Raw genomic sequence first — 113,344 nt, forward strand, 5'->3', positions numbered from 1 at the left:
GCCGTCGACCGCCGCGACGAAGAAGACGCGGGATTCGACCTTGTTGTGCCGGGTGACCGTATCCTCGTAGAGCAGTTGTTCGGCGATGGATTCGGCGACGATGTAGGTATCCTCGGCGGTGACGTCCCGAATCGCGTCGACGAGGCCCTCGAAATCCGACTGCTGGGCGGGGCGAATGACGTACTCGAAGTCGTCGGCGTCGTAGGCCTCCACGGAGCCGACATCGAGTGCGACTTCCAGCGTGCCGCCGTCGTCTTCGAGGTAGCCGCGACTCTTCAGCCGTTCGAGGGCGTCCTGAAACTCGTCGGGGTCCAGCGACGTCACCTCGCGGACGCGGTGGCGGGCGGCCGTCCCGTGCCGTTCGACGTACCGATAGATTTCCTCGCCGGCCTCCGATTCGAACGTCGGCCGTTCGCTCGTTTCCATGGTTGGTCACAAGAGGCGAACCCCCTTTAGGTCTTGTTGCGCGCGAACGATTCGCCGGGAGAAATGGGGCTTCGACAGTCGGTCGACGATTAGCCGAAAACGGTGGGGCCGGCGGAAACGCCGGCTGCCCGAGGTGTGAGGTGAGATGCCGGGAACGACCCGGCCCGCGACCGTTGCGTCGGCGACAGCCCTGACCGGCCGCGTGCGTATTCACCGCGAGCGCACCGCCTATTCGTGCGTCCGCGGTATCGGCGCGTTTGTGCATCGGCTAATAAAAGTTGCCCAGACCGACCTGACGGCACCTTCGAACCAACCCGCGCTGCTGCTCTCAGGGGTCCATCGAGTCCCCCGTCCGACTCCGTCACGGCTTTGCCGCCGCGTCGCTCGGGTCCGATATGGACCTCCGTATCGCCACCCGGTCGGACGCCGAGGCCATCGCGTCCATCTATCGCCCCTACGTCGAGGAGACGGCGATTACCTTCGAGGAGACGCCGCCGGACGCCGAGACGATTGCGGACCGCATCGCCGACACCGTCGAGACGTATCCGTGGTTCGTCGCCGAGCGCGACGGCGAGGTGGTCGGCTACGCCTACGGCGGCAAACTCCGAAAGCGCGCGGCCTACCGCTGGGTCGTCGAACTCTCGGTGTACGTCGACCGCGAGCGTCGGCGCACCGGCGTCGGGTCGGCGCTCTATCGCGCGCTGCTGTCGACGCTCGAACAGCAGGGCTTTCAGAGCGCCTACGGCGTCGTTACCCTGCCGAACCCCGAAAGCGTCGCCTTCCACGAGGAACTGGGCTTCGAGCGGACGGCCTTCCTCCCCGAATCGGGCTACAAACTCGGTGAGTGGCACGATGTCGCGTGGTTCGAGCGCGCGCTCGGGGAGGGCCGCCCCGAGAACCCGACGGACCCGACGCCCTTCTCGGCGTGCCGCGACGCCGCGTGGCTGGATACCATCCTCGCGGATGTATCGGCCGGCGCGGAGTGAGGCGGGACGTGCCCACGCGTCGGACCGGCGCGAACCGGAAGCCCTGAACCGCTGGACGTTCTATGTGGAGTATGCCGCTTTCGAACGCCGATGCCGAGGGGTCGAGACTGCCGGGCTGGGCGGCGGGTGCCCTGTTGCTCGTCGGGACCGTCTCCGTCGCGGGAATCGCCGACTACCTGCTGACCAGCGCGGGCTTTGACCTCCTCGGCACGCTGGTGTGGGGCTTCTGCTATACCACGGCGCTTTTCGTCGTCTGGATGGTCTGGCTCCGCGATATCGAACTGACGGGGCCGACCGAGGGGCTGGACCGCGAGCGTTAAGCAAGAAGTGAACTGCCCGTGCCAGTCTCGCTCGTCTGATAACTCACATCTCTTGAAGGCGTGAAACTGGCCTCGCAAGAATTAAGAGCGAAACAACGCGATACCCGACAAGGATGTTCGAGCTCCCCCTGCAGCTAATCGACGACTTCCTGATGAACTATCACGTCGGTCACGCGCTGTTGCTCGCGTTCATCGGCGCGGTCGGCGCCGGCTTCGCCGTCAACCGCTCGGTCAAGGTCCTCGGCATTCAGTTCGCCCTGTTCGGCCTGCTTTTCATCGTCACACCGAGTACGATGATGCCGACCACGTTCCTCTATCTCGGTATCGGCCTCGCCGTTATCGGGCCCGTCATCGCTATTTCAGCCAAGGAGTAATCCCCGTCCAACTCCCCCGCCGACCGCTGTCGTCCCCGTAGCGTTCCTGCCTTCTCCCCTGCCGTCTCTCTCCCACCGTCCGTGTGCCGCTACTCGTCGGCGACGATTTCCTCGTAGCGCGCGCCCGTCTGTTTCAGCGTCGCCGTCGAGTAGAGCCGTTCGTGGCCGACGGGCAGGTACTCGTCGGCCAGTTCGTCGATTTTCGCGGCGACGGCCTCCGCATCGCGGCCGTGAATCATGGTAAAGAGGTTGTACGGCCACCCCTGTTCGGGCCGTCGCGGTCGGTGGTAGCACAGCGTCACATAGGGGAGTTTACCGACGACCTCGCCCCACTCGTCGAGGTGTTCGTCGGGCACGTCCCAGACGACCATGCAGTTGGCGTCGAAACCCGTGACGACGTGGTTGACGACACAGCCGATGCGCTTGATACAGCCGTCGGCCTGAAGCCGTTCGATGGCCGCCAGCACGTCCTCGACAGGGGCGTCGACGGCCGCAGCGACATCACGGTACGGCGTCTCCGAGAGAGGGAAGCCGTCCTGAATCTCCAGCAGGAGCGCCTTGTCGAGCGCCGAGAGGTCCGCGGCGGCCGTCTCGGAGATGCGGGTTGCCTCCACCTCGGTTTCGGCCAGCGACTCGCGGGCGAACCGGTCCGTATTGACCACCGGAAATTCGAGGTCGATGTAGAAGTCGGTCAGCATCGGGAGGTTCAGCACCTCACAGCCGGTCCGGGCCTCGATATCAGCTATAATCTCGTCGCGCGTCTCCAGCGACCCGGCAGTGACGACGAACCACATGTTCCACTCGTGGTCCCGCCGGTAGTTGTGGTTGACCTGCTGGTAGGAGTTGATGACCTCGGCTACTTCCTCGAAGCGCTCCTCGGGGGCGCTGACCGCGGCCAGCGTCGAGGCACCGATGACGGGCGGATTGAGGACGGGGCCGAACCGGCGGAAGATGCCCTCCTCGCGCAGTCGCTCGACGCGCCGGAGCGCCTCGGGTTCGGTGATGCCGAGGTCCTCGGCGACGCGTCGGAACGGCCGCTCCTCGATGGGGAAGCCGGACTGATAGCCGTCGATGAGGGCGGCGTCGACGTCGTCGAGGCCGGCGCGCCAGTCGTCGCCGTCGGCCGCGGGCGAACTCATTGCCCACTCTACGGAAGCGGGGGATTAGGATTCGTCGGTTTCGGCGGCCGTCGCCGGTGAACGTTCGTCTATCGACGCGGCCTCCCATCTGTCGTTCCGGAACGGAGCGATTTTTGTCGGAGCGACCCTGAGAACCGAGTATGGCAGTAGAGCAATCCTACGGCGAGTGGCCCCTCAAGCGGCTGATGACCGAAGTCGTCGGTTCCGGGCACAAATCGGCCGACGACATGACCCGCGAGCAGGCCGAAGAGGCTTTCCAGCGCATTCTGGACGACGAACCCGACCCGACGACGCTGGGTGCCTTCCTGCTGGCCAACCGCTGGAAGCGCAACACGCCCGAGGAGCTGGGCGCGTTCGTCGACGTGATGGCCGAGGGCGTCGACCACGCCGCCCCCGACTGCGACCCCGTCGACTGCGGCGCCAACTACGACGGCAAGGGCCGCAGCGCTATCTTCGGCGTCGGCGCCGGACTGGTCGCCGCCGCCGCAGGAACGCCCGTCGTCGCTCACTCCGGGGACCGCGTGCCGACCCAGAAGCAGGACGCCTACAAGCACGTCCTCGACGAGTTGGGCGTTCGCACTGACCTCTCGTCCGAGGAATCGGCCGATATGACCGACGAGGTCGGCTTCGGGTTCTACTACCAGCCGAACTTCGCCCCCGAGGTCGACGCGCTCGAGGACCGCCGCGAGGAGATGGGCGTTCGAACCTTCATCAACACCATCGAGACGCTGGCGAACCCCGCCGAGGCCTCGACGCATCTCGGCTCCTTCTACCATCTCCCCTACGCCAAGCGCATCATCGACACCTTCCAAGAGGCCGAAACGGCGACGGTCGACCGCGTCGTCATGTTCCAGGGGATGGAGGGCTACGACGACGTCCGCCCCGGGTCGACGAAGGTGGCCGTCTGGAACGAGGGCGAGGAGATGGACGACTTCGATATCGAGACGCCCGAGTACGGCATGGACTTCGAGGAAGAGGACCTCCACGTCGACGACGTGGCGGCCGACTCCGCCACGATTACCGAGGACGTCCTGACGGGCGAGCGCGACGACGAGTTCGCCGACGCTATCGCCGTCAACGCGGCCCTGCGAATCTACGCTGGCGGGGACGCGGAGGATATCGATGCCGGCCTCCAGCAGGCCCGTGAGGCCCTCGAAAGCGGTGCTGCGGCGGAGAAACTCGAGGAACTGCGGGACTTCTAAGGTTCCGACTCGCGCCGACTACTGCTCGGCGGTCGGCGCGTCGGCCGCACGCCGCAATTCGAAGCCATCGTACCCCTTCTCGCGAACCGTCTCACAGATGTCTCGGTACATCTCCAGACCGCCGGGGAAGGGCGTGAAGACGGTCGGTTTGTCGGGGACGTTCTCGCCGCGATACCACGAATCGGCCTCCGAGAAGAGCATCTGGTCGGCCAGCATGTTCGTCTGGGAGACCCACTGGGATTCGGATTCCTCGGTCGGTTCGATGTGGCTGTAGCCCTCGCTGTCCATGTACTCGATGCAGTCGGAAATCCACTCGACGTGCTGTTCGATGGCCATCGGCATGTTGGTCAGCACGGAGGGACTCTGCGGGCCGGTGATAGTGAACAGGTTCGGGAAACCATTGATACCGAGGCCGAGATACGTCTGTGGGCCCGCGGACCACTTTTCCTCCAGCGAGTGGCCGTTTCGCCCCTCGATGTCGAACGCGAGCAAGGCGCCGGTCATCGCATCGAAGCCGGTCGCGAAAACGACGATATCGAGGTCGTAGTGGTCGTCGGTCGTCCGGATGCCGTCGGCGGTGAATTCGGTTATCGGCGCCGAATCGACGTCGACCAGACTGACGTCCTCGCGGTTGTAGGTCCCGTAGTAGTCGTTGTAGTCCATCGGCGGCCGCTTGGATCCGTAAGGGTGGTCCGTCGGGACGAGTATCTCGGCGGTGTCGGGGTCGTCGACCGTCTCGCGAATCTTCGAACGGATGAACTCCGAGATTATCTCGTTCGTCTCCTCGTTGGAGAGGACGTGGCCGGGTTCGAAGGCGTGCAGAAAGCGGAAGCCGCCCTGTTGCCAGCGCTTCTCCAGAATCTCGTGAATCTCCTTCTCGGAGAGGCGTCGTGCGGAGTTCTCCTCGCTATCGAAGGGCATTCCGAGACGCGAGTATCGGGCCCGCTCCCAGATGTCGTCGTAGTTCGCCCGAATCTCTTCGTATTCGTCCTCCTCGAGCGGGCGGTTCCGTGCGGGGACCGCGTAGTTCGGCGTCCGCTGGAAAACGGTCAGGTGACCCGCACGTTCGGCGATTTCCGGAATGGTCTGGATACCCGTCGACCCGGTGCCGATGACGCCGACGCGCTTGCCATCGAAGTCGACGCCGCCGTCGGGCCAGCGACTCGTGTGATACCACTCGCCCGCGAACTCGTCGAGGCCGTCGAAGTCGGGCATGAACGGTTCGGAGAGACAGCCAACGGCGCTGATGAAGAAGCGCGTCGTCACCCGCTGGCCGTCGGCCGTCTCGACCTCCCAGAGGCCGGTCCCGTCGTCGAAGGTCGCCGCCGTCACCTCCGTCTCGAACTCGATATCGCGGCGCAAATCGAGGTGGTCGGCGGCGAAGTTGAGGTAGTCGAGGATTTCCGGCTGTTCGGGGTAGCGTTCGCTCCATTCCCACGACTCCAGCAGGTCGTCGTCGAAGGAATAACAGTAGATGTGGCTCTCGCTGTCGCAGCGAGCGCCCGGATACCGGTTCCAGTACCACGTCCCGCCGACGCCGTCGGCCTTCTCGTAGACGCGGACCGACAGCCCTAGTTCCCGCAGGCGATGCAGCATGTAGAGTCCGGAAAAGCCCGCCCCGACGACGACGGCGTCGACCTCGGGCGCGTCTCCGGCTTCGTGTTGGTCGTCAACAGACACCGAAATTCACCTGCCTTGTCTGTGGGCTATCGCCAGTTAAACTTGCTACCTGTCAAGCGAGGTAATAGGGTGCATCCGTCCCCGTCGCTTCCCCGTTGTTAGTCGTCGGTGAACTCCTCCGGCACGTCGAGTCCCTCCCACAGGCCCGAGAGGCTCTCGGGGGAGACGTCGCTCGACGGCGTGACGCTCCGCGGCGAGGGCCGAGAGACGGTCCGGACCGTCGTCGTCTCGACGGCCACCTGTTCGACCTGCGTCCGTGTGACTGGGTGCGGCCGGTACTCGTTGTTGATGTAGAGTTCCAGTTGATTGGTGAGGCGGTCGGGTTCGCCCTGTCCGGCCTGTGCCTGCACGAGTTCGTCGGCGGTGATTACGCCGCTGTTGCCCGGCGGGATGACGTCGCCCGCGGTGGCCTGCCACGTCGCCTCGTCGTCGGACTGCCAGCCGTCGGCGTCGAGCACCTGATTGTACGTCGCGCGGTTGCGCATGTCCATCGTCTCGACCTGCGTGCCGCCGAGCGGTCGGAACCGGCTCTTGTGGACCGGTTCGAGCCAGTGGGCGGGGTCGGGGCTCTCGAACTCGGCTTCGAGGGCTTCGGCCGTCTCCGACAGCGCCTCCCGAATCAACTCGTCGCGGCGGCCGTCGAACCACTCGTAGTCGGTGTCACCGCGGAGCGCGTCGATGAAGGTCACGTCGTTCCAGACGGTGCCGTGCGGGTCTGCGTGCCGGGAGATGGGTGGCTCCCAGTCGATGCTCGGGCCGTCCTCGTCGGGCGCGGTCGTGATATCGAAGACGCGTTCCTGGAGTCGCGAGCGCACCTCGTCGTAGATGGCGTGGCCGGGCTGGTCGTAGCGGTCGTCGCCGTCGGTGTACGGGATTTCATCGTTGCCGTCGTCGAACCAGTCGGCGTGGTCGTCGGCCCACCGCTGGAGGTACTCGCCCATCTCCCGAACCCGCTCGTCGTCGCTACCCTTCGCGGCGTCGGCGAGGAACGGCGAGGAGACGTGCGCCGAGGCGTCGTGGAGCGCCGCCAGATGGATGACTTCGGCGATGTCGTCGGCCGTCAGCGGGTTCTGTGCGGCCTGCGGCGGCTGATTGCCCTTCGCGTCGAGGCCCGCCGCCTCCCGGAGCAGGCGGTCGAGTTGCTCGACGCGGTGGATGGAGCCCCAGTTCTGTTCGTTGTCGCCGGCCCGCCAGTCCGGCGCGGGGCCGTTGTTCCAGTTGACGACGTAGCCGCGGTCGGGATTGCGGGCGTGGGTGCCCAACCCGAGGCCGACCTGCGTGCCGCGCCACGAATGGGTCGCGGGCGTCTGCGGGAAGCGGTAATCGGGGCCGTCCTCGCGGTCCGGTATCTTGCCGGTGTGGTAGTAGGCGATGTCGCCCGAATCGCTGATGACGTGGAAGTTGAACGTGAAGGGGAACTCCTCGATGCTGTTTTCGAACTCGTCGAGGTCACCGACTGCGGCGGTTTCGGCCCACAACTGGGAGCCGGGAACCTCCTCTTTGCGCGTGGTTTTGCGCTGACACCACGCGACGTTCGCCTCTGGATTCCACGCGATGACGGGCATCTCCGCGCCCTGCTCGACGACGTAGGCGACCTCCTGTTCGACGATGCGGGTTTCGGGGCTGCCGCCCAGCGCGGGCGAGACGGGGGAGGCGACGTGTTCCTCCCGTCGCGTCTCCATCTCGTGCCATTTGCCCTCCCACCTGTAGCGGTGTTTGTCGTCGGGGTCGAGTTCGACCGCGATGGTATCGACCATGTCGTCGCGGCCGGAGGTGACCGTCCACGCGAGGCCGTCTTCGTCCTCCCCCGAACCGTTCGTCCGCCCGACGACCATCGCGGGCGCGGCGGTGACGCCGATGCCGCTCATGTCGTAGCCCGCGCCGTGAAGCCCCACCTCGTAGGGGATAGGGGGCTTGAAAAAGCCCATCTGCGGGCCGCCGCCGAGCAGTGGCTGGCCGCTCTCGCTCAGTTCACCGGAGACGATGACGGCGTTGCTACCCCACTTGAAGCCGGACATGATACCCTGACCTTCCGCCCGCCCTTCGATGACGTCGTCGGGGAGCGACAGGTCGAGTTCGATACCCCACGGTTCGACGGCGTCGGGGTCGGCGGCTTCGAGGAAGCGCTGCTGTTCGTCGGGCAACTCCTCCCACGAGTCGGGGGCCGTTTCGCCGCCGTCGACGTTTAGGTCCTCGTCGGTCAGCGAGGTGTAGTGGTCGTCGGTCGTCTCCAGCCAGTTGAGGTCGGCGTAGGCGTCGAAGGCGTCGTCCCACGACCCGAGGTTCTCCTGCATCCGATAGAGGGTCTTCGCGTTCGAGAGTTCGGCGCCGCCGGAGACGCCGAAGAAGCCGATGAGGTAGTTGATGGCGGCGACGGAGTCCTGCGGCTTCCACGGCTCCGGCGGGTGCCCGAGCGCGGCGAACTCCGCCGGCAGGGTCCCGTTGGCGGCCATCTCGACCATCCGGCGGTTGACGCCGTCGGTGAAGCCACGGACGACCGTCTTGAACGTCGGCGGCGCGTCCTGCCATTGCTGGTCGATTTCCTCCCGGGAGTAAAGGTCGCGTTTGACCTGAATGTCGCTGGCCAACTGGCCCGGACCGAGGACCTTCGCGCTGTCGCCGTAGCCGATGTGTCGGATGGCGTCCATCTGGAAGAGCCGGTCGCCGGCCTGTGCGTAGCCGTTGCCGTAGCCCAGCGCGTACACCGAGTCGGCGTAGATGTGCGGTTCGCCGGCCTCGTCGCGTAGTATCTCGATTTGCTCGGCGGTCGTGTCGGTCGTGAGGGTCTCGGCGGCGCTTACGCCCGTTCCGGCGGCCAGCCCCGCGGCTCCACCCAGTCCCTGCAAGAAGGTGCGTCGCTCCATGAACGACGCGTGCTTGGCCGTAACTCCCGATAGTCGAATCGCCGTCTATCGTGGGTCGTTTATGAATACCAGCAAAAACGTCCGTAAACGGGTCGTCGGTCGGTTCGGCGGTCCGGGTGGCCGGCAGTCGGTCCGACTGTCTAGCTGTCTCGTCGGCGGTCTAGCCCTCGTAGCCGGCGGCGGCCATCAGTTTCGCGAAGATGTCCGAATCCATGACCTCCTCGTAGACGATGCCGCCGACCATGCCGCCGGGGTAGCTGTTGCCGTTCATCGCGTGGTTGACCTTGTGGCAGTGCATGAGGTAGATGCCGGGGTCGGCGTCGGCATCGAACTCGATGGTCTTCCGTTCGGCGGGCGCGAGGTTGACGATGTCCTGCTCGTACTGGGCGGCCTCGGGCACCTGCGAGCCGTCCTTCTCGACGAGCCGGAACCGGTGGTTGTGGGTGTGCATCGGGTGGTCCATGTAGCCGTTGTTCGCGAGGTGCAGCCGGACGGTATCACCCTGCGAGACGATGATAGGGGAGCCGTCCTCGGGGTGGAGCGTCCGGGGTGCCGACCGGCCGTTGATGGTGAAGACGTCGGGGTTGCGATTGCGGGGACTGTAGGCGACGTCCTCGCCGGCGATCTGTCGGTTGAGCCGGGAGTCCCAGTCCTTCAGCGTCATGAACAGTTCCTGGTCGGCCGGCTCGTAGCCCTCGGGGTCGACCCGGAAGATGCCGTACATGCCCATGTCGATGTGTCGGTGGGTCTGGTAGTGACAGTGGTAGAGGTGGGTCCCCGGCACGTTCGCGGGAATCGTGTAGGTGTGTTTCTCGCCGGGGTTGACGGTGATGCCCGTCGTCGTCGGCACGCCGTCGTTTTCCCACGTCTTGCGGACGCCGTGGAAGTGGAGGGTGTGCGGCATCGAGGCGTCGGTGTTGTCCAGCGTCACCTCGATGTCCTCGCCTTCCTTCGTCCGGATGACGGGGCCGGGAACGCTCGGGGTGCGGTCGTCGGCTTGGAAGGCCCACACTCGGGGAAGTTCGACGGGCCCGCCCATCGCGTCGCCGGGGTGGGCCGCCATCCGGGAGGTGACCGAGCGGAGGGTGACCTGGTTGTTCTGTTCGGTCACGTCGACGACCTGCGGGGCGCCGGCCAGCGGCAGTTTTGCCGCCTGCTGGGCCTGTTGGGCTTGCTGTGGTTGTTCGGTCTGTCGCTGTCGGCCGGCGGTACAGCCGGCCATACCTGCCGCGCCGACGGTGCCAGTCGCCTTCACGAAATCGCGCCGAGAGAACTTCGAACCGGGTGCGCCGATGTTGTCGGTCATTACAGTTGGTCCTCCGAGTGCCATGGATAAACCCCGTCGGGCGAATCCCACCGATTGAGACACGGCCGGCAGCAGGTGAGACGGAAGAACGAGCCGAAGAAAGCACGGCCTACTGAACGCGAAGCGAGTAGGCGATAATCGACAGGCCCGCGAGGACGAAGAGGCTCTCGACGAGGACGCCGACGCCGATATCGACCATCAGGATTTCGAACGTGAAGCCGCCGAGCAGGACGCCGACGACGATGAGGGCGAAGCCGGCCGATAGCAGCCGGAGGGATTCGTCGCGCGTGCGTCGGTAGGCGCTGTAGGCGAAGTAGGTCACCGATCCACCGACCACGAGGATGAGCGTCTTCACGATGGCGACTGCGAGCTGTACTTCGGCGTTGACTGTCGTATGGACCATGGTTAGAGCTCCTTTCTGACTTCCGACCACATGTCGGCGAGGCGTTCCTCGGCCCGGCGGGCGGGGCGTTCGATTTCGACCCCGAGGTTGCGGTCCTCATCGCAGGTGATGACGACATCCTCGAAGTCGACTTCGTAGCGGTTGGCGTGGCTGCCGTCCTGCCGGATTTCGGTGCCCTCCCGGAGGAGCGTCGCCTCCGCCAACTGGTCGAGTTTCCGGTAGAGCGTCGACCGGGGGATATCACAGCGGTCGACCAACTCCCGGGCCGTCCGTGGTTCGTCCAGTTCCCCGATGATGGCGCGACAGTCGTCGTCCTCCAGGGCAGTGACGACCGCTTCGAGGCCGGGGTCCTCGTCGTTCGCCAGCGGGTCCCGGACCATACCCGGCGCTTTCCGGCCCCCGATATAAATACTGTCGCTCGCGGCGGGATGCTGGGGTTTCGATCCCTATGTGACACTACTATTTTATCACCCGATGGCGTTTCGGGTGGTATGACTCGGGCCGTCCCTTCCTACCGGGACTCTATCTCCCCTGACGAGCAAGCGTATATTACTGACCGTCACATTCTAGAACGGGCCGCTGGTCAGTCGTGTGTCTCCCCGAGACAATTGTTCGGGAGTCGACACCGTGAAAACGTCATCCGGCTTCAGTGCCGTGACCTATCGAGGGCCGGCCTCCTCCGAGAAAAAGCCCATGAGGTGTACGCTATCACGGACCTCGGACTCGAATCGCTCCCCGAAGCGCCGGAACGAATGACCGATCAGGGAATGTTCGATTTACAATCGTTTCCGATGTACTCGCTCCCGGATGAGAAATGGCGAATCACTGACTTCAGCATTCTCGACCCACCCACCATCAAGCAAATCAACTACGACGAGTACGCTGGGGATGATCAGTACGGGCTAGTTCGAAACGACAGACAACTAACGCAGAGGCGAATCTGGAACATCAAGAATAGTAGACTCAGCCGGTTAATGCGTGAATTCCCGACACACGACCCGTTACCGAAGCAGTGTGCACACTGGATGCGAGCGGTGGCTGGCATCCATCTCTTTCCTGACGCCAACCATCGAACCGGGATGAACACACTACAGATTCTCGTTGCCGAAAGCTCATGTGAGGTTGAACTTTCGATCAGCGAGGAAGTGGAGTGGTACGTTTTGCAGTCAAAGCTAATCCGGCATCTTCAGGCTAACGTTCAGTTCGATACCCTCTGGAAGCGAGACGAGCATTACACGCTCTGGCATCGATATTTCAGAGCGGAACTGTGCGGCGAAGAGCACAGACACCAGACTCAGACCGACATTTCGCACTTACGAACGGTTTTAAATCACGCGAGGGAACGAAAAGAGGGTTTTAGAGCGACGAGTTGACCGTTATGAATCCGAGTCGTATTCTGCACGACCCATGCGCTCGTACTCCGACTTGTACTTGCGTTTGAACTTCCTAGAGAGTTTGAGCGCTTTTTCATTCATTGTCCTACCGGTTCTTATTGACCAAGGTATTTAGAATTGATGCTCGGAGATGCAGTGATATGCCAGTCGGCAGTCTTTTGCGAGTCCCACGCCACGTTCCCCCTATGAGCAATCGAGACGTCGCGAACCCCGACAACCCGACTATCACGTTCGAGACCAGCCACGGCGAGATTACCATCGAACTCTTCGAGGACCGCTCGCCCCGAACCGTCGAGAACTTCCTCGGCCTCGCCCGCCACGACCCCGCCGCGGACGCCGACCCCGACGTCGAGACGAACACGTGGGAAGACCCCGAGAGCGGCGAGGTCCGCGGTGACTCGCTGTACGAGGGCGCGGAGTTCCACCGCGTCATCGAGGGCTTCATGATTCAGGGCGGGGACCCGACCGGCACCGGCCGTGGCGGCCCCGGCTACGAGTTCGACGACGAGTTCCACCCCGACCTCAGCCACGACGGCCCCGGTATCCTCTCGATGGCCAACTCCGGGCCCGACACCAACGGCAGCCAGTTCTTCATCACGCTGGACGCCCAGCCGCATCTCGACAACAAACACTCCGTCTTCGGGCAGGTCATCGACGGCATGGACGTCGTCGAGGAGATCGGCTCGCTGCCGACCGGCCGCAACGACAAGCCCCGCGAGGAAGCCGTCATCGAGTCGGTCACCATCGACGAATAACGGCGGGTATCGGCGCCGCAACCGGCGTCGTTCCGGCCTTCTTTTTGGGCTGACTGCGAAGGTTTACACCCTCCCAACCCCGACTAGCCGCCGATGGCTCCGATATTCGGCTACGGCAGTCTGATTCTCCCGACTAGCCTTATCTCCCGGTTCGAGAACATCGATACGGCTATCGATGACGTCTATCGGGCGGACGCCGACAGTACCGTCAGGGACGACGCCATCGATCGGTGGGAGGAACGGAAGGACCGTATCACGTATCTTCCGGCCAAACTCTGGGGCTACCGCCGCTACTACTCGCTGGAGTCCGACCGCGGCGACATGATGCTGGAGGCGGTCCGGACCGGCGATGTCGACGACTGGATAAACGGCGTCCTGATTTTCGGCCTCTCCGACGAGGAGAAAATCCAGGTCAAAGGCACCGAATCCGCCTACGATTACGAGACGATCGAGGACCCGCGACTGGAGTATTACGTCGATACCGACCGCATCGACGACGTCGACGTGACGTCCCTGTCGGAAATCGAAATCTTCGCGAAGAACATCGACCCCGAGGACCTGCGGGCCGAGAACCCCCGAAACCGGACGTATCACGAACGCATCTGTACGGGCATCATGATGATCGGCGAGATGTACGGCGCTGACGTGGCCGACGAGTTCTACGAGGATTTCTGCCGGAGCACCTACGAGGCGGCCTACGATGCCGACGACGCGACCACATTTAATACGGTTGCGGAGAACAACCGGATTCGAGGCGAATCCAGTTGGCCGGCCCGACCGTAATCTCAAAAACCATCTCCGACTTCGAGTCCGACTGCTACGACGACACTGGCGACAAGTTCCGCTACGCCGTCATCGTCCCGTCGTCGACGTTGGACCGACTCGAAACGACCGACGAACACGACTACGTCGAGTTGCGCCCCCACGGCACCGAAACCGAGGGGCAACTGGCACAGATAGTCTCGTTCAGCGACGCACACGACCCCGACGAGTATTCGACCGACGGCATCCGCTGGGCCTGCATTCGGAGCCAACTCCAGCGGGAAATCGGCATCGACCCGGACAGCGATGAGGGGGCGAAAATCGACATCCACGAACGCCGAACCGATTCGCTGGATGCCCTCCGCGTCCACCGTGTTTCCGCCTGGGAACAACTCGAACGCGACATCACGACCGAGGGGATGGCCGGCTATATCAACGCCGAGGATATGGCGAGTCTCGACTCGGTCGAACCGGGCGACGCCTGTGAGCTTATCAACCCGGAGACCGGCTCGCGGATTCAGGTCCCGCTGCAGACCTATCGCCACCAGAACTACGACCGCGATACGATTCGGCTGAACGGCATCACGCGCAAACTACTCGAAATCGACTCCAAGGACGAAGGCGACAGCAACACGGTTCGGCTCCGCGTGCCGACCGACGACCCCGAGGAGTCACGTGGCCTCACCAGCGCCGTCGCCGACTGGGTCGGCCGCCACTTCGTCGATTACAGTTACACCCAGCTTCGGGTGCTGCCCGGCTACGACCGCGATGAAGGCCGGAACGTTGTCCGGATGAACGAGGACGCCATGGAGGGCCTCGGTATCGAGGAGGACGACCGCGTCCTGATTCGGTGGAAGGGCCGCGTCCGGAACGTCCGGTGTCAGTCGGGGTGGGCCGAAGACCAGGAACTCGAACCCGACGAGGCCTCCGAGAGTTCCTACGGCGAAACGGAGTCGCTGTCGGTTCGCATTCCGAGCACCGAGCGCGACAACCTGCATATCAGCGTCGGCGACAGCGTGCAGGTCAGACGGGACATGAGTTATCAGGCCGGCAAGCAGGTGTCGCTGTCCGTGTTCGGCATTCTGGGAGTCATCGTCGGAACGAACCAGTTGATAAGCATGCTGTTCGATGAGGTCACGCTCGTGTACGTCCTCGCGTCGCTGCTCTCCGTGCTCGTCCTTTCTATCGCCACCATCTGGCTGATTCTGAAGCCGGTCCGACAGAAGTGTCGCAGTCCGGCGTGACCTACTCGCCGCGAAGCGCGTACTGCAGAATCCCCAGCGCCGAGCGGCCGTCCCGCAGGTCGTCGGCGAGCGCGCGCTCTTTTAAATCGGTGAAGGATGCCGTCTCGACCCGGATCGATTCGTTGTGGTCGAGGTCCTGTTCGGCCGTCGGGGTACAGCCGTGGGCGACGACGTAGTGGAAGACTGAATCGAAGAGGCCGTTCGTCGGTTCGTAGGTGGCGAGCGATTCGATGGCGGCGGCCTCGTAACCCGTCTCTTCGGCGAGTTCGCGCTTCGCGGCGGCGTCCATATCCACGTCCTCGGCTTCGAGGCCGCCCGCGGGGAGGCCGTAGTTCACACGGTCTACGGCCTGCCGCCACTCCTCGATGACGACCACGTCGCCGTCTTCGGTGAAGGGGAGCACCACCACTGATGGCGGTTCGCTGACGTAGTGAAAGTCGGTCTCGGTGCCGTCCGGTAGGCGGACCTCGTCGCGGACCACGTCGAACCCCGGGCAGGTGTAGTCGGTTTCCGAAGCGAGCGTTTCCCACGCGAGGGACGCCTCCGCATCGTCGCTGTCGTCCATACCGGCCGTCGGTCGCGGGCCCTCAAAAATACCGCCCGTCCGCCAGTGTCCCGGCCGCCCCAACCGGCGGCCTACCGCCGGTCGGGCGTTTCCTCGACGCCCTCGAAGTAGAGGTGGTAGTGGTTCGCGCAAGCCGGGTTGAAATCCGTGCCGCAGTCGGGGCAGGCGTCGACGCCCATGTACTCCTGTGTGGCGAGTTCGGTCCCGCAGGCACCACAGAGGACGGCGGGGTCGGCCCGGCGTTCGAGCGGCCATTTCTCGATATCGTGGTCGGCCGTCTCCTCGTGACACCGGAAACAGGGGTAATAGGTCTCACAGCAGGCGAACTTGATGGCGACGACGTCGCGGTCGGTTCCGTAGTGGGCACAGCGCGTCTCCGAATCGACGTCGACGCCGCGGACCTCGTGGCCGTGTACCTGCACGGGCCGAATTGCGGTACACAGCCGCTTATAAGATTCGCCCCGTTGCCGGCCATACCCGATTAATTAGGCATCAGGGTAAGGGGTGAGAAAGACGATACCCCCAACATCAATGGGTGACGAACGGCAGTCGGTTCTCGTCGTCGACGACGACACCGCCGTCGCGGACGCGTATCGGCTTCTACTCGAAGAGGACGGCGATTACGAGGTATCGGTCGCAAACGGGGGTCCCGAGGCAATGGAGGTGGTCGACGAGACGTTCGACGTGATACTGCTGGACCGCAAAATGCCGGAGATGCCCGGCGACGAGGTGTTACGCCGCGTTCGGGAGCGGGGCTATGAGTGTGCCGTCGCGTTCGTGACGGCCGCGGAACCGTTCGACGGCGACGAACGGCTCCCCTTCGACGCGTACCTGACCAAACCCGTCGACAAGACGACCCTGCGAGCGGCGGTCGACCAACTCACGTCGATCGAGAAAACTGGCTGTGGGGACCCGGCAAAGAGCCGGCCGAACGTCCCGCGGGGCAGCAACGTCGTCCGGAGCGAAAGCGGGTGGGAGTACGTTTCCTGACCGCTTGCCCCGGATGAACCGCCGAAACGGTTTTTAGCCGCCCGGATGCCGATTGTTCTGGGTGCGAGATGGTCCGTGAATATCCACGGATTCGGCACCCTCCCCACCCCCGCGGCTTTGCGTTATCACGCTCGTCGACAGCGACCCGTCACAGTTCGATTTGCTCTAATGTCAACTCCAGGTCCGCGACGTGGTCGTTGTAGGCCTCGACGAAGCCCCGAAACTGCGGGGCGTACTCGCGGATATCGTTCGCCGACGGCGGGCCGTACTGCGAGACCAGATAGACGCCGCTGGAGCCGCCGACGCGGAGATACGACGCCCCGTCGAGGTCCCACTTGAGTTCCCAGCGCGTTGAACCGACTCGCTCTGAATAGGTGCCGTAGTCGGTCCCCTCGTAGCGCTGCAGTTCGCCGGCCATCGTCTGACAGCACTCCTCGATGCGGCCGACGATGCGGTCACGCTCGTCGACGATGGTATCGGTCGATTCGACCGGCGGAAACCCGTCGTCGACGCCGTCGAGCATCCCTTCGAGGGAATCCACGTAGTCGTTGTACGTCTCGACGAACGCCTCGTAATCCGCCAGCGCCTTCGCCAGCGGTTCGGGTTCGGCAGGCTGGTGGGTCGAGACGACGTAGGTTTCGCCCCCGCCTCGCGGCTTGTATCGGAGATACTCCAGGTCGCCGGCTTCGTATTTGACTGTCCACTCACCCTGCTTGGTCGAGAAGGACCGCTGGCCGTAATCGCCGCCCTGCAGTCGCGCGAGGTTGTAGGCCACGCGTCCGGCGTGGTCGCGTACCGCCGCGAGCACGTCGTCCCGTCTGGCCGCGATAGAATCCACATCGGAGATATCGACATCGAGGTCGCTCAGCGGAGCCATACCGTCTCAAACACCGCAGCAGGGATAACGCGTGTGGCTTCCGATGTGGCCCGAGACGTGACTGGAAAAGGCGGAATGCGGGAAAAGTGGGCCGGCACGAATTTGAATCGTGGTTACGGCCACCCGAAGGCCGAAGGATACCAAGCTACCCCACCGGCCCGCATCTGGAACGATGCCGTCGGCGAGTTTAAGGGTTATGATACGGGGTGCTTCAGGCCGAAACCGACGTCGTCTCCGCCGTAGCGTCCGATGCATCCTCGTCCCGAAGTTGGAGGTACGCGTCCGCGAGGATGCCGTAGGCGAGCACCGAGAGGACGCCGGTGAGGACGATACTGGCGACCTGTCCGGCGACGGGGTTGACGACCGAAAGCAGGGAACCGACCCCGCTCAGGGCGCTCGTCCCAACCGCGATGACGAGGATGAGTGCGAACAGCCGCCAGCGACTGCCGCTCGCCAATGCCCAACTCCGGCGTAGCGACGCGATGGCTCGTTCGTCCTCGACACCGATGGCGAAGACGACGAACGAGAAGCTCACGGCGAGGAAGATGCCGGGCACTACGAGCAGGATGAAGCCGATGGAAACGGCTATCGACACGACGATGTTGGCGCCGATAGCTGAGAGCGCGGCGCGGCCCATACGACGGGTAAACACCGCCTGCGGCAGCGACGACAGCGAATCGGGGTCACGGGTCAACGCCCGTGTTGCGGCGATGTAGAGAACCATCCCGAACAGCAATCCGACTACGGCCAGCACGCCCGCCACGGCCGCCGGAATCGGGAGCGCGAACGCGAACTGCTCGGTCTGCTGGGCCTCCGGCGGGAGGGCCTCGCGGAAGACCGTGTTCACCGACGCGAGAAACACGAGTTGGTATGCGATCGTCAGCGCCATCAGGACGCCACCGGTGTACGTCAGGCCGCGCTGGATTCCATCACCAAGCGCATCGCCTATCTGGAGGGACATAGCCCAAAATGACCGGGTTTCTACTTAAAACACGGCTACGGACGACGCCACACCGGCACTATATACAGCGTCCAGGTCAGTATCGGCTGAATCCGTCGGTATCGAGATAGTTGTGGGCGACGGTAATTGTGTGGTCGGCGTGGAGGGCGTGTGGGCCGATAGAAACCCGTTCGTCGGCGCTGGCGGCGAGCAGGTCGGCCTCGGAGTCGGTGAAGTCGTGGTGGTCCGAGAGGACGAAGACGGGGTTCTCGGGCGGTGCTACGTCGACGACGGGGTCGCCCCCCTCGTGAAGTTCGACGAGCGTTCCCTCCTCGACGGCTGATTCGACCGTCGAAGCGAAATCGCCCTTGCCGATGTAGACACCGGGCGAGGGATTGGCTTCCATCGCGCCGATGGCCTCCTCGCGTGCTTCCAGTGCGCCGCGAATCAGCGCCCCCGTCGAGCGCTCGTCGGGATTCAGGCGTCGGAGTTCTGCGCCCTCGAAACGGACGACGTACTCGTCGCCCAAGACGAGGTGGACGCGAACGTCCTCCCGGAGGTCATGCGAGAGGAAGAAGGCGCTGTTGACACACCGGCAGAGGACGTCGAGGCGGCCGGCACCGGGCAGGTCGTCCAGTGAGAAGTCGGCGGTCGTCGGCGCGTCGTGGCCGACGACGATGAACTGTCGCATATCGGCCCTCGGAGCGCGGGGCCTATAGCCGCCTCGCTTCGGCGAATGGGTGATTTTATCGCCCCCGGGCAGTCACGAGTGGGTATGGACGCCGCCGCGGTGCGTACTGTCCTCGACGAGAACCCGGCCCTCGAATCGGCCCTCTCGGACGTTCGAGACGTCGACCGCGAACGGGAGACGTGGACGTTCGATGACGTGCCGATTGATTCGGGTGTCTTCGGCGAACTCGTCAACGAGGGACTGGTCGAATCGGTCGGCGACGAGTATCGCGTTGCGGATTCCGAGGCCGTCGACCGGGCGCTCGCTGGTGAGGTTAAAGTCGAAGACTCCGGTTTCGACGCGAGCGGGTCGCTGTCGCTACCTGATATTGACCGGACGGCCGCCGCGGTACTCGCTGGCTTGCTCGCTTTGGTGGCAGCTTTCCGAGCGAGTACGTATCCAGCGGTTTTTCGTGACCGAGTCGTCTTTCCCTCAAATGACCCCTACGCGTACGTTTACTACGTCGAAGAGGGACTCCGGAACGGCTGGAGTTTCTCGAATCTTCCTGTGGGGCAGGGAACTGGTGAACCTCTGACGACGGTTCAGATGCTCGTCGGCGCCGAATTAGTCGGCGGCCTTGGGAACCATACCGCGTTCCTCGCGTGGTTGCCGGTTCTGGTCGCGGTTGCGACCGGCCTTGTCGTCTATCTATTCGCCTGCGAAGTGACCGAGGACCGCCACGTGGCACTGGCGAGTGTATTTGTCTTGGCGGTCCTGCCGGTACACGTTCTGCGGTCGTCGCTCGGGTTCGTCGACCACCACGCCTTCGACTACTTCTGGCTCGCTATTGTTGCGTGGGGAACCGTCGCGACGTTCGACCTCGATTCGCTGGCCGCCGACTGGCGGACAACGCGCGCAGTCGCGATTCTCGCCGTCGGTGTCGCGGGAAGCGTCCTCGCGTGGTGGGCCGCGACGCTGCTGTTGTTCCCGATCGCCATCGCCGTCGTCTGTGGGGCCGCCATCGCCGTCCGCGACGATGACTCGTTCCTTGCGCCCGGTCTCGCCACCGCCGCAGGCGTGGGACTCGGTTCCGCCGTCGTCCTGCTAACACACGTCGCGTGGGGATGGCACGAGTGGTTCATCGCCGGCGTCCCCGTCGTTCTGACGCTCGGTATCATTGGCGTCGTCGGCGCAACCTACGGCTGGCGCACCATAGGATTGCCCGCGTGGGCCTTCCCGACGACGGGTATCGTCGGCGTTGCCGGCGTTTCGGCGGGTGTGTATTTCTTCGCCCCCACCGAGTGGGCAGCCATCTCTCGGCAGGTCTCTCGACTGTTCGCCGACCGCGACATCGTCGAGATGCAGTCGGTCTTCGGCACCGAAACGATGGGCTGGCTCTTCTCGTTCGGCTTGTTACTCTTCGTCGTCATTCCTGCCATGGGGTGGGGCGTCTACCGCGCCTATCGCGGCGACCGCTCGTGGCTCGTGGCCAGCAGTTACGCGTGGTTTATGCTCGTTTTGGCGACGCTGCAGGCTCGGTATGCTGGCGAACTCGCGCCGTTTACGGCGCTGTTCGGTGGACTGGCTATCGTTACACTCGCCGAGCGCGTCGATGCGGCGAGGGTGCCAGTGCCGCTCGGTGGCGAGCATCGGTCAGTGACACTCCCCGATAGGGATGTCACCATCAGGCTGGTTGGTGTTGTCCTCCTCGTTTGCGGTCTGTCTGGGGTACTGGCCCCAATCGGCGCGTACAACCTCACGATCCCGGAAGAGCAGTACGAAACGGCCTCGTTTATCGATACGCACGCCGCCGAGGCCGGCCACGAGTACCCCGACAACTACGTCTTCAGTCCGTGGTCGTGGAGTCGGATGTATAATTACCACGTCAACGGAGAATCCCGGGGATACGGCTTTGCGAACGCTTATTACCGGGATTTCACGTTCGCGACCGATCCGGGTTCGGCTTACGATAGGTATATCGCTGGCGGTCGGGCACAAAACGCCTACCTCGTCACGGAATCGGTCCCGGGTAACCCGAAAATATTGGATGAGATGCTGCAATCCCGCCTCCACGACCGCTACGGGAGCGCGGGTAACGGCACCGATGGCCTCGCCCATTACCGTGCGCTCTACGCCAGCCCGAGCGGCGATTACAAGGCGTTCCGCGTGGTGCCGGGCGCGACGATTCGCGGCGAAGCTGACCCCACTACGGCGGTGACTGTCGAAACACAGGTCGACATCGAGGGCGCTTCTTTCACCTATCAGCGTGAGGTGACTGCCAGCGAGAACAGTACCTACGCCGTGACTGTTCCTTACCCTGGTGAATACAACATCGGCGGTGGTAACGCTACGTCGGTGACCGTCAGCGAGAACGCGGTACAGAACGGCGAAAACGTGCAGGCCGAACGGGCGGACTGAATCCTACCAGGTCAGGCCTTCGTAGGTGAGTCCCTCGCGGCGACTGATGATTCGCCGGCCGTCGACGACGACGGGATTGGCCATCTCATCGAATTCGGTGTTCAGTTCTGCGAAAGCCGGCCAGTCCGTAACGGCGGCCGCGGCGTGGGCGCCATCGAGCGCCTCGGCAGCCGAGTCGGCGTACTCGATATTCGGGAATTCCTCGGCCATTTTGTCAGCAGCAAGCGGGTCGTAGGCGACCACGTCGGCACCCCGGTCCTGTAGGCCCTCGATAACGGGCTTGGCGCGAGAGCCACGGATGTCGTCGGTGCCTGGCTTGAACGCGAGACCGAGGACGGCCACGCGCTTGCCCTCGACGTCGACGTGTTCGTCGATCAATCCGAGGAGTCGCTGGGGCTGGACGTCGTTGATTTCGATAGCTGCATTGACCATCGCCGGGTCGTAGTTCGCGGTTTGGGCAGCGGCACGGAGGGCTGCGGTGTCTTTCGGGAAGCAAGAGCCCCCCCAGCCGACCCCCGAGTTGAGGAACTTTTCGCCGATGCGGTCGTCCATGCCCATCGCCTCGGCCACCTCGTATGTGTCGACGCCGAACTCCTTGCAGATGTTCCCGAGGTCGTTGATGAGGCTGATTTTGGCCGCGAGGAAGGTGTTGTTAGCGTATTTAATCATCGCGGCTTCACGTCGGCCAGTTTCGACGGTCGGCACGTCCCAGTCGCTGATGAGCGGCTGGTAGAGTTCGGCCAGCAGGTCCAGCGCGCGGCCATCGCCGTCGGTCCCGATGACGATCTTGTCCGGGCTCATGAAGTCGTCGACAGCACTGCCTTCCCGAAGGAATTCGGGGTTGACGGCGACGCCCAGTTTCTCACCGTCGGTCTTGCCCGAGGCTTCCTCGAGAGTTGGGATGACCTCGTCGTCGATTACGTCCGGGAGGACCGTCGATTTCACGACGACGAGATGATAGCCGTCCTTGTCGGCGATGGCCTCGCCGACGTCTTCGGCGGCTGCGAGCAGGCCGCTCGGGTCGATAGAACCGTCTCTTCGGGCCGGTGTACCGACCGCGAGGAAGGTGAGGTCGGTGTCGGCGACTGCGGCGTGGTCGGTCGTCGCTTGGAGGCTGCTCCCCGCGTATGCCGAAACCATCGGGTCCAGTCCGGGTTCGTGAATCGTCGTCTCGCCGGCGTTGAGCCGTTCGACGGTCTCTTTATCGATATCGACTGCCGTCACGTCGTGCCCTAAATCCGCGAAACACGCCGCGAGCGTGGTGCCCACGTAGCCGCTTCCGACGACGCTTACGTTCATGGAGGATTCTATCGTGGGCGGGGATTTGAGGGTTTGGCTCTGGGCCGATAGAGAGTAATAGACTTTTAAAGAAGTCGCAAGGCCGGCCGAGAAAGATTACGTAAACCCTGCAAACGCCTGGTACGACGCGCTTTAGTCGTCGCTTGCCCGCTGCTCGGAGAGATGTTCCCACACTTCCGCACACCCGCAGCCGTCTTCGACATCAGATAGGTGGTCGTCCCCCGAGCGTGCATCGTCGGTGTTCCCGTTTTTGCCAGACATATACTCAGTCACTGAGTAACTATTGTATCTTCTTTATATAAATGCTTTCTGCCACGTGTGTGCTCGGTTGCAAAACGTTCCGGAACCCGCTCGTACCGGCTCTCTGTGCCATGAGAAAGTTTTTATGCGTACTTACTCACTTGTTGAGTAACCATGTCTATCTTGATAACTGGCGCGGACGGCTATATCGGCTGGCCGACCGCCCTCCGAATCGCGACGCGGACGGACGAACGAGTCGTACTGGTCGACAACTTCGGCCGGCGCGAGTGGGTCGAATCGGTCGGCTCCACGAGTGCGGTCCCCATCGCCAGCATCGACGAGCGAATCGACGCTGCCGAGGAAGTCCACGGTTGTGCGAACCTCTCCTTCGTCGAGGTTGACCTCACCGATCGGGATGCAGTCGACGAACTGCTGTCAGTTCACGAACCCTCCGTCGTCGTCCACACCGCAGCTCAGCCGTCGGCTCCCTACTCGCAAATCAACGGCGAACGGGCGAACTTCACCCAGCACAACAACATGCAGGCCACCCGGAATCTCCTGTGGGGGCTGGACACACACGATCTCAACGACACCCACTTCATCGAGACGACCACGACCGGCGTCTACGGTGCGCCTGAGTTCCCCATCCCCGAGGGGGGCGCCACGATGGAAAACCAGGGTGAGCGCGACGAGGTGCCATTCCCTGCGATGGCCGGCAGCTGGTATCACCTCAGTAAATCCCACGACGCAGCCAACATGCGGCTGGCCCACGACCAGTTCGATATCCCGATTTCGGACGTCCGGACCGCCATCACCTACGGTACGGAAACCGAGGAAACCGCGGTGGATTCGCGTCTCGCGACCCGGTTCGACTTCGACTACTACTTCGGCGTCGTCACCCACCGCTTCTGTGCTCAAGCTATCGCTGGCTACCCCATGACCGTCTACGGGAAGGGCGAACAGCGAAAACCCTTCATCGCGCTGGAGGACGCCGTCGAGGGCCTCGCCCAGTTGGCGCTTTCCGATGCCGACGACCGACCGGACGACCACGTCGTCTACAATCAGGTCACCCGTGCCATCAGCATCGTCGAGATGGCCGAGACCATCGCGGACGTCTCCGACGAGTACGACCTCGATGTCGAGGTCGAACACTTCGAGAACCCCCGCGACGAGGACGAAACACATAAGATGGAGATCGAGAACGACCGTTACGCCGACCTCATCGGCGGCCAATCGACCACCTTCGAGGAAGGCGTTCGCTCCATTCTCGGTACGCTCGTCGAGTACGACGACACCATCACAGCCCATGAGGACCGGTTCCTCCCCGGCGTGCTGACCGAAGATGAGTGAGATGATGGATGGCGACGACGGCTTGCGCATCCTCGTTACCGGCGGCTGTGGCTACATCGGCAGCGCGCTCGTCCCGCGACTCCTCGAGGATGACCGCGTCGGCGAAGTGGTCGTCTTCGACTCGCTGACGTCGGGGTCGCCCCGTAACCTCGCCGGCTGTCTCGGCAATAATCTGCAGTTCCGCCGTGGCGACGTCCGTGTCTACGGCGACGTCGAAAGCGCGATGCGTGGGGTCGACCGCGTCATCCACCTCGCTGCGATTACCGGCGCCGATTCCACACACGACCGCCGCGCGGAGACCTTCGCAGTCAACCGCGACGGCACCGAGAACGTCCTCACCGCCGTCCGGAAGTTCGACGTCGAGAACGTCGTCTACGCCTCTTCGTGTAACAACTACGGGCGGGCGGCCACGACCGATATCGATGAGGAGACCGAACAGAACCCGCTGAATCCCTACGCTGAGTCGAAGGTCGAATCCGAGGAATTGCTCGCGGAAGCAGTCGACGAGTACGGTGTCGACGCGACCGCCTTGCGGATGAGCACGAACTACGGATGGGCCGCGGGCATCCGGTTCAATCTCGTGGTCAACCACTTTGTCTTCCGCGCGCTGACCGATCGGCCGCTGACCGTCTACGGCGACGGCAGTAACTGGCGACCCTTCATCCATGTACAGGACGCCGCCCGCGCGTACGCCGACGCCGTCCTCGATCCCGACTCGTGGCCACAGTTCGTCTACAACGTCGGTTCGAACGAAGGGAACTATCGTGTCTCCGAAATCGCCGAAATCGTCCGCGAGGAACTCGACCGCAACCTCGATATCACGTATCTGGAGGACGAACACCCCGGTCCGTCCTACCACGTCAACTTCGACCGGCTCTCTGAGACCGGCTTTTCGCCGGAGTGGACGCTCCGTGAGGGCGTTCGTGACCTTGCGAAACACCTGCAGCAATCGAACCCGGAGGTACTCGACGCATGACATCTAATGACCGAACCGACTCCGACACGCCCACGATTGCAGTTACTGGCGCGGCCGGTTACATCGGTAGCCGTGTCGTATATCGCTTGCAGGAGACGCACCCCGACTGGAACCTTATTGCGCTGGATAACCAGTACCGCGGACAGGTCGAGTCCATCGGTGACCTCGATATCGAACACGTCGATATTCGCAACCGTAGCCGCCTCGAAGCGACGCTTGAAGGCGCGGACATCGTGATACACCTCGCCGCTGTCAGCGGCGTCGACGACTGCGAGGAGAACCAGGACCTCGCCTACGAGATAAACGTCACCGGCACGAACAACGTCGCGTGGTTCTGCCGGAAGACCGGTGCGGCGCTGGTCTTCCCGTTCAGTATGGCGGTTCTCGGCGACCCGGAATTGTTCCCCATTACCGCCGACCTGCCGCGACGGCCGATGAACTGGTACGGCCGGACGAAACTCCTCGGCGAGGAGGCTATCGAGACTTTCGCCGAAGGCGAGTTCCCGGCCCATCTCTTCCTCAAATCCAACCTCTACGGCGAACACGTCGTCGACGGAACGACCGTCTCGAAGCCGACTGTCTTGAACTTCTTCGTCGACCGGGTTGATGCTGGTGAACCGCTGACGGTCTACGAGCCCGGCACGCAATCGCGCAACTTCATCCACGTCAAGGACGTCGCCGAGGCCTACATCGACAGCGCCGAGCGACTTCTCGATGCGCTCGCGGAGGGTGAGACCGGCGCGACGGCCTACGAGATTGCTGGCGATGAGGACCCCTCCGTGATGGCGCTCGCCGAAACCGTCCAATCCATCGCCGAATCGGAGTACGGACTCGATGTCGAGGTGAAACTCGTCGAGAACCCGCGTGGAAACGAGACCCTCGTCGAGGATTTCACCGTCGACACGTCCCGGGCCAAGGAGGACCTCGGTTGGGAACCGACGCATACGGTCGAAGCATCTATCCGCACACTACTCGAACGCCGGGAGTAACGACCGACGTCTGACTACTATGGACTCGAACCCAGATCCGACCGATTTGCTCGAAGAACTCGACCTCAAGGAATACGAGGCGACTGCACTGGCGCATCTGCTTCGTGCGGGCCGAACGACCGCACCTGATATCGCTGAGGCGACTGGTATCCCGAAGGCGCGCATCTATGGCGTCCTCGAAGCACTCGCGGATTACGGCTTCATCGAGGTGATTCCCGGCCGACCCAAGCAGTATCAGCCAAAATCCCCTGGGGAAATATTGGAGCGCGCGAAGGAAAACCGGCGGCAAGAATTCGAGGACTACTGTCGCGAGGTAGAGGGACTTCGTTCGGAATTCCTTGACGTGTTCGGGCCGCTGTACGAGCAAGCCGACGAGGATGTCTCGCCGACTTCTGAGTTGTTCCACGTTGTCGATGTCGGCGACCCAAGCGAGACCGAAACCCGGCGGCTGTATCGAATCGCTGACGATGCTGTTTACGTGATTACGAACAGTTTCGCCTACTTCGATTCGGTTGAGCCTGCGGTTTCGAACGCGCTTGATGAGGGTATCGACGTCTCGGTGCTATTCTTGAATCCCGAGTTGCTGCCCGACGATAACGTTCCACGACAGCAGGAAATAGTGGAGCGGCTGGAGACGGACTATCCGGAAATCGACTTCCGGTTCAGCGAGAAGGTCCTGCCGTGGCGTGGAACGTTCATTGACCCGAGTATGGACTACGACTCTGGACTGGCGATTTTCCTGGTTGAGGAAACGGATGTGCCCGACTACAAGCGCCAGGCTGCGATCACTGAGAACGGATCCTTTGTGGCCGGAATGAAGCGATACTTCGATTTAATCTGGGAGTACGAGAGCTTCTCGTGAGTACTTCGTGGTCCGAACCACACCGTATTTAGGGGGTGCCTACGGCCATACCCGCATGGTCGCCAGCGTCCAGCGTCCGCCCACTCGTGGGGGAGAGGGCGATGAGTGACGACCGCAACCAGGCGATTCGAGATATCTTCAAGGGAGCCGGTGTCGTCTACGTCGGCCTCGTTCTGGAACTGTTCATCTCGTTTCTCGCACAGTTGCTCGCAGCTCGATACCTCAATACGGCAGATTTTGGAAGCATCACGGCCGGCGTTGCCCTTCTTAATCTCGGAGCGATTCTCGGAACGATGGGCCTTGACGAAGGGCTGATACGGCATCTCCCGCGGCAATCGGTTGTCAACCGGGCCTCGCTTACCCGAACCGCGTTTCTCATCGCCGTTCCAGTTTCTCTTACATTGGGTGTCCTCGTCGCCGCGAACGCGTCATTCATCGCCTCTAACGTACTCGGAGACCCGACAGTCACGACGAGCGTCCGCATCTTCGGCGCGACGATTCCGTTTGCCAGCGTGCTGATGTTGTCAATTGGCGGCATCAGAGGCCAAGAGGTCTCCCGCTACCGCGTCTACATCGAGAATCTCCTCCGGCCGACACTCCGTTTCGGGCTCGTCGTTGCTGCTGTTATTTTCGGCTTGGGACAGGCCGGGTTTGCGCTTGCCTATGCGGTCCCCTACGCTATTGGAGCCGCTGTCGCCGTCGTGTTGCTGCTCCGGACTTTCGATGTCGATATCGATGCGGGTTCGTTGTCGAGCGATACTACGGAATTCGTCCGATACTCGCTGCCGATGACGGCTTCTCGTGCTGCTAATTTTGTATATAGAAGCTCTGATATTTTCTTATTATTGTTCTTCCTAAATGCAGGTGCTGTCGGGACGTATGGGGTCGCGTATGCAGCGGGACAACTCGTCGGGATGTTCTCAGCCGCCTTCAATTTCCTCGGTGCCCCAATCGCGAGCAAAATCGAGTCCTCTTCAGGAGTTGATGACATGGTTACTGCCCACCAACCTGCACTTCGATGGCTTGTTATTCTCTCCTTTCCTGCGATGGCGCCACTGATTCTATTCCCGGAATCATTTATTGTCAGTATATACCGACCTCGATATGCATCAGGTGCTGGAGCGCTCGTCGTACTAGCGCTCACATTCGCGATCGATAACGTGTTCAACGCACTCGGAAATCTCCTTCGGGGACTCGGCAAGGCACGACCTCTCGCTCTCAACAGCATCATTACTGGTTTGACAAATATTGGTCTCAACGTCGTCTTGATCCCTCGATATGGAATCCTCGGTGCTGCCCTCGCCACCTTCGCGTCGTATCTTTTGTTAGATTTCTTGATGATGGTTGAGTTATGGTATTTCACCGGTGATTTTCCGTTGTCGTATTCCGTCGTTTCTCCTGCATTAATCGGTGTTCCTCTCGTCGGCCTTGCGTGGGTTGGCCGTGGTCTCGTTCCGCCCTCGCTTCCCGGACTCGTCGCCTTCGGTGCGGTGTTTGCGACGATTTACATAGTTTCAATAATCGTCATACTGGGTCTCGAACCTGAGGAAGTGATGTTGATTCGCTCTGCCCAAGCACGGTTTGGCCTCCGACTCGGACCGCTAGAATGGATTCTTGACCGGTTTTCATGACACTCGCTGGACAGGCTCTTCAGACGCTCTTGGAAGAACGGTTGGAGGACCCGTCGCGTTCGTTAGGCATCGAACGATAGTTCATGCGCGGCGAGTTGGTCGATGACAGGCGAGAAACCTCAGTCGTAGCCTTAGCAGCCGAGATGGTCCGCCCGGGAGGGTCGACTGTGACGAGGACGACGTTCGATAAACCTGCTTTGCAGGTGATTTATGTTAATTAGTTGCTAAATCCTTACTCGACTATCTCTTCGAGGATTTCCGCGATTCGTTGTGTGCTCCGCTCCCGGGTGTATCGTTCGAACACGCCTGGGTCCGGATCGAACGTGTATCCATAGCGGAATCGCGCGAGTGCATCGGCGACCGAGTCGGGATCGGCAGCGTCAGCGACGAGACCGAGGTCGTGTTCTCGAACGAAATCCGCAACGCGGAACGTCGGATCCACGACCGCGAGAATCGGGCGCCGCGCGCCGACGTAGTCCCATAGCTTCGAGGGGAGGTTCCGTCGGTTGCCGGGGTCGGAACCGCCGATATACAGCAGCAGATCGGAGCCTTTCAGAACGGAGATGATCTCCTCGTGGGGGATGAACTCGTTTGTCTCGATGTAATCGGTCACGCCGGCGTCCGAAGCGGCATCGCTGTACTCACTCGACCAATCACCGTAGAACTGTGCTCGGAGTTGCTGATCCCCTGTTCGATCGATGTATTCGCCGAGACCGGTAAGGAAGGTATACGGTTCGATCCACCCCTCGTAGAACGATCCGGCATACGTTATCGTAAACTCGTCATGCGTGTCGGCATCGGCGGAATCGAACTTCGCTTTCTCGTAGCCGATTGGCGGGAGTTTGATTACACGCTCTGACGGAACGTCGTACTTCTCGAAGTAGTCGTCCGAGAGTTGGATTCCATCGAACCAGACGACACGGTCGGCGCGGTAGGCCACGAGACGCTCAACCGCCTTCGCTGTCCACGTGACCGGCGATTTCGGATCGCGGTCGGGGTGGGTGGCGATCGGATCACGGAGTTCAGCAAGCCACGGCTTACCCAGAGCGCGACTCGTGAGATACCCGAGAACGTGTAGGTGAAACGGGTTATTGACCGACTGAACCACGTCTACGCTCTGCCGTCGGCCGAGACGAATACAGCGTCTGAGTGCCATCGGTGCTCCGAGGATGTAGGGTTCGGGTGCGTGGGCGATGGTGACGTTCCAGCCGTGGTCTTCGAGCAGGCGCTTTCGGGTTGCGATTTTCTCCGCTCGGCCCCCTGAATCGGTGGGAAGACGGTTCGAAATGAGAAGTACTGTACCGGGCATCTACATGTATCCGAGGTCTTCCAGCTGCTGGACTGATTGCTCATCGAGTTCGTCGGCCGTTTTGCCCCCTCGTTTTACCCCAGCGGTCTCGATGTCCGAAAACGCGGAAGCGACTTTTCCCTCCTCGTCGTTGGATTCAACCCACGCAGTCTGTGCGTCCCGTATTCTAATCGTGCGCTTCTCGTCGCGCCACGTGATGTATTTCCGGACGTCGTTCCCGCTTCCCTCGTAGACGGTTCGTGCCGTCGAGGTGAACGGAGTCAGATCGGTGACGTATTTGCTCGCTCGTTCTTGAACCGGACCATCGAGACCATGTGCTGTGGCGATGACGGGGCCTTCTGTAACGAACGCTTCTCGGTCCGTCTGCCCCTCAATCGTCGATTCGACTGCTGTCGGGAAGTCCGTCAGTGAAACGGGCTGGGAGACGACTCGGCCGTTGGTCTGACCTGGGTGCTTCACGACGAGCGGCACATGGAGGAGAGATTCGTGAATGGCGACGCTATGGGAGGCGATTTGGGTGTCTGGACGGATACGGGACGGGTCGCCGAACCCCTCACCGTGATCTGATGTGACCACAAGGAGCGTATCGTCGAGTCCACCGCGCTCTCTCAGAGACTCAACGAGTCGTTCCAGTTCAGCGTCTAACTGCCGAATGCAACCGTCGTAGAGCGCTTCGAGCGAACTCCGCTGCCACCATGGACGCTGTCCGCCGTTGAATTCCCATTTCACGTCCTCGATGTCGTTCTGCAGTCCCCGGAGTGTGTCGTCTCCCCAGTCGTCGAACTCCTCGTCGGGTTCGTATGGGTGGTGAGCGTCCATGTAGTTCACACAGGCGGCCCAGGGTTCATCTTGGTCTGCGGACCACTCGAGAAACAGGTCCGTATACGTCGACCCATGGGTTCCCACTGACTCCTTCGGAAGGATATCCGGATAATCGGACTGGAGCTTGATTGCGAGACCGTTCAATACCGACTGAATTGGTTGGCCGGATTCGAAGGCATGTCGCAGGAACTTCTGATATTCACCCTGTCCCTCCTCAGCGACGAAGGTCGTCGGATCGGCGGCGTCGGGGAATGGGACGTTCCGTGGTCCTTCAATGTGGTCGAACGCGTCCTTGAGGCCCGTATCAATATCCGTAATCCAATTGTTCTCGGAGAAAACACCGGTCGCGTAACCTCGTTCACTGAGCGTTTCCCATATCGTGTTTCCGGGTTCGATTTTGTCCCCCGTTTTGGTAATCTCATGTTCTTCGATGTGAAGGCCAGTAAAGATACTCGCGTGGCTGTCGAGACTCCGTGCCGCAGGCGCGCGGGCGTGTTGATATAGGGTTGCGTTCTCGGCGAAATCCTCCAAAAACGGCGTGGTACGGTTGTGGTATCCGTGTATACTCGTGTTCCGCGCTCGGACGGTATCAAGAACGACGAGCAGAACGTTCGGCGGCATGAACATTCGTCGTCGGTGAGTGGCAATAATATTGCTGGAAATGGAACAAGGACTTAACCACTGGGTCGTATTCGCAAAATAATGGCTCTCCGGTATGCGCTTTCAGAGATACGGAAACACGGGACGGACCGAACGTGGTGGCGCAAGCGATTTCTGACGCACGCCGTGAGCCGATATTTCACTGACGTGCGGCGACCTCCCGCGACGCCGGTCGTCGAGAAGGACTGGGACAATCTCATCGTTCTGGACGCGTGCCGCTATGACCTCTTCGAGGAGGTTCATGCTGAGACCCCGCTGCCAGGGACACTAGAAAAGCGCCGGAGCGTTCAATCGGGAACGCCCGGATTTCTCACCGAAAATTTCGCTGATGGGGAGTTCCACGATACCGTGTACGTGACTGGGAATCCGTACGTGAACACGGACTTACCGGAGGAGACGTTCCACGCCGTCGAATCCGTCTGGAAGGACGGCTGGGACGACGACCTTCAGACGGTCCGGCCGCAAACAATGGCCGACCGCACGCTTTCGGTCGCCGAGAAGTATCCCGATAAACGAATCATCAGTCATTTTCTCCAGCCGCATGCGCCGTTCGTCGGTGACGTACAACTCGGTGAACGGGAGACGTTCGCAATCCGGGAACAGGCGATGGGGAACGAGAACGCGACAACTCGACATCGGACGCCGTTCGAGATGCTGGAAGCGGGAGAAGTCTCGTATGACGAAGTGTGGACTGCGTATAGGTCCAATCTCGAATCCTCATGGCCTGCCGTTCGGCAACTGCTCGAAAACCTGCAGGGATTGACGGCCGTCACCTCGGACCATGGAAACGCGATGGGTGAACGAGCATGGCCGTTCCCGATTCGGGTGTACGGCCATCCGCTCGGCATATTGATCCCCGCACTCACCGAGGTTCCATGGCTCACACATCAAAACGGTACCCGGAAGGACGTAAGTGCTGATCGACCGGTTGATGTGGACCGACAGGTTGACGAGAAGACCAATGAACGCCTGCGGATGCTCGGTTACGCGGAATAGACGGTGAATCCGTAGAGATACCCGAATCCGACACATGCAGTAAACAGCCACAGGAACAGGAGTTGTTTTCCCTGGCTAAGCGAGGGGCTGGTGAGGAGTTTTTTGATTCGATTGGGGGTAAAATCTACTAGCAAACGCTTCAAGAATTCGCTTTCTTCACCGCTCGTTTCTGGGAGTAATACTTCCATCGCTCGCTTGGAATACCCTTGCCAGAACGCGCGGTTTAGTAGCCACATTGCGTCGGTCCGATAGTCGAATACCTTGTGTTCGACTTCGGCGTTGGGGTTGTACCAAACCTGTTCACCGTATTCGTCCGCAAGTCGGGCACAGAGTTCGGTCTCGCCGCCCTGCAGGTTCTTATCGCCTTTCCTCCCACCAATGTCGGTGTCGAATCCTCCGAGGTCAAGGAACACGTCTCGACGGAACGAGAGGTTCGAACCGAAGGTATTGCGTACGTAGCCCGGACCATCAGCGAATCCGCGATGGGTGACGCCGACAAGCCAGTAGAACTCCTCGGGAAGGAAATCGGGCTTTCCAGCGACCCATCTCGGTGTCATCTTTCCACCAACAGCGAGGGCATCCTGCTCCTCGTAGCCCTGGACGAGTTCTTCGATCCATCGTTCGTCGGCGACGGCGTCATCATCGATAAAGGCGACAACCTCACCATCGGCGAGTTCTGCTCCCATGTTCCGGCTCTCCAGCAGTCCCATGTTCTCGTCGTTACAATGGGTGGCTACCCGATTATTCTCTCCGTAGTCGTCACGAACCCGTTCGTAGACAGCTTCCGTGCCGTCGACGACGACGACAAGTTCGACGTCGGCGTAGGTCTGTGTGAGCACGCTTTCAGCGGCTTCTCGGAAGTCGTCGTATCGCTCCATAGAATAGACACAGAGGACGACCGAGACTTTCATTCAGCGGGTGTATCCACGAACAGCCGATAAGCGTTGTGTCTGCGCTTCGCTAGTCTCTGTAGCCGAAAACACTTGTACACATGGTGGTAGAAAGAACGTATGCAAGCTGTCGTACTCGCCGCCGGCGAGGGAACGCGTCTCCGGCCTCTCACCGAAGATAAACCAAAGGCACTGGTCGAAGTCGACGGCCGGCCCATCCTGAGTCACTGTTTCGACCGACTCATCGAACTTGACGCGGACGAATTGCTCGTCGTCGTCGGTTACAAGAAAGAACGCATCATCGATTACTACGGCGACGAATATGAGGGCGTTCCGATTACGTATACCCACCAGCGGGAACCGAAGGGACTCGCCCACGCGCTCCTGACCGTCGAAGAGCAGGTTGATGACGACTTCATGCTCATCCTCGGGGACAACATCTTCGAGGCGAACCTCGCGGACGTGGTCAACCGTCAACGTGAGGACCGTGCCGATGCGGCCTTCCTCGTTGAAGAGGTGCCGTGGGAGGAAGCCTCCCGTTACGGCGTCTGTGACACGAACGACTACGGCGAGATAACAGAGGTCATCGAGAAACCTGACGACCCGCCGACGAACCTCGTGATGACCGGCTTCTACACGTTCACACCGGCCATCTTTCACGCCTGCCATCTCGTCCAGCCCTCCGACCGCGGCGAGTACGAGCTCTCGGATGCCATCGACCTCCTGATTCAGTCCGGTCGGACTATCGACGCCATCCGGATGGACGGCTGGCGTATCGACGTCGGCTATCCAGAGGACCGTGAGGAGGCCGAACGCCGCCTGCAGGAAGGCTATGAGGTAGATGACGAAGCCGAGGAAGCAAGCGCGGCTTCCGAATAGCGAATCGATTCCGGACGGCTTTTTGTACGGCCGAAGCGAGGAACGCCCATGCACGTACTCGTCACCGGCGGCGCCGGTTTCATCGGTGGCCATCTCGCGGAGGCCTTCCTCGAGGATGGCCACGATGTGACCGTTATCGACGCGATGGATCCCTTCTACGATCTGGGCATCAAAGAGTACACGCTGGATGTCCACCGCGAGGTGGCCGACCGTGAGGGCGTCGACTACGACTTCGTCGAGGGGGATATTCGTAACGAGGAGTTGGTCAACGAACTCGTTGACGAGGTCGATTACGTCTACCATCAGGCCGCCAAAGCCGGTGTCCGGCCGAGCGTCGAAGCCCCGCGGGAGTACGATGAGGTGAACGTCGACGGGACGCTCAACCTTCTGGACGCGGCCCGAAACACGGACCTCGAACGGTTCGTCATGGCCTCCTCGTCGTCGGTGTACGGCGGCCGCGAGGAGTACGTCCCCTTTTCGGAGACTGACCCAACGATGCCCGTCTCGCCGTACGGTGCCTCGAAACTCGCCGCCGAGCGCTACGCGTGTGCGTACAACGAGGTCTACGACGTGTCTGCGGTCGCCCTGCGGTACTTCACCGTCTACGGCCCACGGATGCGTCCGAATATGGCTATCTCGAATTTCGTCTCACGATGCCTGAACGACAAGCCACCCGTAGTCTACGGCGACGGCACCCAGACGCGTGATTTCACATATATCGCGGATATTATTGAGGCCAACCGGACGCTGCTGGACAGCGACGCCGCCGATGGAGAGGCCGTCAACATCGGGTCGACGGACAACATCGAGATTCGGACGTTGGCGAAGGAAATCCGCGACCAGCTCGCGCCCGAGTTGGAGATCGAATACGCCGAACGGTACGACGCCGACGCTGAACACACGCTTGCGGATACGTCGAAGGCCGAGCAGTTACTTGACTACGACCCAGACCACACCATCCGTGAAGGCGTCGAGAAGTTCATCGAGTGGTACCGACAGAACCGCGAGTGGTACGAGCCGCTCGTGATGGCATCGTAGGCTGGCTGCTCACTCGAGGGGCACGCTATCGGGTTCGAACCAGAAGGAGCGCCAGGAGGCCGGCCGTCAGCGAGAACCCGCCTAACACAACGAACAGTATCGACGTTGAGCCGTAGGTTCGGACGGCCCCGATAATCGCGGCGCCGAGGGCGCCGACGCCGAAGATGGCGAGATACGTATACCCGAACGAGAGGCCTCGCGACCCAGCGAGCGAGTACTTCGCGATGGTCGCCTGCGAGAGCGGCTGCATCGCGAACAGCGCGAATCCGACCAGGAAACTCACCGCCAACAGCCCCCACAGGCCCGTCTCGGCAGCCGGGACGAACAACAGGGCGAGCGTGGTGAGTAACCCGAGCATCAGCAACATCCCGCGGTCGGGTTCGATGCGTTCGGTGAGGCGGCCGCCCAGATACTGCCCGCCGATGCCGACCATCAGCAGGCCGGCGTACAGGTACTGCGCGAGGTCGAACTCCTCGGCAAGCGGGCTATCGGGGGCGAACAGGCCGAGGCGGGTGTCGCCGATGGTCACCGTGAGGAACTCGCCGAGCAGTTCGGGCAGGAACGTGACGACGCCGCGGTAGTAGAGGCCGTTGAACGCGACGATGACGAAGACGAGCGCGAAGCCGACCGTGAACAGCTGTCGGGTCTCTGCGAGGAATTCGGCGGGTGACGACGGGGGTTGTCGCTCGCCACCGTCGGCCATCTCGACGGCTGCCGTCGGGTCGAACTCGATAGAAAGCCCCACGACCGCGGCGATTAGCGCCGGCACCGCGAGAATCGCGACAACGAGTTCCCACTCGAAGACGAGCAAGAGCAGCGCGGTCACGAGTGGGCCAGCCGCGATACCGACGTTGCCGGCCATCCCGTGGTAGGCGAAGCCGCGCCCGCGTTCCCGGACGCCGTTGCTGATGAGCGTGAGGCCAGCGGGGTGATAGACGCTGGCTGCAGCGCCCCAGATGGCGATAGCCACTGTGATACCGACGACGTTCGGTGCGATACTCAATACTAGAAACGATAGCCCCATCCCGGCGAGACAGAGGCTGATGAGTCGCCGCGAGCCGAAGCGGTCGACCAGCAGGCCACCGGGCAGCGCGCCGACGCCGAAGAGCCCGTAGCCGACCGCGACGGCCCCGCCCAGGACGGCCGACGTCGTCGAGAACTCCAGGAGCCACACCGTCATCAGGATGGGTATTGACAGCTCGTAGATGTGGACCATCGCGTGGCCGGCCATCACGAATCCGACGATCGAACGGTCGTTCTCGTCCACGAAGGAGAGTATTCAACGATGACATAATAGACTCACGTCTGTCCGCTCGCAGAAGGAAGCCGCGAGAGGGTTCGACAACCGTCCGACACAGTCGGAGCGTTTATTCGCGTCGGATACAGAATGCAGGATATGACTGGCGGGTGGCGATATCGGATTGCGAGCGTCCTCGGGGTAGTCTCGCTTTCCGTGCTCGCTGTCCGCATCGCCAACGTGCCGGCGCTGCAGGCCGGATTCGCGCTCATTCCCGTTATCGGTCATCTGCCTTTCGAGCCGGCATATGGTGCGGAGTTCGCCTTCGAGGCCGCTACCACGGCGTTGGTTATGCTGGCAGCGCTCGTGCCGCTCTACAAGCCGCGGCCACGACGGATTCTCGACGCTGCCGAGCTGGCCACGCGACGTGTCTTGCTCGGCTGTATAGCGCTGGCCGCTATCGGCTACTTCGACTATACGTACCGGTTGCCGAGGGCAACGCTCGTGGTGGCGGGCGCGCTCGTCCTCGTCACGATTCCGCTGTGGTTCGTCGCGATTCGACGGCGTCCCCGCGGCGAGACCGGTCGGACGCTTATCGTCGGCGACGACCCTGAAACGATGGGTGATATCCTGAATGCGCTTAATGGTGGTGTCGTCGGCTACGTCTCGCCGCCGTCGGCGTACTTCGGAGCAGAAAGGGGACCCCAGCCGACGGTGCCAGCGAGCGCCGACGGCGGTCGACCGGAAACGCTCGACGAACTGGCATGTCTCGGTGGACTCTCGCGACTCGACGAGGTGCTGGTGGAGTACGATATCGACACAGTTGCGTTAGCGTTTGCTCAACCGGATCGCGCGGAGTTTTTCGGTACGTTAGACGCGTGCTACGAGTACGGTGTGACTGCGAAAGTCCACCGGGAACACGCCGATAGCGTGTTAACGACCGGCTTTGGAAGTGAGGAGTTAGTTGACGTAGACTTGGAGCCGTGGGATCCGCTAGACCACGTCATGAAGCGAATCTTTGATACAGCGTTTGCCGGGCTTGGATTACTCGCGCTGTCCCCCGTTATGTTGGTGATTGCGGCGGCGGTCAAACTGGAAGACGGCGGTTCGGTTCTATACAGACAAGAGCGGACGGCTTCGTTCGGTGATACGTTTCGGGTGTACAAATTCCGAAGTATGGTCGAGAACGTCGAAGACGCCGAACCGGTCGACGACGGGAAGAATCCCTATATTACACGAGTAGGCGCGGTGGTTCGTCGGACGCATCTCGACGAGATTCCACAGTTGTGGTCGATTCTAAAGGGTGACATGAGCGTTGTCGGCCCCCGTGCAGCGTGGGTCGAAGAGGAGGTGGAACTGGAATCAGTTGCTGATGACTGGCGGAAGCGCTGGTTCGTGAAGCCGGGTCTGACCGGGCTAGCGCAGATCAACGATGTTTCGAGTACCGAACCGGAGAAAAAGTTGCGCTACGACGTGGAGTACATTCGGCGGCAGTCACTGTGGTTCGATTTGAAGATCGTAGTGAGACAGATCTGGTTGGTCGGAAAGGACTTCATTAACTAGAGACGGATACCTATAATTCCTCTTCGAGAATAGAGACTATCTTTTCCGCTGAATTTCCATTCCCATACAGATGCGGATGTCCGGTCATCTCCTGTCGAATCGTTGGATTCTGATAAATCTCTCTGATTCGCTTGCTAAGATTCTTGGGTTCAACGAGCTCATTTACGCCGGCCTTGATAGTTTCCGGGCGCTCGGTATTCGGACGCACCGTAAGACAGGGGACTTCGAGTATCGAAGCTTCTTCTTGAATTCCTCCGGAATCGGTCGATACGAGGCGGGCGCTATTGAGGAGTTTAAGGAAATCGAGATAATTGAGAGGGTCTATGAAGCGAAGTGCTCCGTCTGAGTTGACGTCGATTCCCGCAAGAGCATCCTGGGTTCGCGGATGGACGGGAAAGATGACGGGGAACGACTGGTCATCTAGTGCGTCGATTATTTTCACGAGGCGATCCTGTTGATCCGTATTTCTGGGTCTGTGAATCGTCGCTACTGCGTATCGGTCTTCGCTGATTCCAAGTCGTTCGAGGACAGCAGATTGTTTCTCGGCGATTGGCGCATGCTCAAGACACGCGTCGACCACAGTATTACCGACCATCCAGACGTTCGTAGTAACCCCTTCTGCGGAAAGGTGTTCGACCGCTGTTTCAGTCGGGGCAAATGCTAAATCGGTCACTCGGTCCGCGAGGACTCGATTAACTTCTTCTGGCATCGACCGATCGAAACTCCGGATACCTGCTTCTATATGAGCAAACGCTGGATCCATCTTGCTCGTGGCGAGCGCAGCCGAGAGAACGGCGTTCGTATCGCCGAGTGCGACGACGGCGTCTGGAGATAGAGCGGTAATCGCTCGTTCGATTCCGCGAAGGGCTTCCGCGGTTTGCTCGCCCTGTGTACCACTCCCGATTCCGAGCCATTCGTCTGGTTTGGGTACTGATAGGGTTTCGAAGAACACGTCGCTCAGTTCGTCGTCGTAGTGCTGTCCGGTATGGATGAGTTGCGTCGAGAATTTCTCGGACGCTTCGGTGGCACGGATTACGGGCGCCAGTTTGATGATTTCCGGCCGAGTTCCGAGAACAAAGAGTAATTCGCGTGAATCTGTAGCCATCGGTTCTAATGGTCGCCTCTACAGGCCGAAACGGTTCGTACTGATTTAATCAGTCGGTTCGACTTCGAACGTGTCTGCGTTTTTGATTGCCTTGTCGACGCGGGTGGCGAGTTCCGGCCATCGGTGTTCCCGGTTTATGAATTCGACGCCTCGTTCACCCATCTCGCGTTGGAGATCATCGTCGTCTACGAGTTTCCGAACAGCATTGGCGACTTCCTCGGAATCGTTGTCGACGGCGAATCCAGCACCTGACTCTTCCGTAATTCGTTCGATTTCACGAAGGGAACTCGCTATATATGGGGTTCCAACTGCCATACTCTCGAGTAGTTTCGTAGGCCGTGCGTAGTCCAGATTTTGCCCCTGTTTGAGGGGCACGAAACTCGAAGTCGCTTCAGCAAGAATCTTGGGAATTTCCTCCCGGGGAACGACGCCCTCGAACCTCACACGGCCGGTCAAGCCTTCCTCCCTACAGAGGGCTTCGAGTTCCTCGCGACGCTTTCCGGTTCCAACCAAACGGAGTTCTGCAACGTCCTCCAGATGCTTGAACGCAAGAATGAATGGACGGAGTGCATGGGCTTCGCCCATATTCCCGGTGTAGACGACCGTATCAGTATCCGCTGAACCTGGTTGTGGTGCAAACAATTCCTCATCCACCCCGAAGGGAACGAGCGTAAACCGGTCCATCGAAACATCGTACTTTTCTGCGAAATGTGCTGCCATCGTCTGGGTGATCACGAGAACGTGATTCGAATTCTGAATTGCCCGTCGCTCTAGTTCAGCAATGAACCGATACGGAACAGTATCCTTCTCAACATAGCCCAGATCGAGCGCGTTGTCGAGCCACAAATCGAAGATATCCGGCATCCACGCCAATCCCAGAGTCTTCCCCACGATTCCCGGTAGAAACGTCGTGTGAGGGGCGGAGACGGTGACAATCGTATCGTATCGCCAAAAGTTACACAGCACGTATAGACTGGCGAAGAGCGAAAACAGTACGTAATTTAAAATACGTCCCAGATTCGACTCTTCCGACGTCGAATCGGATTTCGGCTGGTACGTCCACAGTCGTGTAACCGGAACGCCATCGAGTCGGTCCCGTTCGAGCGGCTTCCATGTTCGGTCGAATTCGCCGTAGGGGAACGATGGGGGCGGACAGATAACCCGACAATCATGGTCATCTGGCAGTTGTTCGGCGAGTTTCTTCCAACGGTGGGCACCGCCCAGAGATTCTGGTGAGAAGAAATGTGAAACGATGAGTGTTCGCGTCATTTCGGAGATGGAGTGAGACGCTCGATTGCGGCACCCTCGAATCGGGCCGCGAGGATACGCTGGTCGGCCAGCCACTCGCGAAGTTCGTTTAGTTCCGCGACCGTCTCGTCGTGGGCAACAAGTTCGACGATAACATCCGGGCCTTCTCGTTCGACCAGCGCCCGTAGGTCGTCATACGTCTCTTTGGGGGCATGACGGTCGTAGTGGCTCACCGAGTAGCCATCTAACCGCAGGTCTTCGACGACGGCCCTTGCTGGACTGTTCCGCTGGTCGTAGGTATCCGGTTTGTATGCCATCCCAAGCGCAAGGATATCCGGGTCAGTATACTCCGCGACGAGACGACGGATGCGTTTGGCGGCACGGTCCGGCATGAGATCGTTCACACGTCGTGCAGTCGTAATCAGGTTGGTATGCTCCGGGTCGACTTCGTTGAGGAACCAAGGATCGATAGGCAGGCAATGTCCGCCAACTCCGATTCCGGGTGTGAGAATATCCACGCGGGGATGCTTGTTAGCCAACTCGATGACGTGCTCGATATCGATGTCAAGCTCGTCACCGATGAGGGCGAACTCGTTGGCGATTGCGACGTTGATATCCCGGAACGTGTTCTCCATCAGTTTGCACAACTCAGCCGAAAGCAGGTCCGTCGTGTAGACATCCCCCTGGAGGAACGGCTCATAGATTTCCGCCGCCGCCTCGGCGCATTCGGGTGTTGTCCCCCCAATAATGCGGTCGTTATGAACAATCTCTTCGAAGACGTCCCCCGGGAGGATTCGCTCCGGGGAATGGGCGAGGTGAACGTCCTCGCCTGGAGTGAAATCAGCGTCCCCCAGTATGTTCGATATGAGGGTTTCGCAGGTCCGCGGCGGAATCGTCGACTCGACGTTCAGCACGTCGCCCGACTCGATATACGGCAGTACTGACTCGATGGCTGCTTCGACGTGTGAAAGGTCGGGGCTCTTTTCGGGATCCGTGAGCGGCGTCGGTACCGAGATGACGAACGCGTCTCCCTCCTCGGGTGTCGTCTGAGCGATAAGATTCTCCTGAACCGTTTCGTCTTCGAGGAGTCGCTGTAACTCCTCCTCATCGAGGTTTAGGGACGCATCGTTGATCGCTTTCGTGAGATTTTCGTCGATATCTACACCGACTACTTCGACTTCGTTTTTCGCGAGTTGGAGCGCCAGCGGGAGTCCGACAAAGCCCGTCCCGACGACGACGACCTTCTCGATTTCAGACATCGTATTCGTCTTTCATCCACTCGATGGTCTTGGGGATACCTTCCTCGAGAGAGGTACTCGGGTCATGATCGAGGTCTTGCTTTGCCTTCTCGATGCTCGCCTTCTTGTTCAGCGTGTTGTGCTCTTCGCGTCCGCGATATTCGACCTTCGAGTCGTCCTTACCGAGATGATCGAGGATCAAATCGGAGAGTTCCTTGATATTACGATAGTCCGTACTCGCGATGTTGTACACTTCGCCGGGTTTGAAGTTATCTACGACATTTGCGAGTGTGTTTACGGTGTCCCCGATATAGGTGAAGGACCGGTGATGGTCGTCGTAGACGTGATACGGTTCGTCGTGAAGTGCTCGGTAACAGAACTTGGCGACGACGCTTCGATATTCGCTGTAATACTCGCCAGGCCCGTATGTATTGAAAAGGCGAACGCGGACCGTCTCGGTATCATGTCGGTCCGCAGAGTTGAGAATCTGCATCTCGTTGACCCACTTCGAAATGGCGTAATCGTTGAGTTGGCGAACGGGTTTCTCGTGGGGGACTGACTCCTCCATTAGTCCGTCGTAGTCGCCGTATACCTCGCTAGACGAGGAGAATATCATCCGGAAGTCATGTTTCTGCTGGAGGCGAATCATGTTCTTCGTTCCGGTCGCGTTTGACTGCCACATCGTCTCGTAGAAGTCCTCGCCGTTGTTCCGGCCGAACTCGGCACCGAGATGATAGACGTAATCGAATTCACGGTCGGCAAAGACGCGTTCGAGTTGGCGGTACTCCGATACGTCGACGCGGTAGTACTTCTCGCGTTCGTTCCACGGCAAATCGGCGACCCAGACGTCATGGCCTCTGGATTCGAGTTCGTCGACGAGAGGGGAACCGACGGCCCCGAGGCCACCAGTAACGAGGATATCGCTCATAGATTCTCTGGCCTTGCCGTGAGATTACATCTTTCGGTTCGTTCAAATCGAAATTTCACCCTTTATTCCTATTCCTAAAATGTGATTAATGGTGGATATCTACCAATACCTTTGCGACATCAATCTGAAACCCATCGTAATAGCTGGCTTCTCAGCTTACAGTATGGTATTCGACTGATATATGAAGATTGACGGTATTTTATCCCCGGAATGAATGTTACCTGTGAGTAGGATACTTCGATCTCGCAGCTTTACCCGAGAATTTTCCGCGAGAGTCGTTCCCGTCGCGCGTTGAAATTCTGAAGCACATGACTTATTGATGTGCGTAGCCTTTTGCTCTTCAAGTCGCTGGCGTTGTAGGGTTTTGAATACATGAGTAATGACGATATCCCTTGGCGAGACAAACTCGCTTCGATATACGAGGTTGTGGAACATCGGCCACTCTACACGTTTGGTGTCATCGCTCTCGGTCTCGTATCGGCGGTCCTCGAGGGAATAGGCATCAGCTTTCTCGTACCGATCATCGACCAAGCTCAGTCGAGCGGCGGCGAACCGGACGGCATCGCGGGAGTATTTTTTACGATGTATGACTTCCTCGGCGTCCCGTTTACGCTGGAGACGATTGTCCTCGGTGTGTCGCTCATAATGACGTTACGGTTCACCACCAGTTTCAGCGTTTCGTGGCTTCAGGCCCGGTTGCAGGCCGACTACGTTACTCATCTACGGAACCGGGCCTACGAGTCGACCCTCGACGCGCGAATAGAGTATTTCGATCGCGAGGGTTCTGACCGGATATTGAACGCGATTATCACACAGGCGATGGAAGCCGGGAAGGTAATCAAGTGGCTTATCAACATTGTCCGTGAAACGTTGTTGAGTCTGATATACCTCTCAATTGCGTTGTATCTAGCTCCGTTGTTGACGCTCGTCACCGTCGTTGCTCTCGGTGGATTTACGGTCTTCATCCGTTCCATACTCTCACCCGGATACGACGTCGGAGGGTTCGTCGCCCAAGCCAACGAGGACGTCCAAGAAGCTACACAGGCGGGGACACAAGGAATTCGTGACATCAAACTGTTCGGGATGGCAGACGAGATGCTCGAACAGTTCCGCAGGAACGTGGCCGAGGTAGCCGACTCAACGGTCCATCTCCGCCGAAACGAAGCGGCGATGAATAACTTCTATCAGCTCGTCGCAGCGGTGACGGTGTTCGTACTGATTTACGCCGCTGTTGGGTACACGTCCCTCTCTCTCGCAAGTCTGGGCCTATTCCTGTTCGCCATTTTCAGGCTGGCCCCTCGGGCGAGTCGTCTCAACAACCTCGTCTACAAGGCGGAAGGTGGCCTCCCTCACCTCGTCCGGACACAGGAGTTCATCGCAGAACTGGAGGAGGCTGTCGAACCTGTCCATGGCACCCGCGATCCCCCGAAGACGGTCACGCGACTCGCGGCGGATTCGGTATCGTTTTCCTATGATACGAGCCAGAAGGTCCTGAAGGACGTCTCGTTTGAGGCTGACCGGGGAGAATTCGTCGCCTTCGTCGGTCAGTCCGGTGCTGGAAAGTCGACAATCGTGTCACTCCTCGCCCGCTTCTACGAGCCGGACGCTGGAACCATCAAGGCCAACGGGGTGGACATCAAGGAGTTCGACAGGGAGCGATGGCGCTCCAAGGTCGCCGTGGTCCGACAGAACCCGTACATCTTCAACGACACTTTGCGGTACAACCTGACCGTCGCGAACCGGAATGCCAGTCAGGCCGAGGTCGAACAGGCCTGCGAGATCGCACAGGTGACAGAGTTCACCGACGATCTCCCGGCCGGACTCGATACGGTCCTTGGTGACGACGGCGTCCGTCTCTCTGGTGGACAACGTCAGCGCATCTCCATTGCTCGAGCCCTGCTCAAGAACGCGGACGTACTGGTGCTGGACGAGGCGACGAGCGACCTCGACACCTCCCTGGAAGAGCGCGTCCACGCCGCCATCACCTCCCTCGACGAAGAGTATATCACGTTGGTCGTGGCACACCGACTTTCGACCATCAGGGACGCCGACCGTATCTACGTCATGGAAGACGGTGAAGTCATCGAGACGGGTCGGCACGAAGAACTCATCGAACGCCGAGGGAAGTACACGGAGTTATACACCAAACAGGCGACCCAAACTGACTCGGGGGTCCACACCTAACGCGCTCCGGGAACCATCTACTGGACCAAATCAACGAACTCTTCCACGACAGTCTCGACCGCAAATCGGTCGAGAGCAGCCGTCGCGGCCTCCACGCGGCGTCTTCGCTCCTCGGGAGCTGTCAGCGCTGACTCAAGCGTCTCGGCGCAGGCGGCCACATCGTTCTTCGGGAACAGGAACCCGGCATCTCCGCATAGCAGAATTTCCTTAGGTCCGGAGGGACAGTCGGATGCGACTATCGCCGTCCCTACGGCTTGCGTCTCAATCAGCGTGAGTGGAAGTCCCTCCCACTCGGACGTGCTCGCCAGGAGTGTGGCCTGTTTCACCGCAGGCCAGGGATTCTGTTTGAACCCCACGAAGTCGACAGAGTCTTCGATACCCAGTTCTTGAGTCAGTTCCTCCAGCGCGTCCCGCTCTTCACCGTCGCCGACGACTACCAGCCGATATGGAGGATTGGTGTCGGCCGGTTCAGTATCCTTCAGTTCTGCCCATGCCTTGAGGAGGATGTCGACCCGTTTCTGACTAGTGAGGCGGGAGACGTTGATGACCGTGTTGTTCTCTGCCCCGAGCCAGGGGTGGTCCGGTTCCCTGGCATCGGCCTCTGCCCTGATGTGTTCGATGTCTACCGGGTTGTAAATGATTTCGACTTTATCTTCGCGGATACCGTGGTTGTGGATTAGGTCCTCTGCAGCCTCTTCCGCCACGGTGTGGACCACGTCCGCGTAGGTGTTGTACTCGTGTCTGAAACGGTTTCTGTAGTACCACCCGAACCAGCCTTCGTGAGCGTCCGCCCGCTCGATATTACTCGTCACGTGGCAGTTCTCGCTCACGACCAGGTCGAAATCGTCGTAGAACCGTTTGACCAGACAGAGGGCGAGCGATTCGAACTGGTTAACAGCGATGACAGTTTCCGGTTGAACCTGTTTGAGCAACCGGTAGTATGCGAGTACGCGAAACGGTGCCCGAATCCCTGGAATCGGTCGCTGAATTTTGTCCAGTTCGAACACCGGGACTGCCGCGTCGAACTGGGACTCGAATCTGCCTTCGGTGTTGTGAAGAGATAGGCCGACGGCCGGACCGCTTTCGGGCCAGTTGTTGAGAATCTTGATGAAGACTCGCTGGACCCCCAGCGCCGCGAAGTTGTTCATCGCGATTAATACTTCGATGTCCTCGTCTTCCATGCCGCTTAGGTCGTCGCTCAGGAAAATTAGTGTTCTGATGACTCAGAATCACGCCGTCCGGTACCAGTCGTGGACGGGCCGGTCCGAGGGCTCACTCCGTCCACGGTGCGAACTCGTACGAAACGTATCGCTTGCGGCGGTCGATGGCGTCGATTCGGGCTAAATCCTCTTCATCCAGCTCTAAGTCTTTAGCCTCCATATTCGACCGGAGGTGCGCACCGCGAGTACCGGGAATCGCAGCGATACGGTCTCGATGAAGGAGCCACGCAAGTGCCACCTGGGCGGGATTCGCTCCGTACTCATCGGCGATCGCCTGTATGTCGGGATCTTCGAGGACATCGCCGTGTGCCAGCGGCGTATGTGCTACGAGCCAGGCGTCGATATCGTCAACTATGTCGTGGAGTTGGCGTTGCTGGAGGTATGGGTGACACTCCGCTTGGACCGCGAATATCCGTCCGGGGACGACGGCCTCCGCTTCACGGACCAGTTTCGGCGTGAAGTTACTGAGGCCGATATGCCCGATTAGTCCGTCGTCCTGTAAATCGGCTAACGTGAGGAGCGTGGACTCGGGGTCGTAGGTGTGGGCCGGCCAGTGAACGTACACCAGATCCAGCGTCTCGACGCCGAGCCGTTCCGTACTCTCCCTGACCTCCGCACGGACGTCGGCTGGTTGCAACCGTTTCGAGTGAACCTTCGTGGCGAGAAAGACTGAATCCCGGTCCACGTCCGAGTGTGTTAGCGCCTCGCCGATTGCCGACTCGTTATCGTACTGTCGCGCAGTGTCGATGTGCCGATACCCGATGGACAGGGCTTTCGTGACCGTCTCGCGGCATTTGGGTCCACGCATGCTGCCGGTCCCGAGCCCCAGTTCGAAGTCGGCTTTGGAGGTCAGGCCGTCGCCAGAGTTCATCGAGAATCAGAATTGCCTGTTATCGCGGACGACTTTCGAAGCCTTGTAAATCCCTTCTGGCGTTCCGGCATCGAACCACTCCCCGTCGAATACCTCGTATTCGAGTTGCCCACGTTCGACGTAGGCTTTGTTGACGTCCGTTATCTCGTACTCGCCGCGGTCGGAGGGTTCCAGGTCGTCGATAATATCGAAGACGTCGCTCGTGTACCGGTACAGGCCGAGAACCGCGTAATCGGAGGGTGGGTCGTCAGGCTTCTCGTCCAAGCGTGTCACTTTACCGTCGTCAATCGTGGCGACGCCATATGCAGCCGGCTCATCCACCTGCTTGACGAAGATTTTGGCTCCTGGGCTGTCGAGTGAGAGCATCTCACGAGTCAGATCACCGATGAGGATGTTGTCGCCGAGCAGAACGACGAATTCGTCATTGACGAAGTTCTCTGCGAGCCCGACACCATGTGCGATACCCTTTGGCTCCGACTGGACTTTGTAGTTGAAGTCTGCGTCGAAGTCCTCCTCCAGTAGTTCGATGTACTTACCGATGTGATCGGCGTTACTGATAACGAGGATGTCGTCGATGCCGGCCCCGAGGAGCGTCTCGACGGGATAGTAGATCATTGGACGGTCGTAGATAGGAATGACGTGTTTGTTGACAACACGGGTGGTAGGACGGAGGCGAGTCCCCTTCCCACCTGCGAGAATTACGCCCTTCATGTCTCTCAAACCTACCGACAAATACTAAAACGTTGCCGTGACTTGAGATAGGTGTATGTCGTCACAGTCGGTCCTCGTCCTCGGCGGCGCTGGGTTCATCGGTTCCAACTTCGCTCGACACGCGATCCGTACCTTCGAGTCCGTGGTCGTATTCGACAAACTCACGTACGCCGGCAACACCGAGAAACTACCCACGGCGTCGGATGCACTAACATTCGTACAGGGAGACGTTAGAGACCGGGGGGCGCTCCGCGAGGTGTACGATGAGGTGGACATCGTCGTAAACTTTGCAGCCGAATCACACGTCGACCGCTCCATCGAATCCGGACGTGAGTTCGTCACGAACAACGTCGAGGGGTGCTTCGTCGCGATGGACCTCGTCCGGGAGACGGACGTAGACCGCTTTGTACAGATTTCTACCGACGAGGTTTACGGGAGCACTACGGAGGGGTCGTTCACGGAGTCCGACCCACTTGACCCGAGTTCGCCCTATTCGGCAAGCAAAGCCAGCGCCGACCTCTTCGTAAATGCCCTCTGGGAAACCTACGACCTTCCCATTTCTGTCGTTCGACCTACGAACGTATACGGACCGAGACAACACGTAGAAAAGCTCATCCCCAAGTTCACGCTTAGAGCGCTACGCGGCGAAGAACTCCCGCTATACGGCGACGGTTCCAACGTCAGGCAGTGGCTGTACGTCGATGACCTCTGTGAGGCGCTGGTGGCCGTCCTCGAGGATGGCGATTCCACTATCTACAACGTCGGTGGTCCGGATGAACGCTCGAACCTCGAAGTGACAAATGCCATACTCAATCACTTGGGGGCGTCCTCTGATCTGATCACCTTTGTCGAGGACCGAAAAGGCCACGATCAGCGGTACTCGCTTGACGCTAGTCGAATCAGGGACGAACTCGGATTCGAACCGACCGTCAACTTCGAGGTGGGGATTGAACGAACCGTCAACTGGTACCGCGAGCATCGAGATTGGTACGAGTAACTTCTGTCGGCATCATCTCTGTACGATTCCAGTTCGGAAATGACGGGTCGAGAAGGCAATAAGGCTATTAGACGTTCAGGCTAATCGAGAGGTATGCAGAATCTCCTCTGGATATCGATCGACAGCTTTCGGCTTGATTTTACATCCCTCTCCGGGAACGAGGGGGACACGCCCGTTCTCTCTCGCCTCGCCGAACGAGGTAGGTCGTTCTCTAATTGTTTCAGTACCGGAATCAAAACGCCGACCTCTTCGGCGTCTATCCTCACCGGCACGTATCCAACCTACCACGGAATCTACGGGCCCCCGGACGAATTCCTCCCCGAGATAGACGAATCAATCACGACAGTCGCAGAACGACTACGGCAGGTCGGCTATCGTACCAGCGGTGTTTCCCGTAATATCTGGATTAGCGAGAAGAGCGGCTTCGACCGTGGGTTCGACGAATTCGTCTGGTTCGAACAGTCTCCTAAGGAGTTCTACTCGAAGCTCACCATATGGGAGAAACTGAAGTATCCAGTATCGATGGTCACTAACCGGCTGAAATTCGGGAAAAACGCGAGTTTCTACTCTACTGCCCCGCTCGTTGCTGACCGCGTCAGTAGACACGTGACCGGCCTTGAACGTCGCGACGAACCGTACTTCCTCTTTGCCCACTTCAACGAAACCCATCGGCCATATCTCCCGCCGAGGCAATTCCTGTCCGATTCAATCGAGATTGACGAAGTCGTATCGGAGAGCATGGACTTCCATGAACGGCTCTACGAGATAATTGGACAGGGCGAACAGGACACCATCGATACGGACCTTATCCAGATGCTTTACGAGGCAGAACTACGCCACGTCGATGCCTGCCTCGAACGGGTTTTCGACGCAGTCGATTTCGACGATACCGTCGTCGTCGTTACTGGCGATCACGGGGAGTTCCTCGGGGAGTACGGGCTTTTCGGCCACCAGCTTTTTGCGTTCGACGAAGTTATCAACGTTCCGTTAGTGGTCACCGGTCTCGATATCGAAGGTGACCCAGACCAGTACGTCCAACACCCCGACGTGTTGCGGACGTTCTTCGCCGCCAACGATATCGAATTCGAGCAAGCCCAGGGAATCGACCTGCGCGAAGAATCCCGTACTGATGCCGTCACCTGCTGGCACTCAAGCACGAAGTTCTTTACCGAACACAATTCATCGTTTAATGACGACGGGTCGTACTTCGACGGTTACGTGCTCGGACTCCGAGCACCCGATGGTCACTACATGCGGAGTCGTGACGAGGATCGCGAGATGCTCTTTCGTCCAGGTACTAATACGCCACTTGCAGACGAAGCTGTCAGGGATCGGTTATCCTCCCGGCTCAACGCGTTTAGAGATGAGACCGAACGGGACACGACAGTTTCGAAGGCCCAGGATTCTGACGCCGAAGAGAGGCTCCGCGATCTCGGATACCTCGGATAAGGTAATAATGTACCTGATTGAACACCGACAACCGACTATGAGCACGCTGCAAACCTCACAAAGGATATATATGCCTGGACACACCTTCAAACCATGATTGTCCTCGGGATTGCTCCTGCCCATCACGATCCGAGCGCATGCTTGGTTCGGGACGGCTCTATCATCTCAGTCGTCGAACAGGAACGGATCACGCGCGAGAAACACGCCGTCGGTTCATTCCCAATCGAAGCGATCGAGGAGGTCATCGACCTCGCATCCGTCTCTTTCAGCGACATCGATGCTATCGCTACCTCCCGGAACTATGATCAGACTCGCCGTATCTTTGCGAAAGAGGTCAAGGCTGGGCTCCGATCTGACCTCCCCCTCAAGAAGAAGGGAATCGAAGCGTTCGGAAAACCGGTTCAGCGATTATTGCGGTCGAACGAGGACTTGAAGGCAGAAGTCCGGGGGAGTGTAAACGACCACTTCGACCTGCCCGTTCAGGACGTACCACCGATTCACTGTCTCAATCACCATCTCACGCACGCCGCCAGTGCATACTATCCGAGTGGCTTCGACGACGCACTCGTCGTTTCGTTAGATAACCACGGCGACCACCTCGCGACTGCCATCTACACGGCCCGAAACGGAACGATCAACGAGCGAAAGACCTTCCACCAGTACAACTCACTCGGGGCGTACTACGGCGCGTTAACTGAGTTCATCGGATTCCGCTCGCACAACGGTGAAGGGAAAGTGATGGGGCTGGCACCGTACGGACAGCAAAACGACCTTATTGACGCGACCCTCACGAACTACTGTTCAGTCGGCGAGGGAGAGTACGACGTTACTGAACTTACCTATCGACAGAAGGACGACAGGGTGCCGAAGCTCTCTCGCGACCTAAATATGGAGCCACGGTACTGGGATGACGAGATCACACAGGAGTACAAGGACCTCGCCTACCACGGGCAAGCGAAGCTCGAGGAGATTGTCACCGATCTGGTATCGTACTACGTCGACGAAACCGGTCTCTCCAACGTCTGTCTGGCCGGTGGTGTCGCGCTGAACTGCAAGATGAACCGCCGAATCAGGAAACTCGAAGGTGTCGACGGGATCTTTGTCCAGCCAGTAGCGAACGATGCCGGTGGCAGCATCGGCGGGGCACTCGAACTCTCCGAGCGACGTGGGTACCCGACCGAAGAGATGACCCACGTCTACTACGGTAGCTCCTATGACAGCGAGACGATCCGCAAGACGCTCGATCGGCTCAAGGTGGACTACACCGAACCGGAGGACGTCTGTGAGGTGACGGCAGCTGCTCTGGAGCAGGGCGCTCTCGTCGGCTGGTTCCAGGGTTCGATGGAGGCCGGCCCGCGCGCTCTCGGGAATCGATCGATACTGGCAGACCCTCGCGATGAGGCGTCGCTCGACCGGGTAAACAAGTTCGTAAAACACCGTGAAGAATGGCGCCCGTTCTCACCCTCCATGTTACCCTCTGCGGCCGAAACGTATCTGCAGGACGAACCGAGTAAGGCGGCGCGGTTCATGATCGACACGTTTGCGTCGACCGAGCGGGCCCGGGAGGATATCCCAGCGGTTCTCCATCCCAGCGACAAGACGATGCGCCCTCAGATAGTTCTGGAGGATACGAACCCGCGCTACCACCGCCTCATCAGCGAGTTCGAAGAACGAACCGGTGTCGGTGTCGTCCTGAACACGAGTTTCAACGACAGCGGCGAGCCTATCGTCAGAACCCCACGTGAGGCGGTCCGCGATTTCTACGGTATGGGACTCGACCTCCTAGTGCTCGGTGACTTCGTAATACGGAAGCGTGATGTCTCCTCGGCGAACGCGGGGAGAGAGGCGGCGATGACTGAGAGGTAGTAATGGACGAACCTATTCGATGCCTCATCGTCGTCGGAACGTACGCTTCTCAACCTACTGGTTATCAAGCTCGAGTCAACGATTTACTCGCTTATGCTGATTATGCCGAACGTGACGAAATATCGTTCGAAATTGTTCCACTCTCCGTAAAAAACATTAGTCAATCAGTCGGCTCTCCCCACAAAGTCCACAAATGTCCGGGATCAAAACACAAAAGACTCCTCTATGCTCTTCGGACAATATTACATCGGCGATCGGCGTCTGACGTAATCCACTTAACGGCCCTCCCTTGGTACGTGCTCCCTCTGCTTGGCGCAAGTATTGGGAAACCCCTAGTTCTTGGGCCAAATATTGGATCGAACAAGCCACTAACCTCGTACGATTCTACGACCCGGAATATTCTCCGCGTTACTAACCCAGGGGCTGTATGGAGGACTAAACTATACGATGATAGATTAGAGAAAGTAAAACTATCTCTTAGTAAAATTCTACCATTTAGTGGTGTAAGATATTTTGATTTTAGTCGATGGGCTGCTGAGACCGGACTCAGAGCAAGAGGAATCGAGACAGATAAAATCAGCATATTGCCACCGGGGGTGCGTAGAGATGTGTTCTTTCCATTAGACGGGCCCAAGAAGAAAATGGAACGGCGTCTAACATTTGTCACTTCCAGAGAGCGAGCCCGGATGAAGGGTCTGGGTATATTAAGGAGCGCGCTTGAAGAGCTGGGTGATTCGTTTAATGATCTTTCAGTAAGGGTGATTGGCGCTGACTCAGCGCCGGTAGAACCTTGGATGGATCAGAGCCTGGTGGATGAGCGGTTCGAGTTTATGGGTCGGGTTCCGAGGGCAGATCTCCGGAAGCATTACCTACAATCAGATGCTCTTGTCCTCGCTTCATTTACGGAGGCCGGTCCTAATGTTATGTATGAAGCACTAGCGTGTGGAGTTCCAGTTATAGCCACAAATGGTGACGTCTTTCGTAATCACTCAATCGGTAACAACACCCTCTTTTTTGACCGAGGTGATTCGAGCTCACTCGCGAGACAGATCGAGCGGTTCTACGACGAACCGGAACGGTACTGGGAGGCGGCCTTCCGGACGTCGTCGCAGTACGACATCGAACGAACGTTCGACGCGCTCCTGGAAGAGTATCGGTCGCTCCTCGAGTGATTACACGTCAACGAACTCGTGGTACCAGGCGACGTAGTTGAGGACCTTCCAGAGAGCCAATGCGTTGTTCGCCTCGCCACTGCGATGTTCGTCCCACATCTCGAAGACCGCCTCGGCGTCGATGTACTCAGCGTTCTCGACCCGTTCGCGGGTAAGCTGTGAGGCGATTGCCTCGTGCTCCTCTCGAAACCACTCGTCGATCGGTACCGATAGTCCGTGTTTCTCGCGTTCGAAGATACGATTGGGTAGGAGGTCGCCCACCGCCCGCTTGAGCAGCGGCTTGTACGCCTGACCCTCGTTCTTCTGTTCTGAGGGGAGGTTGTATGCGTACTCCACAAACTCGTGATCGAGGAAGGGGACGCGGGCTTCGAGCGAGGCCGCCATCGTCGCATGGTCGACCTTGTAAAGCAAGTCGTCCGGGAGCCAGTAGTCGACCTCGAACGTCGAGATGGATTTGACGGTATCGTCGGGGTGGCCGGCGAACGAATCACTAATGATGTCGACGAGACCGCTCGAAACCGGCCCGTGACCCGTCGTGGCGTATCGATCCGGGTACTCGTCGAAGCTACGTGCCCAGTGTCGGAACGCTCGGTCTCCCGTACTCAGATCTGAAAAGTACTGGAGGTAGCGCTGACCGACGGGACTGACGTTTGCAGCCAGCGCCGCGACATCGTAGATGCGATTCGGTAGCGATCCGTATCGGTCCCGATGATCCGTCAACTTCCGGTAGTGGCGGTAGCCGGCGAACAGTTCATCGGCGCCTTCTCCCGAAAGGACGACTTTGACCTCCTCGCTCGCGTGCTCTGCGAGTAGCATCGTCGGCAAGACGGCAGGGTCCGCGAGCGGCTCTCCGTACCGTCTGATGAGGTCATCGAAACTCGTCATCGACTCGAGGTCGACGGTTATCTCGTGATGGTCCGTGCCGAAGTACTCCGCCACGAACCTGGCCTCGTCGCTCTCGTCGTGTGGCGCCGACTCGAACGCGATGGAGAACGTCATAATGTCGTCGACCCCGATGTCGTCCAGCATCGCAACGATTGCGGACGAGTCGACACCGCCAGACAGGAACGCACCAACCGGCACATCGGCCATCAACCGTCGTTCAACAGATTCACGGAGCCCGTCTCTGATCCGTTCGTGGACTGTCGCCGGATCGTCGTCGACCGGTTCCGACGCTATTTCCCAGTAGTGTTCGAGATGGGTTTCTCCGTCCTCGATCAGCAGAGAGGCCCCTGGAGGGACCTTCCGGATATCGCGAAAAAGGGTCTGTGGCCAGGGTGTATACTTGAGCCAGAGGTAGTTGTACAGCGCCCGGGGATCGATCCGTCGCTCTACGCCAGCGGTGAGCAGTGAGGCGACCTCGCTGCCCCAGATAAACTCGTCGTCGGTATCGGCGTAATACAGCGGCTTGATGCCCAATCTGTCACGGGCGAGAAACAGTTGTTCCTGCTGGGCGTCCCAAAGCGAGAATGCGAACATCCCGTTGAGATGGGTCGGCAGGTCGGTTCCGTACTCCTCCCACAGGTGTACTAGAATCTCTGTATCACAGTCCGTCTGGAACGTGTGGCCCTTCGACTCCAATCGGTCTTTGAGGTCTGGGAAGTTGTAAATCTCGCCGTTGAAGACGACAGTAATCGTCCCGTCTTCGTTCGATATCGGCTGATCACCCCCTTCAAGATCGACGATGGACAACCGGCGCGCACCCATCATCAGCGGAGGGTCGGACGAGTGGAACCGCCCCTCGTCGTCGGGGCCCCGGTGGTGGATGTCCGCCAGCATCCGGCCGAGTTGCTCGTCATTGGTCCGTCCATAGACCCCTACAATGCCGCACATACTGTGACGTTCGTGGGTAGCTATTTATCGTTTATCGTAGTCGTGGTGCCCGTCACCCTCACTGCCGGCGGTTCTGAAAGAGACAGACCGTTCCACCCTGCTTTGCCGCGAGTAGCTCGAAACCGGCCTCCTTGAGCATCTGTTTTGCAGGTCCGATAGATTCCGCTCCGTGCGTGTGGAACTCGATGAGGATGTAGGCACAGTGGGACGCGAGGTCGTCTATCTCGTGTTCTACGAGCTCGTACTCCGCTCCCTCGACGTCAGCAACGAGGACGAACCCGTCGAGGTCCCACCGGTCGATCGCATCGCGGAGCGACAGCGCAGGGATGTCGACCGCTTTCCCGTCCGTTCGCTGGACGCTGCTCGCGAGGAAGTTCTCCACGATCGTGAATGAGACCTCCTCGTCGGTTGCCGCGTATGCGGCGTGACAGATCTCGAAATCCGCGTCGTTGAGTCCCCTGTTCCGCTCTAGTGTGGACAATAGCCGTGGATTGGCCTCGACAACGTACTGCTGACTGCTGGCCGAGAGATGCGCGTCGAGATAGCACGAGATGAAGCCGATCGACGCACCGAGTTCCAGCACGTCGCGATCCTCGGGGACGAACTCGTCGATCAGTTCTCGTTCTGGCTCCTCGTAGGTTTCGTAGACGAAAGACGCCTTCTGGGTCCTGTCTATCTGATCGGACGAGAGATCAAGCGTGATGCCGTAGTACTCGACTCGGTTCCCACCCATCTCGATTTGCAGTCCGTACAGACGTTTTTCAGTGAACACTCGGACGTTTCGCCAGACGCTTCGGAGCAGAGGGACGGCCCCGTCTTCGTTGTACTTCTGGCGGATGTTTCGTAATACGTTCTTCATTCAGGTGGGGTTAGTGTCAGGTACTCTTGGGTCATATACAAAGGCTGTGCTACCAGCGACAGTCAGTTCAAGAATTCGTCGTCGGTGGGGTTCTTCTTCCGTAGTTCGAACTGCGCGAGGATGAACCCGATAATTAGCCACATTGGTTTCCAGGCGAGGACGTCGACGGCGACTCCTTGGACGAGTACACCGACAACCCCCGCACCGAGGACTCCGAACCGGATGCGTTCCCGGCGTTCGAGGTCTTCGTAGCCCCGATAACCATTCACGACCAGGCGACAGAGATGCAGTATCCAGGCCGTCAGCAGTGCTACGCCGACGGCACCGAGCTGTGCGAGAACGGAGATGTAAAGACCGTGGGGGCCACGACGGAGGAAAAGCGGGGGATGGTTGGCGGCGTACTCCGGAAACGTGCCGAATCCGTAACCGAACAACGGTCGTTCGACGAACATCCGTAATCCAGTCCGGTAGAGTCCGAGTCTTATGGAGATGGACCGTGCGGATGAATTCCCATCCGGGTCGAGGATGTAGACCAATCGCCCGAAACGTTCGAGGTAATACGCCGGGTCCCCCATCTTGAACACGGCGACGACGATGGCACCGACGCCAACGACGCCGAGAATCAGTCGCCGCGGCGCGAGTGTGGGTAAGCCATCATCGTACAGGAAGACCGCTACTGAACAACACAGCACCGCGGCAAGAACGAGATAAGCGCCCCGCGAGCCGCTCACGATCACACCTGCGATGAGGGGAATCGAAAGACCTAGGAGCCCGTACCTTCTACGGTCATGGGTTATGTCTATTGAGAGAGCCAGTAGGAGGACGAACCCAACGACGAGAGAGAAACCCATGAGATTCTCGTTGATGTTGAGCACAGTTCCGCGAGAGTTCTCCGCGTGGAGCGTAAGGATCGCAGAGATGACAGCGGCTGCAACGGCGTAACTCAACAATACATTCAGGTCACGACGGCGTCTCACGAAGATGGCGACGAAGGAAGCGAATGCGATCTTCCGGAGGTAGCCTGAAGAGATAGCTGCGCCGTATCCCGAGTAGAAGGGCTCTGTTCTCAGAACAGCGAACGCTATGAACGGAAGAAACGTGACGATGACGAACATCGTCTGTTTTCGGATACGTACCTTCGTAGTGCTCTGAGTTGCCTGGCGGAGCGTGTCGGTAACCAGCAGCAACCCGGCCAGTAGTGATAGCGGTTCACTTAGTGAGACGCCCGGGAACAGGTACAGCACGTCGAAGATCATAGAGAAGACCGCGAGTCCGAGTACGTGGATTCCGAGCCACCTGATTAATGACATCTGGATCGAACACCCCTCGTGGCTCTCTCGACCTCCCGCTCATCCTCGTGATATTTTGGTAGCCAAGTTCGTCTCATCGTCCGCCTTCCCGTCCTGAGACTGCTGACAGTATTCGTGTGCCGATACGACGTGGAATGAGGGCTAGAAGAAGGTGACGATACGATTCACCATCGTCGGGCGCCAATCTGAGAGCTAATATCCCGGACCGGATTGCATCGATTCGGTGGCCATGCTCGACGTACGCGCGGACCATCCGCCGGTGGTACGCGGCGCGTTCGTCTGAATCGAGGTGAGAAAACACCGCACGAATCCCGTCCTCCTTTGCGATCGATTTGAGTCGCGTTTTCGTGTCCTCGGGTGCACGCGCGATGAGCGAGTAGCCGATTTTCTCTCGTCGTTCGTCCAGTAGAACGAGACCGCTGCTCCGACGTAGTTCGTATAGCGTCTCGTCCATCCCGTCGATGCAGTAGCCACGCCGTGTGAGGCGGACCCAGAGTTCGTAGTCCTGTCGATACCTGAAGAACGGATCGTAGCCCCCGCTGTCCCGGATTGCGGCTTTACGGGCCATAATAGAGCCGTGAACGATTGGATTGTATCGGTCGAGTTTCTCCGCCGGATTCGCGGGTGCCGCGAACCCCCCGAGGACGTCACCGGAATCGGAGATCACGTTCACGCCAGCAGCAACCACGTCGGTCTCTGGATTCGCTCGAAGGTATTCAACCTGCGAACGTAACCGTCCGGGAAGCGACCTGTCGTCGGCGTCTTGTCGAGCCACAAAGCGGCCGTTTGCAGCGTCCAAAGCTGTATTCAACGCCGAAGCGAGGCCTCGGTTCTCATCGTGTTCGAGGATTTCCACGTCTTGACGGTCCTCATAGGTCGCGAGGACGTTCGCGGAGTCGTCCGTCGAACCATCGTCCACCACTATCAATTCAAACGAGGCACCCTCTTGGCCTATAACGCTCTCTATAGCCGTCTCTAGATGAGCCGAGTCATTGTAAACGGGTAGTAGCACCGAGATATCGTAGTCGTTCATGAATCTCTCCGGCCAACCATCTCGATAAGGTTGTAAAGAGAGTCTTGATTTAATTCCCTGTCGTTTTTCAACCTTGTCCAACGAACCCGCGCCTGCCCATAGATACAAGTGGTCTTCATTAGACTGCTTCAAAATGTACACGAGCAAAGATGAGCGATCGAACATCAGGGTGCGTGTCGATGGAGGACGAGTGATTCGGGTCCTCAACAGCGTTACCGATCCCAGAATGGGTGGTCCCCAACGACGGTCGCTGCAGGTCGCCGGTAGCCTCAGAAAGCGCGACATCGAGACGGAGTTTCTGATCCCGGAGGGGGACGACGCTTTCGACGAGGTGGCGGCCGAGGAGGGGTTCACTACTCACCGATTACCCCTCCCGCGGCCCCGTTCACCGCCGAACCTCCGGGCCAATAGCCGGTTCGTTCTCTCGTTCCGGAGGACGGTGACTCGTATCGGATCCCTGATTGACACTCGGGACTACGATGTGGTCCACGCCAATATGCCAGTAAATTTCCAGACCGCACTAGCGGCAGTAAGGTCGGATACGCCGCTTGCTTGGCACTTCAACGACACGCTCACACCGACTCCCATCAAACAAATCGCAGCGTACGCGGGGGGCCGTTGGGCGGACGAAATCGTCGTCGCGGCTGACGCCGTACACGACTATTACTTCGATGAAGCGACTCCGTCACGGACGATATACGCGCCGGTCGACCTGGACACCTTCGATCCCGATCGAATTGATATCGACGAAACCGCGCTCCGGTCAAATCTGGGAATCAAACCTGACCTGACTATCGTCGGGACGGTCGGGAATCTCAACCCGATCAAGGGACACGAGTATCTCCTCCGTGCAATCGCCACTCTTGACGAGAGGGAATACGAGGTTGCGGTGCCGATAGTAGGTGCCGAACTCGCAACGAGGCGTCAGTACCTGGAAAGGCTCCGGTCGCTTCGTGACTCGCTGGGTCTTAGTGAGACGGTGCGATTCCTGGGGTTCCGTTCCGATATACCTCAACTCCTCTCACTGTTCGACGTCTTTGTGCTTCCGTCAGTCGCTGAGGCTTGCCCAATAGTCGTCCTCGAAGCGATGGCGATGCAATGTCCGGTGGTTGCAACGGCTGTCGGTGGCGTCCCAGAACAACTTCCTGATGCGGACCACGGCTGGGTAGTGCCACCGGAGGACGACGACGCCCTCGCGGATGCAATAGGTGAGGCATTAAACGAACCAAATGAGCGCCGGCGGCGAGCCGCCAACGCGTATGAACGTGTAGTGTCAGAGTTCTCTCTGACGGCTTGCGTCGACCGACACGAGGACCTGTACAGTTCACTCGTCTCCGAGGCCTGATCGGTTCTTATTCCCTCTTCTTGAGTGTAGCCTGCATCACGGAGATACTGGGTCACGTATTTATTAAACGACCCGTCCGGCTACTCAATGAACTGTATTGCATCCTACGGTTGGTCCAAGACGATTGCCTCAGGCGTTAAGACGGTGGTCCGATAGACTACGTTGACCGTGTAGATGGTCCCGACCTCATCGAATGCATCATTTTCCCAGAAGTGGGCGCAGGTATATAGTGGCGTGTCAAAGTCGATATACGAGGTGGGATGGCCAGCGCAACTGACTGCTCCCACCACCATCGAACAGAGTCTCGTTGGTTCCTGACGGTACCGACGATTGAGCGGAGCCCGCGTTCCGAGGTTATCTCGACGGCATAGAACTCATACCCTTAGAAACCCTTTCTTAGCCATCCGTTATCTCGGGTTCATAAATCTGAAACGCTAGTCTCAGGTGGTTGGCATCCCGCTGTACTTCACGCTCCGGGAGGCCGACGCGGATCTCGCCGGCGGCCTCTTCGTCGCCCTCATTAGCGCGCTGCTCGTCGTCACGGGCCTCCTGCAGCGGGCCTCCGAGGCGGTCGACGCTTCGCAGGAACCCAGCGACGAGCACGGTCATTCCTCGATACTGCAGGCGATGACCAGATTGCGAACGGGCGAAATCCCCTTGGGGCCGCAGCGGGGGCGTTGTATCTCGTCGCTCTCGCCCGACCATGGATAGACGAGATGTCTTTACCCCACAACCGGACAGTATTGACGAACTCAAATCGAGGACACGGCGTGCTTACAAGGAATTAATGCAGGTCACACTCGAACGGAGTGGCGGTCAGTATAATGTTTATTCTGAGTCCGGGAACACCTACACCGTCGACATCGTCGAAGATCCCTGCACCTGCGCGGATTATCATGAAAACGACCCGAAGAATGGGTACAAACATCGACGTCGCGTCGGGATGGAGATTCGGGCAAAGCGCATTCCGACACCGGATGGTCGGATTCCCGAGCGAGTCGCCTCTGACGGCGACGTGACCGCTGGATCTTAGGTCCAGGATCAAAACGCTATCGACCGGATTCGCGGTCCAATCTCTGAATTCGACGCCTATGGTGAGTGGACTGGCGAGGAGTATTACCGCTGTCGAGCCTGTAGCGCCGAAGCGATGCGAAAACGAGACCTCAAAGACTGCTGTGAGGCAACTAAGAACTGATTCCGTGAGCGAGTCGAGGCGAAGTCGTAGGGACGCTGCCGGGTTCGGCGATCTGAGACGCCTCGACAGCCCCTTGATGTACGATCTGCGACGCGTATCTCTTCCGAAGGGTGACGTCGACCACGAACACAACTGGTATATAAATGCCGCAACCACTCCGGACAAATGGAACTCATCGACGAGCAAGGTCGCCTCTTCGGGCGAGTCAACATCGTCGACGTGCTGGTCGTCGTCTTCGCGCTGGCCATCGTTGTCGCTGGCGCTGCGCTAGTGTTCGGCGGTACTGACAACCGTGACAGCACCAGGGATGCCGAAGCCCCGGAGAAGCAAACGCTCCACGTCACGGCGGTAGCCACCGGCAACGCAGCGGTGCAGTTCGACCCCACCGAGATCGACGTCGATGGCACATCAGCCAGCATCACGGACGTTCACCGAACGCCGGCCCAACGCGTCTATTTCCGCATCGCGTTAGACGGCGTCGAAACCGAGGAAGGATTCCGGTTCGGGGGCAACAGCGTTCGAGTCGGTGACCGATTCACGATTTCCGACAACACCACTAGGACAGCCGCGTTCATTATCGAACGCGGTACGTCCTCGTCCTTCGACAACCGAACGACGACCGCCACCCTCGCAGCCACAATCCGAACCCCGGTCGCCGACGCGATCTCCGAAGGCGACCAGCAGTTTGTCGGTGACATGCCAGTCGCCACGATTACCGGTGTCGACCGAACTGCCGTCAACGAAACCCATACGCGTCTCCGGGTCAGAGTCGACTTCGAAACCCGCGTCGTCGAGGGAACGCCCTACTACGGGGGCGCGCCGATACGGCTTGGTCAGACCATTCACGTCAGAACGTCCGATTACGAATTCGAAGCCGACGTCATCGAACGAGAGTAATGTCCCAATCTAACGATATCGAAGCGCTCCGGGACCGAATCAACGAAGCGGCCGACAATTCCCGGTTCGTCAGGATCATCCGTCGCGTCGAGTCGACGCTAACACGATGGACCCGCAACTCGCATATCGTCCAATGGTTCCTAGCTGAACCGGACCCGGAGGTCATCGTCATAGACCTGCGGGAAACCTACACTATCGGGCCGATTATTCGCGTTCTGGACTGGGCGACCGACCGTAGCAATCAACTGGCTGAACGTACGGGCCTCAGCGCAGTCGCCGAAAGAACCACCCGGCGAATCGAGTCCGAACCCCTCTATCTTACGGGCTGGTTTCTGTTTACGTGCGCACTCGGCGGACTGCTCGCCAGCATCGTATCGGGGAACCTCTCGGGCGGCTGGCTCCTCCTCTCAGGTATAGCGCTACTGCTCACCCGAGAACGACGGTCGGCCTCAGAACTCACGGAAACACGAATCGGTCGCGCGCTAATTGCAGCCTTCGAACCGCCCGAGCCACCGGAAAAAGACGAGTAATTACTCTACAGTAACACTCTTCGCCAGATTTCGTGGCTTGTCTATCGACCTTCCTAACTCAGCAGCGGTGTGATACGACACTAACTGCAACTGCACGTTCGCCAGCACCGCCGCCGCTCGCGGGTGCGTCTCCGGAATCTCTAACACGTAATCGGCGTACCGCTCCACATCGCTCTGCCCATCTGTCACCGCAACCACCGGCGCATCCCGCGCTTCAACCTCCTTTACGTTACCAACGGTCTTCCGAGCTAGCTCGCCGTCGCCGATTACCGTCGCGAAGATTGGCGTCTTCGAGGTCACCAACGCCAGCGGGCCGTGCTTCAACTCCCCTGCAGCGAAGCCTTCAGCGTGCTTGTACGTGATTTCCTTCATCTTCAACGCCCCCTCCAGCGCGACGGGGTAGTTGTGGTCCCGACCGATGAAGAAGTAGGCGTCGCTGTCCAGCAGTTCCTTGGCGACGGTCTCCGCATCGGACGTATCGAGCACCTCTTGAACGTCACTTGGCAGGTCCCGAAGCGCAGCGATGACGTCCCGGTCTGCTTCCCCATCAGTCGTCACCAGCGTCAGCAGGTTCAGCGCGACCTGCTGGCCGGCGAAGGTCTTGGTCGCCGCGACGCCGATCTCCGGTCCCGACCGGATGTAGCAGACGTGGTCACATTCGCGAGCCATCGTCGAGCCGACGGTGTTGGTGAGCGCAAGCGTCTCGGCGCCACGCCGACGCGCGGCGCGCGTCGCCGCTAACGTGTCTGCCGTCTCTCCGCTCTGAGAGACGCCGACAACGAGGGCGTCCTCTGCCGGCGGTGACGAGGTTGCGTATTCGTGGGAGAAGAATGCTTGCGCGGGGACGCCCTCGGCTTGCAGCAACTGCGCACCATATACAGCAGCGTGATAGCTCGTCCCCGCCGCCACGAGGTGCACGCGATTCAGCGAGAGGTCACCCAACTCTTCGAGCGTTACCTCCCCGGCGAGTTCGTCGACCCGGCCCTGGAGGCACTGCCGGAGCGCTCGCGGCTGTTCGTGAATCTCCTTGAGCATGAAGTGGTCGTAGCCGCTCTTGCCCGTGTCCTCGGCGTCCCACTCGACGGTCTCGATGGATTTGTCGACGGGCGTCCCGTCGAGCGTCGAGACGCTCCAGCCGTCGGCGGTCAGACGCGCAATTTCGCCGTCTTCGAGATAGACGACCTTGTCGGTGAACTCTCGGAATGCGGGGACGTCGCTAGCGAGGTAGGTCGCGTCGTCGTCGATGCCGAGAACGAGTGGCGAATCGTTGCGTGCGACGAAGACCGTCTCGGTCCCCTTGATGACACAGGCGATGGCGAAACTGCCCTCCAGTCGCTCGATTGTACGTCGGAAGGCGGCCTCAGCGTCCAGCCCCGAGTCGAGCCCAGCCTCGACCAGATGCGGGACGACTTCCGTGTCCGTTTCGCTGTCGAAGGTGTGACCTTCCTCGGTGAGTTCGTCTCGTAGCTTCTGGTAGTTCTCGATGATGCCGTTATGCACGACGGCGACACGCTCGGTACAGTCTTGGTGCGGGTGCGCGTTGGCGTCCGTCGGCGGGCCGTGGGTGCTCCAGCGCGTATGGCCGATACCGACCGTCCCGGAGACGGTACGGGTTTCCAGTTCTTCTCGAAGCGCGTCGAGTTCGCCGGCCTTCTTGACGACGTCGAGACCACCATCACCGACGAGTGCGACACCCGCCGAATCGTAGCCACGATACTCCAACTTCGAGAGGCCGTGCATCAGCGTATCCAGCGTGTCATCACAGCCGACACAGCCGATGATGCCGCACATCAGCGGACCACCTCGACGCCGTTCTCGATCCAGCCGGAGATGGTCGCACCGCCGCCGACCGTCGCGTCCGCACCGACGAGCGTTCCGGGCGCGAAAGTGACGCCGCCGCCGACGTCAACGCGGTCGGCCAGCACCGCACCGAGTCGCTGCTCCTCGAAGACCGAGGTACCGACCCGGACGTCCGCGGTCCCGCCGGAGACGACGGTTCCGGCGCCGATCGTGACGCTCTGGCCGGCGACACAATCGATTAGCGTCGTCCCTGGCCCAACGCGGGTGTCGGAATCCAGGAGTGTGTCCTCGACGGTGGCGTTCGAGCCGATAGTCGCGTTTCGACCCACAGCGACGTACGGTCCAAGAACGGCCCCCGCGGCGATTTCTGCGTCCGGGCCAACCACGACCGGCCCCTGTAGTGTCGCGTCCTCGTGGACGTGAGCGCTCTCGGCGACCCAGACATCCGGCTTTTCCTCCTGTTCCGGAAGGCCGACTCGGCCTTCAGCGAGGAGCTTTCGGGTCAGATACAGCAGGTCCCACGGGTAGGTGGCGTCGACCCAGAGGCCATCTGTCCGGGCTGCTAGCACCTCGCCGTCGTCCATCAGCGTCCCGATGACGTCGGGCAGATGGAGTTCGCCTTCGCGTCGCGGCGTCCGTTCGATCGCGTCGAAGACGTCGGTGTCGAAGGCGTAGACGCCGGCGTTGATAAGCCGGTATTCGTCGGACTCCGGTTTCTCGACCAGCTCAACGAGTCGGTCGCCGTCGACTTCGACGGCGCCGTACTCGGAGGGCGTCGGATGTTCGAGCACCGCGACGGCCGGCCGGCCATCGAAGGTATCGAGCGTGTCCGTGACGATTCCTTCGTCGATGGTTCGGTCGCCGTTGACGACCAGAATCGGCTCGTCGACTTCATCAGCGGCCTGCTGGAGGGCGTGGCCACTGCCGAGTTGTTTCTCTTGGTGGGCGTAGGTAATCGGCACGTCGCGGTAGGCGTGGCCGAAGTGTTCCTGTACGCGTTCGCGCTGATAGCCGACGACGAGACAGAGCCGCTCGATACCGGCCTCGACGAGGACGTCGAGGACGTGTTCGAGGATCGGCCGGTCGGCCGCCGGCAGCATCGTCTTCGGGCGGTTGTGCGTCAGAGGACGAAGCCGAGTCCCTTCCCCTGCCGCGAGAACGACCCCTGTTGAAACGTCCATAATCACTCGGTTGACCTGCCGCCGAATCAAAGTATCGGCAGGCGGTGGGACGCTTGACGATTATCGACCGCCGCCCCGAGGCGTAGCTATTTGTATCTCCCTCCACCCCTCTGGAATATGGATCACGCGGAAGCATCGCAGGTGTGTGGGGAGGTTCTCGACGAGGTCGAACGAACCGTCATCGGGGACCGCAACTTCTTCGAAACCGTGCTGACGGCAGTGCTGGCCGACGGCCACGCGCTGCTGGAGGACGTGCCGGGGACCGGCAAGACGCTGACCGCGCGAACGCTGTCGACCGCGCTCGGACTGGAGTTCAATCGCATCCAGTTCACGCCGGACCTTCTGCCGGCGGACATCACCGGAACACACGTCTTCAACGAGAAGGACCGAGAGTTCGAGTTCTCGGAGGGCCCCATCTTCGCCAACGTCGTGCTCGCGGACGAAATCAACCGCGCGCCGCCGAAAACCCAGGCCGCGCTGCTCGAAGCGATGGAGGAAGAACAGGTCACCGTCGATGGCGAAACCCACGAGTTGCCGTCGCCGTTCTTCGTCCTCGCCACGCAGAATCCCGTCGAACAGGAGGGGACCTTCCAGTTGCCCGAAGCGCAGGTCGACCGCTTCACGGTCAAGACGTCGATGGGGTATCCGGACCGCGACGGCGAACTCGAACTCATCAATCGGCGTGCCGACCGAACCGCCAAGGCCCCCGTCGCCGAGGCGATGGTCGACCGCGAGACTGTCGTGGACTTTCAGGCCGTCCCCGAAACTGTCGACGTCCAGCAGAACGTTCGGGAGTACATCGTCGACCTCGGTCGCGAGACGCGGCAGGACAGTCGGGTCGATGTCGGCGTCTCCCCACGTGGCGTCCAGCGTTTCTTCGAGGCCTCCCGTGCGCGAGCGGTGCTTTCGGGGCGCTCGTTCGTCGCCCCCGACGACGTACAGGCTGTCGTCCAGCCTGTGTTGGCCCACCGGCTCGTCCTGACGGGAGAGGCACAAGTTCGGGATACCGAGAAATCGGAGATCATCGAGGACGTCCTCGACCGGGTCGCCGTCCCGGAGATGGACGAGTAACGTCATGGCAACGGTTCGCCGCGGTGGCCGATACCGTATCAGTCCAGATGCTGGAGTTCCCCACGCCGTTCACGATGCATGATACCGCCCGCGAACCGCCGAAGCTTGGCGACGAGTTCGGCCTCGGTCTCGTAGGTTTCGACCCGCAAATCCCATCGAACTGATGCAGATCGAATCATCGCACTAGTCACGTCGTCTTCATGCATGAAAATCAGCCGTTCGCCATGTGTGTCTGCGATATTTTCGAGGATGCTACCTGCCTCTTCACCCACGCCGAAATTGTGGCCGAGAAAGGGAACGACGAATGCAGTTGCATTACTACACTGCGCGTACTCGATACTTTGTGTTACGGCATCCACGTCGTCGGTTTCGATGTCGATATCGAGTGCGAGAAACGCATTCACGCCGGGGTTGGTTCGGAGTTCTCCTTGCACCCGCCGCAGGAGCGCCTGTGCGGCGTTGATGTCGTCTTTGTTCCGAAATAGTCGGCGTAACGGCCCAGGGAGGTCGTCGATCTCTATCTCGTTGCGTTCCTCTTCGCTGAGTACGTAATTGAGGTTGAACGATTTATATGGCCCCATTAGGTAGAAGAGGAAACGGTCATACGTTACGTCCCCAAGGCGGCTGGTGATCACATCGCGTGTAATCTCTACAGTCATAACTCTCGGTACTCGGCTATGGTATTTAAAAAACGGTGTTTTTGAGAAATATTGGCTTGACAACGACTAAGGATCCACGACTCCTCGATTTATACACGATGGCTACCGATCAAACTCGGCCTCTCGGTGGGGAACCTCCGGATGACCCGGAAGACCTGCTTCCCGAGGAGAGTGTTCTTAGTCTGGACGAGTACCTCGCGATGCATGCCGCGGTCGGCCACCGAACCCGTTACGAGATCCTCTATCGCCTCGTCCATAGTGGAGAGATGAGTCCGAAAGAACTCGAAGACGAAATCGAAATCGACGATAGCACACTCCACTACCACCTCAACGAGCTCGTCGATGTCGGCCTCGTTGAAAAGCGACAGCGAACGGAACGGGGCCAAGATGGTCTGTACACGTACTATCGGGCGACCGTATTCGGCGAGGTGACACTCACAGACGGTGTCGATGAGTTAATCCGCGGCGAACAGGCGTTCGAAGAGATGTATAACAGTTCAACTAAAGAATAGAAATCATCTCAGCGGAGTGTATCTACTCACTCCCGAATCTCGAACCGGGCGCCGCCGAGTTCTTCGGCATCCACAATCTCGATGCTCCAGCCGTGGGCGTCGACGACGCCGGCGACGCTCGCCATCCCCATGCCGGTGCCGCCGGGCTTGGTCGAAAAGCCGGGCGTGAAGACGTTTTCGCGGTCCTCGGGCGGGATGCCGGGACCGTCGTCTTCGACGTAAAAGCCGTCGTCAAGGGCGCCGATTCGAATCTTTGTTCCGGCGTTGCCACGTCCGACGGTATCCTTCTGACCCTGCGAAGCGGCGTCCGTGGTGCTATGCTCGACGGCGTTCGAAAGCAGGTTCTGCAGGAGTCGGCGCACGGCATCCGGGTCGCCCTCGACTTCGGGCGAATCGACCGTCTCAAGCCGTGTTCCCTCGGGCGCGTTGACCCGCTCCCATGCCTCCTCGGCGACTGCCGCTACGTCGACTGGTTCGGTTTCGCCGACGACTTCGCCCGTTCGGAGCATCTCGGCGAGGTCCTCCCGGAGGTCGTCAAGGCGGTCCAACGCCGACTGTGCTGCCTCGATATGGGACATCTCGCCGGTGTCGGCCGCCATATCGAGCCGACCGCGGGCGGTCGCAAGCGGCGTTCGAAGGTCGTGGGAGACGACGCTCGCCAGTTCGTCGAACCGCTCGTTCTGGCGTTCAAGGCGACGCTCCCGCTCCTTCTGGTCGGTAATCTCGGTGATGAACCCTTCGAGGGCCTCCAGGTCGCCGTCGGGACCGTAGATGCCCCGACCGCGTTCCCAGGCCCACCGCGTCTCGCCTTCACGAGTTCGAATCCGATAGGTGACTTCGAACGAACCGCGTTCCTCCAGCGACGACTGGACGTCTTTCCAGATCCACTCGCGGTCGCCGGGGTGGAGGACATCCTCGCCCCATCGGACTTCTCCGGACTCCAGTTCGGCGGCGGTGTAGCCGGTAAAGGAAGCGACGTCGCCGCGGACGTCCTCCATCGGCCAGTTCGGTTCGTTGCGGCAGCGATAGACCATCCCCGGCAGGTTGCTGGTCAGGGTCTCGAAGCGGCGCTTCCGCTCCTTCTGGGGCGTAATGTCGCGCGTGATACCGGTCTGGAAAATCGGGTCGCCGTCCTCGTGGATGGTCCGGCCGTTCATCTCGCCCCAGCGGGTGCCGTCGTCGCCCGGGAAGCGAAACTGGATGGAGTAGGATTCGCCGGCCGCCGCGGCCGACCGGACCGTCTCCTCGGCGGCATCGCGGTCGGCCGGATGGACCTCCGTGAGGAAGTCGTCGAAGGATTCGATGGGGGCGTCGAACACCGGACAGACGTTCGGGTGAATCTCCATCGCGTCGGTCTCGATGTCGCGGGTCCAGATGGCGGCGTTGGCGGATTCCAGGGCGAACTTCATCCGGGAACGTTCCCGTTCCAGTCGTTTCCGCGAGCGGTGCTGGCCGACCGCGTTGCGAACCCGGTTGGCGAGCAGTTCGTACTGGTTGCTGCCGGTGCCCTTCTGGAGGTAGTCGGTCGCGCCGGCCGAAATCGCCTCGCTGGCAACCTCCTCGCTGCCCTTCCCGGTAAAAAGGATGAAGGGGAGGTCGGGGTATTTGTCGCGGACGGATTCGAGGAATTCGATGCCGTCGGTCCGCGGCATCTCGTAGTCGCTGACGATACAGTCCGGCGTGTCGGTTTCGATACGCCCCAGCGCGGCCTCGGCGCTCGTCTCGGTGACGACCGATATCCGGTCGCCCTCGCGTTCGAGGGCGTCCGAGACCAGGTCCCCGAACGCCGAGTCGTCGTCGACGTGCAGGACCCGAATGGGGCGTGCCATACCTCCGCATAACGGATACTGCGGTATAAACTCCAAGGCCGAATTCGGTGCCGAGACGCTACGAGACGCTGAGTAGCGTCAGGCCGGCGCCGGCCGCGAGTACGAGCGCGATAAGACCCGTCGACGTCGGTGCGGCCACCGACCCGACCGAGCCGGCGACGAGGACGGCCACGCCGATTGCGACCGCGCCGACCGCGAGGCTGCCGGCGAGGTGGACCAGTTCCGTCCGCGCGCTCGACGGCCCCGACGGCAACTGGTCGCGGAGTTCCCGGCCGAAGGTGTTGGTGTCCCAGACGACGACGGCCGCGACGGCGCCGACCAAGGCGGGCAGGGCTGCCCCGATGAGCGCGGCCACGAGCGCGCAGGTGAACACGCCGAAGGCAGCCAGCGCCGGGCCGGTGAGCCGGTTCGGCAAGACGAGTACCGTCAGCACGGAGAAGCCGAACAGCGTCACGAGCGCGATGACGCCGCAGGCCAAAAGCAGCGCGACGGCAAGGCGGTATGGCCCGAGCGTCGCGAGGAACTCGGCGACGGGGTTGTTCACGGCCCGGAGACCGCGGCGGAAGGTCGCCAGGCCGTCGCCTGCCGACAGATACCAGCCGAGGGCGGCGGTAATCGCCGCCCCGCCGAGGGCCGGCGCGAGCGCGCGGGCGAGCCACTGGGCGTTCATCCGGCGGATCCGCTGTATCGTTCGCGTCACGAGGCCGCTGCCGAGTGCGACCGCCGTGAGGCCGAGTAGCGCGAGGCGGATGCCGGGCGACAGCGACAGGAGGACGAGCACCTGCGAGACGTTCGGCGGCGCGGCAACGATGAGTTGCCCGAATTGCGCGGTTCCGAATGAGGCGACGGCGCCGACGACGCCGATAATCCAGACGATACAGGCCAAAAAGAGGTAGCCGAGCCCCCGTTCGGCCCCGTCCAGCGCGTCGACGACGGCGTCTCGCGAGGAGGGCGGCACCAGCGTGTCGATGGGGACGACCCGAACCGCCCACAGCACCGACAGCGTCGCCGCGAGGACGACGAAGGGCGCGGTCAGGACGGTGAACGTCGGCGGTGACCCGAGCAGATGGCCGAGAATCGCTTCGATGGCGCCGACCGCGAGGTCCACCGCCGTCGTCAGCAGGCTGATGTCCGGCGAGATGAAGACCGCGAGCAAGGCGGCCGCACCAAGCAGGGCGAGAAAGGACCGCTTTGTCGCGACGAGGAACCGGCCGCGGTCCGGTGAGCGGGTTGCAGCAAGCGGTGCGGCGACGCCGACGGCGACGGTCGCGCCCGTCACCACCAGCGTGACGAGGGCGGCGACCGGCGACGTCTGGAGCGCCCGGAAGGCCGCCTCCAGCGTGAGCGCACACGCCAGTCCCGCGACGAAGACCGCGATACCGCCGAGGAAGCGGACAGGCGTTCGGTCGCTGTTGAGCAGGTACAGCGAGACGGCGACGGCCACGCCACCCGCGAGGCCGACGAAGGCCGTCCGCCCGAGGACGAGGCTGGCGACCAGCGCGGTAGCCACCAGCGCGACCCCGGCGGCGACGGCGTCGCTGAGTCGCGGCGCAGTCAGGCGATGGCGAGCATCGGCGATGACGTCGGCCACGCGCTGGCGGAGCGTCGGTCGTCCGGTATCGACCAGCGGCGAAGTGGTGGACGAACTCATCGCGTCTCACCCCACGTTTCGAAGACACGGGAAAGCGTCAGCGCAAGCGGCTCGGACAGCGACCAGTCGACGACGGGGACGCCGCGCCGTTGCAGGCGGTCGGCGCGTGCCCGCCGTTGGAGCGCCTCGGTTGCCGCGCCGAGGGAGGGGTCCCCGCCCGCGGTCGTCAGGTCCGGCGAGAGTATCGTCACACCATGGGAGCCGGCTTCCAGTTCCTCGACGAGGTCCTCGGCGAAGCCATCGGTCAGCGGCGTACAGCAGACGACCTGTGCGTTCGCGGGCAGGCGCTCCCGAAGGGCGCGAATCGCCCGTTCCGCCGAGACGCTGCCGCCGTCGGCCTGCGCGTAGTCGATGGTCTCGTCGGCTGCCGACCGGGTCGCCGCGTCGCGTCCGGGTTCGGTGTAGCTCGCGAGGTCATCCGACGCGAGGCCGCTGCAGGCGGCGACGCCGACGCGGTGGTTCGATTCGAGCAGTGAGGGCAGCGCCCGCGAGACCGCGTAGGTCGTCAAATCCAGCGTGTCGGGGCCGTAACCGGGCCAGGACCGCTGAGCGCCTGCGCGGTCGTCGATGACGAAAACGACGGTTATCGCCCGCTCGACGCGCATGTCGACGGTGGTCAACTCGCCGGTGCGGGCGAAGCGCCGCCAGTTGATGCGGTTGACGGGATCGCCGCGCTGGTACTCGCGGGTACTGAAGAACTCGACGCCGCTGCCGCCGGTGTCAGTCGGCGTCCGGCCGACGAAGTGGATGGTCCGGTCCCGAAGCGGCACCTCGTCCAAGAGCGTCCAGCAGGTGATTTCGGTCGCGCCGTCGACGTCGTGGACGGTCTTCTCACCGGCCCGGCCGGCCACGCCACGGACGGTCAGCGTCGGGTCGCCGAACTCGTGGGTGCCGCGGGGTAGGGAGAGTTCGTACTCGACGATCAGCGACTCGCCGGATCGGAGGGCGCTGGCGGCCTCCGTTGACCCATCGACGGGTACCGGCGGCGGGTCATCAGCGACCCGGATGTCCGGCAGCGGCGAGTCGCCGACGTTCTCGACGGTCAGGCGGACGGTCACCGCCTCGCCCGGTTCCGGGGCCTCGGGTTCGACTGACCGCTCGACGGCCAACCCCGGCGAGGGAACGCCGCTCAGGAAGCCGTACACCGCGTAGACCGTCGGTACCGTCGCGACGACGAGGAAGAGTGGGTTCCCGAACAGCAGGCCAAGCGTGCCGGCGCCGAGTGCAGCCACGCCGGCCGCACGCCAGCGCATCATGTGTCTCCCTCCTCGGCGAGCGCCTCAACGGTCCCGGGGTCGGCACGACTCAGTTCGTCGATGGCGCTCAGCGTGTGACGGACGCGCCGGCGGAAGGCCGATTCGCCGCGGAAGAGGTCGATGAGCCAGAGCCACAGCGGCAGGTCCGGCCCCTCGTCGTCGCTCAGGGTCGCGGCCGCTCGCCGGTCGTCGGTCCAGGCGCCCGTCTCGACCGCTCGCTCGGCCATCTCCGGGGAGCAGGCGGCCGCGCCCGCGTAGGTGTCGACCGCGAGGTCGAACAGCGTTTCGCGGAGGTCCTCGCGGGTCGAGACGCGCCGGCCACGGGCGGCATCGAGGTCGGTCGCCCGTTCGAGGGTCGCATCGACCGCAGCGCCGAGTCGCGGTGCGTCGGGGGTCGGTTCCCGACGCGGAACCATCGGCGCGTCCGAGTAGGGCGTCCGCCCCTGAAGCGAGACCAGCCACAGGAGGCCGCCGAAGGCCGCTAGCATCGCGATGAGGACGCCCGGCGACGGACTCGTGACCGCGGCGATGACCGGCGACGGCACCATCCCGGGCGCGAAGACGGCCACGCCCGCGCCGGCGAGTGCGAGCAGGCTGACCGCGATGACGCCGATTCGGAACCGGCTCACTCCGGTCATTCGGCGTCACCTCCGTCGAGTTCGGCTTCGGCCTCACTTGCTTCGTCGGCGTATTTCTTGGGGTCGCGGCCGCCGTATTTCACCGCGCGGAACGCCTCAGTGAGGCGGTCGACCGGGCCGTCGGGAAGGCCGGCCGCCTTAGCCTCTCGGGCGACGTCACCGGGAGTTCGTCTGCTGACGCGCCGGAGGCCGACCAGCGACACCAGCGACCACCACGCGCGTTCGACGATGGGCGGGCCGTCGTCGGTGGCGGCCGGCGTCGTCTCGCCGTCGCCGGAACCGCGACTGGCGATGGCCGTGACGCGTTCGACGGTGTTGGTCCCGGCGTTCCGAACGCGCGCTCGGAACCGGTCCAAGAGGGCCTGAAGTGCTCCGATGGGGTCCTTCGAGTGCAGGGCGTTCCAGAGGGATTCCAGCGCGTCCCGCAGGGCGGCCCCAATCGCCTCGACGGTCGCCGCGAGGCCGACCACGCGGTCGACGACGCCGCGGGCGATTCCCTGGGCCGTCGCCACGATAGCCGACCCGAGTTCCCGCGGGCCTCTGGCGTTCGAGCGTCGGGCGATGAGCGCGAGGCCGGCGATAATGAATAACCCGAGCACGCCGAGCACGCCGGGAATCAGCCCGATGTAGGCCGTCCGCTCGTGGGTGATACCGGAGGGGAACGTCGCTCCGAGCGCCGCGGTCGGCGCGGTCGGCAGCGTCGCGTTCACTCGCCCTTGGTCGTCGGTCGTCCCGATCGACTCGCCGCCGAGACGCACCTCGGCATCGGCGACCGGGTCGCCGGATTCGGTCACGACGACCGTCGCCGCCTGTCCGGGAAGCGCGATGCCGAGCGGTCCCGACCCTTCGAGCGCGATACGTGGGGCCGCGAGCGTGAGGCTCCGCTGGCCTTCGAGGTCGCCGCGGGTCACCGCCACCTGCGTCTCGGTCGCCGTCGGCATCGTCACCGTCGCGACGCCGTCGTCGTTGGTCCGGGTCCGTTCCTCGCCGTCGATTAGCACGGTGGCGTCGGGAAGCGGCCGGTCGGAGACGGTTGCACGGAGCGACACCTCCTCGCCGGGTCCGGGGTCCGAGGCGAACTCGATTGTCACCTCGGACTCGACCGACATCGAGGCGCCGTCCTGAGCGGCGCTGACCGAGTAGTACGCGCCCGTCGCGGCGACGTTGCTCGATTCCACGCTCACAACCATTTGCTCGGCGTAGGGCACTTCGACTTCGACGAGACCCTCCGCGTTGGTCGTGCCCGCGGGTTCGCCGTTGACGCGGACGCCGACGCCCGAAACCGGGTCGCCGTTGTCGTCCAACACGAGCAGCGTCGTGGTCGTACCGGGGACGAGTTGCTCGCCGAAACAGATGACGTAGGGGTCGTTGGCGGGTCGGCACCGTTCGGAATCGGTCGGATCCGACTGCTGGCCGCCCTCGCCGTCGGTGGCGGTCTGCTGGTCCGAGTCGCTTCCGGACCCGCTTTGCTGCTGTTGGCTCGGGTCGCTGCCGTCGCCGGTCGGGGCGGTCTGGCCGCCGCTGCCGCCTCCCATGAAGGAAAACAGGTCGAGCAGGCCGTTGAGTAGGCCGCCGTTCGATGGCGGTCGCCAGCCTTCGAGTCCCGAGAGGTCGAACCCGGGGCCACCGGAGAGACTGATTCCCGATCCCGACCCGGAGCCCTGCTGTTGTGGGGCCGGTTGCTGCTGCGGTTGTTGGCTCGGCATATCGCCGCCGCCACTGCCGGGTAACTCGGCGGCGATTTGGCTTGCTGGCGCCGCGCCGCCGAAGGCGGGCAACAGCCCCGCGGCGAAGACCAGCGCGACGACGGCCAGTACGGTCACCAGCGCACGAAACGGCTCTCGGCCACTCATCCGCCCGACCCCCGATGCATGTCCCGGATTGCCAACCGGTCCCCCTTACGTCTTTCCGAAGAATCGGGCCCTAATATCCCAGCGCCCGCCTGACGTGGGTGCCGTCGGGTCGTTTTCGGGGAACGGAAGACCGAAGGCCACGCACCTGCGAGGAGAGATAATGACCGTCATCGACGACGCCCGCGAGTTGCTGGCGACGGGGCCGCTCTGCGATTCCTGTCTCGGCCGCCCGTTCGCCGACCGCAGTTTCGGCCTGACGAACGCCGAACGGGGCCGTGCGCTCCGGACGACCGCCGCCCTAGAGGACGACGAACCGTTCGAGGAACGCGATGAGGAATGCTGGGTCTGTGAAGGTATCTGCGAGCGCTTCGACGAACTCGCCGACCGCGTCGTCGAGGCGCTCGGCGAGACCGAACTGTACACCTATCAGGTCGGCACTCGCGTCCCGCCGCTGGTCGAGGAAAACGACCGCCTGCTCCGTCTCGATGCAGGTCTCGAAGAGGACGTCGGCGAGCAACTCAAAACCGAGGTCAACCGCGAGGTGGGCCGCCGCGTCGGCGCGAATCTCGATGCCGAAGTCGACTTCGAGCGCCCCGACGTCCAGTTCACCGTCGACCTCGAAGACGACACGATCGACGTCCAGCGCAACTCCATCGCCATCTACGGCCGCTACCGGAAGCTCGAACGCGACATCCCTCAGACGGAGTGGGAGAAGTTCGACGAGAGCGTCGAGGAACTGGTCGCCCCGCCCTTCCTGAGTGCCTTCCGCGGCACCGAAGCCGTCTTCCACGGCGCCGGCCGCGAGGACGTCGACGCCCTCATGCTGGGAACCGGACGGCCGTTCGTGCTGGAGGTCAAGGAACCGCGACGCCGGGATGCCGACCTCGACGAACTCGAAGCCGAGGTCAACGGCGGCACCGGCGGCAAGGTCGAAGTCGAGAACCTCGCCTTCGCCCGCTACGACATGGTTGAGCGGGTCAAGGAACTCGACGCCTCGAAGACGTATCGCGCGACCGTCGACTTCCACGACCCCGTCTCCGAGGCCGACTTCGAGGCGGCGCTGGAAGCGCTTGACGGCGCGACCATCGACCAGCGGACGCCCCATCGCGTCGACCATCGGCGCGCGGACCTCGTCCGCGAGCGACAGGTGCTCTCCATCGAGGGCGAACTTGAGGACGAGTACACCGCAACCGTCGACGTTCACGGCGAGGGCGGCCTCTACATCAAGGAACTCGTCAGCAGCGACGAGGGACGCACCGAACCCAGCCTCGCCGGCGAGTTGGGCGTCGACGCGGAAGTTTCGGCCCTCGACGTGATTTCGGTTCAGGGCGTCGACGAACAGTTCCTCACCGACGAGTATCGGGTGGAGCGGGACGGCGAGCCGGTTTCGGGCGAGTAGCGGATTTCCGTTTTCACGGCCATCGGTTCGGGTTCGCCGTACCGGCGCAACCGCAGAGATTTACCCCTCGCCCCGAGAGTAGGAGTATGCACACCTGCGATGCCTGCGGGGCGGAGTTCGAGACGCTCTCGGAGATGCGAATGCGACACGACTGCCCGGTCAAGGAAGAACAGCGAAAGCGCGAGCAGGCCCTCGACTACCTGCGGGACGAGCGGGACCTCGAAATCGGGGACCTGTGTCGAGTCCTCAAGACGGGCAAGGAGGTCGAAATCGTCGACGTCGAACCCAGCGAGGCGGATGAACCGCCGACCGTCGTCTGGGTTCCGGCGGGCCGAGAGGATACGCCGGAAAAACGACAGACCAGTTCGCCCGCTGAGCTTATCTGAGTCCCCGAAACGGCCGTCGGTTGCTGGCTCGTCATTTATCCGTTAGCCACGCGTAGAGCTACGGTCGGCATAGTCCACGATGCGCTATATGATTGTCATCTCTGCCAGCAGAGGTGTGCAATTCGGTTCGACCGACTGACTGGGGTTTCGAATGACTCGACCCTGTGTAATCAAAGCCTTCTATCACAACCTAAAACGGTTGTGTACACATGGAGTTGCTCTTAAAAGACGCATGGGTTATTGGTCCAAACCCCCTATGGCCGTACGAAGGCGACGAACCGGTCGGGTGGTCCCCGACCGGCGTCATCTCTACGCCAGCAATGCGTGCTGGTGATACCTCGCGTGGTGTGGTCGCCTTCAGTCGCTACCGAACTGTACCGTCTCGTCGACGACGAGAATTTCGCCTGCGTCGCCATCGACGAAGTTCTCCGTATCCGCTTGGACCCGTTGGCCGGCATCGCTTCCGAACACGTCGCCAACGGTCGTCTCCGCGGCGAGATACAGTTCCGCGATTCCGTCGTAAGCCGCCTTCTCGGGGTCGGCGGGCACCGACGTGGCGTACCGTTCGACGCCGGGGAGGTCCTCCGCCAGCGGCGCGTGCTCGTTCAACCAGTAGTCCACGAACGCCTCGTGGCTCAGTCCGTCCTGTCGGACGAGGAGATTGACAAGTTTCCGCATGACTATCGGTGGTCGGGTGGCGAACTTCGTTCTATCGGTTGCCGCTCCGTTCCGGCACACTTAGGTTCCTCGTGTGCCGATTCGGCGGTGATGGCGCTCCAGCTAGAGTCAATCGACCGCGTCGGGGTCGTCGGCGCGGGCACGATGGGTAGTGGTATCGCACAGGTCGCCGCGACGGCGGGGTACGACGTCGTAATGCGTGACATCGAACAATCGTTCGTCGAGGACGGCTTCGAGACCATCGATGCCAGCCTCGATAGTCTGGTCGACAGCGACGAACTGACCGCCGAGGGGGCTGAGGCGGCCAAGGACCGCATCGACGGCACGACGGACCTCGCGGACCTCGCCGACTGTGACCTCGTCATCGAGGCAGCCGTCGAGGACGTCGACATCAAGCAGGACATCTTCGCGGACCTCGATGAGGTGACCACCGACGACGCGGTGTTGGCGACCAACACCTCGACGCTGTCGATTACGACCATCGCCGCGGCGACCGACCGCCCCGAACAGGTCGTCGGCATCCACTTCATGAACCCGGTTCCGGTCATGAAGGGCGTCGAAATCGTCGTCGGCGAGAAGACCGACGACGACGTGGTCGCGCTCGCACACGACTTCTCGGAGGACCTCGACAAGGAGACCTGGGAGTCCGACGACAAGCCGGGGTTCGTCACCAACCGCGTGCTGATGCCGTGGATCAACGAGGGGATTCGGGCCTACGACGAGGGTGTCGCCTCCAAGGAGGACCTCGACAAGGGGATGACGCTGGGGACGAACGTGCCGATGGGGCCGCTGACGCTGGCCGACCATATCGGGCTGGACGTCTGTCTCCACGCCACCGAGACGCTCCACGAGGAGTTGGGCGACCGCTACAAGCCCGCGTACCTTCTCAAGCGGAAAGTCGAAGCCGGCGACCTCGGGAAAAAGACGGGCAAAGGCTTCTACGAGTACGACTGAACGGGAGGTCTACTCCTTGAGGTGTCGCGCGATGACCTTCTTTTGAATCTCGGAGGTCCCCTCGTAGATGGTCGTGATTTTGGCGTCGCGGTAGTAGCGTTCGACGTCGAAGTCCTTGGTGTAGCCGTAGCCGCCGTGGACCTGCACGGCCTCGTTGGCCACGTCGACGGCCGTCTCGCTGGCGAAGTACTTCGCCATGCTCGCCGATTTGGGGTGGACGTCGCCCTCGTTCTTGCGGGCGGCATCGCGCGTCAGCAGGCGCGCGGCCTGCACGTCGGTCTGCATGTCGGCGAGTTTGTGCGCGATGGCCTGATGTTCGATGATAGGCTTGTCGAACTGCTCGCGGTCGTTGGCGTAGTCGACGGCGTCGTCGAGGGCGGCCTGTGCTACGCCGACGGCCTGGCTGGCGATGGCGATGCGGCCGCCGGTCAGAATGGAGAAGGCGGCCTTGAGACCGTCGCCGACCTCGGTCAGGCGGTTCTCGGCGGGGATGCGCACGTCATCGAAGATGAGTGTCGTCGTGTCGCTGGCCCGCAGGCCGAGTTTGTCCTCCTTCTTGCCGACCTCCAGCCCGTCGACGTCCTTGGGGACGAGGAACTGCGTGACCGTGTTCGGGTCGTCGCGGTCGGTCTTGGCGAAGAGGATGACGACGCCCGCGCGCTCGCCGTTGGTAATCCACTGTTTCTTGCCGTTGATGACGTACTCGTCGCCCTCCTTGCGGGCTTCGGTCGTCATCTCGGCGGGGTTCGACCCGGCGTGTGGCTCCGAGAGCGCGAAGGCACCGACTGGGCGGCCATCGACCATCTCCGAGAGCCACTCGTCCTGCTGTTCCTGGGTCCCGAACTGGCGGATACACGACGTCGCCAGCCCGTGGACGGACAGCGCCGTCGCAACGGCCAGGTGGCCGCGAGCCAGTTCCTCGTTGACGATGCTGTAGGTGACCTCGTCGGCGTCGAAGCCACCGTACTTTTCGGGCACGGTCAGCCCCGTCAGGTCGAGGTCGGCGAGGCCGTCCCAGATCTCTTCGGGGAACTCCTGGGCTTCGTCGGCTTCGTCGACGTTCTCGGCGACTTCGTTGTCGACGAACTCCCGTACCGTCTCTCGAATCATCTGCTGTTCGCTGGTGAGGTCCATCGACAGGGGCTTCGTACCGGGGGGACCTAAAGAATACGGTACTGCTAAGCCGGGACTCGCGGGAGCAACGCGGCGCTCGCGGGTGATTCACGACGGCTATCCCGAGTAGCAAAAGGTTTGTCGGGGGGCTACCGACGTTCGAACGACATGGTACTCGTAGAACCCGTCGACGAGGCGGTACAGTGTATCGAAGACGGAGATACCGTCGGTATCGGGGGCTTCGTCGCCGTCGGCATTCCGGAGTACGTGCTGCAGGGACTGGGCGAGCGGTACGCCGAGTCGGGCGCGCCCGGCAACCTGACGCTCTATCACCCGGCCGCCGAGGGCGACCGGCAGGGGAACGGCATCTCCCACCTCGTCCAGGACGGGATGATAGAGCGGGTTATCGGCAGCCACTGGGGCTTCGTCCCGGACCTGATGGAGAAAATCGTCGCGGGCGACGTCGAGGCGTACAACCTCCCGTTCGGTGCGATGGACCACCTGCTCCGTGATACGGCCGCGGGCAAACCCGGGACCATCACCACGGTCGGCCTGCGGACCTTCGTCGACCCGCGTCAGGACGGCGCCAAGGCCAACGACGAGACCACCGAGGACATCGTCGAGGTCATCACCGTCGACGGGGAGGAGTACCTGTTCTACCACGCACAGTCCCTCGACGTCGCCATCATCCGTGGAACGACCGCCGACGAGAACGGCAACATCTCGATGGAACGCGAGGCGCTCACCTCGAACATGCTGGCGACCGCGCAGGCCGCCCACAACGCCGGCGGGACGGTCATCGCACAGGTCGAACGGGTTACCGAGGCGGGGTCGCTGAGCGCTCGTGAGGTCGACGTTCCGGGCGTCGTCGTCGACAAGGTCGTTGAGGCGCCGGCCGCCGACCACAAGCAGACCTACGGCGAGGATTACAGCGGCGCCTTCAGCGGCGAAATCAGGGTTCCGCAAGACGACGGCGACGGTCAGACGCCGCTCACCGAGCGGAAAGTCATCGCGCGCCGGGCGGCGATGGAACTGGTCCCGGACGCCGTCGTGAACCTCGGCGTCGGCGTGCCGGAGACGATTCCGGCCGTCGCGAACGAAGGGGGTATCAGCGACGAAATCACCCAGACCGTCGAGGCGGGCCCCATCGGCGGGTCGCCCTCCGGCGGCATCAGTTTCGGGACGGCCATCAACCACGAGGCACTGGTCACCTCACCAGAGCAGTTCGACTTCTACGACGGCGGCGGCCTCGATATCGGCTATCTCGGGATGGCTCAAATCGACGCCGATGGCAACATCAACGTGAGCCGCTTCGGTTCGCAACTGCCGGGCTGTGGCGGCTTCATCAACATCACGCAGAACGCCGAGAAGGTCGTCTTCTGCGGAACCCTCACCACGGGCGGACTGGAGGTCGACGTCGGCGACGGCACCCTCGATATCGTCTCCGAAGGCGAGGGCACGAAGTTCGTCGACGAGGTCGAACAGATCACCTTCAGCGGCGAGTACGCTGTCGAGACGGACCAGCCCATCGTCTACGTCACCGAGCGGGCCGTCTTCGAACTCTCCAGCGACGGGGTGGTGTTGACCGAGGTCGCCCCGGGCGTCGACGTGGAGGCCGACGTCATCGACAAGATGGCGTTCGAACCGGCCGTCGCCGACGACCTCGCGGAGATGCACCCCGGACTGTTCCGCGAGGAGCCGATGGATCTGACCGAATACGTCGACTGATCAGGCGTAGTCCAGGTTCACCTGCACTACGTTCGCCGACCGGCGGACGACCTCCGCTATTTCCGCTCGCCGCTGTTCGTCGATACGACTGCGCGGCCCGCACACGCAGATGGCCGCCTGCACGTTATCGGATTTGTCCAGCACCGGTGCGGCGATACAGACCATCCCCGCGATGCGCTCGCCGTCGTCGACCGCATAGCCCCGTTCTCGGACGGTTTCGAGTTGGTCGAAAAGCACCTCGCGTTCGGTAATCGTCCGGTTCGTAACCGCGACGAGGCCGTGTTCGTCGAGCACCTCTTCGACCCGCGCTTCGGGCAGGTACGCGAGGATGGCCTTGCCCGGTGCTGTCGCGTGCAGGGGCATTCGGGCGCCGGGATACGCAAAGAGGCTCACGGCGTCTTCTCCCTCGTTAATCGCGATGAGAACGCCTTGGCCGTTCTCCTCGATCATCAGGGTGACGTGTTCGCCGGTCTCGTCGGCCACCGTCTCGAGTTCGTCCTGTGCTGCGGTGAACACGTTCATGCGGTGTCGCTGCTGTTGTCCGACTTCGAGGAATCGCGTCGACGTCCGATACACGTTGTCGGTTTTCGTCACGTACCCCGTCGCGAGTAGCGCCTGCAGATAGTCGTGGGTGGTGCTTACGGGCATGTCGAGTTCGTCGGCGACTGCCGACCCTCGGAGGCCGCCCTCCTCGGCCAACACGTCGATGATTTCGAACGCACGATCAACCGTCCGTCGTGAGCCGCTGGTCATTGTTACCAACATGATATCCTTACTGATTGAAAGCACTTTCGAGATTATCGAAAACATATTCGGGAGCTCGCCGGGTGGCCAAGAAGTTAGTAATCAGTCAAACCGGGTTCTCCGACCGATAACCTTCCTCAAACTGGTCCGTCGATTGTGAGAATACCCACTCACAAACGGTTCGTCGCGCGGTACGAACGGAATCTCGAAGTGGTTGGATTCGACCATGCCGGATAGCGTATCCGGGGATTCACGACCGGAACTCGTCTCGTATCCGGCCGCTAGTATCCGACAGCGACCTCGATTCGGTTCGAGAAACTCGAAACACCGATGTGTCGCCCGAGACCGTGTTAGCCAGTACAGGTGGGATAGATAGATAGATAGATAACAAAGTTAAATTTGTTATGCGGACCTCACTGCCTACCGAGGATTCGAACCCCGTGACAGACGCGACTCGCCGTGGGTTCACACGACCACTAGTGTTTATCAACCAACTGATTAATGGTTAGACGTAAACTCATATCAACGCCTTACGCCTATGTACATATGCGATAATAGTTGCAGAATGGCTTCTTAGGCACCGATGTTTCTTTACACGCACCTCGAACCTGTCGGCGGCAGGCTTACGGTCCCGCCGTCGTACTCTCCCGAGAACCGGTATGAAAGTCCCACCGCCGACACCGCCGCTTGCGGAGGCGCCCGACGAACTCACCGACACGGGGCACCTGTGGCTCCTCGAATACGTCGACGGCGCCTCGTTTCAGTTTCAGGTTCAGGAATCGGGCCTCATCCGCTTCGGCGACGAGAACCGGGTCTTTCATCCCGACGAGATTCCGGTCCAGTACCATCACACGGTCCGCCACGTTCGCGAGCGCCTCGACCGGGAAGCCCTCCGAAACGCCGCCGAAAACGTCGAGGACTTCGTCTTCTTCGGGACAGCGACCTACCGCCGGAACATCGACTACGACTGGGCGCGGCTTCCGTCATTTCTCGGCAGCGATATCTGGTCCGCGAGCGACGAGCGGTATCTCACCTTCGATACCGTCGAGAACGCCCTCGAACGCCTCGGCCTCGATGCCGTGAACGCCTTCGAGCGCGAACTGCCCGCGCGGGATTTCGACTCCGATTCGTACACGATTCCCGAGTCGGCGTGGTATGACGGCCCTGCTGCCGGCGTCGCCGTCCGGAACAAACGCGGCGAACGGGCCGAGATACGAGCACCCGGTCTCGACCCGTCGGCGTCCGAAGTGGTCGAGGGGAGCGCGGAGGAAGTCGCCGCGAAACTGGCGACCGACCGGCGATTCGCGGCGGTCGAACGGCGCCTCCAGCAGCGCGACGAGGCGGTCACCGTCGATGCGCTCGCCGACCGGGTCTTCGAAGCCATCGTCCGCGAGCAGTACCGCCCGCTCGTTCAGGGACCGGCGAGTATCGACATGGACGGCCTCCGGTCGGCCGTCGCGGCGCGGGCACGGGCGTATCTGGGCTATTCCTGAGGCCCTTCAACAGCACTCGCTCGCTTCGAGGCGGACGTCCGACCGCAGCCAGGCGTCCTCGTCGGCGGGGTCGTAAATGACGAACCCGCCGTCATCGATGATGCAGGATTCGAGGTCCGACGGCGCGTGCCTCTCGGCATTGCTTCCGCTCGACATACTCGTGGCTCCGGGGAGGGTGATATAAGGCGTTTCCCGAATTCCGACCCAAATCTGCCTCGGACGGGGTCGTGGTTCCGGTGGCCGGTTGCTGCTGAACGCTGATGTCCTGAAACCCAGTGTGTTTCTCCCCATTTCAACCGGGAATTTATTATCATCGACGCCCCGTGTTCCCACACGAATCACAGCTGACCCCATCATATGAGTCAAGACGTCATTCTCGTCGTTGAGGACGAGCCCGACCTCGCGGACCTGTACAGCGGCTGGCTCTCGGAGAAATATCCGGTGCGAGTCGCTCACGACGGCTCGGAGGCCATGGAAAAGTTCGACGAGGACGTCGAAATCGTCCTGCTGGACCGCCAACTCCCGGGCATGGACGGTGACGCCGTCCTCTCGCTTATCCGCGACCGTGACCCCGAGTGTCAGGTCGCGATGGTGACCGCCGTCGAACCCGACGTCGACGTCGTCGATATGGGTTTCGACGCCTACATCACCAAGCCGATTCGCGAGGACGACATCTTCGAACTCGTCGACCACCTCCTGCACCGCCGGGTCTACGACGACAACGTGCGCAAACTCTTCGCCGCCCTCTCGAAGCAAATCGCCCTCGAAAACCAGCACGACCCCGAGGAACTGGCCGAGGACCCCCAATACCAGTACCTGCTGGCTCGCATCGAGAAACTCCGCGACGAGACCTCCGACCTCGCTGAGCAGTTCGACGACGAGAACTTCCAGACGGCGCTGTCCTCGCTTAAATAGTTAAATCTGCTCTCGACGAGACTTGATGTGAACTGTCCGCTGAGGACTGCTTATTGATTGGGCCTCCCTTTCAGCATCCGCCGAGCGGGGCGCTTGAAAAGCGCCCCCAAGGCGGTTTGCTCAAAAGAGCGCGACGCGCTCTTTTGGCATGACGAAAGGCGCGAAGCGCCTTTCGAACCACCCGGCGACGAGCGAAGCGAGTCGCCGTAGCGCGCACGGAATGACGCGCCCGGAGGGCGCGGAAAGAGTACGCGCGCATATTTTCCCCATGTTTTTGCCGCGGAGGCGGGTTCGGCGCCTTGCGCGCCGAACCGCCGGAGCGTGCAAAAAGTGGTAGCGCAACGCTTTTCGAGTATCGCTCCTCAGCCGTCGCTATGGAATTCGGCGTCGACGAGGCGGGGAAGGGGCCCGCTCTGGGGTCGATGTTCGCTGCAGCCGTTCGGGCACCGCGGGCGGCGCTTCCGGACGGCATCGACGACTCGAAGCGGTTGTCCGACGCCAAACGCGAGTCGCTGGCCGAGCGGATTCGCGAGGACGACCGCATCGACGTCGGCATCGCCGAAATCACGCCGGCCCGTATCGACGCGGGCAACATGAACGAGTTGACCGTCGCCGCCCACGCGGAGGCGCTGTCGGGCGTCGTCCGTGCCGGCGACATGGGCGTCTGTGATGCCGGCGATGTCGATGCCGACCGTTTCGCCGAACGGGTCGAGAGTCGCCTCGCAGTCGACGCGACGGTGACCGCCGAACACGGCGCCGACGCAGCGGACGAACTGGTCGGCGCCGCCAGCATCGTCGCCAAGAGCGCCCGCGAGGCCCACGTTGCCGACTTGCAAACGGAGTTCGGCGACGTGGGCAGCGGCTATCCGAGCGACCCGACGACTCGCGGCTTTCTCGCGGGTTACGTCGACGCCAACGGGGAGTTGCCCTCGTGTGCGCGTGCGTCGTGGTCGACCTGTGAGGACGTGCTGGCAGCAGCGGAGCAGTCCGGCCTCGACGACTTTTAAACGAGGAGTCGGACGTCGAAGCCGGGAAGCCCGCGCTCGTTGCCTCGCCACGATGCTTTATCAGGGTTCCACGAGTACGTAGTTTATATGCGAATCCTTGTCGTGGGCGGTACGGGCTTCATCGGTGAGAAACTGTGTCGCGAACTCGACGGCCGGGGACACGAGGTGACGGCGCTGGCGCGGAACCCCAAGGAGGCGGACCTCCCCAAGGGCATCGAGACGGTGATGGGCGACGTGACGGCCTACGAGTCCATCGAGGCGGCCTTCGAGGGCCAGGACGCCGTCGTCAATCTGGTGGCGCTGTCGCCGCTGTTCCGGCCGAGCGGCGGCAACGAGATGCACTTCCGCGTCCACCGGGATGGTACCGACCACGTCGTCCGGGCCGCCGAGGACCACGGCGTCGAGAAAATCGTTCAGATGAGCGCCCTCGGTGCCGACCCCGACGGCAATACGGCCTACATCAAATCGAAGGGCCTCGCGGAGGGCATCGTCCGTGAGTCCTCACTCGATTGGGTCGTCTTCCGGCCCTCCGTCGTCTTCGGCGACGGCGGGGAGTTCATCTCCTATACCAAGCAACTGGCGACGCCCTACCTGACGCCGCTGCCGGGCGGCGGCAAGACGCGGTTCCAGCCCATCTGGGTCGGCGACCTCGTGCCGATGCTCGCCGACGCGACCGTCGGCAAAGCACAGGAGACGGACGACGAGCCGGAGGAGACGTCCGAAGCCGAACTCGATGAGGAACTGACGCCCGCGATTCGAACGGTCGGCGACGACGAGGACGAAGGGACGGACCCCCATGTCGGCGAGGTTTACGAGGTCGGTGGTCCCGAGGTGCTGACGCTTGCGGAGGTGGCGACACTGGCCCACGGGGCCGACGACAAGCCCGTCGATATCGTTTCGATTCCGATGCCGCTCGCGGGGCTCGGCCTCAAGTCGCTGGATTACGTGCCTGAGTCCGTCCTCGATGCCATTCCCGGCCTCCCTCGGATGGGGTCCGACCAGTTCCGCTCGCTCAAGTTCGATAACACGGTCGCGGACAACGACGTGACTGCCTTCGGAGTGAGCGAGGACGAACTCATGACGGTCGCCGAATACCTCGGTGTCGGGGCCGCTTAGACCGCATCCGAGTCGCCTTTGATACTCGCTGACGTGTGTCAGACAATCCGGGGATGAGAGGCGATTACGCCTCGATTTGGGCCGAAAGCTTATCCTTCCCGTAGTACGCTATCCGGACAAGTAACGTATGAAACTCGCAATGATCGGCTTCGGGCAAGCCGGCGGGAAAATAACCGACCGGTTTCTCGAATACGACTCTACTCGCGGCACCGGGATTATCGGGCACGCCGTCGCGGTAAACACGGCGAAGGCGGACCTGATGGGTCTGGATTACGTCCCCAACGAGAACCGCGTTCTCATCGGGCAATCCGTGGTCAAGGGCCACGGCGCGGGGACCGAACCGGAACTCGGCGAGCGATGCGCGCGGGAGGACATGGAGGAAATCCAGAGCGCCATCGACCAGATGACCAGCAGCGAGATCGACGCGTTCCTCATCGTCGCCGGTCTGGGCGGCGGGACCGGAAGCGGTGGCGCACCCGTTCTCGCGGAACATCTCCAGCGACTCTACGTCGAACCCGTCTACGGTCTCGGCGTGCTTCCCGCTCGCGACGAAGGTGGCATCTACAACCGCAACGCTGCACGCTCCTTCCAGGAGTTCGTCAAGAACGTCGACAACCTGCTCGGCTTCGACAACGACGCCTTCAAGACCGGCGGCGAGAGCCTCGGCGAGGGCTACAGCGAAATCAACTCCCAGATCGTCACCCGGTTCGGCGCGCTGTTCTCCGCGGGTGAGGTCGAGGCCCTCGGCGACGACGTGGCCGAAAGCGTCGTCGACGCCTCCGAGATTATCAACACGCTCGGCGAGGAGGGCATCTCCAGTGTCGGCTACGCCAGCGAGGAGATTGAAACCGAAGAAAAGGGACTTCTCGGTCGACTTCGCGGCGGTAACGACGATAACGGCCTCGAAAGTTCCGGCGACGCAACCAACCGAATCACGTCGCTGGTTCGTCGGGCGACGCTCGGCAAACTCACGCTCCAATGCGAGGTGGACAGTACCGAGCGCGCGCTGCTCCTCGTCTCTGGCCCCCCGGACGCTCTCAACCGCAAGGGCATAGACAAGGCGCGGAAATGGCTCGAGCAAAAGACCGGCTGCATGGAGGTCCGGGCAGGGGACTATCCCCTGCCGAACGAGGACCGGGTCGCCGCCATCGTCGTCCTCTCGGGCGTGACGGAGGTGCCCCGCGTCAAGGAAATGCAGCGGCTGGCCATCGAGGCCGAGGAGAACGTCGAACAGCTCCAGGCCGAAAGCAAAGAGGACTTAGAGAACCTTATCGAATACGGCGACGATGAAGAGTAGCAAGCTACTGTCGCTCCTCGTCGCCGGGTTGCTCGTTTCGTCGCTGGCCGTTGGCTCAGCGGCGGCCGTCGAGAGCGCCCCCCAGGAGCTTCCCGAAGAGTCCGAAGTCGGCACCGATTACGAGGCAACCTTCGAGCTGACGAACCTGTTCGACGAGTTCGAACAGTGGACGCTCCGCGGTGAGACCGAACTCACCAACGTCACCTGGACCGTCGTGCAGTACGACCAGGCCGGCAACCAGATCGGCCAGACCTCCGCGGACGGCCAGACGTTCAACGAGGACATCAGCATCGACGACGGCACCAGCCGCGTCGAGGTCCGCGTGACGGGCACGACGCCCGAAATCGGCAACCTGACCTACGACCCCGAAGAGCGCTTCGCGGTCGCGAACTTCACGCAGGTCCGTGAGGGCGGTACCCAGCAGGCGATTGCCTCTCACAGCGCCCACCACTACACGCCGGACAGCAAGGAAGCCCGAAACGCCATCGACAACGCCAGCGAGGTCGTCAACGGGTCCGGCAGCGACGAGGCCCAGCAGACGCTCCAGAGCGCCATCTCCGCCTACGAGGCCGGCAACTTCGAGAACGCCATCAGCCTCGCTGACCGCGCCGAAAACGAGGCGACCGAAACCACGACCCGACGGAACTTCCTGCTCTACGGGGCGGCCGCGGTCGTCGTCCTGCTGCTGCTCGGCGGCGCCTACTACCTCTACAAGTCCCGCCAGCAGGCCCCGAGCCGGCTCCAGTAGATGGAGACCCTCGTTCCGTTCGCGGCCCGCGAGCCGAAAACCCGACTCGCCGACACGCTTTCGGCGGCCGAACGGGACGACTTCTCTCGCGCGATGCTTCTCGACGTCTGTGATGCCGTCAGCGACGCCGGCGGCGACCCGACCGTACTTTCGACCGCCGACGTCGACTGTCCGTATCCAGCGGTCGTCGATGACCGGCCGCTCACCGAGGCCGTCAACGCCCGCCTCGACCCGCCGACGGCAGTCGTGATGGCCGACCTCGCGTTGGCGACATCCGAGGCCGTCGGGCGGCTCTTCGAGACGACGGCCGACGTCGCCATCGCGCCGGGCCTCGGCGGCGGCACGAACGCGTTGGCGGTCCGCCATCCCGACTTTCGCGTGGACTACCACGGTACCTCCGTCGAGGACCACCGCCGTATCGCCACGGATATCGGTGCCGCGACGGCGACGGTCGATTCCTTCCGACTCGCGGTGGATATCGACCAGCAACGGGACCTCGCCGAGGTGCTCCTCCATGGAGAGGGTCGGGCCCGACGGTGGCTCGAAACCGCCGGCTTCGAACTCGACTCGGGTCACGGCCGGACGCTCGTCCGTCGGGACTGATCCGTTGACGTTCCCGATGTCGGTCTAAACGTGTGTCGCGACGAACCGAAACCGCCACAAGGGAGACGTACGCGCGGTAGGCTGCATGCTGACCGACCTCGCACGGACGTATTCTGCGGTGTTCGCCCCCGAGTTCTTCGTCCTCCTCTGTAGTCTGCTCGTCATCAGCTACGAATGGCGAACCGAGTCGGAGCGTTCACTCCCGGGGCTCGGTCTTCGCCTCGGGGTGCTCGGTCTCGGATGGGCCGTTGCGTTCGCCATCTACCAAGGCGTGCCACTGGTGGTTGGGGGACTCCCGGAATGGGGGACGGACTTCACGGGAAGTGCCGGATTGGGTGTCGGCATTCTGGTGATCTGGTTCGTCTGGCGGCGCCGAGACTGGGGTGACCTCGTTCCGGCGTTTTCGCTGCTTCTCGTGGGTGTCACCGTTCCGCATCTCCTCATAACGCCGATCTGGGACGTTTCGAGCCACGTCATCTACGCGGTAGTGCCGGCGGGCTACCTGCTGTTCGTGAACGTCCGGTTCGTGCCGGTCGCCGTCATCGCGGTTGGGATGGTGTTCGCCCGGCCCCTCGCCGGCGCCCACACATGGCTGCAGTCGGTTGCCGGACTGCTCCTCTCGGTGGTGTTCCTGCTCGGCCTCGTTCGATTCGGGTCGCTGCCGGAATGGCGAGTAAGCGACGAACGAAACCCGTCCTGATACATCGGGGACGCCTGAGCCACGAGCGGGTTCAGGTAGTCGGGACAGGTGGGGGTCGTGACGCACCGAAGCGCAGCCGGTCCAAACCTTTTTCGACTCGGTCTGCGAACTGGTACCATGGTCCGTGCGTTTATCATGGTGAAGGCCGGCGCCGGCCACGCTGAGTCGTTGTTGGAGACGGTTCGCAGCCTCGAACACGTCATCGAGGCCAACATCGTCGCCGGGGATTTCGACATCATCGTCGAGGCCGAAGGCGAGGAGGTCTACGACGTCATCAACTCGGTCGCGACGACCATCCGGTCGACCGACGACGTCACCGACACCAAAACGTACGTCTGTCTCGAATAACGCCTCGCTGTTTTCGTCTCGTTTCTCGTCGAAACGTCACCGGACGGCCGGACGGACAAACCAAAGAGGCTCCGCCCCCTACGGCGGATATGGTCTCCGTATTCGACGCCGTGGGCTTGCTCGTGCTCCTCGGCATCAATACCGCCCTCGCCGCCGTGCTGACCCGGGTGTTCCGAACCCGACTGAACACGCGGTGGGGTGGTGCGCTCTATACGGTCCTTATCACGCCCGTCGTGTTGCTTATCGTAACGATTTTCATCGGACAGGCGCTCGGGCCGAACCTCGGCGATACCTCGACGGTCTTCGGGTTGACCGTTCTCGTCCCGATGACGGTCGGCATCGCGTTCGACTACTTCTGGATGCCGGCACCCGACGAAGTCGAGGTCCCCGAGACGCTATAGGCGTCCGTTTTCCCGGGGCCCATCGCCCGGTTCTCCCGAACGAAATCGGAGGATAATTCTTACCGAATCGTCTAGGGCCGGTATATGGCCGATTCCTTCCGTGTGCTCTACGTGGACGACCTGGAGGCGACCGAGCAGGCGGCCACGCGACTCCGCGAGGCGGACGACCGGCTTACCGTCGATGGGGCCACGAGCGCACACGAGGGATTGGAACGACTCGACGGGGATGTCGACTGTATCGTTTCGGACTACGACCTGCCGGAGACGGACGGCATCGACTTCCTCGAATCGGTTCGTGAACGCCGTCCCAACCTTCCGTTCATCCTGTTTACCGACGCGGGCAGCGAAGCGGTCGCCAGCGAGGCGATTTCGGCCGGCGTCACCGACTACCTGCGGAAGGACGGCGGCGACAACCTCCCGGAACTGGTGGCGCACATCGTCGATGCCGTCGAGACCTTCCGGGCCGACGAACAGGAACCCGGACGCGAACTGGAAGCACAGCAGGCCAAGGTTCGGGCGCTCCATACGGTCGCTACGCGAATCAGCACCTGCGACAGCAGCGATGCCGTCTACGAAGCGGTCGTCGAGGCTGCCGAAGCCATCCTCGATTTCGACATCGCCATCGCGGATGCGGCCGTCGAGGACGTCCTCGTGCCGCGGGCCGTCTCCACGGAACTGTCCGTCGACGAGTACTTCGAGGAGACACCCATCGACGCCGAGAACAACCTCGGGGCGGAAGCCTACCGGACCGGCAAGGCGTCAGTCATCGATGACCTCCGGGACCTCGATGTGGTTCCCGCCGACTCGGAGTTCCGCTCGGCGCTGACCGTCACCATCGGCGATTATGGGGTCTTCCAGTCGGTCGACACCGACCCGGGCGCTTTCGACGAACAGGACCTCGAAATGGCCGAACTCCTCGCCGAACACGCCCGTGCCCGCCTCTCACAACTGGAGGCGAGACAGGAACTCCAACAGCGGACCGAGGAACTCCAGCGGAAAAACGAGCGCCTCGACGAGTTCACCCGGTTCGTCAGCCACGACCTGCAAAGCCCCCTGACCGTTGCACAGGGCCGCCTCGAACTCGCCCAGGAGGACTGCGACAGCGAACACCTCGACGACGTGGCGGCCGCCCACCAGCGGATGCGGAACCTCATCGAGGACCTACTGACGCTGGCCCGCGAGGAGAAGTCCGCGACCGAATACGAATCGGTCGCACTGGCCGAACTCGTCTATCGCTGCTGGCGGACCGTCGAGACGAAAGAGGCCACCCTCGACGTCGACGTCGACGCCACGATTCAGGCCGACCACGACCGCCTGCGGCAACTCCTCGAAAACCTCCTGCGGAACTCGGTCGACCACGGCGGCGACGACGTGACCATCACCGTCGGCGAACTCGACGACGGCTTCTATCTCGCCGACGACGGCGAGGGCATCCCCGAGGCCGAACGGGCCCGCGTCTTCGAATCCGGATACTCGACCGCCGCGGACGGCACCGGGTTCGGTCTCAGCATCGTCAAGAAAATCACCGAGGCCCACGGCTGGGATATCGACGTCACCGAAAGCGAGGCGGGCGGCGCCCGCTTCGAAATTACGGGCGTCGAGGTGGACCGCTGATTACGCTTCGAGCAGGTCGAGAACCGCCTCTTCGGCGGCGGCGATGACCTCCTCGGGCGACCGCGTCGCGTCGATGCGGACGAACCGCTCGGGTTCGGCCTCGATGAGCCGTTCGTAGTTCTCCTCGACCTGTCCCAGGTAGTCGACCGTCTCGAACTTGTTCGTCGCGCCGGCCCGCTCGGCGCCGATGTGCGGCGGCACCTCGAAGTACAGCGTCGCATCGGGCGGCCGCGTGAACGGCTGGTGGATACCGCGAACGTACTCCATCGGTCGCTTGAGGACGCCCGACAGCGTCGCGCCCTGATAGGCGTACCGCGAGTCCGAATACCGGTCGGAGATGACGACCTTGCCGTCCTCCAGGGCCGGCCGAACCACCCGCGAGAGGTGGTCGGCGTGGTCCGCCGTATACAGGAACAACTCCGCCAGCGGGTCCGCCTCGTCGTCGCCGATGGAGCGGTTGACTGCCTCGCCGTACCACGACTCCGTCGGTTCCCGGGTGAACACCGTCTCCTCCTCGGGGAGGGTGTCCTGTAACGCCTCGGCCACCGTCGACTTGCCGCTGCCGTCGAGGCCCTCCAGCGTGATGAGCATATCCGAGCGTTGTCGCCATCGCTTAAGAGTGGCCGGGATGCCGGTCGACGCTCCAACTGATAACCACGAACGTGTATACCACTCAAAATACACAACCGTTTTTACGCACGAACACGCCACGTCAGGTATGCCCGCCTACACCGCGACCGTGACCGTGCGGCTGAAGCACGGCGTTCTCGACCCGGAAGCCGAGACGACCCAGCAGGCCCTCGAACGGCTGGGCTTCGACCTCGAGGACCTGCGGTCGGCCGACCGCTTCGAGGTCGACCTCGATGCGGCCGACGCCGACGCGGCAGCAGACCGCGCCACCGAGATGGCCGAACGCCTGCTCGCGAACCCGACCATCCACGATTACGACGTGGAGGTCGCCGAAGCCTGATGACGGTCGCCATCATCAGATTCGGCGGCTCCAACTGCGACCGCGACGCCCTTCGCGCGCTACAGTACCTCGGCATCGACGCCGAAATCGTCTGGCACGAGGACGGCCTACCCGCCGACACCACCGGGGTCATGATTCCCGGCGGCTTCTCGTACGGCGACTACCTGCGTGCCGGTGCGATGGCCGCCCGTTCGCCCATCATGAGCGAGGTTCGCGAGGCGGCCGACGACGGTACGCCCGTCCTCGGCGTCTGCAACGGCGCCCAAATCGGTTCCGAAAGCGGCCTGACCCCCGGCGCGTTCACCACCAACCGGAGCGCCCGCTTCCAGTGTGAACCGGTGTATCTCCGCGTCGAGAACGCCGACACGCCGTGGACGTCGGCCTACGACGAAGGCGAGGTCATCGAGGTTCCAATCGCACACGGCGAGGGGCGCTTCGAGGTCCCTGACGACCACCTCGACACGCTCAACGACGAGAACCGCGTCCTCTTCCGCTACTGTGATGCCGACGGCAACGTCACCGACGCCGCGAATCCCAATGGGTCGAAGGAGAACGTCGCGGGCGTCCTCGGCGAAACCGACCACGTCGCGGTGCTGATGCCCCACCCCGAGCGGGCGTCGCTGCCGGATATCGGCGCGACCGACGGTCAGGGCGTCCTCGACGGCTTCGCCTAATCGTCGGCTTTCGTGCCCGTGGTGGTGAGTTCGGCCGCGCGTTCCCGGTGGCTTGCCGCGGCCTCGATATCACCGATTGCTTCTCGACAGTCCGCCAGTTTTGAGAGCGTTCCCGCTAACTCGCCGCGAGCGCCGGCCTCTTCCAGCACCTCGGCGGCCGCCTCGTAGCGCTGGCAGGCCGCCTCAAGGTCATCGCGGGCGCGTTCGAGGTCACCGTAGGCGGCCAAAATTCGGCCGGTTCGGTGGGTGTAGCCGTCCTCGCGGCCCGTCCGGAGGGCCGCATCGAGGTGGGATTCCGCGCGGTCGAACTGCTCACGCTCGCGGGCGACGCCGGCCAGAACGGCCCGGGCCTCCATCCTACCGCGCGGGTCGCCGATGGCGTCGAACTGGTCCAGCGCTGCCGAGGCAGTCGTTTCGGATTCGTCGAGGTTCCCGCGTTCGAGAGCGATACGCGCCAACTGGACGCGACACTGGACCTGTCCCCACTCCTCGCCGACGTCGGCGTAGGCCTCCTCGGCGCGCTCGTAGTATTCGACGGCCTCGTCGAGGTTGCCGCGTTCCAGTGCCACCTCGCCGTGGTTCTGAAGGGCGTTTGCGATGCCGTTTTCCTCGCCGATGTCCCGGTAGATGCCGAGCGCGCTCGCGTAGTGGTCGGCCGCCGCGTCGATGTCGCCGCGGACCACCAGCGCGACGCCGAGATTGAGGTGGACGTCCGCCTCGTCGGCCGGCCGACCCATCCGGCGATACTTGTCGAGACACTCCTGATAGCGCTCGATGGCGCCCTCGATATCGCCGCGTTCCTCACGGATGGCGGCGAGGTTGAAGAGGCTGTAACTGGCGAGTTTCTCGTCGCCGAGTTCCTGCAGGCGCTCGTAGCTTCGGGTCAGTTGCCGTTCGGCGGTATCGAGGTCACCACGGAGGAACGCAACGGTGCCGAGGTTCTTGCGCGCGTCGGCGATGCCGTGGGGGTCCTCGGCCGCCCGGAACAGCGATTCGGCGCGCTCGTAGTGGTCGGCGGCGGCCTCGAAGTCGCTTCGCTCGCGGGCGACGCTGCCGAGGCCGTTCGACCGCTCGGCCGCATACCGGGTCGCTGCCGGGTCATCGAGCAGGGATTCGGCGCGCTCGGCGAGGCGTTCGTACTCCCGTTCGGCCCGGTCGAGGTCGCCCTGATAGCGGGCCATCCGGGCCCGTTTTTCGGTCACCTCGACGACCGCCTCGGCGTCGAGCGCCGATGGGAACGAGACCGGGTCGGGGTCGCTCTCGCCGAACAGCGGCGTGAGATGCGGTCGTTCGAGGCCGGCCGCAAAGAGCCGGTCGACGGTGGTTTTCGCCCAGGCGGCCGGGTCGGCCTCGACGCGCTCCATGGTCGGGGCCGGGTCGAACGCCTCGACGATGGCGGCCCGCGCCTCGGCGTCGTCGGCGACCGCCAGCAGGCGACTCAGGCACTCTCCGACCCGTTCGTCGATGCCGTCGCGTTCGGCCGCCGCACGGAGGTACTGGCTCGCCCACGCCTCGTGGACGGTCCGGAAGCCACCGGCGGGGTCCGGAAAGAGGATGCGGCCCGAAAGCGTCGACAGCGTCTCCCGGACTGCTTCGGGGTCTTCGGGTGCAAGCGTCGCCACGAGGTCGGCAGTCACCTCGATGCCGGCGACGGTACAGAGCGAGACCAAGAGCGCGGCGTCGTCGGTCAACTCGCCGTCGGCACGCACCGTCTCGGCGACGTCCCGAACCGCCGCATCGAGGCTCGTCGGTTCGCCGTCGCCGAGCGGGTCGGCCAGCAGCGAGAGCCGATGGAGGACACAGAGCAGGCGGGCCGGCCGCTCGTCGGTGGTTTCGACGGCATCGAGCAGGGCCGAGGCCGTGGTGTCGACGCCGTCGACGGCCGCCTCGAACCGCTTGACCAGTCGGTCGGCGTCGTGTTCGTCGAGGGGCGGCATCGACACCACCTCGACGTTCGCCCGGAAGTCGTCCGGCAGGTCGTCGCTCGCAGGGTCGTCCCATTCGCTTTCGCGGGCGTCGAGCAGGAACCGCACGTCCTCGTTGGGGAACGCCTGCATCAGCCGAAACGCGGCGTTGGCTTCCGGCCGAACCGCGTCCTCGACGACGACCAGCGCGTTGCCCTCGACGGATTGGAGTCGGTCGGCGAACTCCGGCCACGATTCGAGCGGTTCGCCGGACCCGCTTTCGCGGTAGAAGACGGGGCCTTCAGACTGGTACCACTCGCAGGCGGCCGCCTTGCAAGCCGTCGATTTCCCCGACCCGGCGGGCCCGACGAGGGCCACGTCGCTGCCGTCCCGAAGCCGGTCGAGCAGGCGTTCGCTGAGCGGTCGGCGGTCGCCGTCCTCGGTCTCGACGGTCCGTTCGATGGCGTGGCCGGCCGCCACCTCGGCGAGGTCGAGGCCCGCCCGCCAGCCCGTCGGCAGGGGGGCGGCCTCGCGGGCCGCGAAGTAGGCCGGCGTCAATTCGACGATGCCCTCTCTGGCGAGGGTCTCGCGGGTTTCCGGTTGTGCCGTCTCCTCGACGTGGCCGTCCTCCAGAACGGGAGTGGCGCCTTCGATGGCCGTCGCAATCAGCTCTCGGCCCCACGCGACGGCTTCGGGGTCGGTGGCTTCGACGGCTACCAGTCCATCGACGTCCTCACCGACGAGCAGTACCGCCTCGGCGTCGTCCGTTTCGACCACGAGGACGGCGACCGGCGGGGTATCGCCCGCGAACGCGCTGGCTCTGTCGGCGGCCGCCAGCCACCGCGTGATACCGGGGAGTCGCTCGGGGAGCGAATCGACCGCCGCCGTATCGAGGACGACGTCGACGGACCCGCTCCCGAGTTCGCGCGTGGCCGAAAGAACGGGTGGCCCCGTCGCTGGCGGTGTGACTATCTGAACCGCTTCGGCCTCTCCGAGGTACGTCCGGATGGGGCCAGGCAACCGGTGGTCTTCGGCGGATGCGGTATGGAGCGTCCCGTCAGCGAGCAACGCCGCCGGGGGGTCGATGTCGGGCGGGAGCGCCGGCAACGCGTCGGCGATGGCCGCCACGCCCTCGCCGACCGCGAGCAGCCGGTCGACGGCCGCTCGGAGCGCAGACCCGACGGCCGTCAGGCGGTAGGACCCTTCGTCCCAGTCGACGAGGCCAGCAGTCTCCAACTCCCGGACGGCACGGTCGACGGTCGACCGGGAGACGTCGAGTTCGTCCACGAGTTCTCGCTTCGTCCGTGGCTCCCGGAGGGCGTCGAGCACGTTCCGACGCCGGAGCGCGAGCGAAACTACCTCACCCCCTCTATCCATTACATAAGGGCAGCGTCCGCCGTAATATAAGTCCACGGCCGCCGACGACGATTGCCGTCCGGCGGCGGGTATTTAGTTGACGAGCGGCTGGTTGTACGACGTTTCCTCGGCCATCACGTACTCCCACGTCGCCTCGCACTCACAGGAAACTTCCTCGAAGACCGAGGGGTCCTGCCGGAGGTCGAAGTCCTTGATGGCCTTCTGGACGAGGTCGTCACACTCCCCGCAGTTGTGGGGGCCGCGGTCCGAGCCGTGACCGACGGGGTCGGAAACGACGATGGCGTCGGCGTCGGCGGTCGATTCGAGGATGTCGGCGACCGACCACAGCCACGGCGGCCGGTAGCCGCCGTCGTGGTACAGTTCCTCGACCATCGTGTGCCGCTGGACGTTACAGGGGTTCATCGAGACGGTGTGACAGCCGTCGACGGCTGCACACTTCCGAATCGACCGTTTCATATCCTCGACGGCGTCGGGTTCGGCGAGGAAGGGCGGCTTCATGAGCAGGTAGGCCTTGACGCCGGCGCCGGCGGCCTTTGCTTCCTCGCAGGCGTCCTCGAAATCCTCGAAATCGAAGTACTTGTTGACGGCGTCGTGGCGCACCCGGTCGGTCGCGGTTTCGAGGCCGATGGCGACGTCGGTTTCGAGGCCGCGGTCGGTGTAATCACGGACCTTCTCACGGTCGACGAAGTCAGGCAGGGACTCCACGACCATGCGGTCGCGGTCCGAGAATGTCTCGGCGATGGCCTCGCGCGTCTCGGCGGGGACCTCCCGCTCGTCGAGGAACGAGCCGGAGGTGTAGATTTTGATGAGGCCGGCCTTCTCACCGTCGTCGGCGTTCTCGCGTTCGTGTTCCAGACAGGCCTCGATCTGGGTCATCAGGTTCTCGTGGCCGACGCTGCCGCCGTCGACCGATTCGGCGACGTAGCCACACATCGTACACCCGCCCGCGCGGGCCCACCGACACCCGCCGGTGTTGAGGATGATGGTGAGCGACTGGTAGACGCCGTCGGGGGTGTTGTCCTCGTCGAGCCAGACCCGCGTCGGTTCGGTGGGGTCGTAGGTCTCGTCGTTGCGGGCCCGGATGTCGCGCATCACCTCGTTGTGCGCGTCCATCCCTCGGCCCTGTTCGTAGGCGTCGGGACTCGGTTGACTCATTGGCGGCCCTAATATACGAGCGCGGATAGCCGTGTCGTTCCGAGAACGTTGCGGCAGTCGTCTATCGTTCAGCCCCGAAGACGGGCGCAGTCAGTCGCCACAGCGTCGCACCGAGAAGCGCCCCGAAGGCGTTGATACCGACGTCGAGGAGCGTCATTGTCCGATACGGGATGGTTCCCTGCAGGAGTTCGATGCCGATGCCGTAGAGGGTCGACAGCCCGGCCGCGAGCAGGAGGACGCGCCGGTCGGCCGATAGTCGCGCGTAACCGATGGCGCCGGTGAATCCCGCATAAGCGATGACGTGGAGATAGACGGTCGTCCCGATACCGAACAGCGTCGTCGGAACGCCGTCGTCGACGGCCGTCACCGACGCATAGAGGATGACGACCGCACAGGCGAGGACGCCGGCATAGCGGAGCGGTCGGGGCGCGACCGGTAGCGTACGGTTCACACCCGACGGCTGCCGGCCTGTCGTATTTAAATAACTGGTTCGAGCCGGAGACCTACTACTCCCTAGCGGCGGGCCAACGCCAGTGACGCGTTCGTTCTATCGCCCGGCTACGCTTCTCTGGGCCTGGACACGGTCGAGGCGATGGCCGTGATGTAACTGGTATCAGTTACACGATGGTGGCAACTATTACGACCTTTGCAACCAAGTAACTAGTGGGATAAGTTACCATGACAGATTTAGGCGGATTCCACGACCACGTCGCTCGCGTGGACCTCTCGGATGGCGATGTAGCCTACGAGAGCGTCGACGACGAGGACGCACGGAAGTATATCGGTGCGCGGGGGCTCGGCGTCAAGTACGTATTCGATCAGGGGCCGGACGTCGACCCGCTCGGACCCGACAACCTGCTGGCGTTCATGAACGGGCCGCTGACGGGGACCCAGACGACGATGAGTGGCCGAATCGCGGTCTGTACGAAATCGCCGCTCACCGGCACCGTCACGGACAGCCACCACGGCGGGTGGTCCGGCGCGCGCCTGAAATGGGCCGGGTTCGATGGCCTGCTGTTCGAGGGCGAGGCCGATAGTCCGGTCTACGCCTACGTCGAGGACGGCGAAGTCGAACTCCGGGACGCCTCCCACCTCTGGGGCGAGGGCTTCCACGACACCCGAGACGCCATCGAGGAGGAAGTCGAGGGTGAGTACGGCAAGAACCTCTCGGTGATGGGCATCGGCGAGGCCGGCGAGAACGGCGTTCGCTTTGCCTGCATCATGAACGAGGACGACCGGGCCTCGGGCCGCGGCGGTACCGGCGCCGTCATGGGGTCGAAGAACCTCAAGGCGGTCGTCGTCAAATCCGGCACGGAGATGCAGAAGCCCGCCGACCCCGAGACGTTCAAGCAGGGCCACAAACAGGCCATGGAGGTCATTCAGGAATCGGACGTCACCGCACCCAACGAGGGCGGCCTCTCGATGTACGGGACCAACGTCCTGATGAACGCCACCGAGGAGATGTCTGGCCTCCCCTCACGGAACGCCAAATACACCTCGACCGGCGACGCCCGCAACGACGGTTGGGCCGGCGAGGAGTTCGACGCCGAGAAGGTCTCCGGGGAGAACGTCCGGGAGAACATCCTCGTCGACGAACCGACCTGTCACTCCTGTCCGGTCGCCTGCAAGAAGGAAGTCGAAGTCGACGTGATGCACAAAGGCGAGGAGTTGAACGTCCGCACCGAGTCCTACGAGTACGAATCGGCGTGGGCGCTCGGCCCCAACTCCGGCCACACCGAGCGCGACGAAATCGCGCTGATGCTCCAGCGCTGTAACGACCACGGCATCGACACCATCGACGGCGGGAACATGCTCGCGATGGCCATGGAGATGACCGAGGAAGGCAAACTCGACGACCTCGGCGACGGCATCGAGTGGGGCGACACCGAGGAGATGGTCGAGATGCTCACCAAAATCGCCAACCGCGAGACCGAACTCGCCGACCACCTCGCGGAAGGCCCCGACCGCTTCGCCGACGAATTCGACGGCCACGAGAACTCCCTGGCCGTCAAGGGCCAGACCATGGCCGCCTACGACCCCCGCTGTATGAAGGGCATGGGCATCGCCTACGCCACCTCGAACCGTGGCGCCTGCCACCTGCGCGGCTACACGCCGGCCGCAGAAATCCTCGGCATCCCCGAGAAGGTCGACCCCGTCGAATGGGAGGGCAAGGCGGAACTGACCGCCACTTTCCAGGACATGCACGCCATCAGCGACTCCTTCGACATCTGCAAGTTCAACGCCTTCGCGGAAGGCGTCGAGGAGTACGTCCTCCAGTACAACGGCATGACCGGCCGTGACGTCAGCGAGGAGGAACTGATGAAGGCCGGCGAGCGCATCTGGAACCTCGAACGCTACTACAACAACCTCGTCGGCTTCGACGGTGCCGACGACTCCCTACCGAACCGCTTCGTCGAAGGCGATGAACACGCCATGCCCGGTCAGGGCGGCGTCGAGGGCAGCCTCGTCGAACTCGACCAGATGAAAGACGCCTACTACGACCACCGCGGCTGGGTCGACGGCGTCGTCACCGACGAGAAACTCGACGAACTCGACATCGACGTCGGCCCCGGTACCGGCGTGACTGCAGGCGAAGGCGCGGCGCCCGCCGACGACTAGCGACCACTTTTTGCACGGGGCGCCTGCGGCGCCCCGGCAAAAACGTGGTGAAAATATGCGCGACTCGTTCCCGTCGCGCGCCTTCGGCGCGCGGTGGTCGCTCGTCGCTACGGCGCCTCCCTGCGGTCGGCGCCGGGAACCGCCTCGGGGGCCTTCTTCGAAGGCCCCGCTCGGCGGATGCTAGCTACCTATTTTTGTGTAATCGTTTAGTAGGTTGGATGCTGGTATAGCTACGCCGTCGCTTCTTCGTACTGCTCTCGCGTGACTGTGTACCGTCGGAGGTCACGCACCTCGTTAGCCTTCGTAATCCAGTTTCGCAGAAGGCCATCGTACTGGCCGCCGTGGGCCTCGATGTACTTCTCGATGGCATGGCGGGATTGCTCGTTACCCGGTTGGTGGGAGGCGCCGACGACTTCCAAATCGAGGTCCTCGAAGGCCCACTCGATGAGGGCGGCGGCGCGCTCGCCGGAGTAGCCGCGGCCCCAGAACGGCTTGCGGAGCCAGATACCGAGGCCGCCCGTTTTGCGGTCCCACGCGAAACGCATGTTCGTCAGACCGGCGAACTCGCCGGCGTCGTCCTCGCCCTCGCGCGGGTAGATGATGTAGGTCGCCTGCTTGCGGCTTTCCCACTCGTCTTCGAGTTCGTCGAGGTACTCGGCGGTCTCCTTGGGATGCTCGTGGGGGTCCCACATCACGTGCTGGCTCACCTCGTCCATATGCGGCGCGTCGACGCGCATATGCTCGTAGAGGCCCAGCGCCGAGATGTTCTCCCGACAGCACCGAACGAGTCGGAGCCTGTCGGTTTCGAGTTCCGCCGGGAACATACTCGTGCATGCGGTGGCTTCGACATGAGCCTTATCGTGGCCTGCGGGGCGTTCGCAAAGAGTGGTCGACTCAGGCCGAATTCTTCCCGATGACGACCGGCTCGCGCAGTTCGAGCGCGCTTTCGAACTCCGCGCGGCGATCGAGTTCGCCGCCGAGTTGCTTCAGGTGTTCGGCGTGGGCACGCCGCAGGGCCTGCCACTCCCGTTCCTCGAGGGCCATCTCCTCGCCGAGGTCCGCCCAGTGGCCCTCTTCGGCGAGGAAGACGGCCTCGGCTTCGTCCTCGTAGACACACTCGTAGGTACGAGCGTACTCCGGCAGACGAGACGTGAGGTGCTCTTGGGCGCGGTCCGCGAGGTCCGGCAGGCGCTCGCCGGAGACGGACGCCTTCGTGGCGGCGAGCACCAGCGCGTTGCCTTTCAGTGGCCCGCCCGCCATCTCAGCCTCCGGCACGAATCGCCTTCTGGGCGAACTTCTCGATGAGCGGTTCGAGCGTCTCGGCCTCCCCCTCGAACTCGACGGTCACTTCGTTCAGTGTGATGGAACCGACGGGGTTGACTTTCCGCTCTTCGAGGGTGGCACTCCAGCCGTCCCCCTCGACGCGGTTGCCACCGTTTTTGGCCTCGCCGCCGAGGTTTTCGAGGTACTGGACGGCAAGCCGTTGGGAGATGGCGCGGAACTCGCGTGTCTCTTGCATCTATCCTCCGGCCACCGGCGGGAAGACGCTGACACGGTCGCCGTCGTCGAGTTCGGTCTCGGTCCCCTCCAGATGGACGACCTCGCGACCGTTCTTGAGGACGGTCAGTTGCGGCTGGATATCGCCGTCCTCGTCGAGCAGTTCGCCGACGAGTTCCGGATATTCGTCCTCGATGGCCCACAGGATGTCGCCGATGGTCGAATCGTCGTCGACCTCCCAGGTGACGGTTTTCTGGCCGACCGCCGCGCGGAACGTCGCGAAGAACCGCAACTCCAGTTCCATGGTCCCCTGTTGGTCCGCCCCCGTCATAAATCGGAGAGTCGGACGCCGTCCTCGACGAGGCGGGCGTTGCGCTCGCGGTCCAGTTGGGCGGCGAGCCAGTCGTGTTCGTACAGTTGGGCGATGAGGTCCGCATACAGGTTCCGCCAGGCGATAGCGAAGATGGGTGATTGCCCCCACGCGCGCAACTCGGGGACGAACTCGTCGTGTCGCTCGCCGCGGGCCTCGAAGTGTTCGATGACGTCGAGGACGGCGCTTGCGGCCTCGGCGTCGTCGTCGGCATCCTCCAGCATCGCCTTCAGTTGCTGATTGTACCCTTCGACGGCACGCTGCATGTCCTGTGCGGCGCCCCCGTCCTCTTCGGGGAGCGACTCCAGGAGCGGTCCGGGAACGCCCAACTCGATTTCGTCCATGGGTTGTAGTGGCACTACCCGACCAAAAAGGTGGCCGGCGATGGCGCGGCGTCAGCGATTCCGGGCTCCGAACGGGAGCGCGTAGCCGCCGAGCACCAGCAGGCCGAACATGAGCGCGTCGACCAGCGAATACGTCCCGACGGTCAGCGCCTCCAGGTAAACGGACGTGGTGGCCATACTGGTACTTGGGAGCGACCACAGGAAGAGATACCCGGCGACCACGCCGACGAACGCCGCGATGGCGGCGACGCCGAGCACCGACGGCGGGTCGTCGTTCGCGGTCGAACCGTAGGCGTAGCCGACGGCGGCGAAGCCGACCACGGCGACGGTCGTCCACAGGAGTTTCGTCGACAGCGACAGCATCGCCATGTCGAGGGATTCCCTGACGACGCGGAACGTCGGCAGCGACCGCAACGGGACCACGATGGCGGCGATACAGAGGGTTGGGACTGCGAGGAGGGCAGGGCGGTCCATACATGGCCGTTCAGCCGAACCACTGAAAAAAGCTACCGCTCTGTGACCGTTATCGCTCCTCGCAGTGCCGCACGTCGACGGCCGACCCACGGGTCGCCTCGACCATCGCCCGGCCGTGACAACTCGCGCGGCCGACGCCGAAGGCCTTCGGTCCCTCGAAGAGCACCTCGTCGCCCGGCCGAATCGACTCGTCGGCGTCGATGACGCCCGGCGCGAGGACGCTCCCGCTCGGGACGAAACCGTCGATTTCGACCGTTTTGGTCGGCGCGGCGCTTTCCTGCCATGCGTGGGCGCCGGCGCCGGTCAGCGACAACGTGCCGTACTGGGCGACCTGCGTCGCCAGCAGTTCGCCGTCGGCATCGCGAACCCGGAGTTTCGGATACCGGCCCTCGGTCGAGATGTTCTCGCCGAAGACCTCGTCGCCCGCACCCTCGCCGAACTGGTAGTCGGCGATGGCCCGGACGATGGACTGCTCGCGCTCGCTTTTATAATAGCTCTCCTCGCCCTGCAGCGCCTTCGCGAGGTTGCCGAGCGACTCGGTCGTCGTCGGGTGGTCTTCGACCGTGTATTCGAACTCGATGCCGAGCGAGTCCTCGACGCGCTCGCAGATTTCGCGGTAGCCCTCGCCGGGTACGTGGGCGATATGGCGGTCGTAGTCGGCGCGTTCGAGGTAGCGTTCCAGCACCGCGGCGACGAACTCGATTTCGGTCGCGGTCCACTCGCCGGTCACCACGCTGTCGTAGTGTTGGGCGGGATAGGTGGTCTCCAGTTCGCTCGGGACGACGCCGATGGGCGAGGTCATCGAGACGACGTGGCCCCGATACTGGATGGCATCCATGAACTGCCGGTGGCTCTGGGAATCGCTGTAGGGCTTCCGCGCCGAACACGGTACGAGAACGAGCGGGCCCTTGAGGCGGCGCTGATACCGACTCGTCACCCGGTCGGCGAACCGCTGAATCTCGGCACGTCGGATGCTGTCGTCGGTGGCGGCCAGCAACTCGCTCCGGCGGAAAACCGGCGTCCGTTCCTCGACGTAGGCGTACTGCTGGTCGAGACGGCGGAACGTCGCGGTCAGCCACGCCTCGTGGCGGGCCTGGCCCTCGATGTAATCCCGGAGGCGACCCTCGGAGATTCGGTGGCGAACGCGGGCCATCTCAGCACGGAGGGCGTTGGCGTTGTGCTCGGCACAGTCCGCCCGCGAGAACTCCGAGACCGGCTGCTGGCAGGCCTCACAGGCGCACGGCAGTTCGTCGAGGTCTTCGAGGAACTCCTCGCCGTCGGTGGTCAGATAGAACCCATCGAGGCCGCGCGTCCGGGCGCGTGTCTCGTCCAGTAGGTCGACGCCGGCGTAAACGAGCGTCGCCGCGTTCGCGGGCGTCGCGACACCGGAGAGATAGAGCGCAGTGTCGTCGGGAATGGCCTCCTTCGTCTCCAAGAGCGCCTCCACGAACGCCTCGGCGTGGCCCGCATAGCCCGGCGCGCCGGCCAGCACGTAGGCGTCGGCGCCGTAATCGTCGGCCGTCCCCGGCGAGACGACGGCGGCGCTCGGGAAGTCGACGTCTGGGTAATCGACTGCGAAAGCCTCCTCGACCGGTTCCTCGGTGCCCGGCGGGAAGGCGCGGTGGGGCAGTACCGTTAGCGTCGATTCGTCGCCCTCCGGCATCTCCGAGGCCTCGTGCCAGCGACTGCCGGCGTCCTCGACGATATCGTCGACGAGTGCCGGCGTCGAAACCGGCTCCGAGAGGCGCAACTCGCCCCGACGAGCGGCGGCGTCGCGCGCGTGAACTTCGAAATAGTCGGTCATGACTCCCTTTCGGCCGTCGCTCCGTAATTGTTCATCGGTTCTCGGTCGGGTCCCGTGATTCGTTTTTATAAATCGGATGTGGTAGCTTTTTGACTCTAAACAGCCGGTTGAGCCCCCGATAACCCCGTCTCCGAGAACTCTATGCTTGCGACGATGGGTGTGTCATCTCGTCGCTTTCCTCGCCGGGCGTGCGTAATTTCACCCGTGCGATACCCGCACCGATGAGCAACAGCCCGCCAGCAGCGAGCAGGAACGGCTCTGCCCCGAAGATGAGCATAATCGGTTCTCCATCGAAGCCGGGAGCCTGTGGCGAGTACTCCTGATAGAGGGGCCTCCGTGATGACACGACCCAGCTGAACATCGCTCGGAGCGCGTAGAACAGGACGATACTCCCCATCACGACCGGGACGCTTGCCAAACGTTTCCAGCGAAGGGCGGCAACCGTCCCTCCGACACCGACTATCCCCAACTGTGCGAGCAGCACCTCCTCGTGATTCAGGTCGCCACCCCAGCCGGACATAACCGTTCCCTCGTATCCCGGCGCGACGTGGACTAATCCTTGGTACACACCGACCACGATGGCCACACACCCAGCGACGGCCAACACTATCGGAACGAGCCGGTGATTTTCCATGCCAGAATGTCGTTCAATCGACTGTTAAATGTTGGCTTGGTTTTAGGGCCGTCAGCGTGGCTCTCGAAGGGTTTTCTCCGCAGCCAAGCGTCCAGTCCGTGGTTCGCGGATAACTATCCCCGACTCGAAATGGAGACGGAACGTGTCGCTTTTCAAGACGCGCCGCTCACCGGGTAGTATGGCATTCAGTACGTCCCCCCGGAGGTGTCGGCTGTGAGTCGCGAATACACCGAAATCACGGTCATCGGGGAGGACGACACCGGACTCATCGCCCGGGTGACGACCCTGCTCTTCGAGCGGGACATCAACATCGAGGACCTCGACCAGGCGGTCCGCGACGGCGTCTTCCGGATGACGATGTCGGTCGACACGTCGGGGATGACCTGCACGGAGGCCGAACTCCGCGAGGCCCTCGGCGACCTCGGCGACGACCTCGGCGTCGAGGTGCAGGTCCGCTTCCCCGCCGACCGCGAAACCCAGACCATCGCCGTCCTCGTCACGAAGGAATCCCACTGTCTCGAAGCCCTCTTCGAGGCGTGGGCCGACGGCGAGTTGGGCGCCGAAATCAGCGTTATCATCGGCAACCACGACGACCTCGAACCGCTGGCCGACCACTACGGCGTCGATTTCCACGATATCGGCGACGAGAAGGGCAGTCCCGACGAGGAGCGCCTGCTGGAGGTGCTGGACGACTACGATACGGACCTCATCGTCCTCGCGCGCTACATGCGCATCCTCAGCCCGAACGTCGTCTTCCGATACGAGGACCGTATCATCAACATCCACCCGAGCCTGCTGCCGGCTTTCCCCGGCGCCGAAGCCTACCGGCAGGCCCGCGAAGAGGGCGTCCGCATCGGCGGCGTCACGGCCCACTACGTGACGACCGACCTCGACCAGGGACCCATCATCACCCAGCGGGCGTTCAACGTCCCGGCGAAAGCCGACGTCGACGAGATAGAGCGCCGCGGGCAACCGCTCGAAGCCGAGGCACTCCTTGAGGCCGTCCGACTGCATCTCGACAACGCCGTCCACGTCTATCACGGCCGCACGGAGTACCGCGATGACGTCGACCCCGAGGAGTATCAACTGGGCCTTCCCGAATCGTTCGAGGAGCGCCAACCGGACCGGCCGGTCGACGGTCTCGGGGGCGTCGTCTCCCGGAACGCCGACGGCGACTAACCCCTAGCTTTTTGTTTTAGGCCAGCCTAAAACAGAATGCGGAGCAGGGACGAACGACTGCTCGGTTCGTCCCGACGCCATCCGGGATTCCGGCCACACCGTGGGCATCAACCGGAATCGTGGCATACCGTTCCGCGTCTGTCCCTTCCTGCAGCAGTCGACGCGTAGCGAAAAAGCCGATTACGCGTGGACGCCGTTCGATTCCTCGTCTTCCTCGTGGCTCTCCGGCGGTTCGCTGATTTTCTTGAACGTCCAGATGAAGCCGCCCAAGATGGCGAGCGTCGCGAAGACACTCAGGAGGACGACTGGCATCGCCGGGTCCGAGAACGTCTGTAGCGGTATCATATCCGGCGGTTCGCGTCAGGGAGATAAAAACGGCGGGGATTCGATGCGGCGGGTCGGTCGGACAGCGGTGTCGCCCGTCTCAGAGGTTCTGAACGGTCTCGACGGCCTCCGAGAGCGGTGGCGCGCTGAACAACTCCCGGTCGAGGTAGGCGTTGGTGCCCGCGGTGTACATGTCACGGACGGCGTCGATGACGTGGTCATCGAGCGGTTCGGGGTCGACCTCGCAGAGTTCGCGCCAGTCGGCGACGTCCGCCTCCTTGGCGCGGTCCTTGGCCTCGTTGACGGCTTCGACCCACTCGGGCTGGGTGCGCTTGTGGTACTGTCGGACGACCTCCTTGGAGAGTTGCTGGCCCTCGTAGGAAAAGCGGTTCTCGTCGAAGGTGCCAACCACGTCGGCGACCCGGATTTCGCCGTCGAAGTAGAGACACTCGATTTTGCCGTCCTCGTGTTTCAGGCCGTCCTCGGCAGCCTTCTCGGTAACGATGTCGTTGACATCGCGAGCGACCGCTTCGAGGTCATCGACGTCGGCCTCGCCGGCGATGTAATCGGCGTTGTCACGCGTCAGGTATCGGTCCGATTCCTCGTATTTCGTCGAGAACTCGACGACCGGTTCGGGCAGGTCGATGGGTTCGTCGGGCCATTCCTCGTACTCGAGGTCGAAGTCGGCGGGGTCGGCCCGCGAGCGGAGCGACGAGCCGACCGGGACCGTGTTTCGGAAAACGATTTCCAGCGGAATCAGGTAGTTCTCGCCGGCTTCCTCGTGGAACACGGTGTAGTCGTATTCCCGGCCCTCGTGGGGCAGGTCGGGTACGCGCGTCAGGTCGATGGCCATCTCCCGCGGCGGGGCAGCCGTCTCTTCGAGCGGCACGACCTCGCCGCTGTTGGCGACGACGCCACGGTAGTGGGTCGGAATCCCCTCGGCCTCCAGGGCCTCGAAGTTCGCCGCCCCCATCGCACACAGCGACGCGCCCTTGTTCGGAATCGAGTCGGGCATCTTCCCCCAGTCGAACACCGAGTAATCGTCCGTGAACACGAAGGCGCCCGCACCGAGTTCGTCCGCCGTTGCGGCTTCCTCGATACGGAACTCCTTGACGCTGGTCATTACTGTGTGGGTGCCTGCGATGGCGGAAAGGCGTTTCTATCGGTCTCCGGTCGTGGGACAGGCCCCCGCGTGGGCCGTCGCACTACAGTTGCTCGCTGGATTCCAGCGGCCCGTCGAGTCGCTCTTCGACGTCCTCCTCCAGTTTGTACCGTTGAACTTTCCGGGTCCCGCTTCGGGGGAGTTCGTCCACGAAGAAGACCCGCCGTGGGTGCGCATACGAGGCGACGTGGTCCAGCGCGAACTCCCGAACCTCCCGCTCGCTCAGCGACTCTTCGACGGTCGGTTCGAGGACGACGAAGGCGACCGGCGCCTCGCCCTTCCGTTCGTGGGGCGCGCCGACGACGGCGGCAGCCTGTATGTCCGGGTGCTCGAAGAGCGCGTCCTCGACTTCGGCCGGGTAGACGTTCTCGCCGCCGACGATGAGCATGTCGTCGGCGCGGTCGACCATCCAGAGGAAGCGGTCCTCGTCGATGCGAGCGATGTCGTCGGTGTAGAACCAGCCTTCCTCGTCGAAGACTTGGGCGGTCTTCTTCGGCAGGTTATGATAGCCCTCGAAGACCTGCGGGCCGCGAATCGCGATTTCGCCGGTGGCCTGCTCTTCGTCGTCGGGGTCGATGCCGTGGTCCTCGAGCGTCTTGGCGGCCGTCGGGTCCAGTGCCTCCGGCGGCACGCGCGTCTCGCGACTTATCGGGTCGACGAGTTTGATTTCGACGTTCGGCAGCGGTTGACCGATACAGCCGGCGCCTTTCGTGACGCCGTAGGTCGATTCGGTGGTGCCGGCGGGCGAGGTTTCGGTCATGCCCCACCCCTCCGTGATGGGGGTATCGAAGGCCTGCTCGATTCGGCGGCGCGTGTCGTCCGCGAGGGGTGCGGCGCCGCTGCCCAGCGTCGTGATGCTGGAGACGTCGTATTCGTCGGGGTTCGCCTCCATCTCTTCGAGCATCTCGATGTAGACGGCGGGGATGCCCGCGAAGGAGGTCACCTCGAATTCGGTGATGGCCGACAGCAACTCGGAGGCCACGGGCGTCGTCCGGAGGACGACGGTTACGCCGTTGTAGACGCTGGTGAGCATGACAGTACTGAGGCCGTACATGTGGAACAGCGGGAGGAAACACAGCGAAACGTCCTCTTCGGGGTCGGAGCCGCCGCGGGAGGAGTAGGACTGGACGGTCGACAGCAGGTTCTCGTGGGTCGTCAGGACGCCCTTCGGGTCGCCCGTCGTCCCCGAAGTGTAGCACTGAACAGCGACGTCCTCGAAGTCTCGGTCGGGCCTGTCGAACTCTGTCGAGGCGTTGTCGACGTGTTCGTCGTAGTCCTCCAGTCCCTCGGCGCCACCGGGGATGAACGCGAGCGGCACCTCCTCGGCGAGGTCGGTGCCGACACTCGGGAAGACCGGCGAGGTGAGAAGCGCCGCCGCGTCGGCGTCCGAGAGGATGTAGCGGAGGCTGTCGGTGTCCATGCGGTGGTTCAGCGGAACGGCGACGGCACCGGCCTTGATGACGCCGAAGAAGGATTCGGGGAACTGCAGGGAGTTCTCCAGATACAGCGCGACGCGGTCGCCGGGTTCGATGCCCGCTTCGACCAGCGCGTTCGCCACCTGATTCGACCGCGCGTCGAGGTCCTCGTAACTGTACTCCTCACCGCGGTATTCGAAGGCGAGTTTGTCCCCGTACCGTTCGGCACCCATCGACGGCAGGTCGCCGAGATGCCGGAGCGGTTCCTGCTGATAGAACTTCATCGGACACGTCCTTGTGGCGTGTTATCAAAAGGCTTCGCCCTCTGTTCTGTGCCGACTTAAAGGGATGACCGAACCGGACGACGGCGATGGCTTACTCGTAGCCCACGTCGGGGCCCAGTTCCACGTCGCTTTTGAGGAAGGTGCCGGTGCCGCGGGCCAACTGGTTGCCCTCGCCGTCGCGTAGCACGCCGTCGGCGATGAGTTGTTTCGGGTGGTCGTTGACGACTTCCGCGGTCGCGACGAGTTCGCCCGTCGAGACCGGCCGGGTCAACTGGAGGTGGAAATCGGTCGTCAGCACGAAGACGTCCTCGACGATGGAGTTGGCGGCGAAGAAGGTGGCGTCGTCGAGCGCCTTGAAGTAATAGGAGCCGTGAACCGCGCCCGCGGCGTGGTGTTGGCTCTCGTCGGCTTCGATACGCACTTCGGCGGTTCCCTCGCCCGTAATCGAAAGGGTCGGCTCGACGCCCTCGTTACAGGGCGCATCGTGGTACATCCGTTCGAGTTTCCGGTAGTGCTCCATATCGGGGCCTCGCCGCGGCGAGGCATTTGGGTGTCGGTGTCGGCATCGCCGTCGGCCATAGCCAACAGTTTCGGCCGCCGACACGGAACTGGAGGTTTTTAACCGAACGCGGCGAACGGACACACGTGAGCGAGCCGATTCCGACGGGGTGTGAAACCGTCGACGACCTCCTGAACGGCGGCTTCGAGCGGGGCACCGTCACACAGATTTACGGCCCGCCGGCCGCGGGCAAGACGAACCTCGCGCTGTCGGCAGCCATCGAAGTCGCCGCCGACGGCGGGACCGCCCTCTACATCGACACGGAGGGGATCTCCGTCGACCGCTTCGAGCAACTGGCCCGCGCGAAGGCCGGCGAGGAATCCGTTGAGGACATCGCTTCGCGGGTTATCATCACCGATGCCCTGGATTTCGCCGAACAGCAGGAGGCCGTCAAGGACGCCGCGGACTTCGCCGAACAGGCCGACCTCGTGGTCCTCGACAGCGCTACCGGCTTCTACCGACTGGAGCGGCACAACGAGGACGAAGGCGACACCCTCCGACAGGTCGCCAGTCAAGTGACCCACCTGCTGTCGCTGGCCCGCCGTCACGACCTCGCGGTCGTCATCACGAATCAGGTCTACTCGGACCCCGATTCGGACTCCTCGCGGGCGCGCCCGCTCGGCGGTCACACCCTGACCCACTGGTCGGGGACCGTCCTCCGACTCGAACGATTCCGGGCCGGCAACCGCCGCGCAACTCTCGAAAAACACCGCGCGAAAGCCGCCGGGGAGACGGCCCGGTTCCGTATCACCGACAGCGGCCTCGAAGGCGTCGAAGAAGAGGTCTGACCGTCGCGCGCCTTATTCGTCCAGATACGCCGCTTCGGCCCGCCGGACGATTTCTCTAACTGCGAGGTCCGTTTCCTCCGCAACCGCGAGGGCGTCGTCGTACTCCGCGCTGACGTCGTAGACGCCGCCGTCTTCGTCGCTCGCGACTTTGACGGTAATCTCGTAAGTCTCGCCGTCGATGTCGAGTTCGACCGTCTCGAAACGCCGGTCGGCAATCCAGCGGTGACTCGCTGCCGTCTCGCGGATGCCGAGCGTGCCCGTTTCCTCGGCGAGGCGGCGCGCGACCGCCTGCACGTCCTCGGGTTTGACGATGACCTTGATGAGGTGCCCCGGCCGGGATTTCTTCATCGTTGCCGGAAGGATTGTCACATCGCGTGCGCCGGCGTCCGTGAGTCGCTTTTGGAGGCCACCCAGAACCTCGGGCGTCGCGTCGTCGAGGTTCGTCTCTAGGACGCGAATCCCGTCGCGCGTGAGGCCGGCTTTTGCCTCGCCGCGGGTCGCTCGCAGGACGTTCGGGTACTCCGCGAAGGATTTGGTGCCAGCACCGTAGCCTGAAGCCTCGATTTGCATCTCGGGCAGCGAGGAAACGCCCTCGGCGAAGTGGGCGAGCAGTGCCGCGCCGGTCGGCGTCAGCAGTTCTTCGTCTATCGGGCCGCCTTCGACCTCCCACGACGCCGTCTCGACGATGTAGGAGACGGCGGGCGTCGGTACGGGATAGACCCCGTGGCTCATCGACACCTCGCCGCCACCCACGGAGACGGGCGTCGTCACGATGCGGTCGAGGTCCAGGTCGTCGAACAGGAGCGCCGCGCCGACGATGTCGGCGATGGCGTCGTCGGCGCCGACCTCGTGGAAGTGGGTTGCTTCGAGGTCGGTGCCGTGCACGCGCGATTCGGCCTCGCCGAGGATGCGGAAGACCGCCTGCGCGTCCGCGGTGACTTCCTCGGAGAGGTCCATCTTGCCGACGAGGTCACGACACTCGGCGTAGGTCCGATGGGGACCGTGGCCCTCGGCGTGGCCGTCATCGTGGCTGTGGTCGTGAGTATGGTCGTGGTCGTGACTGTGCCCATGCTCGTGGTCATGGCTGTGTTCGTGGGCGTGTCCCTCGTCGCTTTCTTCGTCGGCCACCAGCACGTCCACGTCCGTCGCCACGATACCGTTCTTCGTGGTTTCGCCGATACGATACTCGACATCGAGGACGTCCTCGACGACCGACAGTCGGTCGGGGTTGGCGCCGGCCGCGACCAGCGCGCCGAGTATCATGTCGCCGCTGGCGCCGGTCCGGCCGTCGAAGGCGAGCGTCTGCATACCCGCGAATCGGGTGGCCGGCGCGAAAAGTGACACGGTGGCAGGGCCGAGGTTTAACCCCCGTCCGCCCGTCGGGTCGGGTATGCGTGCCGCCATCTTCGAATCACCGGAAGAAATCGGCATCGAGGAGGTACCGAAACCGGACATCGAGGACCCGACGGACGCCATCGTCCGGGTCACCCACACCGCGATCTGCGGGTCAGACCTCTGGTTCTACCGGGGCCTGAGCGACCGCGAGGAGGGTTCTCGCGTCGGCCACGAACCGATGGGCATCGTCGAAGACGTCGGCGACGAGGTTACCTCCGTCAAGCCGGGTGACCGCGTGTTCGCGCCCTTCGTCGTCAGTTGCGGGCAATGCGAGTTCTGCCGGAAGGGACTGCACACCTCGTGTGTCAACGGCGGGTCGTGGAGCGGCGACAACGGCGGCGCACAGGGTGAGTACGTCCGGTCGCCACATGCCGACGGCACGCTTGTTCGGGTGCCGGACCGACACGCCGACGACGAGGATACCCTGCGGTCGCTGCTGCCGCTGACCGACGTGATGGGGACGGGCCACCACGCGGCGGTCAGCGCGGGCGTCGACGAAGGCGACACCTGTATCGTCGTCGGCGACGGCGCGGTCGGCCTCTGTGGTGTGCTCGCGGCCCGCCGGCTCGGCGCCGAGCGCATCATCGCGATGGGCCACCACGAGGACCGACTCGAACTTGCCGAGGAGTTCGGCGCCACGGAGACGGTCGCTGCCCGCGGCGAAGAGGCTGTCGA

The 113,344-nt window shown here is 62.4% G+C and carries 110 protein-coding genes and 1 tRNA gene (2 of these 111 only partly in view); 51 read left to right on the top strand and 60 right to left on the bottom strand.

Translation table 11 applies throughout. The annotated features are described in order from the left end of the window. Positions 1–426: the 5' portion of a GNAT family N-acetyltransferase gene (locus tag HWV23_RS14040; protein WP_178291018.1), read on the bottom strand. Its footprint begins 306 nt before the window's first position; 426 of the gene's 732 nt are visible here — the first part of the coding sequence; it begins with the start codon at positions 424–426; its stop codon lies off the left edge, out of view. Between the two features lie 395 nt (positions 427–821). Between HWV23_RS14040 and HWV23_RS14045 the strand changes: the two genes are divergently transcribed. The 3 genes from HWV23_RS14045 (at position 822) to HWV23_RS14055 (ending at position 2,106) form a co-directional block, all read left to right on the top strand. After that, the gene (locus tag HWV23_RS14045) at positions 822–1,412 is read left to right on the top strand and encodes a GNAT family N-acetyltransferase (protein WP_178291019.1); all 591 of its coding nucleotides are present in this window, start codon (positions 822–824) and stop codon (positions 1,410–1,412) included. A 71-nt stretch (positions 1,413–1,483) separates the two neighbouring features. After that, positions 1,484–1,732: a DUF7996 family protein gene (locus HWV23_RS14050; RefSeq protein ID WP_246282692.1), complete on the top strand. Its 249-nt coding sequence runs from the start codon at positions 1,484–1,486 to the stop codon at positions 1,730–1,732. Positions 1,733–1,845: 113 nt separating this feature from the next. Next, on the top strand, positions 1,846–2,106 hold the full coding sequence (locus HWV23_RS14055; RefSeq protein ID WP_178291020.1) for a DUF8006 family protein: 261 nt from the start codon (positions 1,846–1,848) through the stop codon (positions 2,104–2,106). A gap of 89 nt (positions 2,107–2,195) precedes the next feature. On the opposite strand, the gene ahbB is transcribed toward HWV23_RS14055, so the two are convergent. Beyond that, positions 2,196–3,245: a siroheme decarboxylase subunit beta gene (gene ahbB, locus HWV23_RS14060; RefSeq protein WP_178291021.1), complete on the bottom strand. Its 1,050-nt coding sequence runs from the start codon at positions 3,243–3,245 to the stop codon at positions 2,196–2,198. Between the two features lie 140 nt (positions 3,246–3,385). Here ahbB and HWV23_RS14065 point away from each other — a divergent pair, with 140 nt between their 5' ends. Continuing rightward, on the top strand, positions 3,386–4,447 hold the full coding sequence (locus tag HWV23_RS14065; RefSeq protein ID WP_178291022.1) for an anthranilate phosphoribosyltransferase: 1,062 nt from the start codon (positions 3,386–3,388) through the stop codon (positions 4,445–4,447). Positions 4,448–4,465: 18 nt separating this feature from the next. Here HWV23_RS14065 and HWV23_RS14070 read toward each other — a convergent pair whose 3' ends face one another. The 5 genes from HWV23_RS14070 to HWV23_RS14090 form a co-directional block, all read right to left on the bottom strand. Continuing rightward, positions 4,466–6,127, bottom strand: a complete 1,662-nt coding sequence (locus tag HWV23_RS14070; protein WP_246282693.1) for a flavin-containing monooxygenase — start codon at positions 6,125–6,127, stop codon at positions 4,466–4,468. 98 nt (positions 6,128–6,225) lie between these two features. After that, positions 6,226–8,991, bottom strand: a complete 2,766-nt coding sequence (locus HWV23_RS14075; RefSeq protein WP_178291023.1) for a penicillin acylase family protein — start codon at positions 8,989–8,991, stop codon at positions 6,226–6,228. Between the two features lie 160 nt (positions 8,992–9,151). Beyond that, positions 9,152–10,297 carry a multicopper oxidase domain-containing protein gene (locus HWV23_RS14080; RefSeq protein ID WP_178291024.1) on the bottom strand — a complete coding sequence of 382 codons (1,146 nt, stop codon included), beginning with the start codon at positions 10,295–10,297 and terminating at the stop codon, positions 9,152–9,154. A gap of 109 nt (positions 10,298–10,406) precedes the next feature. Next, the gene (locus tag HWV23_RS14085) at positions 10,407–10,700 is read right to left on the bottom strand and encodes a DUF7521 family protein (protein WP_178291025.1); all 294 of its coding nucleotides are present in this window, start codon (positions 10,698–10,700) and stop codon (positions 10,407–10,409) included. Between the two features lie 2 nt (positions 10,701–10,702). Next, the gene (locus HWV23_RS14090; protein WP_178291026.1) at positions 10,703–11,080 is read right to left on the bottom strand and encodes a winged helix-turn-helix domain-containing protein; all 378 of its coding nucleotides are present in this window, start codon (positions 11,078–11,080) and stop codon (positions 10,703–10,705) included. A 111-nt stretch (positions 11,081–11,191) separates the two neighbouring features. Between HWV23_RS14090 and HWV23_RS14095 the strand changes: the two genes are divergently transcribed. The 4 genes from HWV23_RS14095 (at position 11,192) to HWV23_RS14110 (ending at position 14,855) form a co-directional block, all read left to right on the top strand. Next, positions 11,192–12,073: a hypothetical protein gene (locus HWV23_RS14095; RefSeq protein WP_178291027.1), complete on the top strand. Its 882-nt coding sequence runs from the start codon at positions 11,192–11,194 to the stop codon at positions 12,071–12,073. A 206-nt stretch (positions 12,074–12,279) separates the two neighbouring features. Further along, positions 12,280–12,849, top strand: a complete 570-nt coding sequence (locus HWV23_RS14100) for a peptidylprolyl isomerase (RefSeq protein ID WP_178291028.1) — start codon at positions 12,280–12,282, stop codon at positions 12,847–12,849. Between the two features lie 93 nt (positions 12,850–12,942). Beyond that, positions 12,943–13,632, top strand: a complete 690-nt coding sequence (locus HWV23_RS14105) for a hypothetical protein (protein ID WP_178291029.1) — start codon at positions 12,943–12,945, stop codon at positions 13,630–13,632. Continuing rightward, positions 13,614–14,855, top strand: coding sequence for a hypothetical protein (locus HWV23_RS14110; protein WP_178291030.1), 1,242 nt, complete (start codon positions 13,614–13,616; stop codon positions 14,853–14,855). Before HWV23_RS14105 ends, HWV23_RS14110 begins: the two co-directional genes overlap by 19 nt. Position 14,856: 1 nt before the next feature. Here the strand turns inward: HWV23_RS14110 and HWV23_RS14115 are convergent, their stop codons facing one another. Together HWV23_RS14115 and HWV23_RS14120 are read right to left on the bottom strand one after the other, a co-directional pair. Further along, positions 14,857–15,420, bottom strand: a complete 564-nt coding sequence (locus HWV23_RS14115; protein WP_178291031.1) for an NUDIX hydrolase — start codon at positions 15,418–15,420, stop codon at positions 14,857–14,859. A 71-nt stretch (positions 15,421–15,491) separates the two neighbouring features. Beyond that, positions 15,492–15,842, bottom strand: coding sequence for a CHY zinc finger protein (locus tag HWV23_RS14120; protein WP_178291032.1), 351 nt, complete (start codon positions 15,840–15,842; stop codon positions 15,492–15,494). A gap of 109 nt (positions 15,843–15,951) precedes the next feature. Between HWV23_RS14120 and HWV23_RS14125 the strand changes: the two genes are divergently transcribed. Then, positions 15,952–16,410, top strand: coding sequence for a response regulator transcription factor (locus tag HWV23_RS14125; protein WP_178291033.1), 459 nt, complete (start codon positions 15,952–15,954; stop codon positions 16,408–16,410). A 148-nt stretch (positions 16,411–16,558) separates the two neighbouring features. On the opposite strand, the gene HWV23_RS14130 is transcribed toward HWV23_RS14125, so the two are convergent. The 4 genes from HWV23_RS14130 to trmY form a co-directional block, all read right to left on the bottom strand. Continuing rightward, positions 16,559–17,287, bottom strand: coding sequence for a profilin-fold protein (locus HWV23_RS14130; protein WP_178291034.1), 729 nt, complete (start codon positions 17,285–17,287; stop codon positions 16,559–16,561). Between the two features lie 87 nt (positions 17,288–17,374). Continuing rightward, positions 17,375–17,447, bottom strand: a tRNA-Pro gene (locus tag HWV23_RS14135). 51 nt (positions 17,448–17,498) lie between these two features. After that, a complete protein-coding gene (locus tag HWV23_RS14140; RefSeq protein WP_178291035.1) occupies positions 17,499–18,248 on the bottom strand; it encodes a DUF7847 domain-containing protein in 750 nt (249 codons plus the stop codon). 76 nt (positions 18,249–18,324) lie between these two features. Further along, positions 18,325–18,918, bottom strand: a complete 594-nt coding sequence (gene trmY / locus HWV23_RS14145; protein ID WP_178291036.1) for a tRNA (pseudouridine(54)-N(1))-methyltransferase TrmY — start codon at positions 18,916–18,918, stop codon at positions 18,325–18,327. Between the two features lie 84 nt (positions 18,919–19,002). Between trmY and HWV23_RS14150 the strand changes: the two genes are divergently transcribed. Beyond that, complete coding sequence (locus HWV23_RS14150; protein WP_178291037.1) at positions 19,003–21,315, top strand: hypothetical protein; 2,313 nt, start codon at positions 19,003–19,005, stop codon at positions 21,313–21,315. Between the two features lie 3 nt (positions 21,316–21,318). Here HWV23_RS14150 and aglM read toward each other — a convergent pair whose 3' ends face one another. Both aglM and HWV23_RS14160 read right to left on the bottom strand, forming a co-directional pair. Then, positions 21,319–22,614, bottom strand: coding sequence for a UDP-glucose 6-dehydrogenase AglM (aglM, locus tag HWV23_RS14155; protein WP_178291038.1), 1,296 nt, complete (start codon positions 22,612–22,614; stop codon positions 21,319–21,321). A 132-nt stretch (positions 22,615–22,746) separates the two neighbouring features. Beyond that, positions 22,747–22,887 carry a hypothetical protein gene (locus tag HWV23_RS14160; RefSeq protein WP_178288270.1) on the bottom strand — a complete coding sequence of 47 codons (141 nt, stop codon included), beginning with the start codon at positions 22,885–22,887 and terminating at the stop codon, positions 22,747–22,749. A 141-nt stretch (positions 22,888–23,028) separates the two neighbouring features. Between HWV23_RS14160 and HWV23_RS14165 the strand changes: the two genes are divergently transcribed. From HWV23_RS14165 to HWV23_RS14185, 5 genes are all read left to right on the top strand, one after another. Further along, complete coding sequence (locus tag HWV23_RS14165; RefSeq protein WP_178291039.1) at positions 23,029–24,204, top strand: NAD-dependent epimerase/dehydratase family protein; 1,176 nt, start codon at positions 23,029–23,031, stop codon at positions 24,202–24,204. A gap of 22 nt (positions 24,205–24,226) precedes the next feature. Further along, the gene (locus tag HWV23_RS14170; RefSeq protein WP_178291680.1) at positions 24,227–25,180 is read left to right on the top strand and encodes an NAD-dependent epimerase/dehydratase family protein; all 954 of its coding nucleotides are present in this window, start codon (positions 24,227–24,229) and stop codon (positions 25,178–25,180) included. Beyond that, entirely contained in the window at positions 25,177–26,169 is a 993-nt protein-coding gene (locus tag HWV23_RS14175; protein WP_178291040.1) for an NAD-dependent epimerase/dehydratase family protein, read from the top strand. The genes HWV23_RS14170 and HWV23_RS14175 overlap by 4 nt, the downstream gene beginning before the upstream one ends. Positions 26,170–26,188: 19 nt before the next feature. Further along, positions 26,189–27,031, top strand: a complete 843-nt coding sequence (locus HWV23_RS14180; RefSeq protein ID WP_178291041.1) for a TrmB family transcriptional regulator — start codon at positions 26,189–26,191, stop codon at positions 27,029–27,031. A 101-nt stretch (positions 27,032–27,132) separates the two neighbouring features. After that, positions 27,133–28,662 (top strand): flippase, encoded by a 1,530-nt coding sequence (locus HWV23_RS14185; protein ID WP_178291042.1) that lies wholly within the window; start codon positions 27,133–27,135, stop codon positions 28,660–28,662. Positions 28,663–28,894: 232 nt separating this feature from the next. On the opposite strand, the gene HWV23_RS14190 is transcribed toward HWV23_RS14185, so the two are convergent. Both HWV23_RS14190 and HWV23_RS14195 read right to left on the bottom strand, forming a co-directional pair. Next, a complete protein-coding gene (locus HWV23_RS14190) occupies positions 28,895–29,971 on the bottom strand; it encodes a glycosyltransferase family protein (RefSeq protein ID WP_178291043.1) in 1,077 nt (358 codons plus the stop codon). Further along, positions 29,972–31,414, bottom strand: coding sequence for a sulfatase (locus tag HWV23_RS14195; RefSeq protein ID WP_246282694.1), 1,443 nt, complete (start codon positions 31,412–31,414; stop codon positions 29,972–29,974). Between the two features lie 81 nt (positions 31,415–31,495). Between HWV23_RS14195 and HWV23_RS14200 the strand changes: the two genes are divergently transcribed. Continuing rightward, entirely contained in the window at positions 31,496–32,449 is a 954-nt protein-coding gene (locus HWV23_RS14200) for a hypothetical protein (RefSeq protein WP_178291045.1), read from the top strand. Here HWV23_RS14200 and aglG read toward each other — a convergent pair. After that, positions 32,437–33,360 carry a glucosyl-dolichyl phosphate glucuronosyltransferase gene (aglG, locus tag HWV23_RS14205; RefSeq protein ID WP_178291046.1) on the bottom strand — a complete coding sequence of 308 codons (924 nt, stop codon included), beginning with the start codon at positions 33,358–33,360 and terminating at the stop codon, positions 32,437–32,439. The genes HWV23_RS14200 and aglG overlap by 13 nt on opposite strands. A 99-nt stretch (positions 33,361–33,459) precedes the next feature. Between aglG and aglF the strand changes: the two genes are divergently transcribed. Both aglF and HWV23_RS14215 read left to right on the top strand, forming a co-directional pair. Beyond that, positions 33,460–34,218: a UTP--glucose-1-phosphate uridylyltransferase AglF gene (aglF, locus tag HWV23_RS14210; protein ID WP_178291047.1), complete on the top strand. Its 759-nt coding sequence runs from the start codon at positions 33,460–33,462 to the stop codon at positions 34,216–34,218. Between the two features lie 48 nt (positions 34,219–34,266). Then, positions 34,267–35,256 (top strand): GDP-mannose 4,6-dehydratase, encoded by a 990-nt coding sequence (locus tag HWV23_RS14215; RefSeq protein WP_178291048.1) that lies wholly within the window; start codon positions 34,267–34,269, stop codon positions 35,254–35,256. A 25-nt stretch (positions 35,257–35,281) separates the two neighbouring features. Here HWV23_RS14215 and HWV23_RS14220 read toward each other — a convergent pair whose 3' ends face one another. Continuing rightward, entirely contained in the window at positions 35,282–36,523 is a 1,242-nt protein-coding gene (locus HWV23_RS14220) for an MFS transporter (protein ID WP_211693260.1), read from the bottom strand. A gap of 129 nt (positions 36,524–36,652) precedes the next feature. Here HWV23_RS14220 and HWV23_RS14225 point away from each other — a divergent pair, with 129 nt between their 5' ends. After that, positions 36,653–38,056, top strand: a complete 1,404-nt coding sequence (locus HWV23_RS14225; RefSeq protein ID WP_178291049.1) for a sugar transferase — start codon at positions 36,653–36,655, stop codon at positions 38,054–38,056. 10 nt (positions 38,057–38,066) lie between these two features. Here the strand turns inward: HWV23_RS14225 and wecB are convergent, their stop codons facing one another. The 4 genes from wecB to HWV23_RS14245 are packed head-to-tail and all read right to left on the bottom strand — an operon-like array spanning position 38,067 to position 42,575. Continuing rightward, positions 38,067–39,161, bottom strand: coding sequence for a non-hydrolyzing UDP-N-acetylglucosamine 2-epimerase (wecB, locus tag HWV23_RS14230; RefSeq protein WP_178291050.1), 1,095 nt, complete (start codon positions 39,159–39,161; stop codon positions 38,067–38,069). Positions 39,162–39,206: 45 nt separating this feature from the next. Then, entirely contained in the window at positions 39,207–40,430 is a 1,224-nt protein-coding gene (locus tag HWV23_RS14235) for a glycosyltransferase family 4 protein (protein WP_178291051.1), read from the bottom strand. Then, entirely contained in the window at positions 40,427–41,668 is a 1,242-nt protein-coding gene (locus HWV23_RS14240) for a nucleotide sugar dehydrogenase (RefSeq protein WP_178291052.1), read from the bottom strand. The genes HWV23_RS14235 and HWV23_RS14240 overlap by 4 nt, the downstream gene beginning before the upstream one ends. Next, positions 41,661–42,575 carry an NAD-dependent epimerase/dehydratase family protein gene (locus HWV23_RS14245; RefSeq protein WP_178291053.1) on the bottom strand — a complete coding sequence of 305 codons (915 nt, stop codon included), beginning with the start codon at positions 42,573–42,575 and terminating at the stop codon, positions 41,661–41,663. Before HWV23_RS14245 ends, HWV23_RS14240 begins: the two co-directional genes overlap by 8 nt. Positions 42,576–42,947: 372 nt before the next feature. On the opposite strand from HWV23_RS14245, the gene HWV23_RS14250 reads away from it, so the two are divergent. Then, positions 42,948–44,759 (top strand): ABC transporter ATP-binding protein, encoded by a 1,812-nt coding sequence (locus HWV23_RS14250; RefSeq protein ID WP_178291054.1) that lies wholly within the window; start codon positions 42,948–42,950, stop codon positions 44,757–44,759. 17 nt (positions 44,760–44,776) lie between these two features. Here the strand turns inward: HWV23_RS14250 and HWV23_RS14255 are convergent, their stop codons facing one another. The 3 genes from HWV23_RS14255 to HWV23_RS14265 all read right to left on the bottom strand — a co-directional run bounded on the left by HWV23_RS14255 (position 44,777) and on the right by HWV23_RS14265 (position 47,561). After that, positions 44,777–45,940 carry a glycosyltransferase gene (locus HWV23_RS14255; protein ID WP_178291055.1) on the bottom strand — a complete coding sequence of 388 codons (1,164 nt, stop codon included), beginning with the start codon at positions 45,938–45,940 and terminating at the stop codon, positions 44,777–44,779. Between the two features lie 91 nt (positions 45,941–46,031). Then, positions 46,032–46,850, bottom strand: a complete 819-nt coding sequence (locus HWV23_RS14260) for an aldo/keto reductase (RefSeq protein WP_178291056.1) — start codon at positions 46,848–46,850, stop codon at positions 46,032–46,034. A 6-nt stretch (positions 46,851–46,856) separates the two neighbouring features. After that, positions 46,857–47,561 carry a sugar nucleotidyltransferase gene (locus HWV23_RS14265; RefSeq protein ID WP_178291057.1) on the bottom strand — a complete coding sequence of 235 codons (705 nt, stop codon included), beginning with the start codon at positions 47,559–47,561 and terminating at the stop codon, positions 46,857–46,859. Positions 47,562–47,616: 55 nt separating this feature from the next. On the opposite strand from HWV23_RS14265, the gene rfbB reads away from it, so the two are divergent. The 4 genes from rfbB to HWV23_RS14285 all read left to right on the top strand — a co-directional run bounded on the left by rfbB (position 47,617) and on the right by HWV23_RS14285 (position 53,045). Continuing rightward, a complete protein-coding gene (gene rfbB, locus HWV23_RS14270) occupies positions 47,617–48,558 on the top strand; it encodes a dTDP-glucose 4,6-dehydratase (RefSeq protein WP_178291058.1) in 942 nt (313 codons plus the stop codon). A 93-nt stretch (positions 48,559–48,651) separates the two neighbouring features. After that, a complete protein-coding gene (locus HWV23_RS14275; RefSeq protein ID WP_178291059.1) occupies positions 48,652–50,007 on the top strand; it encodes a sulfatase-like hydrolase/transferase in 1,356 nt (451 codons plus the stop codon). Positions 50,008–50,100: 93 nt separating this feature from the next. Further along, positions 50,101–51,873, top strand: coding sequence for a carbamoyltransferase family protein (locus tag HWV23_RS14280; RefSeq protein WP_178291060.1), 1,773 nt, complete (start codon positions 50,101–50,103; stop codon positions 51,871–51,873). Positions 51,874–52,514: 641 nt separating this feature from the next. Further along, positions 52,515–53,045, top strand: a complete 531-nt coding sequence (locus HWV23_RS14285) for a glycosyltransferase family 4 protein (protein ID WP_178291061.1) — start codon at positions 52,515–52,517, stop codon at positions 53,043–53,045. On the opposite strand, the gene asnB is transcribed toward HWV23_RS14285, so the two are convergent. From asnB to HWV23_RS14305, 4 genes are all read right to left on the bottom strand, one after another. Continuing rightward, positions 53,046–54,878 (bottom strand): asparagine synthase (glutamine-hydrolyzing), encoded by a 1,833-nt coding sequence (gene asnB / locus HWV23_RS14290; RefSeq protein ID WP_178291062.1) that lies wholly within the window; start codon positions 54,876–54,878, stop codon positions 53,046–53,048. Between the two features lie 58 nt (positions 54,879–54,936). Next, positions 54,937–55,611 (bottom strand): FkbM family methyltransferase, encoded by a 675-nt coding sequence (locus tag HWV23_RS14295; RefSeq protein ID WP_178291063.1) that lies wholly within the window; start codon positions 55,609–55,611, stop codon positions 54,937–54,939. Positions 55,612–55,799: 188 nt separating this feature from the next. Then, entirely contained in the window at positions 55,800–56,993 is a 1,194-nt protein-coding gene (locus tag HWV23_RS14300) for an O-antigen ligase family protein (RefSeq protein WP_178291064.1), read from the bottom strand. A 127-nt stretch (positions 56,994–57,120) separates the two neighbouring features. Then, entirely contained in the window at positions 57,121–58,080 is a 960-nt protein-coding gene (locus HWV23_RS14305) for a glycosyltransferase (RefSeq protein ID WP_178291065.1), read from the bottom strand. A 133-nt stretch (positions 58,081–58,213) separates the two neighbouring features. Between HWV23_RS14305 and HWV23_RS14310 the strand changes: the two genes are divergently transcribed. Then, complete coding sequence (locus tag HWV23_RS14310; RefSeq protein ID WP_211693261.1) at positions 58,214–59,425, top strand: glycosyltransferase family 4 protein; 1,212 nt, start codon at positions 58,214–58,216, stop codon at positions 59,423–59,425. A gap of 396 nt (positions 59,426–59,821) precedes the next feature. On the opposite strand, the gene HWV23_RS14315 is transcribed toward HWV23_RS14310, so the two are convergent. Continuing rightward, positions 59,822–60,028, bottom strand: a complete 207-nt coding sequence (locus HWV23_RS14315; protein ID WP_178291066.1) for a hypothetical protein — start codon at positions 60,026–60,028, stop codon at positions 59,822–59,824. Positions 60,029–60,485: 457 nt separating this feature from the next. Between HWV23_RS14315 and HWV23_RS17335 the strand changes: the two genes are divergently transcribed. From HWV23_RS17335 to HWV23_RS14325, 3 genes are all read left to right on the top strand, one after another. Further along, entirely contained in the window at positions 60,486–60,620 is a 135-nt protein-coding gene (locus HWV23_RS17335; protein WP_484549438.1) for a DUF8118 domain-containing protein, read from the top strand. A 165-nt stretch (positions 60,621–60,785) separates the two neighbouring features. Continuing rightward, on the top strand, positions 60,786–61,517 hold the full coding sequence (locus tag HWV23_RS14320; protein WP_178291067.1) for a DUF4330 family protein: 732 nt from the start codon (positions 60,786–60,788) through the stop codon (positions 61,515–61,517). Next, entirely contained in the window at positions 61,517–62,047 is a 531-nt protein-coding gene (locus HWV23_RS14325; RefSeq protein ID WP_178291068.1) for a hypothetical protein, read from the top strand. Before HWV23_RS14320 ends, HWV23_RS14325 begins: the two co-directional genes overlap by 1 nt. Here the strand turns inward: HWV23_RS14325 and glmS are convergent, their stop codons facing one another. Both glmS and HWV23_RS14335 read right to left on the bottom strand, forming a co-directional pair. After that, a complete protein-coding gene (gene glmS / locus HWV23_RS14330; RefSeq protein WP_178291069.1) occupies positions 62,048–63,838 on the bottom strand; it encodes a glutamine--fructose-6-phosphate transaminase (isomerizing) in 1,791 nt (596 codons plus the stop codon). Beyond that, on the bottom strand, positions 63,838–65,028 hold the full coding sequence (locus tag HWV23_RS14335; RefSeq protein WP_178291070.1) for a sugar phosphate nucleotidyltransferase: 1,191 nt from the start codon (positions 65,026–65,028) through the stop codon (positions 63,838–63,840). The genes glmS and HWV23_RS14335 overlap by 1 nt, the downstream gene beginning before the upstream one ends. Positions 65,029–65,145: 117 nt before the next feature. Here HWV23_RS14335 and HWV23_RS14340 point away from each other — a divergent pair, with 117 nt between their 5' ends. Beyond that, positions 65,146–66,099 carry an AAA family ATPase gene (locus HWV23_RS14340; protein ID WP_178291071.1) on the top strand — a complete coding sequence of 318 codons (954 nt, stop codon included), beginning with the start codon at positions 65,146–65,148 and terminating at the stop codon, positions 66,097–66,099. A gap of 38 nt (positions 66,100–66,137) precedes the next feature. Here HWV23_RS14340 and HWV23_RS14345 read toward each other — a convergent pair whose 3' ends face one another. After that, the gene (locus tag HWV23_RS14345; protein WP_178291072.1) at positions 66,138–66,758 is read right to left on the bottom strand and encodes a DUF7509 family protein; all 621 of its coding nucleotides are present in this window, start codon (positions 66,756–66,758) and stop codon (positions 66,138–66,140) included. 98 nt (positions 66,759–66,856) lie between these two features. On the opposite strand from HWV23_RS14345, the gene HWV23_RS14350 reads away from it, so the two are divergent. Next, a complete protein-coding gene (locus HWV23_RS14350) occupies positions 66,857–67,270 on the top strand; it encodes a winged helix-turn-helix domain-containing protein (RefSeq protein WP_178291073.1) in 414 nt (137 codons plus the stop codon). Positions 67,271–67,296: 26 nt separating this feature from the next. Here the strand turns inward: HWV23_RS14350 and HWV23_RS14355 are convergent, their stop codons facing one another. Genes HWV23_RS14355 through HWV23_RS14375 form a run of 5 tightly spaced genes read right to left on the bottom strand, consistent with a single transcriptional unit; the run spans position 67,297 to position 74,497 of the window. Next, positions 67,297–69,099: a hybrid sensor histidine kinase/response regulator gene (locus tag HWV23_RS14355; RefSeq protein WP_178291074.1), complete on the bottom strand. Its 1,803-nt coding sequence runs from the start codon at positions 69,097–69,099 to the stop codon at positions 67,297–67,299. A 58-nt stretch (positions 69,100–69,157) separates the two neighbouring features. Next, positions 69,158–70,750 carry a DUF7519 family protein gene (locus HWV23_RS14360; RefSeq protein WP_178291075.1) on the bottom strand — a complete coding sequence of 531 codons (1,593 nt, stop codon included), beginning with the start codon at positions 70,748–70,750 and terminating at the stop codon, positions 69,158–69,160. After that, on the bottom strand, positions 70,747–72,006 hold the full coding sequence (locus HWV23_RS14365; protein WP_178291076.1) for a DUF58 domain-containing protein: 1,260 nt from the start codon (positions 72,004–72,006) through the stop codon (positions 70,747–70,749). The genes HWV23_RS14360 and HWV23_RS14365 overlap by 4 nt, the downstream gene beginning before the upstream one ends. After that, positions 72,003–72,644 (bottom strand): DUF7269 family protein, encoded by a 642-nt coding sequence (locus tag HWV23_RS14370; protein WP_178291077.1) that lies wholly within the window; start codon positions 72,642–72,644, stop codon positions 72,003–72,005. The genes HWV23_RS14365 and HWV23_RS14370 overlap by 4 nt, the downstream gene beginning before the upstream one ends. Next, a complete protein-coding gene (locus HWV23_RS14375; protein WP_178291078.1) occupies positions 72,641–74,497 on the bottom strand; it encodes a DUF4129 domain-containing protein in 1,857 nt (618 codons plus the stop codon). The genes HWV23_RS14370 and HWV23_RS14375 overlap by 4 nt, the downstream gene beginning before the upstream one ends. A 160-nt stretch (positions 74,498–74,657) precedes the next feature. Here HWV23_RS14375 and HWV23_RS14380 point away from each other — a divergent pair, with 160 nt between their 5' ends. Together HWV23_RS14380 and HWV23_RS14385 are read left to right on the top strand one after the other, a co-directional pair. Then, positions 74,658–75,896 carry a tRNA pseudouridine(54/55) synthase Pus10 gene (locus tag HWV23_RS14380; protein ID WP_178291079.1) on the top strand — a complete coding sequence of 413 codons (1,239 nt, stop codon included), beginning with the start codon at positions 74,658–74,660 and terminating at the stop codon, positions 75,894–75,896. Between the two features lie 86 nt (positions 75,897–75,982). Next, complete coding sequence (locus tag HWV23_RS14385; RefSeq protein WP_178291080.1) at positions 75,983–76,282, top strand: hypothetical protein; 300 nt, start codon at positions 75,983–75,985, stop codon at positions 76,280–76,282. A 357-nt stretch (positions 76,283–76,639) separates the two neighbouring features. Here the strand turns inward: HWV23_RS14385 and HWV23_RS14390 are convergent, their stop codons facing one another. Continuing rightward, entirely contained in the window at positions 76,640–76,960 is a 321-nt protein-coding gene (locus tag HWV23_RS14390) for an EthD family reductase (protein WP_178291081.1), read from the bottom strand. A gap of 90 nt (positions 76,961–77,050) precedes the next feature. Between HWV23_RS14390 and HWV23_RS14395 the strand changes: the two genes are divergently transcribed. Next, positions 77,051–77,914: a 3-hydroxyacyl-CoA dehydrogenase family protein gene (locus HWV23_RS14395; RefSeq protein WP_178291082.1), complete on the top strand. Its 864-nt coding sequence runs from the start codon at positions 77,051–77,053 to the stop codon at positions 77,912–77,914. Positions 77,915–77,923: 9 nt separating this feature from the next. Here the strand turns inward: HWV23_RS14395 and HWV23_RS14400 are convergent, their stop codons facing one another. Then, on the bottom strand, positions 77,924–79,048 hold the full coding sequence (locus HWV23_RS14400) for an acyl-CoA dehydrogenase family protein (RefSeq protein ID WP_178291083.1): 1,125 nt from the start codon (positions 79,046–79,048) through the stop codon (positions 77,924–77,926). A 147-nt stretch (positions 79,049–79,195) separates the two neighbouring features. Between HWV23_RS14400 and HWV23_RS14405 the strand changes: the two genes are divergently transcribed. Beyond that, entirely contained in the window at positions 79,196–80,755 is a 1,560-nt protein-coding gene (locus tag HWV23_RS14405; protein ID WP_178291084.1) for an acyl CoA:acetate/3-ketoacid CoA transferase, read from the top strand. On the opposite strand, the gene HWV23_RS14410 is transcribed toward HWV23_RS14405, so the two are convergent. After that, complete coding sequence (locus HWV23_RS14410) at positions 80,756–81,508, bottom strand: IclR family transcriptional regulator (RefSeq protein ID WP_178291085.1); 753 nt, start codon at positions 81,506–81,508, stop codon at positions 80,756–80,758. It lies immediately after the preceding gene. Positions 81,509–82,158: 650 nt separating this feature from the next. Between HWV23_RS14410 and HWV23_RS14415 the strand changes: the two genes are divergently transcribed. Next, positions 82,159–82,992: an RNA ligase family protein gene (locus HWV23_RS14415; protein WP_178291086.1), complete on the top strand. Its 834-nt coding sequence runs from the start codon at positions 82,159–82,161 to the stop codon at positions 82,990–82,992. Between the two features lie 6 nt (positions 82,993–82,998). On the opposite strand, the gene HWV23_RS14420 is transcribed toward HWV23_RS14415, so the two are convergent. Continuing rightward, the gene (locus HWV23_RS14420) at positions 82,999–83,148 is read right to left on the bottom strand and encodes a hypothetical protein (protein WP_178291087.1); all 150 of its coding nucleotides are present in this window, start codon (positions 83,146–83,148) and stop codon (positions 82,999–83,001) included. 201 nt (positions 83,149–83,349) lie between these two features. Between HWV23_RS14420 and HWV23_RS14425 the strand changes: the two genes are divergently transcribed. From HWV23_RS14425 to HWV23_RS14470, 10 genes are all read left to right on the top strand, one after another. Then, positions 83,350–83,907, top strand: a complete 558-nt coding sequence (locus HWV23_RS14425; RefSeq protein WP_178291088.1) for a response regulator — start codon at positions 83,350–83,352, stop codon at positions 83,905–83,907. A gap of 374 nt (positions 83,908–84,281) precedes the next feature. After that, positions 84,282–84,914: a ribonuclease HII gene (rnhB, locus tag HWV23_RS14430; protein WP_178291089.1), complete on the top strand. Its 633-nt coding sequence runs from the start codon at positions 84,282–84,284 to the stop codon at positions 84,912–84,914. Between the two features lie 87 nt (positions 84,915–85,001). Next, positions 85,002–86,030: a complex I NDUFA9 subunit family protein gene (locus tag HWV23_RS14435; protein ID WP_178291090.1), complete on the top strand. Its 1,029-nt coding sequence runs from the start codon at positions 85,002–85,004 to the stop codon at positions 86,028–86,030. Positions 86,031–86,157: 127 nt separating this feature from the next. After that, positions 86,158–87,327, top strand: a complete 1,170-nt coding sequence (locus HWV23_RS14440) for a tubulin/FtsZ family protein (protein ID WP_178291091.1) — start codon at positions 86,158–86,160, stop codon at positions 87,325–87,327. Further along, positions 87,317–88,075 (top strand): hypothetical protein, encoded by a 759-nt coding sequence (locus tag HWV23_RS14445; protein WP_178291092.1) that lies wholly within the window; start codon positions 87,317–87,319, stop codon positions 88,073–88,075. The genes HWV23_RS14440 and HWV23_RS14445 overlap by 11 nt, the downstream gene beginning before the upstream one ends. Next, entirely contained in the window at positions 88,076–88,678 is a 603-nt protein-coding gene (cofC, locus tag HWV23_RS14450; protein ID WP_178291093.1) for a 2-phospho-L-lactate guanylyltransferase, read from the top strand. It abuts the gene before it with no gap. Positions 88,679–88,763: 85 nt separating this feature from the next. Then, positions 88,764–89,378 (top strand): hypothetical protein, encoded by a 615-nt coding sequence (locus HWV23_RS14455; RefSeq protein WP_178291094.1) that lies wholly within the window; start codon positions 88,764–88,766, stop codon positions 89,376–89,378. A gap of 117 nt (positions 89,379–89,495) precedes the next feature. After that, positions 89,496–89,726, top strand: a complete 231-nt coding sequence (locus tag HWV23_RS14460; protein ID WP_178291095.1) for an Lrp/AsnC ligand binding domain-containing protein — start codon at positions 89,496–89,498, stop codon at positions 89,724–89,726. Between the two features lie 89 nt (positions 89,727–89,815). Beyond that, complete coding sequence (locus HWV23_RS14465) at positions 89,816–90,127, top strand: DUF7991 family protein (RefSeq protein ID WP_178291096.1); 312 nt, start codon at positions 89,816–89,818, stop codon at positions 90,125–90,127. Between the two features lie 84 nt (positions 90,128–90,211). Continuing rightward, positions 90,212–91,741 carry an ATP-binding response regulator gene (locus HWV23_RS14470; RefSeq protein ID WP_178291097.1) on the top strand — a complete coding sequence of 510 codons (1,530 nt, stop codon included), beginning with the start codon at positions 90,212–90,214 and terminating at the stop codon, positions 91,739–91,741. Here the strand turns inward: HWV23_RS14470 and tmk are convergent, their stop codons facing one another. Beyond that, on the bottom strand, positions 91,742–92,332 hold the full coding sequence (gene tmk / locus HWV23_RS14475; RefSeq protein WP_178291098.1) for a dTMP kinase: 591 nt from the start codon (positions 92,330–92,332) through the stop codon (positions 91,742–91,744). Positions 92,333–92,459: 127 nt separating this feature from the next. Between tmk and purS the strand changes: the two genes are divergently transcribed. Then, complete coding sequence (gene purS, locus HWV23_RS14480) at positions 92,460–92,711, top strand: phosphoribosylformylglycinamidine synthase subunit PurS (protein WP_178291099.1); 252 nt, start codon at positions 92,460–92,462, stop codon at positions 92,709–92,711. Then, the gene (gene purQ, locus HWV23_RS14485; RefSeq protein WP_178291100.1) at positions 92,711–93,385 is read left to right on the top strand and encodes a phosphoribosylformylglycinamidine synthase I; all 675 of its coding nucleotides are present in this window, start codon (positions 92,711–92,713) and stop codon (positions 93,383–93,385) included. The genes purS and purQ overlap by 1 nt, the downstream gene beginning before the upstream one ends. Here purQ and HWV23_RS14490 read toward each other — a convergent pair. The 3 genes from HWV23_RS14490 to HWV23_RS14500 form a co-directional block, all read right to left on the bottom strand. Next, complete coding sequence (locus tag HWV23_RS14490) at positions 93,382–96,666, bottom strand: tetratricopeptide repeat protein (protein ID WP_178291101.1); 3,285 nt, start codon at positions 96,664–96,666, stop codon at positions 93,382–93,384. The genes purQ and HWV23_RS14490 overlap by 4 nt on opposite strands. Before the next feature lie 72 nt (positions 96,667–96,738). Continuing rightward, entirely contained in the window at positions 96,739–97,821 is a 1,083-nt protein-coding gene (locus tag HWV23_RS14495; protein WP_178291102.1) for an archaeosine biosynthesis radical SAM protein RaSEA, read from the bottom strand. A 61-nt stretch (positions 97,822–97,882) separates the two neighbouring features. Further along, positions 97,883–98,272 (bottom strand): VanZ family protein, encoded by a 390-nt coding sequence (locus HWV23_RS14500; RefSeq protein ID WP_178291103.1) that lies wholly within the window; start codon positions 98,270–98,272, stop codon positions 97,883–97,885. A gap of 227 nt (positions 98,273–98,499) precedes the next feature. Between HWV23_RS14500 and HWV23_RS14505 the strand changes: the two genes are divergently transcribed. Further along, positions 98,500–100,440 (top strand): aldehyde ferredoxin oxidoreductase family protein, encoded by a 1,941-nt coding sequence (locus HWV23_RS14505; protein WP_178291104.1) that lies wholly within the window; start codon positions 98,500–98,502, stop codon positions 100,438–100,440. A gap of 230 nt (positions 100,441–100,670) precedes the next feature. Here HWV23_RS14505 and HWV23_RS14510 read toward each other — a convergent pair whose 3' ends face one another. The 8 genes from HWV23_RS14510 to HWV23_RS14545 all read right to left on the bottom strand — a co-directional run bounded on the left by HWV23_RS14510 (position 100,671) and on the right by HWV23_RS14545 (position 105,563). After that, positions 100,671–101,264: a GNAT family N-acetyltransferase gene (locus HWV23_RS14510; RefSeq protein ID WP_178291105.1), complete on the bottom strand. Its 594-nt coding sequence runs from the start codon at positions 101,262–101,264 to the stop codon at positions 100,671–100,673. A 70-nt stretch (positions 101,265–101,334) separates the two neighbouring features. Further along, positions 101,335–101,715 carry a DUF8048 family protein gene (locus HWV23_RS14515; RefSeq protein WP_246282695.1) on the bottom strand — a complete coding sequence of 127 codons (381 nt, stop codon included), beginning with the start codon at positions 101,713–101,715 and terminating at the stop codon, positions 101,335–101,337. Further along, complete coding sequence (locus HWV23_RS14520; RefSeq protein ID WP_178291106.1) at positions 101,702–101,959, bottom strand: MoaD-like domain-containing protein; 258 nt, start codon at positions 101,957–101,959, stop codon at positions 101,702–101,704. Before HWV23_RS14520 ends, HWV23_RS14515 begins: the two co-directional genes overlap by 14 nt. Next, on the bottom strand, positions 101,960–102,241 hold the full coding sequence (locus tag HWV23_RS14525) for a ubiquitin-like small modifier protein 1 (RefSeq protein ID WP_178291107.1): 282 nt from the start codon (positions 102,239–102,241) through the stop codon (positions 101,960–101,962). Positions 102,242–102,264: 23 nt separating this feature from the next. Further along, positions 102,265–102,651: a DUF7971 family protein gene (locus HWV23_RS14530; protein ID WP_178291108.1), complete on the bottom strand. Its 387-nt coding sequence runs from the start codon at positions 102,649–102,651 to the stop codon at positions 102,265–102,267. Positions 102,652–102,702: 51 nt separating this feature from the next. Next, positions 102,703–103,125: a hypothetical protein gene (locus HWV23_RS14535; RefSeq protein ID WP_178291109.1), complete on the bottom strand. Its 423-nt coding sequence runs from the start codon at positions 103,123–103,125 to the stop codon at positions 102,703–102,705. 49 nt (positions 103,126–103,174) lie between these two features. Beyond that, positions 103,175–104,929, bottom strand: coding sequence for an archaeosine synthase subunit alpha (arcS, locus tag HWV23_RS14540; protein WP_178291110.1), 1,755 nt, complete (start codon positions 104,927–104,929; stop codon positions 103,175–103,177). Positions 104,930–105,068: 139 nt separating this feature from the next. Further along, on the bottom strand, positions 105,069–105,563 hold the full coding sequence (locus HWV23_RS14545; protein ID WP_178291111.1) for a hypothetical protein: 495 nt from the start codon (positions 105,561–105,563) through the stop codon (positions 105,069–105,071). 213 nt (positions 105,564–105,776) lie between these two features. On the opposite strand from HWV23_RS14545, the gene HWV23_RS14550 reads away from it, so the two are divergent. Beyond that, positions 105,777–106,742 (top strand): formyltetrahydrofolate deformylase, encoded by a 966-nt coding sequence (locus HWV23_RS14550; RefSeq protein WP_178291112.1) that lies wholly within the window; start codon positions 105,777–105,779, stop codon positions 106,740–106,742. Positions 106,743–106,922: 180 nt separating this feature from the next. Here the strand turns inward: HWV23_RS14550 and HWV23_RS14555 are convergent, their stop codons facing one another. The 4 genes from HWV23_RS14555 to HWV23_RS14570 all read right to left on the bottom strand — a co-directional run bounded on the left by HWV23_RS14555 (position 106,923) and on the right by HWV23_RS14570 (position 110,447). Then, entirely contained in the window at positions 106,923–107,087 is a 165-nt protein-coding gene (locus HWV23_RS14555) for a hypothetical protein (RefSeq protein WP_178291113.1), read from the bottom strand. A 79-nt stretch (positions 107,088–107,166) separates the two neighbouring features. Continuing rightward, entirely contained in the window at positions 107,167–108,189 is a 1,023-nt protein-coding gene (locus tag HWV23_RS14560) for a phosphoribosylaminoimidazolesuccinocarboxamide synthase (protein WP_178291114.1), read from the bottom strand. Between the two features lie 82 nt (positions 108,190–108,271). After that, positions 108,272–109,927 (bottom strand): class I adenylate-forming enzyme family protein, encoded by a 1,656-nt coding sequence (locus HWV23_RS14565; RefSeq protein WP_178291115.1) that lies wholly within the window; start codon positions 109,925–109,927, stop codon positions 108,272–108,274. Positions 109,928–110,018: 91 nt separating this feature from the next. Further along, on the bottom strand, positions 110,019–110,447 hold the full coding sequence (locus HWV23_RS14570) for a PaaI family thioesterase (RefSeq protein WP_178291116.1): 429 nt from the start codon (positions 110,445–110,447) through the stop codon (positions 110,019–110,021). 125 nt (positions 110,448–110,572) lie between these two features. Here HWV23_RS14570 and radB point away from each other — a divergent pair, with 125 nt between their 5' ends. After that, complete coding sequence (radB, locus tag HWV23_RS14575) at positions 110,573–111,274, top strand: DNA repair and recombination protein RadB (RefSeq protein WP_178291117.1); 702 nt, start codon at positions 110,573–110,575, stop codon at positions 111,272–111,274. Between the two features lie 12 nt (positions 111,275–111,286). Here radB and larC read toward each other — a convergent pair whose 3' ends face one another. After that, entirely contained in the window at positions 111,287–112,582 is a 1,296-nt protein-coding gene (larC, locus tag HWV23_RS14580) for a nickel pincer cofactor biosynthesis protein LarC (RefSeq protein WP_178291118.1), read from the bottom strand. A gap of 82 nt (positions 112,583–112,664) precedes the next feature. Here larC and HWV23_RS14585 point away from each other — a divergent pair, with 82 nt between their 5' ends. Continuing rightward, a protein-coding gene (locus tag HWV23_RS14585; RefSeq protein WP_178291119.1) for a zinc-dependent alcohol dehydrogenase family protein crosses the window boundary here: on the top strand, positions 112,665–113,344 show its 5' portion. The gene runs 367 nt beyond the window's last position; 680 of the gene's 1,047 nt are visible here — the first part of the coding sequence; its start codon is at positions 112,665–112,667; its stop codon lies beyond the right edge, outside the window.

It is taken from the genome of Natronomonas halophila (assembly GCF_013391085.1).
Lineage (GTDB): Archaea > Halobacteriota > Halobacteria > Halobacteriales > Haloarculaceae > Natronomonas > Natronomonas halophila.

Bases quoted from the DNA above. Each gene is read 5' to 3' on its own strand.
- HWV23_RS14045 (WP_178291019.1), top strand. From the start codon at position 822: ATGGACCTCCGTATCGCCACCCGGTCGGACGCCGAGGCCATCGCGTCC.
- HWV23_RS14050 (WP_246282692.1), top strand. From the start codon at position 1,484: ATGCCGCTTTCGAACGCCGATGCCGAGGGGTCGAGACTGCCGGGCTGG.
- HWV23_RS14055 (WP_178291020.1), top strand. From the start codon at position 1,846: ATGTTCGAGCTCCCCCTGCAGCTAATCGACGACTTCCTGATGAACTAT.
- ahbB (WP_178291021.1), bottom strand. From the start codon at position 3,245: ATGAGTTCGCCCGCGGCCGACGGCGACGACTGGCGCGCCGGCCTCGAC.
- HWV23_RS14065 (WP_178291022.1), top strand. From the start codon at position 3,386: ATGGCAGTAGAGCAATCCTACGGCGAGTGGCCCCTCAAGCGGCTGATG.
- HWV23_RS14075 (WP_178291023.1), bottom strand. From the start codon at position 8,991: ATGGAGCGACGCACCTTCTTGCAGGGACTGGGTGGAGCCGCGGGGCTG.
- HWV23_RS14080 (WP_178291024.1), bottom strand. From the start codon at position 10,297: ATGACCGACAACATCGGCGCACCCGGTTCGAAGTTCTCTCGGCGCGAT.
- HWV23_RS14085 (WP_178291025.1), bottom strand. From the start codon at position 10,700: ATGGTCCATACGACAGTCAACGCCGAAGTACAGCTCGCAGTCGCCATC.
- HWV23_RS14090 (WP_178291026.1), bottom strand. From the start codon at position 11,080: ATGGTCCGGGACCCGCTGGCGAACGACGAGGACCCCGGCCTCGAAGCG.
- HWV23_RS14095 (WP_178291027.1), top strand. From the start codon at position 11,192: ATGACTCGGGCCGTCCCTTCCTACCGGGACTCTATCTCCCCTGACGAG.
- HWV23_RS14100 (WP_178291028.1), top strand. From the start codon at position 12,280: ATGAGCAATCGAGACGTCGCGAACCCCGACAACCCGACTATCACGTTC.
- HWV23_RS14105 (WP_178291029.1), top strand. From the start codon at position 12,943: ATGGCTCCGATATTCGGCTACGGCAGTCTGATTCTCCCGACTAGCCTT.
- HWV23_RS14115 (WP_178291031.1), bottom strand. From the start codon at position 15,420: ATGGACGACAGCGACGATGCGGAGGCGTCCCTCGCGTGGGAAACGCTC.
- HWV23_RS14125 (WP_178291033.1), top strand. From the start codon at position 15,952: ATGGGTGACGAACGGCAGTCGGTTCTCGTCGTCGACGACGACACCGCC.
- HWV23_RS14130 (WP_178291034.1), bottom strand. From the start codon at position 17,287: ATGGCTCCGCTGAGCGACCTCGATGTCGATATCTCCGATGTGGATTCT.
- HWV23_RS14140 (WP_178291035.1), bottom strand. From the start codon at position 18,248: ATGTCCCTCCAGATAGGCGATGCGCTTGGTGATGGAATCCAGCGCGGC.
- trmY (WP_178291036.1), bottom strand. From the start codon at position 18,918: ATGCGACAGTTCATCGTCGTCGGCCACGACGCGCCGACGACCGCCGAC.
- HWV23_RS14150 (WP_178291037.1), top strand. From the start codon at position 19,003: ATGGACGCCGCCGCGGTGCGTACTGTCCTCGACGAGAACCCGGCCCTC.
- aglM (WP_178291038.1), bottom strand. From the start codon at position 22,614: ATGAACGTAAGCGTCGTCGGAAGCGGCTACGTGGGCACCACGCTCGCG.
- HWV23_RS14165 (WP_178291039.1), top strand. From the start codon at position 23,029: ATGTCTATCTTGATAACTGGCGCGGACGGCTATATCGGCTGGCCGACC.
- HWV23_RS14175 (WP_178291040.1), top strand. From the start codon at position 25,177: ATGACATCTAATGACCGAACCGACTCCGACACGCCCACGATTGCAGTT.
- HWV23_RS14180 (WP_178291041.1), top strand. From the start codon at position 26,189: ATGGACTCGAACCCAGATCCGACCGATTTGCTCGAAGAACTCGACCTC.
- HWV23_RS14185 (WP_178291042.1), top strand. From the start codon at position 27,133: ATGAGTGACGACCGCAACCAGGCGATTCGAGATATCTTCAAGGGAGCC.
- HWV23_RS14190 (WP_178291043.1), bottom strand. From the start codon at position 29,971: ATGCCCGGTACAGTACTTCTCATTTCGAACCGTCTTCCCACCGATTCA.
- HWV23_RS14195 (WP_246282694.1), bottom strand. From the start codon at position 31,414: ATGCCGCCGAACGTTCTGCTCGTCGTTCTTGATACCGTCCGAGCGCGG.
- HWV23_RS14200 (WP_178291045.1), top strand. From the start codon at position 31,496: ATGGCTCTCCGGTATGCGCTTTCAGAGATACGGAAACACGGGACGGAC.
- aglG (WP_178291046.1), bottom strand. From the start codon at position 33,360: ATGAAAGTCTCGGTCGTCCTCTGTGTCTATTCTATGGAGCGATACGAC.
- aglF (WP_178291047.1), top strand. From the start codon at position 33,460: ATGCAAGCTGTCGTACTCGCCGCCGGCGAGGGAACGCGTCTCCGGCCT.
- HWV23_RS14215 (WP_178291048.1), top strand. From the start codon at position 34,267: ATGCACGTACTCGTCACCGGCGGCGCCGGTTTCATCGGTGGCCATCTC.
- HWV23_RS14225 (WP_178291049.1), top strand. From the start codon at position 36,653: ATGACTGGCGGGTGGCGATATCGGATTGCGAGCGTCCTCGGGGTAGTC.
- wecB (WP_178291050.1), bottom strand. From the start codon at position 39,161: ATGGCTACAGATTCACGCGAATTACTCTTTGTTCTCGGAACTCGGCCG.
- HWV23_RS14235 (WP_178291051.1), bottom strand. From the start codon at position 40,430: ATGACGCGAACACTCATCGTTTCACATTTCTTCTCACCAGAATCTCTG.
- HWV23_RS14240 (WP_178291052.1), bottom strand. From the start codon at position 41,668: ATGTCTGAAATCGAGAAGGTCGTCGTCGTCGGGACGGGCTTTGTCGGA.
- HWV23_RS14245 (WP_178291053.1), bottom strand. From the start codon at position 42,575: ATGAGCGATATCCTCGTTACTGGTGGCCTCGGGGCCGTCGGTTCCCCT.
- HWV23_RS14250 (WP_178291054.1), top strand. From the start codon at position 42,948: ATGAGTAATGACGATATCCCTTGGCGAGACAAACTCGCTTCGATATAC.
- HWV23_RS14255 (WP_178291055.1), bottom strand. From the start codon at position 45,940: ATGGAAGACGAGGACATCGAAGTATTAATCGCGATGAACAACTTCGCG.
- HWV23_RS14260 (WP_178291056.1), bottom strand. From the start codon at position 46,850: ATGAACTCTGGCGACGGCCTGACCTCCAAAGCCGACTTCGAACTGGGG.
- HWV23_RS14265 (WP_178291057.1), bottom strand. From the start codon at position 47,561: ATGAAGGGCGTAATTCTCGCAGGTGGGAAGGGGACTCGCCTCCGTCCT.
- rfbB (WP_178291058.1), top strand. From the start codon at position 47,617: ATGTCGTCACAGTCGGTCCTCGTCCTCGGCGGCGCTGGGTTCATCGGT.
- HWV23_RS14275 (WP_178291059.1), top strand. From the start codon at position 48,652: ATGCAGAATCTCCTCTGGATATCGATCGACAGCTTTCGGCTTGATTTT.
- HWV23_RS14280 (WP_178291060.1), top strand. From the start codon at position 50,101: ATGATTGTCCTCGGGATTGCTCCTGCCCATCACGATCCGAGCGCATGC.
- HWV23_RS14285 (WP_178291061.1), top strand. From the start codon at position 52,515: ATGGAACGGCGTCTAACATTTGTCACTTCCAGAGAGCGAGCCCGGATG.
- asnB (WP_178291062.1), bottom strand. From the start codon at position 54,878: ATGTGCGGCATTGTAGGGGTCTATGGACGGACCAATGACGAGCAACTC.
- HWV23_RS14295 (WP_178291063.1), bottom strand. From the start codon at position 55,611: ATGGGTGGGAACCGAGTCGAGTACTACGGCATCACGCTTGATCTCTCG.
- HWV23_RS14300 (WP_178291064.1), bottom strand. From the start codon at position 56,993: ATGATCTTCGACGTGCTGTACCTGTTCCCGGGCGTCTCACTAAGTGAA.
- HWV23_RS14305 (WP_178291065.1), bottom strand. From the start codon at position 58,080: ATGAACGACTACGATATCTCGGTGCTACTACCCGTTTACAATGACTCG.
- HWV23_RS14310 (WP_211693261.1), top strand. From the start codon at position 58,214: ATGTACACGAGCAAAGATGAGCGATCGAACATCAGGGTGCGTGTCGAT.
- HWV23_RS14320 (WP_178291067.1), top strand. From the start codon at position 60,786: ATGGAACTCATCGACGAGCAAGGTCGCCTCTTCGGGCGAGTCAACATC.
- HWV23_RS14325 (WP_178291068.1), top strand. From the start codon at position 61,517: ATGTCCCAATCTAACGATATCGAAGCGCTCCGGGACCGAATCAACGAA.
- glmS (WP_178291069.1), bottom strand. From the start codon at position 63,838: ATGTGCGGCATCATCGGCTGTGTCGGCTGTGATGACACGCTGGATACG.
- HWV23_RS14335 (WP_178291070.1), bottom strand. From the start codon at position 65,028: ATGGACGTTTCAACAGGGGTCGTTCTCGCGGCAGGGGAAGGGACTCGG.
- HWV23_RS14340 (WP_178291071.1), top strand. From the start codon at position 65,146: ATGGATCACGCGGAAGCATCGCAGGTGTGTGGGGAGGTTCTCGACGAG.
- HWV23_RS14345 (WP_178291072.1), bottom strand. From the start codon at position 66,758: ATGACTGTAGAGATTACACGCGATGTGATCACCAGCCGCCTTGGGGAC.
- HWV23_RS14350 (WP_178291073.1), top strand. From the start codon at position 66,857: ATGGCTACCGATCAAACTCGGCCTCTCGGTGGGGAACCTCCGGATGAC.
- HWV23_RS14355 (WP_178291074.1), bottom strand. From the start codon at position 69,099: ATGGCACGCCCCATTCGGGTCCTGCACGTCGACGACGACTCGGCGTTC.
- HWV23_RS14360 (WP_178291075.1), bottom strand. From the start codon at position 70,750: ATGAGTTCGTCCACCACTTCGCCGCTGGTCGATACCGGACGACCGACG.
- HWV23_RS14365 (WP_178291076.1), bottom strand. From the start codon at position 72,006: ATGATGCGCTGGCGTGCGGCCGGCGTGGCTGCACTCGGCGCCGGCACG.
- HWV23_RS14370 (WP_178291077.1), bottom strand. From the start codon at position 72,644: ATGACCGGAGTGAGCCGGTTCCGAATCGGCGTCATCGCGGTCAGCCTG.
- HWV23_RS14375 (WP_178291078.1), bottom strand. From the start codon at position 74,497: ATGAGTGGCCGAGAGCCGTTTCGTGCGCTGGTGACCGTACTGGCCGTC.
- HWV23_RS14380 (WP_178291079.1), top strand. From the start codon at position 74,658: ATGACCGTCATCGACGACGCCCGCGAGTTGCTGGCGACGGGGCCGCTC.
- HWV23_RS14385 (WP_178291080.1), top strand. From the start codon at position 75,983: ATGCACACCTGCGATGCCTGCGGGGCGGAGTTCGAGACGCTCTCGGAG.
- HWV23_RS14390 (WP_178291081.1), bottom strand. From the start codon at position 76,960: ATGCGGAAACTTGTCAATCTCCTCGTCCGACAGGACGGACTGAGCCAC.
- HWV23_RS14395 (WP_178291082.1), top strand. From the start codon at position 77,051: ATGGCGCTCCAGCTAGAGTCAATCGACCGCGTCGGGGTCGTCGGCGCG.
- HWV23_RS14400 (WP_178291083.1), bottom strand. From the start codon at position 79,048: ATGGACCTCACCAGCGAACAGCAGATGATTCGAGAGACGGTACGGGAG.
- HWV23_RS14405 (WP_178291084.1), top strand. From the start codon at position 79,196: ATGGTACTCGTAGAACCCGTCGACGAGGCGGTACAGTGTATCGAAGAC.
- HWV23_RS14410 (WP_178291085.1), bottom strand. From the start codon at position 81,508: ATGACCAGCGGCTCACGACGGACGGTTGATCGTGCGTTCGAAATCATC.
- HWV23_RS14415 (WP_178291086.1), top strand. From the start codon at position 82,159: ATGAAAGTCCCACCGCCGACACCGCCGCTTGCGGAGGCGCCCGACGAA.
- HWV23_RS14420 (WP_178291087.1), bottom strand. From the start codon at position 83,148: ATGTCGAGCGGAAGCAATGCCGAGAGGCACGCGCCGTCGGACCTCGAA.
- HWV23_RS14425 (WP_178291088.1), top strand. From the start codon at position 83,350: ATGAGTCAAGACGTCATTCTCGTCGTTGAGGACGAGCCCGACCTCGCG.
- rnhB (WP_178291089.1), top strand. From the start codon at position 84,282: ATGGAATTCGGCGTCGACGAGGCGGGGAAGGGGCCCGCTCTGGGGTCG.
- HWV23_RS14435 (WP_178291090.1), top strand. From the start codon at position 85,002: ATGCGAATCCTTGTCGTGGGCGGTACGGGCTTCATCGGTGAGAAACTG.
- HWV23_RS14440 (WP_178291091.1), top strand. From the start codon at position 86,158: ATGAAACTCGCAATGATCGGCTTCGGGCAAGCCGGCGGGAAAATAACC.
- HWV23_RS14445 (WP_178291092.1), top strand. From the start codon at position 87,317: ATGAAGAGTAGCAAGCTACTGTCGCTCCTCGTCGCCGGGTTGCTCGTT.
- cofC (WP_178291093.1), top strand. From the start codon at position 88,076: ATGGAGACCCTCGTTCCGTTCGCGGCCCGCGAGCCGAAAACCCGACTC.
- HWV23_RS14455 (WP_178291094.1), top strand. From the start codon at position 88,764: ATGCTGACCGACCTCGCACGGACGTATTCTGCGGTGTTCGCCCCCGAG.
- HWV23_RS14460 (WP_178291095.1), top strand. From the start codon at position 89,496: ATGGTCCGTGCGTTTATCATGGTGAAGGCCGGCGCCGGCCACGCTGAG.
- HWV23_RS14465 (WP_178291096.1), top strand. From the start codon at position 89,816: ATGGTCTCCGTATTCGACGCCGTGGGCTTGCTCGTGCTCCTCGGCATC.
- HWV23_RS14470 (WP_178291097.1), top strand. From the start codon at position 90,212: ATGGCCGATTCCTTCCGTGTGCTCTACGTGGACGACCTGGAGGCGACC.
- tmk (WP_178291098.1), bottom strand. From the start codon at position 92,332: ATGCTCATCACGCTGGAGGGCCTCGACGGCAGCGGCAAGTCGACGGTG.
- purS (WP_178291099.1), top strand. From the start codon at position 92,460: ATGCCCGCCTACACCGCGACCGTGACCGTGCGGCTGAAGCACGGCGTT.
- purQ (WP_178291100.1), top strand. From the start codon at position 92,711: ATGACGGTCGCCATCATCAGATTCGGCGGCTCCAACTGCGACCGCGAC.
- HWV23_RS14490 (WP_178291101.1), bottom strand. From the start codon at position 96,666: ATGGATAGAGGGGGTGAGGTAGTTTCGCTCGCGCTCCGGCGTCGGAAC.
- HWV23_RS14495 (WP_178291102.1), bottom strand. From the start codon at position 97,821: ATGAGTCAACCGAGTCCCGACGCCTACGAACAGGGCCGAGGGATGGAC.
- HWV23_RS14505 (WP_178291104.1), top strand. From the start codon at position 98,500: ATGACAGATTTAGGCGGATTCCACGACCACGTCGCTCGCGTGGACCTC.
- HWV23_RS14510 (WP_178291105.1), bottom strand. From the start codon at position 101,264: ATGTTCCCGGCGGAACTCGAAACCGACAGGCTCCGACTCGTTCGGTGC.
- HWV23_RS14520 (WP_178291106.1), bottom strand. From the start codon at position 101,959: ATGCAAGAGACACGCGAGTTCCGCGCCATCTCCCAACGGCTTGCCGTC.
- HWV23_RS14525 (WP_178291107.1), bottom strand. From the start codon at position 102,241: ATGGAACTGGAGTTGCGGTTCTTCGCGACGTTCCGCGCGGCGGTCGGC.
- HWV23_RS14530 (WP_178291108.1), bottom strand. From the start codon at position 102,651: ATGGACGAAATCGAGTTGGGCGTTCCCGGACCGCTCCTGGAGTCGCTC.
- HWV23_RS14535 (WP_178291109.1), bottom strand. From the start codon at position 103,125: ATGGACCGCCCTGCCCTCCTCGCAGTCCCAACCCTCTGTATCGCCGCC.
- arcS (WP_178291110.1), bottom strand. From the start codon at position 104,929: ATGACCGACTATTTCGAAGTTCACGCGCGCGACGCCGCCGCTCGTCGG.
- HWV23_RS14545 (WP_178291111.1), bottom strand. From the start codon at position 105,563: ATGGAAAATCACCGGCTCGTTCCGATAGTGTTGGCCGTCGCTGGGTGT.
- HWV23_RS14555 (WP_178291113.1), bottom strand. From the start codon at position 107,087: ATGATACCGCTACAGACGTTCTCGGACCCGGCGATGCCAGTCGTCCTC.
- HWV23_RS14560 (WP_178291114.1), bottom strand. From the start codon at position 108,189: ATGACCAGCGTCAAGGAGTTCCGTATCGAGGAAGCCGCAACGGCGGAC.
- HWV23_RS14565 (WP_178291115.1), bottom strand. From the start codon at position 109,927: ATGAAGTTCTATCAGCAGGAACCGCTCCGGCATCTCGGCGACCTGCCG.
- HWV23_RS14570 (WP_178291116.1), bottom strand. From the start codon at position 110,447: ATGGAGCACTACCGGAAACTCGAACGGATGTACCACGATGCGCCCTGT.
- larC (WP_178291118.1), bottom strand. From the start codon at position 112,582: ATGCAGACGCTCGCCTTCGACGGCCGGACCGGCGCCAGCGGCGACATG.